107 protein-coding genes, 3 pseudogenes, 1 riboswitch and 1 other annotated feature (2 of these 112 only partly in view) are annotated in these 115,343 nt (G+C 47.0%); of the genes and pseudogenes, 87 read left to right on the top strand and 23 right to left on the bottom strand.

Going from position 1 to position 115,343, the window contains the following annotated elements; genetic code table 11:
* Nucleotides 1-614 carry the 3' portion of an acetate--CoA ligase gene (gene acsA, locus FGT79_RS05405; protein ID WP_138751719.1) on the top strand. The gene continues 1,111 nt to the left of window position 1, outside the view, so only the last 614 of its 1,725 coding nucleotides appear in the window; its start codon lies beyond the left edge, outside the window; it ends in the stop codon at nt 612-614.
* 87 nt (nt 615-701) lie between these two features.
* On the opposite strand, the gene FGT79_RS05400 is transcribed toward acsA, so the two are convergent.
* Nucleotides 702-1,085, bottom strand: a complete 384-nt coding sequence (locus FGT79_RS05400; protein ID WP_138751718.1) for a VOC family protein — start codon at nt 1,083-1,085, stop codon at nt 702-704.
* A gap of 222 nt (nt 1,086-1,307) precedes the next feature.
* On the opposite strand from FGT79_RS05400, the gene FGT79_RS05395 reads away from it, so the two are divergent.
* Nucleotides 1,308-2,267: an aldo/keto reductase gene (locus FGT79_RS05395; RefSeq protein ID WP_138751717.1), complete on the top strand. Its 960-nt coding sequence runs from the start codon at nt 1,308-1,310 to the stop codon at nt 2,265-2,267.
* A gap of 56 nt (nt 2,268-2,323) precedes the next feature.
* Here the strand turns inward: FGT79_RS05395 and FGT79_RS05390 are convergent, their stop codons facing one another.
* A complete protein-coding gene (locus FGT79_RS05390; protein WP_138751716.1) occupies nt 2,324-5,434 on the bottom strand; it encodes a transglycosylase domain-containing protein in 3,111 nt (1,036 codons plus the stop codon).
* Between the two features lie 220 nt (nt 5,435-5,654).
* Nucleotides 5,655-5,953, top strand: a binding site (T-box leader).
* A 57-nt stretch (nt 5,954-6,010) separates the two neighbouring features.
* Here FGT79_RS05390 and tyrS point away from each other — a divergent pair.
* The 3 genes from tyrS (at nt 6,011) to FGT79_RS05375 (ending at nt 9,483) form a co-directional block, all read left to right on the top strand.
* Nucleotides 6,011-7,264: a tyrosine--tRNA ligase gene (gene tyrS / locus FGT79_RS05385; RefSeq protein ID WP_171056194.1), complete on the top strand. Its 1,254-nt coding sequence runs from the start codon at nt 6,011-6,013 to the stop codon at nt 7,262-7,264.
* Between the two features lie 131 nt (nt 7,265-7,395).
* The gene (locus FGT79_RS05380; protein WP_171056085.1) at nt 7,396-7,926 is read left to right on the top strand and encodes an NfeD family membrane protein; all 531 of its coding nucleotides are present in this window, start codon (nt 7,396-7,398) and stop codon (nt 7,924-7,926) included.
* 24 nt (nt 7,927-7,950) lie between these two features.
* Complete coding sequence (locus FGT79_RS05375) at nt 7,951-9,483, top strand: flotillin lipid rafts scaffold protein FloT (RefSeq protein WP_138751714.1); 1,533 nt, start codon at nt 7,951-7,953, stop codon at nt 9,481-9,483.
* Nucleotides 9,484-9,531: 48 nt separating this feature from the next.
* On the opposite strand, the gene rpsD is transcribed toward FGT79_RS05375, so the two are convergent.
* Nucleotides 9,532-10,134, bottom strand: a complete 603-nt coding sequence (gene rpsD, locus FGT79_RS05370; protein ID WP_138751713.1) for a 30S ribosomal protein S4 — start codon at nt 10,132-10,134, stop codon at nt 9,532-9,534.
* A gap of 362 nt (nt 10,135-10,496) precedes the next feature.
* Here rpsD and FGT79_RS05365 point away from each other — a divergent pair, with 362 nt between their 5' ends.
* Both FGT79_RS05365 and FGT79_RS05360 read left to right on the top strand, forming a co-directional pair.
* A complete protein-coding gene (locus FGT79_RS05365) occupies nt 10,497-12,446 on the top strand; it encodes a sensor domain-containing diguanylate cyclase (RefSeq protein ID WP_138751712.1) in 1,950 nt (649 codons plus the stop codon).
* Nucleotides 12,447-12,577: 131 nt separating this feature from the next.
* Nucleotides 12,578-13,303: a hypothetical protein gene (locus FGT79_RS05360; RefSeq protein WP_138751711.1), complete on the top strand. Its 726-nt coding sequence runs from the start codon at nt 12,578-12,580 to the stop codon at nt 13,301-13,303.
* Between the two features lie 11 nt (nt 13,304-13,314).
* Here the strand turns inward: FGT79_RS05360 and FGT79_RS05355 are convergent, their stop codons facing one another.
* Nucleotides 13,315-14,430 (bottom strand): aminopeptidase, encoded by a 1,116-nt coding sequence (locus FGT79_RS05355; RefSeq protein WP_138751710.1) that lies wholly within the window; start codon nt 14,428-14,430, stop codon nt 13,315-13,317.
* Nucleotides 14,431-14,973: 543 nt separating this feature from the next.
* Between FGT79_RS05355 and FGT79_RS05350 the strand changes: the two genes are divergently transcribed.
* Both FGT79_RS05350 and FGT79_RS05345 read left to right on the top strand, forming a co-directional pair.
* Nucleotides 14,974-15,216, top strand: a complete 243-nt coding sequence (locus FGT79_RS05350; protein WP_138751709.1) for an HPr family phosphocarrier protein — start codon at nt 14,974-14,976, stop codon at nt 15,214-15,216.
* 138 nt (nt 15,217-15,354) lie between these two features.
* Nucleotides 15,355-15,642 carry an Fpa/YlaN family protein gene (locus FGT79_RS05345; RefSeq protein ID WP_138751708.1) on the top strand — a complete coding sequence of 96 codons (288 nt, stop codon included), beginning with the start codon at nt 15,355-15,357 and terminating at the stop codon, nt 15,640-15,642.
* A gap of 51 nt (nt 15,643-15,693) precedes the next feature.
* Here the strand turns inward: FGT79_RS05345 and cax are convergent, their stop codons facing one another.
* Nucleotides 15,694-16,752 (bottom strand): calcium/proton exchanger, encoded by a 1,059-nt coding sequence (gene cax / locus FGT79_RS05340; protein ID WP_138751707.1) that lies wholly within the window; start codon nt 16,750-16,752, stop codon nt 15,694-15,696.
* 204 nt (nt 16,753-16,956) lie between these two features.
* On the opposite strand from cax, the gene FGT79_RS05335 reads away from it, so the two are divergent.
* Nucleotides 16,957-17,340, top strand: a complete 384-nt coding sequence (locus FGT79_RS05335) for an Asp23/Gls24 family envelope stress response protein (protein WP_138751706.1) — start codon at nt 16,957-16,959, stop codon at nt 17,338-17,340.
* Nucleotides 17,341-17,376: 36 nt separating this feature from the next.
* Here FGT79_RS05335 and ftsW read toward each other — a convergent pair whose 3' ends face one another.
* Both ftsW and FGT79_RS05325 read right to left on the bottom strand, forming a co-directional pair.
* On the bottom strand, nt 17,377-18,576 hold the full coding sequence (gene ftsW, locus FGT79_RS05330) for a putative lipid II flippase FtsW (RefSeq protein WP_138751705.1): 1,200 nt from the start codon (nt 18,574-18,576) through the stop codon (nt 17,377-17,379).
* 10 nt (nt 18,577-18,586) lie between these two features.
* Complete coding sequence (locus tag FGT79_RS05325) at nt 18,587-18,931, bottom strand: YugN family protein (RefSeq protein ID WP_138751704.1); 345 nt, start codon at nt 18,929-18,931, stop codon at nt 18,587-18,589.
* Nucleotides 18,932-19,274: 343 nt separating this feature from the next.
* Between FGT79_RS05325 and FGT79_RS05320 the strand changes: the two genes are divergently transcribed.
* Entirely contained in the window at nt 19,275-20,459 is a 1,185-nt protein-coding gene (locus FGT79_RS05320) for a M20 family metallopeptidase (protein ID WP_342778457.1), read from the top strand.
* Nucleotides 20,460-20,534: 75 nt separating this feature from the next.
* On the opposite strand, the gene FGT79_RS05315 is transcribed toward FGT79_RS05320, so the two are convergent.
* Nucleotides 20,535-21,383, bottom strand: a complete 849-nt coding sequence (locus FGT79_RS05315; RefSeq protein ID WP_138751703.1) for a thermonuclease family protein — start codon at nt 21,381-21,383, stop codon at nt 20,535-20,537.
* Nucleotides 21,384-21,549: 166 nt separating this feature from the next.
* Between FGT79_RS05315 and FGT79_RS05310 the strand changes: the two genes are divergently transcribed.
* From FGT79_RS05310 to FGT79_RS05275, 8 genes are all read left to right on the top strand, one after another.
* The gene (locus tag FGT79_RS05310; RefSeq protein WP_138751702.1) at nt 21,550-23,253 is read left to right on the top strand and encodes a DNA repair helicase XPB; all 1,704 of its coding nucleotides are present in this window, start codon (nt 21,550-21,552) and stop codon (nt 23,251-23,253) included.
* Nucleotides 23,250-25,295: a helicase-associated domain-containing protein gene (locus tag FGT79_RS05305; protein ID WP_138751701.1), complete on the top strand. Its 2,046-nt coding sequence runs from the start codon at nt 23,250-23,252 to the stop codon at nt 25,293-25,295. The genes FGT79_RS05310 and FGT79_RS05305 overlap by 4 nt, the downstream gene beginning before the upstream one ends.
* A gap of 70 nt (nt 25,296-25,365) precedes the next feature.
* Nucleotides 25,366-25,860 (top strand): YlbF/YmcA family competence regulator, encoded by a 495-nt coding sequence (locus FGT79_RS05300; RefSeq protein ID WP_138751700.1) that lies wholly within the window; start codon nt 25,366-25,368, stop codon nt 25,858-25,860.
* 109 nt (nt 25,861-25,969) lie between these two features.
* Entirely contained in the window at nt 25,970-26,233 is a 264-nt protein-coding gene (locus FGT79_RS05295; protein ID WP_138751699.1) for a YlbG family protein, read from the top strand.
* A 256-nt stretch (nt 26,234-26,489) separates the two neighbouring features.
* Nucleotides 26,490-26,915: a hypothetical protein gene (locus FGT79_RS05290; RefSeq protein WP_425465006.1), complete on the top strand. Its 426-nt coding sequence runs from the start codon at nt 26,490-26,492 to the stop codon at nt 26,913-26,915.
* Between the two features lie 126 nt (nt 26,916-27,041).
* Nucleotides 27,042-27,953 (top strand): selenium metabolism-associated LysR family transcriptional regulator, encoded by a 912-nt coding sequence (locus FGT79_RS05285; RefSeq protein ID WP_138751697.1) that lies wholly within the window; start codon nt 27,042-27,044, stop codon nt 27,951-27,953.
* The gene (locus tag FGT79_RS05280; RefSeq protein WP_138751696.1) at nt 27,944-28,831 is read left to right on the top strand and encodes a PHP domain-containing protein; all 888 of its coding nucleotides are present in this window, start codon (nt 27,944-27,946) and stop codon (nt 28,829-28,831) included. The genes FGT79_RS05285 and FGT79_RS05280 overlap by 10 nt, the downstream gene beginning before the upstream one ends.
* Entirely contained in the window at nt 28,821-29,789 is a 969-nt protein-coding gene (locus FGT79_RS05275; protein ID WP_138751695.1) for a MerR family transcriptional regulator, read from the top strand. The genes FGT79_RS05280 and FGT79_RS05275 overlap by 11 nt, the downstream gene beginning before the upstream one ends.
* A gap of 42 nt (nt 29,790-29,831) precedes the next feature.
* Here the strand turns inward: FGT79_RS05275 and FGT79_RS05270 are convergent, their stop codons facing one another.
* Nucleotides 29,832-31,574 (bottom strand): Rqc2 family fibronectin-binding protein, encoded by a 1,743-nt coding sequence (locus FGT79_RS05270; RefSeq protein WP_138751694.1) that lies wholly within the window; start codon nt 31,572-31,574, stop codon nt 29,832-29,834.
* A 173-nt stretch (nt 31,575-31,747) separates the two neighbouring features.
* Between FGT79_RS05270 and FGT79_RS05265 the strand changes: the two genes are divergently transcribed.
* The 24 genes from FGT79_RS05265 to spoVM all read left to right on the top strand — a co-directional run bounded on the left by FGT79_RS05265 (nt 31,748) and on the right by spoVM (nt 56,579).
* Nucleotides 31,748-34,531 carry a calcium-translocating P-type ATPase, SERCA-type gene (locus FGT79_RS05265; protein ID WP_138751693.1) on the top strand — a complete coding sequence of 928 codons (2,784 nt, stop codon included), beginning with the start codon at nt 31,748-31,750 and terminating at the stop codon, nt 34,529-34,531.
* 121 nt (nt 34,532-34,652) lie between these two features.
* Complete coding sequence (gene dapF / locus FGT79_RS05260; protein ID WP_138751692.1) at nt 34,653-35,483, top strand: diaminopimelate epimerase; 831 nt, start codon at nt 34,653-34,655, stop codon at nt 35,481-35,483.
* 30 nt (nt 35,484-35,513) lie between these two features.
* Nucleotides 35,514-37,388 (top strand): bifunctional homocysteine S-methyltransferase/methylenetetrahydrofolate reductase, encoded by a 1,875-nt coding sequence (locus tag FGT79_RS05255; RefSeq protein WP_138751691.1) that lies wholly within the window; start codon nt 35,514-35,516, stop codon nt 37,386-37,388.
* Between the two features lie 340 nt (nt 37,389-37,728).
* Entirely contained in the window at nt 37,729-37,989 is a 261-nt protein-coding gene (gene remA, locus FGT79_RS05250; RefSeq protein ID WP_005548256.1) for an extracellular matrix/biofilm regulator RemA, read from the top strand.
* A gap of 13 nt (nt 37,990-38,002) precedes the next feature.
* Nucleotides 38,003-38,620, top strand: a complete 618-nt coding sequence (gmk, locus tag FGT79_RS05245; protein ID WP_138751690.1) for a guanylate kinase — start codon at nt 38,003-38,005, stop codon at nt 38,618-38,620.
* 16 nt (nt 38,621-38,636) lie between these two features.
* Nucleotides 38,637-38,846: a DNA-directed RNA polymerase subunit omega gene (gene rpoZ, locus FGT79_RS05240; protein WP_053375625.1), complete on the top strand. Its 210-nt coding sequence runs from the start codon at nt 38,637-38,639 to the stop codon at nt 38,844-38,846.
* 269 nt (nt 38,847-39,115) lie between these two features.
* A complete protein-coding gene (locus tag FGT79_RS05235) occupies nt 39,116-39,298 on the top strand; it encodes a hypothetical protein (protein ID WP_138751689.1) in 183 nt (60 codons plus the stop codon).
* 67 nt (nt 39,299-39,365) lie between these two features.
* The gene (locus tag FGT79_RS05230) at nt 39,366-39,554 is read left to right on the top strand and encodes an OadG family protein (RefSeq protein ID WP_138751688.1); all 189 of its coding nucleotides are present in this window, start codon (nt 39,366-39,368) and stop codon (nt 39,552-39,554) included.
* Nucleotides 39,555-39,721: 167 nt separating this feature from the next.
* On the top strand, nt 39,722-41,119 hold the full coding sequence (locus FGT79_RS05225) for an AraC family transcriptional regulator (RefSeq protein WP_171056084.1): 1,398 nt from the start codon (nt 39,722-39,724) through the stop codon (nt 41,117-41,119).
* A gap of 106 nt (nt 41,120-41,225) precedes the next feature.
* Entirely contained in the window at nt 41,226-42,233 is a 1,008-nt protein-coding gene (locus tag FGT79_RS05220; RefSeq protein ID WP_171056083.1) for an iron-hydroxamate ABC transporter substrate-binding protein, read from the top strand.
* A gap of 174 nt (nt 42,234-42,407) precedes the next feature.
* Nucleotides 42,408-42,941, top strand: a complete 534-nt coding sequence (locus FGT79_RS05215; protein ID WP_138751685.1) for an NUDIX hydrolase — start codon at nt 42,408-42,410, stop codon at nt 42,939-42,941.
* A 144-nt stretch (nt 42,942-43,085) separates the two neighbouring features.
* Entirely contained in the window at nt 43,086-43,610 is a 525-nt protein-coding gene (locus tag FGT79_RS05210; RefSeq protein ID WP_138751684.1) for a YfiT family bacillithiol transferase, read from the top strand.
* Between the two features lie 148 nt (nt 43,611-43,758).
* Nucleotides 43,759-44,973, top strand: a complete 1,215-nt coding sequence (gene coaBC, locus FGT79_RS05205; protein WP_138751683.1) for a bifunctional phosphopantothenoylcysteine decarboxylase/phosphopantothenate--cysteine ligase CoaBC — start codon at nt 43,759-43,761, stop codon at nt 44,971-44,973.
* The gene (priA, locus tag FGT79_RS05200) at nt 44,970-47,456 is read left to right on the top strand and encodes a primosomal protein N' (protein WP_138751682.1); all 2,487 of its coding nucleotides are present in this window, start codon (nt 44,970-44,972) and stop codon (nt 47,454-47,456) included. The genes coaBC and priA overlap by 4 nt, the downstream gene beginning before the upstream one ends.
* 42 nt (nt 47,457-47,498) lie before the next feature.
* On the top strand, nt 47,499-47,984 hold the full coding sequence (def, locus tag FGT79_RS05195) for a peptide deformylase (protein WP_212758505.1): 486 nt from the start codon (nt 47,499-47,501) through the stop codon (nt 47,982-47,984).
* Between the two features lie 4 nt (nt 47,985-47,988).
* On the top strand, nt 47,989-48,942 hold the full coding sequence (gene fmt / locus FGT79_RS05190; RefSeq protein ID WP_138751680.1) for a methionyl-tRNA formyltransferase: 954 nt from the start codon (nt 47,989-47,991) through the stop codon (nt 48,940-48,942).
* Complete coding sequence (gene rsmB / locus FGT79_RS05185; protein ID WP_138751679.1) at nt 48,939-50,462, top strand: 16S rRNA (cytosine(967)-C(5))-methyltransferase RsmB; 1,524 nt, start codon at nt 48,939-48,941, stop codon at nt 50,460-50,462. The genes fmt and rsmB overlap by 4 nt, the downstream gene beginning before the upstream one ends.
* 99 nt (nt 50,463-50,561) lie before the next feature.
* A complete protein-coding gene (rlmN, locus tag FGT79_RS05180; RefSeq protein ID WP_138751678.1) occupies nt 50,562-51,608 on the top strand; it encodes a dual-specificity RNA methyltransferase RlmN in 1,047 nt (348 codons plus the stop codon).
* A 7-nt stretch (nt 51,609-51,615) separates the two neighbouring features.
* Nucleotides 51,616-52,377, top strand: a complete 762-nt coding sequence (locus FGT79_RS05175) for a Stp1/IreP family PP2C-type Ser/Thr phosphatase (protein WP_138751677.1) — start codon at nt 51,616-51,618, stop codon at nt 52,375-52,377.
* Nucleotides 52,378-52,382: 5 nt separating this feature from the next.
* Nucleotides 52,383-54,503, top strand: coding sequence for a Stk1 family PASTA domain-containing Ser/Thr kinase (pknB, locus tag FGT79_RS05170; RefSeq protein WP_138751676.1), 2,121 nt, complete (start codon nt 52,383-52,385; stop codon nt 54,501-54,503).
* Complete coding sequence (rsgA, locus tag FGT79_RS05165) at nt 54,433-55,440, top strand: ribosome small subunit-dependent GTPase A (protein WP_138751675.1); 1,008 nt, start codon at nt 54,433-54,435, stop codon at nt 55,438-55,440. Before pknB ends, rsgA begins: the two co-directional genes overlap by 71 nt.
* Before the next feature lie 5 nt (nt 55,441-55,445).
* The gene (rpe, locus tag FGT79_RS05160) at nt 55,446-56,090 is read left to right on the top strand and encodes a ribulose-phosphate 3-epimerase (protein WP_138751674.1); all 645 of its coding nucleotides are present in this window, start codon (nt 55,446-55,448) and stop codon (nt 56,088-56,090) included.
* Between the two features lie 11 nt (nt 56,091-56,101).
* Nucleotides 56,102-56,377 carry a hypothetical protein gene (locus FGT79_RS05155; protein ID WP_138751673.1) on the top strand — a complete coding sequence of 92 codons (276 nt, stop codon included), beginning with the start codon at nt 56,102-56,104 and terminating at the stop codon, nt 56,375-56,377.
* A gap of 121 nt (nt 56,378-56,498) precedes the next feature.
* The gene (spoVM, locus tag FGT79_RS05150) at nt 56,499-56,579 is read left to right on the top strand and encodes a stage V sporulation protein SpoVM (protein ID WP_010345573.1); all 81 of its coding nucleotides are present in this window, start codon (nt 56,499-56,501) and stop codon (nt 56,577-56,579) included.
* A 97-nt stretch (nt 56,580-56,676) separates the two neighbouring features.
* On the opposite strand, the gene rpmB is transcribed toward spoVM, so the two are convergent.
* Nucleotides 56,677-56,865, bottom strand: a complete 189-nt coding sequence (gene rpmB, locus FGT79_RS05145) for a 50S ribosomal protein L28 (protein WP_102712305.1) — start codon at nt 56,863-56,865, stop codon at nt 56,677-56,679.
* 292 nt (nt 56,866-57,157) lie between these two features.
* Between rpmB and FGT79_RS05140 the strand changes: the two genes are divergently transcribed.
* From FGT79_RS05140 to FGT79_RS05120, 5 genes are all read left to right on the top strand, one after another.
* Nucleotides 57,158-57,517 (top strand): Asp23/Gls24 family envelope stress response protein, encoded by a 360-nt coding sequence (locus FGT79_RS05140; protein WP_138751672.1) that lies wholly within the window; start codon nt 57,158-57,160, stop codon nt 57,515-57,517.
* A gap of 56 nt (nt 57,518-57,573) precedes the next feature.
* The gene (locus tag FGT79_RS05135; protein WP_138752934.1) at nt 57,574-59,301 is read left to right on the top strand and encodes a DAK2 domain-containing protein; all 1,728 of its coding nucleotides are present in this window, start codon (nt 57,574-57,576) and stop codon (nt 59,299-59,301) included.
* Between the two features lie 35 nt (nt 59,302-59,336).
* Nucleotides 59,337-60,191: a DegV family protein gene (locus FGT79_RS05130; protein ID WP_138751671.1), complete on the top strand. Its 855-nt coding sequence runs from the start codon at nt 59,337-59,339 to the stop codon at nt 60,189-60,191.
* A 6-nt stretch (nt 60,192-60,197) separates the two neighbouring features.
* Complete coding sequence (gene recG, locus FGT79_RS05125; RefSeq protein WP_138752933.1) at nt 60,198-62,249, top strand: ATP-dependent DNA helicase RecG; 2,052 nt, start codon at nt 60,198-60,200, stop codon at nt 62,247-62,249.
* A gap of 71 nt (nt 62,250-62,320) precedes the next feature.
* Entirely contained in the window at nt 62,321-62,608 is a 288-nt protein-coding gene (locus FGT79_RS05120) for a stage VI sporulation protein F (protein WP_138751670.1), read from the top strand.
* 52 nt (nt 62,609-62,660) lie between these two features.
* On the opposite strand, the gene FGT79_RS05115 is transcribed toward FGT79_RS05120, so the two are convergent.
* Nucleotides 62,661-63,356: an SOS response-associated peptidase gene (locus FGT79_RS05115; RefSeq protein WP_138751669.1), complete on the bottom strand. Its 696-nt coding sequence runs from the start codon at nt 63,354-63,356 to the stop codon at nt 62,661-62,663.
* Between the two features lie 169 nt (nt 63,357-63,525).
* Here FGT79_RS05115 and FGT79_RS05110 point away from each other — a divergent pair, with 169 nt between their 5' ends.
* Together FGT79_RS05110 and FGT79_RS05105 are read left to right on the top strand one after the other, a co-directional pair.
* Entirely contained in the window at nt 63,526-64,863 is a 1,338-nt protein-coding gene (locus tag FGT79_RS05110; protein ID WP_246096157.1) for a DUF2515 domain-containing protein, read from the top strand.
* 63 nt (nt 64,864-64,926) lie between these two features.
* On the top strand, nt 64,927-65,595 hold the full coding sequence (locus tag FGT79_RS05105; RefSeq protein WP_138751668.1) for an HAD family hydrolase: 669 nt from the start codon (nt 64,927-64,929) through the stop codon (nt 65,593-65,595).
* A gap of 62 nt (nt 65,596-65,657) precedes the next feature.
* Here FGT79_RS05105 and FGT79_RS05100 read toward each other — a convergent pair whose 3' ends face one another.
* Genes FGT79_RS05100 through FGT79_RS05090 form a run of 3 tightly spaced genes read right to left on the bottom strand, consistent with a single transcriptional unit; the run spans nt 65,658 to nt 67,466 of the window.
* Entirely contained in the window at nt 65,658-66,005 is a 348-nt protein-coding gene (locus tag FGT79_RS05100) for a YolD-like family protein (RefSeq protein ID WP_138751667.1), read from the bottom strand.
* On the bottom strand, nt 66,002-67,267 hold the full coding sequence (locus tag FGT79_RS05095) for a DNA polymerase IV (RefSeq protein WP_138751666.1): 1,266 nt from the start codon (nt 67,265-67,267) through the stop codon (nt 66,002-66,004). Before FGT79_RS05095 ends, FGT79_RS05100 begins: the two co-directional genes overlap by 4 nt.
* Nucleotides 67,257-67,466 carry a hypothetical protein gene (locus FGT79_RS05090; RefSeq protein ID WP_138751665.1) on the bottom strand — a complete coding sequence of 70 codons (210 nt, stop codon included), beginning with the start codon at nt 67,464-67,466 and terminating at the stop codon, nt 67,257-67,259. Before FGT79_RS05090 ends, FGT79_RS05095 begins: the two co-directional genes overlap by 11 nt.
* 186 nt (nt 67,467-67,652) lie before the next feature.
* Here FGT79_RS05090 and FGT79_RS05085 point away from each other — a divergent pair, with 186 nt between their 5' ends.
* The 3 genes from FGT79_RS05085 to FGT79_RS05075 all read left to right on the top strand — a co-directional run bounded on the left by FGT79_RS05085 (nt 67,653) and on the right by FGT79_RS05075 (nt 70,160).
* Nucleotides 67,653-68,522, top strand: coding sequence for an aminoglycoside phosphotransferase family protein (locus FGT79_RS05085; RefSeq protein WP_138751664.1), 870 nt, complete (start codon nt 67,653-67,655; stop codon nt 68,520-68,522).
* A 46-nt stretch (nt 68,523-68,568) separates the two neighbouring features.
* Nucleotides 68,569-69,117, top strand: coding sequence for a GNAT family N-acetyltransferase (locus FGT79_RS05080; protein WP_138751663.1), 549 nt, complete (start codon nt 68,569-68,571; stop codon nt 69,115-69,117).
* A gap of 95 nt (nt 69,118-69,212) precedes the next feature.
* On the top strand, nt 69,213-70,160 hold the full coding sequence (locus FGT79_RS05075) for an aminoglycoside phosphotransferase family protein (RefSeq protein ID WP_138751662.1): 948 nt from the start codon (nt 69,213-69,215) through the stop codon (nt 70,158-70,160).
* Nucleotides 70,161-70,412: 252 nt separating this feature from the next.
* Here the strand turns inward: FGT79_RS05075 and FGT79_RS05070 are convergent, their stop codons facing one another.
* The gene (locus FGT79_RS05070; protein ID WP_138751661.1) at nt 70,413-71,165 is read right to left on the bottom strand and encodes an SDR family oxidoreductase; all 753 of its coding nucleotides are present in this window, start codon (nt 71,163-71,165) and stop codon (nt 70,413-70,415) included.
* Between the two features lie 152 nt (nt 71,166-71,317).
* Between FGT79_RS05070 and FGT79_RS05065 the strand changes: the two genes are divergently transcribed.
* The 16 genes from FGT79_RS05065 to FGT79_RS04995 all read left to right on the top strand — a co-directional run bounded on the left by FGT79_RS05065 (nt 71,318) and on the right by FGT79_RS04995 (nt 86,911).
* Entirely contained in the window at nt 71,318-71,839 is a 522-nt protein-coding gene (locus FGT79_RS05065; RefSeq protein ID WP_138751660.1) for a TetR/AcrR family transcriptional regulator, read from the top strand.
* Nucleotides 71,840-72,446: 607 nt separating this feature from the next.
* Nucleotides 72,447-72,788, top strand: coding sequence for a PadR family transcriptional regulator (locus FGT79_RS05060; RefSeq protein WP_138751659.1), 342 nt, complete (start codon nt 72,447-72,449; stop codon nt 72,786-72,788).
* On the top strand, nt 72,785-73,612 hold the full coding sequence (locus tag FGT79_RS31795) for a permease prefix domain 1-containing protein (RefSeq protein WP_246096155.1): 828 nt from the start codon (nt 72,785-72,787) through the stop codon (nt 73,610-73,612). The genes FGT79_RS05060 and FGT79_RS31795 overlap by 4 nt, the downstream gene beginning before the upstream one ends.
* 69 nt (nt 73,613-73,681) lie before the next feature.
* A complete protein-coding gene (locus FGT79_RS30955; protein WP_171056082.1) occupies nt 73,682-73,822 on the top strand; it encodes a hypothetical protein in 141 nt (46 codons plus the stop codon).
* 191 nt (nt 73,823-74,013) lie between these two features.
* Nucleotides 74,014-74,448: a hypothetical protein gene (locus FGT79_RS05050; protein ID WP_138751658.1), complete on the top strand. Its 435-nt coding sequence runs from the start codon at nt 74,014-74,016 to the stop codon at nt 74,446-74,448.
* 182 nt (nt 74,449-74,630) lie between these two features.
* Entirely contained in the window at nt 74,631-76,178 is a 1,548-nt protein-coding gene (locus tag FGT79_RS05045; protein WP_171056081.1) for a spore germination protein, read from the top strand.
* A 22-nt stretch (nt 76,179-76,200) separates the two neighbouring features.
* Complete coding sequence (locus tag FGT79_RS05040) at nt 76,201-77,409, top strand: Ger(x)C family spore germination protein (RefSeq protein ID WP_138751656.1); 1,209 nt, start codon at nt 76,201-76,203, stop codon at nt 77,407-77,409.
* A 16-nt stretch (nt 77,410-77,425) separates the two neighbouring features.
* Nucleotides 77,426-78,508, top strand: a complete 1,083-nt coding sequence (locus FGT79_RS05035) for a GerAB/ArcD/ProY family transporter (RefSeq protein WP_138751655.1) — start codon at nt 77,426-77,428, stop codon at nt 78,506-78,508.
* 94 nt (nt 78,509-78,602) lie between these two features.
* Nucleotides 78,603-80,936, top strand: a complete 2,334-nt coding sequence (locus FGT79_RS05030; RefSeq protein WP_171056080.1) for a methyltransferase domain-containing protein — start codon at nt 78,603-78,605, stop codon at nt 80,934-80,936.
* A gap of 152 nt (nt 80,937-81,088) precedes the next feature.
* Nucleotides 81,089-81,201, top strand: a riboswitch (TPP riboswitch).
* Between the two features lie 263 nt (nt 81,202-81,464).
* Nucleotides 81,465-82,475, top strand: coding sequence for an ABC transporter substrate-binding protein (locus FGT79_RS05025; RefSeq protein ID WP_138752931.1), 1,011 nt, complete (start codon nt 81,465-81,467; stop codon nt 82,473-82,475).
* A gap of 71 nt (nt 82,476-82,546) precedes the next feature.
* Complete coding sequence (locus tag FGT79_RS05020; protein ID WP_138751653.1) at nt 82,547-82,849, top strand: thiamine-binding protein; 303 nt, start codon at nt 82,547-82,549, stop codon at nt 82,847-82,849.
* Nucleotides 82,839-83,612, top strand: a complete 774-nt coding sequence (locus FGT79_RS05015; protein ID WP_138751652.1) for an ABC transporter permease — start codon at nt 82,839-82,841, stop codon at nt 83,610-83,612. Before FGT79_RS05020 ends, FGT79_RS05015 begins: the two co-directional genes overlap by 11 nt.
* Before the next feature lie 4 nt (nt 83,613-83,616).
* Nucleotides 83,617-84,405 carry an ABC transporter ATP-binding protein gene (locus FGT79_RS05010; protein WP_138751651.1) on the top strand — a complete coding sequence of 263 codons (789 nt, stop codon included), beginning with the start codon at nt 83,617-83,619 and terminating at the stop codon, nt 84,403-84,405.
* A 7-nt stretch (nt 84,406-84,412) separates the two neighbouring features.
* Complete coding sequence (locus FGT79_RS05005) at nt 84,413-85,267, top strand: TatD family hydrolase (protein ID WP_246096151.1); 855 nt, start codon at nt 84,413-84,415, stop codon at nt 85,265-85,267.
* Nucleotides 85,268-85,504: 237 nt separating this feature from the next.
* The gene (locus FGT79_RS05000; RefSeq protein WP_138751650.1) at nt 85,505-86,011 is read left to right on the top strand and encodes an ankyrin repeat domain-containing protein; all 507 of its coding nucleotides are present in this window, start codon (nt 85,505-85,507) and stop codon (nt 86,009-86,011) included.
* 126 nt (nt 86,012-86,137) lie between these two features.
* Nucleotides 86,138-86,911, top strand: coding sequence for a glucosaminidase domain-containing protein (locus FGT79_RS04995; protein ID WP_138751649.1), 774 nt, complete (start codon nt 86,138-86,140; stop codon nt 86,909-86,911).
* 96 nt (nt 86,912-87,007) lie between these two features.
* Here FGT79_RS04995 and FGT79_RS30950 read toward each other — a convergent pair whose 3' ends face one another.
* Nucleotides 87,008-87,166 (bottom strand): hypothetical protein, encoded by a 159-nt coding sequence (locus FGT79_RS30950; RefSeq protein WP_171056079.1) that lies wholly within the window; start codon nt 87,164-87,166, stop codon nt 87,008-87,010.
* Between the two features lie 371 nt (nt 87,167-87,537).
* On the opposite strand from FGT79_RS30950, the gene FGT79_RS31790 reads away from it, so the two are divergent.
* The 3 genes from FGT79_RS31790 to FGT79_RS04980 all read left to right on the top strand — a co-directional run bounded on the left by FGT79_RS31790 (nt 87,538) and on the right by FGT79_RS04980 (nt 90,921).
* Nucleotides 87,538-87,876: a WGxxGxxG family protein gene (locus tag FGT79_RS31790; RefSeq protein ID WP_138751648.1), complete on the top strand. Its 339-nt coding sequence runs from the start codon at nt 87,538-87,540 to the stop codon at nt 87,874-87,876.
* Between the two features lie 238 nt (nt 87,877-88,114).
* Nucleotides 88,115-89,644 (top strand): FAD-dependent oxidoreductase, encoded by a 1,530-nt coding sequence (locus tag FGT79_RS04985; protein ID WP_138751647.1) that lies wholly within the window; start codon nt 88,115-88,117, stop codon nt 89,642-89,644.
* A 68-nt stretch (nt 89,645-89,712) separates the two neighbouring features.
* Nucleotides 89,713-90,921: an MFS transporter gene (locus FGT79_RS04980; protein WP_246096149.1), complete on the top strand. Its 1,209-nt coding sequence runs from the start codon at nt 89,713-89,715 to the stop codon at nt 90,919-90,921.
* 87 nt (nt 90,922-91,008) lie between these two features.
* Here FGT79_RS04980 and FGT79_RS32210 read toward each other — a convergent pair whose 3' ends face one another.
* Entirely contained in the window at nt 91,009-91,176 is a 168-nt protein-coding gene (locus tag FGT79_RS32210; protein WP_281285927.1) for an excalibur calcium-binding domain-containing protein, read from the bottom strand.
* A pseudogene (locus FGT79_RS04975) lies at nt 91,174-91,593 on the bottom strand (NucA/NucB deoxyribonuclease domain-containing protein); the annotation flags it as partial. The gene FGT79_RS32210 and the pseudogene FGT79_RS04975, both read right to left, overlap by 3 nt.
* A 563-nt stretch (nt 91,594-92,156) precedes the next feature.
* Between FGT79_RS04975 and FGT79_RS04965 the strand changes: the two are divergent.
* From FGT79_RS04965 to FGT79_RS04935, 7 genes are all read left to right on the top strand, one after another.
* Complete coding sequence (locus tag FGT79_RS04965) at nt 92,157-96,356, top strand: polysaccharide lyase family 8 super-sandwich domain-containing protein (RefSeq protein WP_171056078.1); 4,200 nt, start codon at nt 92,157-92,159, stop codon at nt 96,354-96,356.
* 97 nt (nt 96,357-96,453) lie between these two features.
* Nucleotides 96,454-98,190 carry an extracellular solute-binding protein gene (locus FGT79_RS04960; RefSeq protein ID WP_171056077.1) on the top strand — a complete coding sequence of 579 codons (1,737 nt, stop codon included), beginning with the start codon at nt 96,454-96,456 and terminating at the stop codon, nt 98,188-98,190.
* A 98-nt stretch (nt 98,191-98,288) separates the two neighbouring features.
* Nucleotides 98,289-99,188, top strand: a complete 900-nt coding sequence (locus FGT79_RS04955) for an ABC transporter permease (RefSeq protein WP_138751642.1) — start codon at nt 98,289-98,291, stop codon at nt 99,186-99,188.
* Between the two features lie 14 nt (nt 99,189-99,202).
* Nucleotides 99,203-100,081, top strand: a complete 879-nt coding sequence (locus tag FGT79_RS04950; RefSeq protein WP_138751641.1) for a carbohydrate ABC transporter permease — start codon at nt 99,203-99,205, stop codon at nt 100,079-100,081.
* A gap of 46 nt (nt 100,082-100,127) precedes the next feature.
* Complete coding sequence (locus FGT79_RS04945) at nt 100,128-101,855, top strand: sensor histidine kinase (RefSeq protein WP_138751640.1); 1,728 nt, start codon at nt 100,128-100,130, stop codon at nt 101,853-101,855.
* Between the two features lie 5 nt (nt 101,856-101,860).
* Complete coding sequence (locus FGT79_RS04940; protein ID WP_138751639.1) at nt 101,861-103,489, top strand: response regulator transcription factor; 1,629 nt, start codon at nt 101,861-101,863, stop codon at nt 103,487-103,489.
* A 24-nt stretch (nt 103,490-103,513) separates the two neighbouring features.
* The gene (locus tag FGT79_RS04935) at nt 103,514-104,623 is read left to right on the top strand and encodes a glycoside hydrolase family 88 protein (RefSeq protein ID WP_138751638.1); all 1,110 of its coding nucleotides are present in this window, start codon (nt 103,514-103,516) and stop codon (nt 104,621-104,623) included.
* 98 nt (nt 104,624-104,721) lie between these two features.
* Here FGT79_RS04935 and FGT79_RS04930 read toward each other — a convergent pair whose 3' ends face one another.
* Nucleotides 104,722-105,081, bottom strand: coding sequence for a hypothetical protein (locus FGT79_RS04930; RefSeq protein WP_138751637.1), 360 nt, complete (start codon nt 105,079-105,081; stop codon nt 104,722-104,724).
* Nucleotides 105,082-105,392: 311 nt separating this feature from the next.
* On the opposite strand from FGT79_RS04930, the gene FGT79_RS04925 reads away from it, so the two are divergent.
* Nucleotides 105,393-106,067 carry an HAD family hydrolase gene (locus FGT79_RS04925; RefSeq protein ID WP_138751636.1) on the top strand — a complete coding sequence of 225 codons (675 nt, stop codon included), beginning with the start codon at nt 105,393-105,395 and terminating at the stop codon, nt 106,065-106,067.
* 567 nt (nt 106,068-106,634) lie between these two features.
* On the opposite strand, the gene FGT79_RS04920 is transcribed toward FGT79_RS04925, so the two are convergent.
* Nucleotides 106,635-106,874, bottom strand: coding sequence for a translation initiation factor 2 (locus FGT79_RS04920; RefSeq protein WP_138751635.1), 240 nt, complete (start codon nt 106,872-106,874; stop codon nt 106,635-106,637).
* 126 nt (nt 106,875-107,000) lie between these two features.
* Entirely contained in the window at nt 107,001-107,210 is a 210-nt protein-coding gene (locus FGT79_RS32495; RefSeq protein ID WP_138751634.1) for an IS3 family transposase, read from the bottom strand.
* Nucleotides 107,211-107,550: 340 nt separating this feature from the next.
* Between FGT79_RS32495 and FGT79_RS04910 the strand changes: the two are divergent.
* From FGT79_RS04910 to FGT79_RS04895, 5 genes and pseudogenes are all read left to right on the top strand, one after another.
* A pseudogene (locus FGT79_RS04910) lies at nt 107,551-108,407 on the top strand (IS256 family transposase); the annotation flags it as partial.
* Between the two features lie 143 nt (nt 108,408-108,550).
* Nucleotides 108,551-109,759, top strand: coding sequence for a Kelch repeat-containing protein (locus FGT79_RS04905; protein ID WP_138751633.1), 1,209 nt, complete (start codon nt 108,551-108,553; stop codon nt 109,757-109,759).
* A 75-nt stretch (nt 109,760-109,834) separates the two neighbouring features.
* The gene (locus tag FGT79_RS32490) at nt 109,835-110,101 is read left to right on the top strand and encodes a helix-turn-helix domain-containing protein (RefSeq protein ID WP_138751632.1); all 267 of its coding nucleotides are present in this window, start codon (nt 109,835-109,837) and stop codon (nt 110,099-110,101) included.
* 26 nt (nt 110,102-110,127) lie between these two features.
* On the top strand, nt 110,128-110,220 hold the full coding sequence (locus tag FGT79_RS32485; RefSeq protein WP_425464985.1) for a hypothetical protein: 93 nt from the start codon (nt 110,128-110,130) through the stop codon (nt 110,218-110,220).
* A gap of 126 nt (nt 110,221-110,346) precedes the next feature.
* Nucleotides 110,347-111,213: pseudogene (locus tag FGT79_RS04895) on the top strand (IS3 family transposase); the annotation flags it as partial.
* Nucleotides 111,214-111,363: 150 nt separating this feature from the next.
* Here the strand turns inward: FGT79_RS04895 and FGT79_RS31585 are convergent.
* Entirely contained in the window at nt 111,364-112,179 is an 816-nt protein-coding gene (locus tag FGT79_RS31585; protein WP_212758503.1) for a hypothetical protein, read from the bottom strand.
* A gap of 1,181 nt (nt 112,180-113,360) precedes the next feature.
* Between FGT79_RS31585 and rsmD the strand changes: the two genes are divergently transcribed.
* Together rsmD and coaD are read left to right on the top strand one after the other, a co-directional pair.
* Nucleotides 113,361-113,954: a 16S rRNA (guanine(966)-N(2))-methyltransferase RsmD gene (gene rsmD / locus FGT79_RS04885; RefSeq protein WP_138751630.1), complete on the top strand. Its 594-nt coding sequence runs from the start codon at nt 113,361-113,363 to the stop codon at nt 113,952-113,954.
* On the top strand, nt 113,941-114,444 hold the full coding sequence (coaD, locus tag FGT79_RS04880; protein WP_138751629.1) for a pantetheine-phosphate adenylyltransferase: 504 nt from the start codon (nt 113,941-113,943) through the stop codon (nt 114,442-114,444). Before rsmD ends, coaD begins: the two co-directional genes overlap by 14 nt.
* Nucleotides 114,445-114,470: 26 nt before the next feature.
* On the opposite strand, the gene FGT79_RS04875 is transcribed toward coaD, so the two are convergent.
* On the bottom strand, nt 114,471-115,343 hold the 3' portion of the coding sequence (locus FGT79_RS04875; RefSeq protein ID WP_138751628.1) for a nucleoside recognition domain-containing protein. 387 nt of this gene lie beyond the right edge of the window; only the last 873 of its 1,260 coding nucleotides appear in the window; its start codon lies off the right edge, out of view; it ends in the stop codon at nt 114,471-114,473.

Below are 115,343 nucleotides of genomic sequence, written 5' to 3'. Positions count from 1 at the left end.
ATCCAAGCATGGATATTAAACCAGGCTCAATGGGCAAACCGCTGCCAGGCGTCAAGGCTGCGATTATTGATGACAGCGGCAACGAAGTGCCGCCTTATCGCATGGGTAATTTAGCCATTCAAACCCCTTGGCCGTCGATGATGCGTAAGGTGTGGAACAATCCTTCTAAGTACGAAGAATATTTCTACCTGAAAGGCTGGTATATTTCAGGAGATTCGGCTTATCAGGATGAAGATGGTTACTTCTGGTTTCAAGGCCGAATAGACGATGTTATCAATACTGCAGGAGAGCGTGTAGGGCCTTTCGAGGTCGAGAGTAAGCTTGTAGAGCATCCAGCCGTTGCGGAGGCAGGCGTGATTGGCAAGCCAGACCCTATGCGTGGAGAAATCATTAAGGCGTTTATCGCTCTTCGTGAAGGTTTTGAGGCGTCAGATGAATTGAAACAGGAAATTTCTCAGTTCGTGAAGATTGGTTTATCTGCCCATGCAGCACCTAGGGAAATCGAATTTAAGGATAAGCTGCCCAAAACAAGGAGCGGCAAAATTATGCGTCGCGTGTTGAAGGCATGGGAGCTAAACCTTCCAACAGGCGATTTATCTACCATTGAAGATTAACGACTGTTTCTGCTTTTCGTTTGCGATTAGACACGGAAGAGGATGACTCCCACACATTGGAGTCATCCTCTTTCTGTTTGCTATCGTTTAACGCTGGAACAGCTCAACCCATTCTCCTTCAGGTCCGCTAATGAAAAAGTACTGATAGTTATTCGGCAGTGTTGTTATTTCGTTGTCGATAAATGTCACATCAAGCTGTTTCAATCGCTGAAATTCTGCGTGAATATCTTCTACGGACACAGCGAAATGATGAACCTTCCCTTCAGATGGCAGATGGTCGTTGTAGCCTTTAATCAACTCCAGCTCTGTCTCGTCAGAATGGCCAAAGCCTAGAAACGCAAGCTCGATTACTCCATTCGAATGCGGAACGCGCGCTTTGAGCTCAAACCCAATGATTTCGGTGTAGAAGGTTATAGCTGCTTCAATATCTTTGACCATCAAACCAATATGATCGAGCCGTTTCTTAGTCAATATAGGTGAGCCTCCTTAGAAAATATACAGAATAGCAGCTTATTCGATATTCAGAAATTATCATATTAAGCATAGCAGATGCTGTCAAGCAGCACTTATAGAAGATAGGGATGCCAATAGAAAGCGGTTTGTAAAAAATGGGTTGACTTTAATCCGTGCACATTTATACTTATGTTAGTTCCGAGTAATCGGGTAGGAATAATAGTTTAAAGGAGGCCCTTGATGCAAACAAGAAAATTAGGCATAAGCGAGCTATATCCGTCCGTCATCGGCTTCGGCAGCTGGGCTGCTGGTAAAACGGGATGGGGAGATGTTGATGATGATGAGACGGAAGCTGCAATCCACAAAGCTTATGATTTGGGTATAACCTTTTTTGATACAGCCCCTGTGTATGGTCGAGGACATTCGGAAAAATTGTTAGGCAGAGTCATTAAACCGGTGCGTCAGCATGTCATTATAGGAACAAAGGCAGGGCTCGTCTGGAATGATCAGGGGCATTGGAGCATTGATGTGACGAAAGCAGGTATTATTAAGGAGGCAGAAGAAAGCCTTAAACGGTTAAACACCGATTATATCGATCTTTATCAAGTAAATTGGCCTGATCCGAGCGGGAAAACACCGGTCGAAGAAACGTTCGAAGCGCTTAATCAGCTTGTTGCCGATGGCAAAGTAAGATATATTGGCGTATCGAATTTCAATATACAGCAGCTCGTATCTGCACAAACGGTCAGTCCCATTGTATCGCTGCAGCAGCCTTATAATTTGTTCCAACGAGATGTCGAGCACGCGGCGCTGCCTTATGCCAAGCAACAAAATATTGGCTTTATACCTTATGCTCCATTGGCACAAGGGCTGTTGACGGGCAAATTTAATTATTTGACGAGATTGCCGAAAACGGATGTGCGTATGCAGCTCAATCCCTTATTTTCAGAAAAGCAATTTATTAAAAATATCGTCATTATTGAGACGTTTACCGGCATAGCACGAACAATTGGCAAGCCACTAAATGAAGTTGCGATTAACTGGTTGCTTTACCGGAAGGAAGTAACGAGTGCAATTGTCGGAGCGAAAACGGTCCAACAAGTCAAACAAAATGCAGCTGCAACTAAGTGGAGCTTATCACGAGAAGACTATGAGCAGATCAGCAGAATATTCGAAACGGACTCCTCTTATATGATTTAGAAGATACAATATATCATGTATAAATAAAACAGCAGCCACATTGGGCTGCTGTTTTTTTATTTCACATTATGGTAGCTGGACGGGCTAGATTCGCCTTTGGCATTCTCTGAAGTAATGAAGAACGAACCTGTAATGAGCGGTGCTACATACTCGAAGCTAGTCTCTGCTGTAGAGCCGATTCTTGTATACTTACCATCACTACCCGGACTAAAGTAAACATGATACTGTGTCACTTGGTCTGAAACACTATTGGCTGCCCAAGTTAAGCTTACACTTAGTTCGGATTTCACGGCTTGAAGTCCAGTCGGAGCTGAAGGGACTGCAGTGGTATCTGTACCTGTGTCAGTGCTGCCATTCCCGCCAGTATTGTCAGTATTGCCTCCAGTATTACCACCGGTATTACCGTCAGTTGGCGGCGTTGTTGGGATGGTAGGTGCTGTACCATATTGCACTAGCGGGCTAGGTGCAGATTCCTTGCCTGCAACATCAACCGCTGCGACATAATAAGTGTAGCTTTGTGAACTTGATGCGTATAGCTTCATACGCTTCTCAGATCCTGCAATGATTGAGCTGCCTTCTTGCTGGTAAGCTCCTTGGTTAACGGATTTATACACACGATAGCCTACAACATCCTTTGCACTGCTGTCGCTGAATGTAAGAATCAGTGCTCCATCGGATGCTTGCAGCTTAACGCTTGCAGGCGGCGGAGGCGCCGCACCATCGTCTACACGCGGATCCGGCTTCGAAGGCGCATTGTTCTCTGCATCCGCTGGTAAGTAGACTTCCATGGGTCTACGACTCTTAGCGGGTAATTTGGCTTGCGCTGCTTTGATTTCATCCATAAGCGCATCAAGCGGTTTCTTCCGTTTTATTACGATTTTTTCTTTCACAAACTCACTTGGCGTAGCTGGATTAGGTACATAATTAACGCCTTCATACGTGATATACGCCATTTTCACTAATGCATCGTCGGTCTTCTTTGGAATATCTTTTTTGTTGAACCAGTCGGTTACGAGCATACCGGCTTCCTTCGTTAATTGGCTTGGCAGCAAGCCGCTGGCGCTTGATACGGTTGCTTTGACAATACCGGATGGACGCTCGAATTTGTCGGTTACGAATACCTCTGGTTTTTTCTCTGCCATTTCATCCATAATTAATGCCCATATGGACCGAGCCCTTGTTTTTCCATTCTCGGATAAGGAGTTGATTTGCTCCTCATACCCGGCCCACACGCCTAAAGTAACGTCTGGAGAGAAGCCCATGAACCAAACATCACCGTAGCTTTGTGTTGAGCCTGTTTTACCTGCAATTGGAATTTCGCCATAATGCTTAAATTGCGATGTCAACTTGTTAGCAGAACCACTTCTGCTTGAGATGACGGTTGAAAGCATATCGGTCATCAAAAACGCGCTTTGCTCTGAGAACACCCGTTTTGGTTCCTCTTTATGCTCGTATACGATTTTGCCGTTGGCATCTGTAATACGTGAGATCATATAAGAGTCATTAAAAACACCTTTGTTAGGTATGGAGCCGTAAGCATTCGTTAGCTCCTCTACCGATACACCGATGCTGAGACCTCCGATTACACCTGTTTGAGCGTAGGAATCTTCTGGCTGCAATGTTGTAATGCCAAGCTTCTTCACAAAAGCCCAAGCATTTTCGATTTTTACTTCTTCGTTAAATATTTTTAGTGCAGGCAAGTTTAATGAACGGTTCAGTGCATCACGCGCAGTTACAAGACCTGCGAATTTGCGGTTAACGTTCATTGGAATATGGAAGCCTTTCTGACCATCTTTAAGGACCAATGGTGCATCATCAATGATGCTGGCTGGCTGTATGATACCCATTTCGATGGCCGGCAGATATGCCGCCAGCGTCTTCATCGTCGATCCAGGCTGCCTCGTCATTTGAGTGGCATAGTTGAGCTGCTCCTCATAGAAGTCACGGCCTTCAAGCATGCCTAATATGGCGCCTGTCTTATGATCAAGCATGATAGCGGCGATTTGTTCAAGTCCTTTCTCCTCACTGTATGGCGTAAAGTTTTCGTCATTAGTGCCAATCTCACGCATAAGTTGATAAATGTCTTTATCAATCGTCGTGTAGACGTGGTAACCGCCCCGCAGGAGGTGATCGCGTGCTTCCTCGATAAGCGGTGCATTCTCTTTTTTGCGCAAATCTGCTTTCGTCAATGTAGGGTCCTGCTGCATGAGCATCGTTTCAGCGGCTTGCCGCTCAGCTTCGAGCATGAGATAAGGATAGGTTGTATAAGCCTTCTCTGACGGCTCAGCAAGCGTCTTACTAATGTCGAATTTTAGTGCTTCATCATATTCCTGCTGCGTGATTCGCCCTGTCTCGAACATACGCATGAGTACCGTTTTTTGACGTCCCAATGCGAGTTCGAAGCCCGCCTGATTGAATTGCCCTTTCCCTGTAAAAGCAGTGTAGGCAGAAGGTCTTTGAGGGAGACCTGCCAGGTATGCGGACTGTGCAATATTGAGCTGCTTCAAATCTGTAATGCCGAATATGCCTTTGGCCGCTGCCTTAATGCCGAATAGATTGTATCCGCTTGAACCGTTTCCAAACGGAACCTTGTTCAAGTAAGCAGCTAGTATTTCTTCCTTCGTTAAGTAGCGCTCCATGCGCAGTGCCAAAAAGATCTCTTTGATCTTACGGCTATCCGTTTTGTCTAGGCTTAGAAATACACGGCGGGCTAGCTGCTGAGTAAGCGTACTTCCGCCTGTTTGCGTGTCCTCGTTAAACAGCTTCTGCTTAACTGCACGCCCAAGCCCGTTAATGTCCACGCCTTTGTGTTTCTCGAAATTATTGTCTTCAATACCAAGTACGGCATTGATGACCTGCGGCGGCAAATCATCATATGTAATGATCATCCGGTCCTCGGAGGTTCTTAACTGTCCGACAAGTGATTCATCGTTGAAGTAAACAAATCCGGTAATGGCATTTTCGCTTACTTTTTCTTCGATAACGGTTCGAGGCCGTACTTCTTCATTTTTCACGAGTGCCGCCACATAGCCGGTCACTGCGCCTCCAGCGAGTAATCCGATGAAAATTCCGAAATATACGATCCATTTGACTGTTATAAACGTTACGATTCCGAATGTGCGCCATCCGCTTCGTTTGACTGGCGCTTGCCCACGTTCCTCTTGCATGATCTTGACTCCTCCTCCAAATAGCACACCTATTATAACATAAATCGCCAAAGTAACGCATTTTTTAAAATTAAGGAAAGTATATTTTTAGGTTATACATTCTCTAAATATCTCGGAATGAAACGCGCCACGCCGCCAAAGGAGGGCGAAGCCGTTTCACCTTGACAACATTGACTTCTTGAATTTGCTATGGTATAAATTCTAATAATGTTTGATCTAAGTCAATGCTTTGAAGGGCATGAGTAGACAGCGAACCGTATTAGCAGAGAGCCGGTGGGTGGTGTAAACCGGTATGCGCCGCTTGTTGAATTACCGCCTGGAGCTAAGTGAAGGAACCGGCTATGATGTTTGACTGCGCATATATCCTCTTAGATAGATGAGCGTCATTTGCAGCCGCAGTAGTTCACTTCGGAGACCGTCTCCGTTATCAACAACGAAGTGAGAGTAGTTTCTACCTGTAGTTTAGTAGAAATGCTCTAACGAGGGTGGTACCGCGAGCTAATCCTTCTCGTCCCTTGGGGCTGGAAGGATTTTTTATGTCTATATAGACGCATACGGAGGAGGAAAAGTTGTATGGTGAAGTGGGAAAATTTATCGGAAGTGCAGCAAGCAGAGGTTGAGAAGCAGCTTGCTGTCATTAGGCGCGGTGTTGTTGAGATCGTTCCGGAGGATGAGCTTAGAAACAAAATAGTGAATGCAGTCGCTACTGGAACGCCACTGAAAGTAAAGCTGGGTCTCGATCCGTCTGCACCAGATATTCATGTCGGACATACCGTTGTGCTTCACAAGCTGCGGCAGTTTCAAGAGTTTGGGCATGAGGTTCAGCTCTTAATTGGAGATTTCACAGGAAGAATTGGTGATCCTACAGGCAAGTCGGAGACACGGAAACAGCTGAGCGAGGAGGATGTGAAGCGTAATGCGGAAACATACCAGAAGCAAATTTACAAAATCTTAGATCCTCAGAAAACAAAGCTGTACTACAATTCAGAATGGCTCTCCCCGCTGAACTTTGCTGAGGTTTTAAATCTGGCTGCCAAAGTAACGGTTGCGCGCATGATGGAGCGTGATGATTTCACGAAACGTTTTTCGACAGGTCTGCCGATCAGTATTCATGAGTTTTTCTACCCGCTTATGCAGGGCTATGATTCTGTTGCGCTTAAATCGGATATCGAGCTTGGCGGCACGGATCAGACGTTTAATTTGCTAATGGGCAGAACGTTGCAGAAGGAATACAACCAATCGGCGCAGGTGGTCATTACAACACCGCTTATCGAAGGTTTGGATGGCGTGAACAAAATGAGCAAAAGCTTGGGCAATTACATTGGTATCGATGAGGAGCCTAATCAAATATACGGGAAGTCGATGTCAATTCCAGATAAATTGATGTATAAGTACTATGAGCTTGCTACTAACACGAGCAGTGAAGAGCTTGCCGTGTTGAAAAACAGCTTAGAAGACGGAACTTTGCATCCACGTGATGCGAAGATGAAGCTTGCTGCGGCATTTGTTCGTATGTATCATGGTGAAGAGGCTGCGCAAGCTGCGGAAAACCATTTCATAACTGTGTTTCAGCAGCGTGCTTTACCCAATGAGATTGAACAGGCAGAGCTGGCAATGGACGAGTTGTCAGGTGGTCTAATTGGCATAATAAAGCTGTTGAGCGTGCTAGGGCTGCAGCCTACGAACAGCGAGGCTAGGAGAAGCGTGCAGCAAGGTGCGGTACGTATTAATGAAGAGAAAATATCAGATGTTCATGCCGAAGTTGCCCCTAAAGATGGGGACGTGCTGCAAGTAGGGAAACGCAAATTTGTAAAAATAAAATTAGTATAACAGTATTAATAAAGCTTGTTGAATGCATATCATTCGACAAGCTTTATTTTTTTAGAAACATTTTACGCTTTCGTGCGTAATAAATAACGGAAGCATTAACAGGTTATGGATAATAAGGAAGGGGGATAAAGTTGGAGACGCTATTTATGTCCTGTCTAATCGGAGGAGTCCTTTATGCGCTTGTAAGCGTTGTTTTCGGAGACTGGATCGGTCAGGCACTGGACGGCGCGCTCGATTTCTTATCGCTGGACGGTCATTCATGGCTGTCGCCAACTGCACTGGTAGGTAGTATTACAGTATTCGGCGGTGCGGGGCTTATGCTTCAGCGTTATACGGGATTTGGGCCATTTGCAATTGTAATGGTAGCGTTGCTTATTGCGATTGTTGCGGGATTGGCAGTGTTTTTCCTTTACATTAAGCCAATGGAGCAAAGTGAGAACTCCATCGCTTTTTCCCGGAATGGCATGTCGGGTATGCTTGGCGAGGTACTCGTTCCGATTCCGGCCAAAGGCTACGGTGAAGTAATCGTTAAGGTCGGGGCAGGTTTTACGAACCAAACCGCTGCCAGTTTCGATGGCGTAGACATTGCGGGAGGTTCCAGAATTGTCGTTGTGGAAGTGAAAGACAGTACACTCTACGTTTCAGAAATTCATTTACCCTAACTGGGCAGCAGAAAGGAAGATTCTATGCCGGATATTTTCATAATACCTTCAATTGTAGTTGGAGTGCTCGTTGTTCTTGGCCTTGCGTTCTGGGCTCGCTACAAGACAGTCAGTCCAGATGAGGCGATGCTCGTTACAGGCTCATTCCTAGGAACGCGCAATGCCAGTACAGATGAATCAGGGCGTAAAGTAAAAATAATAAGAGGTGGCGGCGCGTTTATCCTGCCAATCTTCCAGAAGGCTGAGTTCTTATCTTTATTATCACATAAGCTTGACGTGTCGACACCAGAAGTATATACGGAGCAAGGCGTACCCGTTATGGCTGACGGTGTGGCGATTATAAAAATCGGTGGAGCAGTCGAAGATGTTGCAACAGCAGCGGAACAGTTTCTTGGAAAACCGACGGAGGCGCTCAAAGGAGAGGCTCAAGAGGTTCTAGAAGGACATTTGCGCGCGATATTAGGATCGATGACCGTCGAAGAAGTTTATCGCAACCGTGATAAATTCGCCCAAGAGGTACAGGGTGTAGCAGCCAAGGATTTGAAGAAAATGGGATTGCAAATTGTATCCTTCACAATTAAGGATTTGCGTGATAAGCACGGTTACTTAGATGCGTTAGGAAAACCTAGGATTGCGGCTGTAAAGCGTGATGCTGAAATTGCTGAAGCCGAGGCGGTTAGAGATGCAAGAATTCAGAAAGCACTCGCTGCCGAGGCTGGGCAGAAGGCTGAGCTCGTTCGTGATACGAACATTGCAGAAGCGGAGAAAGAAAAAGAGATGAAGGTTGCCTCATTCAAACGTGATCAGGATACGGCAAAAGCGGAAGCAGATCAGGCATATTCGATTCAAGAAGCTCGCGCCAAGCAAAGCGTTGTCGAGGAGCAGATGAAGGTAGAGCTCGTTCGGAAAGAGCGGGAAATTGACTTGGAAGGCAAAGAAATTTTACGCCGGGAGAAGCAGTATGATGCTGAGGTTAAGAAAAAAGCAGATGCTGACCGGTATGCAGTGGAGCAAGCAGCGGAGGCCAATAAGGCAAAACTGCTGCGTGAAGCCGATGCGGTTCAATATCGGATCGAAGCCGAGGCGAAGGCCCATGCTGCTCAGAAGCGTCTGGATGGTCTAGCAGTTGCAGAAGCGGAGAGAGCGAAAGGAACGGCAGAAGCCGATGTTATACGTCTGCGTGGTTTAGCGGAGGCGGAAGCGAAAGAGAAGCTTGCTGAGGCGTTCGAGAAATTCGGCGAAGCTGCTGTACTTGATATTATTGTAAAAATGCTGCCTGAGCTTGCTGGAAAAGTCGCTGAGCCAATCAGCAACATTGATAAACTGACTGTCGTTGACACTGGCAATGGTGAAGGTGCAGCTAGGCTTAGCAATTATGTAACTTCATTAATGTCGACTGCGCCAGAAATGCTGAAGAGCGTATCCGGCATCGATGTGAATGCATTGATTAAAGGGTTGACTTCGAAAGCCGTTGCCGTACAATCGAGCGCTGCTCATGGCCTTGCAGCAGACATTACGACAGCTCCGTTGCCAGTTAAGCTGCCTGATCAAGTATAATAGAAATAAAAAAACCTTGAACCAAATGGTTCAAGGTTTCTCTGTTTATTAACGGCTGTAGAATTCGACGATTTGTTTCTCGTCGATATCTTGGGAAAGCTCACCGCGGTCTGGAAGACGAACGAATTTACCTTCCAATGCTTGATCGTTGAACTCCAAGTAGTTAGGAAGGTGATGACGACCTTCCATAGCTTCTTTGATCGTTCTAAGGCCACGGCTGCGCTCGCGCAATCCGATTACATCGCCTAGTGAAACGCTGTAAGAAGCGATATCCACTTTCTTGCCGTTTACAGTTACGTGACCGTGTGATACCAACTGACGTGCTCCTGCACGGGAGTTGGAAAGGCCAAGACGGTAAACGAGGTTGTCAAGACGGCTTTCAAGGAGGCCCATGAAGTTTTCACCGGCTTTACCTTTCATTTTTGCCGCTTTGTCAAACAAGTTGCGGAATTGTTTTTCGTTCAAACCGTACATGTGACGAAGCTTTTGTTTCTCTTGCAATTGAACGCCATAACCGCTCATTTTTTTGCGTTGGTTAGGGCCGTGTTGACCTGGTGGAAATGCGCGTTTTGCAAGTTCTTTACCTGTGCCGCTCAAAGAGATTCCAAGGCGACGGCTTAGTTTAAATTTAGGTCCTGTATAACGTGACATACGTAATATTAACTCCTTCATCAAATAAATTTGTGAATGGGGTTGTGTTTCGCCGAATACGTTCAACGTCCGAGCATGCTCGTCCCTGTGAGGCTAGTCAGCCGCTGGCCTACAGCGAACGTATTTCATGAGGGTGACACAAAACCGTACGCCCATCTATTCATCAATAAATAATATATGAAATATATAGCCGTTGTCAAGGTTCATGCATGAATATTAATGTTGCGAAAAGAGCATCAAAAGTCCTATATTTAAAAGAGTTAGTAGTGCAAATTTCTTAAAAATGAAGTATGATGGTGATATTATCACGCGAACATAGGAAGCTCATCACCTTGATTGACTGATGGAAGGGTTGGGGCTGCATGGTTGATCAAATGAATAGCAAGTTTGCATATCGTAATACTTCAACACTTGTAGATACATCTGCAGAATCACAACCGGTCTGGTTTATACATGAAGATATAAGCGATGCGGACGAGCCTCTGCTGTCTCCCTTGTTTCAGGAAAGCTTTACGCAATGGATAAATGAGGGCGCCGGGTTAGCCTTATTTGGTGCTGGCGAGTTTCTTCTCTTCAATAAGGAAGCTGCGTTTGTTGCAGGTGCAGGTGCAGGCAAGCAGACTACGGTATTGTCCGCGTCAGATGAAGAGGCTCTCGATTCAATTATACGCAGCGCATTAAGCAGCGGAAGCATGAAAATTAATGAATCAGAAGATTGTTTTGCAGCAGCAGTGCCCGTGTCAAGGAGGAAGGATGGCGCTGTTTTTTGCGTTCTTGCTTATTTAGCTCCAATTGATGCAAAACCGAATCTGGAGCAGTTACTCCAGTGCTCGCTGCACTTCCGCAGCTGCTTTTATCATAAGTTCGAGCATATTTATGTTAAGGATTTACTTCTTCAACAGCGGCGTTCAGATCAGGATGCCAAAAGAAAAGATGCGTTATTCCGAGCGGCAAAGCGGCTTTACGATCAAATAGACGTTGCATCCGTGTTATCGGAACTGCTCTACAGCCTAGAGCAGCTGTTCCCGAACTCCGAGGTGCAGTTATATTTGTCGCAGGATCATTTGAATGGAGACCCACGGGTTAAGCCGCTTGTATTCAAGAATGCTGAACATGATCTCGTTGCCAAAGCATTTCTGAATGGAAAATCAGTGACCGAGCATGATCGTGACGGGACGTTGAGGCTAGCTGTGCCTATGACTGGCAAACAAGCAGCGTATGGTGTGCTTTGTATGAGCATCGGCCCAGGGCTATGGGATGAGGGCGACCTGCCTGCCTTTCTACTGTTGGCTGACACATCAGGATCTGCCTTTGAGAATGCTAAGCTATACGAGCAATCCAATTTATTAATAAATGAGCTTCGCCTGATTAACGAGCTTACGAAGCGCTTGAATCAGTCATTAAGGCTGAAAGAAATATTTCAGTTTGCAACTAGCGAGCTGCTGACCATATTCGACGCGGATTATTGCTGCGTACTGCAGCTCAACAAAGAAAAGAACCAGTTTATCGTCATGTCGAGCAATTTCCCGGCACTTACCAGCGAGCAGTTTTCGCCCGATTATGGTTTTTGCGGTATGGTTTATCGTACGAGGGAGCCATTGATCATATCAGATTATTGGCATACAAGAGTCGTAACCTCCAAGCTGATGGACAATACAGGCTCTAGATCACTTATCGCTGCACCGATTATGGTGGATGGTGAAGTTGTTGGCGTTATACTTGTGACGCATAAGGCTCCTAATTTCTTTTCTTATGACAACTATAAATTGCTTCAAGTAATGAGTACGCACATTGGACTCGCCGTGACAAACGCATCGCTGCATGCCGAGGTTCGGAGAATGGTTATAACCGATAATTTGACGGGGCTTCATGCGAGGCATTATCTTAATGAACAAATTCAGAATAAACAGCGCAAGGATCCATTTGGTTCGCTTATTCTCGTTGACATTGATTTGTTCAAGCGTGTTAATGATACTTATGGTCATCAAGTGGGCGATCGTATTCTCATACAGGTTAGCGATATTATTAGAGGCTCAATTAGGCAAGGCGATATTGCAGCTAGATGGGGCGGCGAAGAGCTTGCGGTTTATTTGCCAGGCATAAGGGCAGAGCAGGCTTACCGAATTGCAGAAAGAATAAGGCAGCATGTCGAGCTTGAAACTGATCCTGTTGTCACCGTTTCCTGCGGCGTGTCAGAGTGGACCTTCGAGGACGAGAAGATTAGCGTAGAATCGTTATTCTATCGTGCGGACATGGCTCTTTATGATGCTAAGCACAATGGTCGAAATTGTATTTTCGTAGGACAAAGCTAGTTACGAATCAATCACATATACAATAGCGAAGAGGATGCCAGCCGGCATCCTCTTTCTTTTTGACAAACCGGGAATAAGGAGCAAGGAGACAAGGGAGTATATTATGGAATAGGATGAACGGGAGGTGCAAGATGAAGCATCAGGTTTGGAGAGTGGGAGCACTATTCCTATTAGGTTTAGTTTTCTTGGGTGGATGCGGCAGCACAGGCAAGCAGAGGACGCCTCAGGAGTGGTTGTCTTTATCTTACTCGGGGCTTGCAGCTACGGATCAGTACGCTTTTACCGGCTCGATGAGTATGAAGACGGAAGGCGGGTTGTCATTTGAACCGGAGATATTCGAAGGACGGGTTGTCGACCATCAACAATTAACATTGCAGACGAGCAGTACGGATCCGCTGCATTGGAATCCGGTGCAAGTGCTTGAAGCGCTTAATGAATCGAGTGAGGAGGTGTATATTGTGGAGGATAATAAGGACGCTGACACAATAAAGCTCATGTTGAAGGAGGCAGCTAGCTTATCCAACGAGAGGTGGAAGCAGCGTCTTCTTCAACAGCTGGATCAGCTTGGAGCTAATATGCCGGCAGCGGAGAGCCCATACTTTCACGAGTGGACAAAGGAATTGAACAGCTCGCGCAAGCAACTAGAAGCGATTCTGACGACGCTGGAGGCGGAAACGGAATATGAGCTAGTCATTGACCGAGACCGTCTACTGCCTCTGGAAATGAAAGAGGAAACCGTTTTCCGTTATCGGAAAGCGGATAAGCCGTTCTCCGAGACGCGTAAAACGACTGTCCGCTTTCAATCCTTTGACGGTAACTCGAGCGACGCCGTTCAACATAAATTAAATCGAAAATAAAATGGAGTCGGTTACTTCAAGTTATCCGGATTTAAGCCCTTGAGCTCATCAATGACAAACAGTCCGTCTTTGCGAATTAACCGATCGTCAAAGTAAATTTCACCGCCACCATATTCAGGTCTTTGTATCAATACAAGATCCCAGTGAATACCCGATGAGTTGCCGTTGTATGCAGTGTCATAGCATTGTCCCGGTGTAAAGTGAATGCTACCGGAAATTTTCTCGTCAAAGAGAATGTCCTTCATGGGATGCAGGATATAAGGGTTAACGCCAATAGCGAATTCTCCGATATAACGAGCCCCTTCATCGGTATCGAGAATTTTATTTATGCGATTCGTATCATTTGCTGTTGCTTCAACAATTTTACCGTTTTCGAAGCGGAGTTTCACATTCTCGAATACAAACCCGTTATAGGGACTTGGTGAATTATATGCAATGACGCCGTTTACGCTATCGCGAACGGGTGCGGTATATACTTCTCCATCAGGTATATTTCTCAAACCCGAGCATTTAATCGCCGGAATATCTTTTATGGAGAAACTGAGATCAGTTCCCGGTGCTACCAAGCGGATTTTGTCGGTTTTGTTCATTAACTCGACGAGAGCTTCCATTTCCTTACCCATTTTTGAGTAATCCATTGTACATACATCGAAATAGAACTTCTCAAACGCATCAGTGCTCATTGAAGCGAGCTGCGCCATCGATGGGTTGGGGTAACGCAAAACAACCCACTTTGTATTTTTCACACGGATTGAAGAATGTACTTTATGGCTATAAGCCGTGCTGTAAAGTTTCATCTTGTCATCAGGTACATCGGACATTTCGTAAATGTTATTCGCACCGCGAACGCCAATATAGGCATTCATTTTGGACATCTGATACGCATCAAAATCTGCCCACGTTTGCATTTGCTCTTCAGTGGCATTTAACAGCAATTCTCTTGTGATTTGTTGATCCCGCACGTTCACAAACGGATTGCCTCCGGCTTCGTGAACCTGTTTAACCAATTCTTTGACTAAGACATTATCGAGGTTGAACGCCTCAATCAACACATTTTCCCCTGGCTGAACCTTCGTAGAATAATTCACGAGCACATCAGCCAATTTACTGAGGCGTGCATCAAACATAAATAAATCCCTCCGTTGAACATTTTGTCATGTGACTTTATTATAATGAATTTCAATCGGAATTCCTAACGTGTACGACCGAACACTCAGAATAAATGATATTCACTTTGTAAATATTAACGACACAAAAGTGCTAATGAACATTTAGTCGGAACACATTTACTATATACATCAAGGGCATGTTGTAATCATATAGCAACCGAAATACGGAGGCGGGGGAGTTACCTGGATAATGCCCTTATTTTGGAAGGGATGTGTATATGTTATTTTTAAACGTATAGGAAAGTATATGATTTTACTCATATTTTCTCAATACGTTTCGACGAAACGAGGGCGTCTATTAAAAGGACACCGTCAGCCGTTTCACCTTAGCTTGAAGGTTTATAGGCTGAATACTTGAAATAAACAGTGGTTTTGACAACGGATTCCTATGTAATAAATGGGAAATAAAGCGTTTTTCATTTTCCCTCTTGCTGGATAGTCCTTTTCAGGTTATCATGGTGACAAAGGTAAGCTTTACTAATTTAACTGGAGGGATCTCCCATGTCCAACAACGCAGCTATCGTAGAAATTTCCCAAACGGCTAGCCAATTCACTTCATCCATCGTTCTGCAAGCCGAGAGCAAATATATCGATGTAAAGAGCATCCTCGGATTATTCACAACATTAGTAGGCGGACATGCGTATGAATTGCACGTACACGGCCCTGATGCTGAAGAAGCTAAGACGGCAATGGCTGATGTATTTGCCAAGCACAACCTAAACGTTAATGTTATTACCGATTAGTAGGATTATTAAGTTATTGAATAAGCGCTCCTTCAATTATGAAGGGGCGCTTTTCTGTTTTGACCTTGTATAATCCCTCTTTTTCGTCTAATATAAAGGGTATAGAAGACGGCGGATACGCGCATAGGGGGGAAAACGATGTCTTCACCGGAAATTACGGTACAATTGCATGAGAAAGCACTTCGTCTCCTTCAGGAAGATGCGAGTAAAATAGAAAAGCTAATCGAAGTTCAGATGGAAAATTTGACCACCCGTCAATGTCCGCTGTACGAAGAGGTGCTAGATACGCAGATGTATGGGTTCTCGCGAGAGGTTGACTTTGCTGTTCGTGCAGGGCTTATCGCAGAGCTGGCAGGCAAAGAGATAGTAAGCAGGCTAGAGCGGAATTTAGCAATGCTATATGAAGCTTTGGAAAGAAGAGAGTAGCATCCTAATGGAGGCTACTCTTTTTTTCGTACATCTTTCTAAAATGATTGACTATACAAGGTAGAAGGCGATGCCTAGAATAATGTATACCATAATGAGCAGAACCCCTTCATACCAGTTCGTGCGTCCATCTCGAGAGACGGACTTGGCAATGAAGACGGACACGCCGATAGCCGTTAACTCAATGGGTGTAAATACGATATCCATCGTATTGCCGAATAATGCGCTGACCAGAATAAGCACCGGAGCAACAAATAATGCGATCTGTAAGCTGCTTCCGATCGCAATTTCTACTGCAGCTCCGATTTTATTTTTCATCGCTAAGATGACCGCTGCGCTATGCTCTGCCGCGTTTCCGACAATAGCGATGACAAATGCCCCTATAAACAGCTCAGATAGCCCAAATTGCTCGCTGAACGCATCAAGTGTATGTACAAGCCATTCGCTCACGAAAGCGACCATAACGGTTGCTAGGAGCAGGAAGAAGATCGACTTCCCTTTCGACCAAGCTGGCTCTTCGCCGTGATCCGCATTCATAACCACATCAGTGAGCATATCCTTGTGGGTAACCATAGAGAACAGGAGCCACAGAATGTAGGAAACAATTAAAATGCCTGCAACCGCAAGGCTCAGGAATTGATCCTTCTCGAAAGTGAATTTCTCGGAAACGACAAATACGGCTGGGACAAAAAGACCGATGACCGCCATAATCATAAGTGTAGAATTATGATCCGCAAGCCGGCCATTGAAGTGTTGCTCCTTGTATTTGAGCCCCCCCAGCAAAATACTGAGTCCAAGCACAAGCAGAAGGTTTCCGATAATGGCACCTGTCAAGCTTGCTTTCACCATGTCGAATTGCTGCGCTTTTATGAGAAATATCGCAATGATTAGCTCAGCAGCGTTGCCGAAGGTCGCATTTAAGAAACCGCCTAATCTCTGCCCCGCATAATGCGCGACGCTCTCTGTCGCTTTCCCAAGGAAGCCTGCCACAAATATAATGGCAATTGCAGAAATGATGAACTGTGCCGTGTTGTTGAAATGGGCGAAGTGCCCGATTCCGCTTAGCAGGAACATGACAATCAATCCTGAAAAAAACAATTTCTGATTCAAGCCTAACACCTCTTCATAGTAGGGTGGAAACATGATCATACTATAGCTGAAATGATCATACTTGTAAACTTTACCAGATCACTCATTTTGTGCACTGAATTTGGCTTGAGCTACGTTTAACAAAAGCTTTTTATGACTCCGCTTTGCCGTGATTATGTCCGTCTGCTATAATAAACTTATATGGCAAATTGAGGAGTGAGTCACATGACCGAAGAACTTCAAACAGGTCTTATCCGAATCTCTGATGATGTAGTAGCAACGATAGCTGGACTCGCAGCACTTGAAACACCAGGCATAGCAGCCATGTCAGGCGGTATATCTGAAGGGCTCGCTAAAAGGTTAAGCGGCAAGAACGTGCAAAAAGGCGTATCTGTTGAAGTGGGAACGACGGAAGCGGCCATCGATCTTCGTATTATTGTCCATTATGGCATTCCCATTCAAGAGGTTTGCCGTCAGCTTCAACTGAATGTACGTGAATCAGTTGAGAACATGACAGGCTTGCATGTGGTAGAAGTGAATGTGAAGGTGGAAGGCGTAGCCTTCAAAGAGGAAGAAATTGACGAAGTACAGCAGCAGCGTCTGAAATAAAAGCGAATTATGAATAGAAATAACTGAAAGGACCTCTCACATGGAAGAGGTCCTTTTCGTTACGGTTGTTGTTCGACGGTTATTGTCGGTACTTGTCGTTTTGTTCTCTGCTCTGTTCGATTCCCTGGATATGCTTAGCAGCACGCCCATACACATTAGACAGACAAGCAGTGATGAGCCGCCGTAGCTAATGAAGGGGAGAGTAACGCCAGTCATCGGAATGGCCTTGGTGACGCCGCCAATATTGACAAATGCTTGGATGGCGAACAGACCAACGACGCCGACGCCGACGATCGTTCCGTATTGATCGGGACAGCGCAGGGCGACAATAAGGCCGCGCCACAAAAACAGCAAGTAAAAGAGCAGGAAAAGCGTACTTCCAATAAAGCCTAGTTCCTCGCCGATAATCGAAAAGATGAAGTCGTTATAAGGATATTTCAAGTAATGCAGCTTCTGCACGCTTTCTCCGAAGCCAGCCCCAGTGAGCCCGCCATGTCCAAGCGCTTGAAGAGACGCTACCAGTTGCCAGCCTGAGCCTAACGGATCAGCTAGCGGGTCGCTATACGCCGTGAAGCGTTCAATTCGGTACTTCCAGCCATTCGGGTTGATAGCCATCCAAATACTGACGACAACGGTACCTAGCAAAGCAAGCACGGTGCCTGAAAGAAAAATATGCTTTAAATTGGCACCGCCAGCGAGAATCATGATGCTTGCACAGGCAGCGATAACTAGACATGAGCCTAAGTCTGGCTGCAGCATAACGAGCATGCATATGAAACCAACGATGACGATGACTGGCAGCAGTCCTTTTTTGAAATCACGGAACTTCTCGTCTTTCTTGGAGATCAGTGCGCCAACATACAGAATGAGCGCGAGCTTGGCGGGCTCTGTCGGTTGAATTCCGAATTTGCCGATATTGAACCAGCTACTCGCGCCGTTAACGGCCTCGTTGAAAGGGACGATCATCAGCATAATGATGACCGGAATAAACAAAAGCATAAAAGATTTCTTATAGACCTGATATCGCAGGTTCATCATAAATAGCATTATGAATGTACCCGCAATAGCAAATACAGCCTGTTTTTTAATGAAATACAGTGAATCATCGAAAGAAACCTTTGCTACGCCGGAGCTTGCGCTGAATACCATCACAAGCCCAAAGCCAACGAGCAGAAGAGTCAGAATGAGAAGCAGAAAGTCCGGTCTTCCACGGCTGCCGTTCTGCGTGGCTTTCATGTGTTCACCTTTACGCTAGCAGTTGTTTCAATTGCTGAAGTCGTTGAGTTGCCGTATTCAAGATAGGCTGAGGCACCGGAGACTCATATTCAAGACCATGCGGGAAAGTAGAGCGGCCAATGTAGACGGATTCAATAATCAACACGGCATGAGGTGATTCAAGCTTGCCCTCAACGGCACGGGTTGTAATTCTCAAATAATAATCGGAGCCGCTGGCGCGATCCTCTAGTTTCAAGTCGTATGTAGCGCGATAGTATTCCCATTGCCAACGTACAAAGCCCACCTGCTCAGCGGATTCGTCTAAATGGTTAAGTTCGCTTTTAACACCGTTTAAGCCGGTATTTTCAATAATCATGGTAGTTCCTCCCAAAGGTTTTGTGAAGCAAAACTGACTTTGTAAGCATATGCTTCCTATTCAAAAGACAGAGTTGTACATTCTTTTCTCATGATAGTATGTTTCCCCAGCAAGCGCAACCCTTACTCCTTACCGTTACCTTGATCAAACGCGACATTTTGAAAAAAAACAGGCTTCCCATGCATTCGGATGTTCTCATGCTTCCTTATTAAGGCTTTCTTCTGGTAAACTAGACGAAAGTATATCCTTCGCTCGGGAGCGCAAGCTTTTCGAGGATAGCGACAAAACAGGAATGCGGCAATGACGGCGTGTTCGTTTCAAAAATGGTTAGGGGGTTTGCGATTTGCAGACAGAGGATATCGTAGATCTAGAGTTAGAAAAGTTGTTTCCAAGCATGATCAAATGGCGCAGGCATCTTCATCAATATCCGGAGCTGTCCTTTCATGAGCGAGTGACATCAAGCTGGATTGCCAGCCAATTGAACGAGCTTCATATTGAAGTGCTGACTGGCGTTGGGGGGCATGGCCTTGTTGCTGTTATTAAAGGTGATAAGCCAGGTCCGGTAATCGCGCTGCGCGCAGACATTGATGCGCTGCCAATTCAAGATGAGAAAAAATGCGAGTATTCTTCCAAGGTGCCGAATGTGATGCATGCATGCGGGCATGATGCGCATACGGCAACTATGCTAGCTATCGCTTCTTATTATGCGGCAAACCGTTCGGAAATAAGCGGTGAGCGAAGGCTGTTGTTCCAGCCTGCCGAGGAGGTTACGCCTGGCGGGGCGAAGCCAATGATTGAGGATGGAGCGCTTGATGGCGTTGATGTCATCTATGGTGTTCACCTATGGACACCGCTCGCGCACGGCTTAATCTCGTCCAAGCCTGGTCCGTTTATGGCTGCTGCGGACGAGTTTGTGATCGATATAATCGGGCAAGGCGGCCATGGAGGATTACCTCATCAGGCTGTTGATGCCATTCTAATTGGTTCCAGCCTTGTCCAAGCTGTGCAGTCCATTGTCAGCCGCAACGTGAACCCGCTGCATCCTGCGGTTGTAACGATCGGCTCCTTCCAAGCCGGTACGACCAATAATGTTATTGCAGAGCGCTGCAAGCTTAAGGGGACTGTTCGATCCTTCGATGAAAAAACGAGAATGATGATTCATGAGCGTCTGGAATCACTTGTTGCGCATATATGCCAAATGCATGGTGCGGAATATGAGTATCATATGCGGATTGGATATCCGCCAGTAGTCAACGATGACGTGGAGGCAGATCGTTTCTTTACAGTCGGCGAGCAGTTGTTCGGAGAAGCGGCTGTCCTCCGTTCGGAGGCGATTACAGTCGCCGAAGATTTCTCTTATTATTTGGAGAAGGTGCCTGGTTGCTTTATGTTTGTAGGAGCCGGCAATGAAAGCAATGGAGCCGTATATGCCCATCATCATCCGAAGTTTGATATCGATGAGCGAGCAATGAAGCGTGCAGCGAGGCTCTTAATCGGGATGGCCGAGAATTATGCGATAACGGAATAAATAAATAGTGAAAAGGCTGCCTGATGCGTAATGAAGCGCAATCAGGCAGCCTTTTTGATAGGAAAGGGATAAACACTAATTATCCTCCCAGACAGATACTAGCTCGTTGTATTGATTGTAAAGCTCTGCAGGATCAGATTCTTTATTGTTCCAGATGTTCGTCGCTCCCCATTGAAGGAGATCATAGTCGGAAGGGCGAGTGATATCAGCAGAGGTGATGACGACTGTCCCAAGCCCCTCCAGCACGTAGGCTCCGAATGGATAGGTTTGGTTGCCGCGTACGCTCACCAGCTTCCAGCCATTCATTGGAATGGGATCATTGGTCGTGTTCGTTATCGTTACAAGCTCCGCCTGCTTATCAACCACGATAATTATACCGCTTCTGGCTGCCTTCTTGACAGGGAATTCAGTATGAGTAATTTCGGCAGGGCTGCTCCACAAGCCTGTTTTGTTTTGTTTGGCTTGCTGTTCCAGCTGTTTGTATGCGTTTTCCATCTTGACGTTAGGCTCAACGATGAGTACTTTGGCAAGTCCATTCTCCAGAAGCAGTTCGTTAAGAATACGGCCATCCTTCAGCTCAACAATGGCTAGCGTACGGCCGAACTTATCCTCCAGCTCTTTGTCAAAACTAATCTTGACCTCCTGCGATTCGGTAAGCAGTTCCTTCGTGAAGGCAGATGCCTCAAGGCCAAATGCTTCAGGCTCGTTATTTGGCGTTTGCGTTTCTGGTGTGTTCACATAAAGTAATCGAATCGTCGTTTCGCTGGAGCCGTTCGAAATCTTGAAGGTATCGCCATCTATATACTTCGTTACTTGATACCAATGGTTGGTTTGAATGGTGTTCGAGGAAAGCTCGGAAAGGTTCGAACATCCGACTAACAGCATGCAAACGAGCATGAGGAGAATGATTATAATTCTTTTCACAGATGCGTACCTCCAGCCCGATTTGCGGTTAATATAAGAACTTCTTATTTATTATAACATATTTCACTCTATAAAATCGCGCTTGCAAAACGGGAAACGAGCATAAAAAAGTGTTAATTTCTGCATACTGTGCCTATAAGGGTATGACTAGGGGAGGGAGACAGCGATGCAGAAACGCTGCGATAAACCATTAATTGTGCAATCCGATCTTGTTGTGCTGCTCGATGAGGGAAAGGCGGATGCAGGTCAAGCCAGGGAAAAGCTTGTCCTCTTCGCTGATGCTGTTCGCAGAGCCGGCGCTATTCACACGTACCGAATTACGCCTTTAACGCTATGGAATGCAGCGTCATCCGGGATGGATGCCGAGGAGCTTATCGCATGGCTGGCATCGAACAGCCGATATGAGCTGCCTTTGCAAGCAGAATCGATGATTCGAAGGCTGATTGGCAGATACGGCAAGCTCTGGCTGTCAACCGAAGGAGGGAAGCTTCTGCTCCACGGATCTACTTCGGTTATGGACGAACTAACCGCACATGAGTCGGTCATACAGCATGTGAAGGAACATTTGGACGACGGGAGCTGGCATTTGGATGAACGATGCCGCGGGGTCCTGAAGCAGGAGCTTACGCGTCTTGGATATCCTGTTATTGACCGGGCTGGCTATCATGCAGGCGAAGAACTGGAGCTATCACTCCGACTGCGGACGATTAGTGATCGGCGATTCGAATTGAGGGACTATCAGCAGTCAGCTGTTGAACAATTTTATAAGGAAGGGACGGTGCAAGGGGGCAGTGGCGTTCTCGTATTGCCCTGCGGGGCAGGGAAAACGATTGTTGGCATAGCGGCTATGGCTAGGTTAGGGAGAGCAACGCTCATTCTAACCTCCAACGCTACCTCTGTGAAACAGTGGAAGGATGAGCTGCTCGATAAAACCAGCTTGCAGGATTCGGAGGTTGGCCAATATGGCGGTACATTGAAGCAGGTACGTCCGGTCACAATTGCAACTTATCATATACTGACTCACCGAAAATCAAAGTCGCTGCCATTTACCCATATGAAGCTGTTTACGGAACGTGATTGGGGTCTTATTATCTATGACGAGGTTCATTTGCTGCCTGCTCCTGTGTTTCGTATGACGGCCGAAATCCAAGCGACGAGACGATTAGGACTTACTGCAACGCTCGTTCGGGAGGATGGATGCGCGGAGGATGTATATTCGCTTATCGGGCCCAAGCAATATGATTTGCAATGGAAGACAGCTGAGGCAGCAGCTCATATCGCAGCTGTTGCTTGTGCTGAAATTAGGGTGCCGATGCACAGCAGTACCGCTGCTATGTATGTGCAAGCAAGCACAAGGTCGAAGCTGCGCCTTGCAGCCGAGAATCCAGCCAAAACGCAAATTGTGGAGCAGCTGTTGCAGCAACATGTAGGTAAGCCTACTTTAATTATTGGACAATATTTGAACCAATTGCACCTACTAGCAGCTAAGTTAGGTGTTCCTTTGCTAACGGGAGAAGTTCCACAAGAGGAGCGCCAGACACTTTATGGACGCTTCAAAGCAGGTGAGCTGTCTGTGCTAATCGTGTCAAAGATCGCGAACTTCGCTGTGGATTTGCCTGATGCTGCGGTTGCTATTCAGCTCTCGGGAAGCTTTGGCTCCAGGCAGGAGGAGGCGCAGCGGATTGGTAGGCTGCTGCGCCCGAAGGCAGGAAACAATCAAGCATGGTTTTACACGATCGTGACTGATGAGACCAAGGAAACGGAATTCGGCATGAAGCGGCAATTGTTCATGCTTGAGCAAGGCTATCATTATGAGAGACTGATTAGCCCGATCGTCAAGGACGCTCAGGAGGAGGCAACCGCGCAATGAGAATGAAGCAGTTATTAGCTAAGCTTTCTGCTGATCGGCAGGAAAGGTATATGCACATGCCCGTGTGGCACCAAGCAAGCCAAATGGGAATGACCTGGAAGAATGCGGCAGTGAGCGAATTGGCCATCGGAGCTGCTGCTGACAGGCTCACCGAATGCGGCTTAGAGGTGATAAAGCAATTCGTTCTCCATTATGCGGTCGTGCCGGTTGAATATGAGCGTCTTATTCGAGAGCTTCGCGCATTTACATTTTTATCAGGCGCGGAATGCCAGCTTGGCATAGCTGAGCTGGAGGAAGCAGGCATCCTCTTCTCTGTGAAGAAAGCGTGGGGTGAGAGCCTTTACTTTATGCCGGCACATTGTTTCATAGGCTGGAGTAAAGTGTTGTTTCCATACAAGCCTGAGCAGCTGAGTTCGACCGACAAAGAGAAGCTGGCTAATGGCACGCTGCGGCCCTATTGCCGCCCGTTCAGCAGCCAACTGCTCAGTATGTTGGCAGAGCTTGGCAGGAATGGTCTTGGACTGACGCTTAATGGCGTGCTACCCAAGAAGATAATCGCAAAGCTGATGCGAGCAATCTCTATAGATGATTTTACAATTGAAGCCTTTAAAGTAAAGGGGGCGCATGGAGATGCATATCCCCCGAGCGTTGCGTTTATGCTGCAGGCGGCTGTTGGATTGGGATTATTATCGACTGAGGATAGCTCTTTGATATGGAATGAGTCAGCACTTCGGAGCTGGCTTGAGCTGGGACAGTTATCACGCGATGCACAGCTCATGGACTGGTGTCTGGAGCTGTTGCTTCCAGCAGAGGCAGGCAGCGCTCACGCTGCGGCTGTGATGCTTAGCGTGGAAGCAGGCGAGTGGTTTTCCATTAAAGCTCTGAATAAGTGGCTTAGCGAGCGTGAGCTCACTGAGACAGGAAACTGGTGCGGACTTTTGTATAGCATGGGCTGGATCGAAGTTGTTCAGAGCGGGCATGGGAATGAAGTGGAGCTTTATTGCAAATGGAAGCGTAATGTCCCTTATTCTTCTGATCTAATCGATTCACAATCAGAATCGAGTCCAAACGTCTCCATTCAGCCTAATGGAGAAGTAATCGTCGATCCGGACTGTCCGTTCACAGTCAGATGGGAGCTTGAGCTAATCGCAGCAAGGAAGTCAGAGGAGCAAGTTACTGTATACCAGCTTGAAGCGGCTGCGATTGCGCGGGCTGTAGAACTAGGCAGAACGAAACAGTCCATTCAGCGCTTCTTACAGGATGTTTCAGGCGGGGAAGAGCTTCCTTCGACAGTCGGTGCCTTATTGGATGTGTGGACCAGTCACGCTGGGCGAACAGTATTAGCCGAGATAACGCTGCTTCGCTGTGATCATCAAGACGTGGCTGCTTTCATCGAAAGGGATATGGAGTTGGCGCCGTTCTTGCTGCAAAAGCTGGGATTAACGGATTTCATTGTGGAACAAACACATGTACAGGAAATAAGACGGTTACTGGCGCGAGCTGGCTATCCGGCGCGGAAAGTGGTTCTAAGGGGTACGGAGAAAGGCAACGCATCAATAGATTATCCGATGTTTGGCCATGAGATGAGGACGCAGTTATGCGATGAGCAGTTCGGAACAAATGCCAAGGCAGAGAATATGGAAAAGAATAGGGCAGAAAGTATGAATGAACGTGCACCATTATTTCTGTATGAGACCTATCCGCTGCATCATTTCACGCTTAATGATCAGCCTCTGAGGGAAAAGCTAATAGCCGGGTCGCAGCTCGAGAGAGTTCCCTCTATGTGGATCAAACAAATGCGTTCCTACCATCATTCGACCAGAAGAGAGCTTATTGAGCAGGCACTGCAGTGGCAAACACCTATTCAAATGCGAATAGGGCAAGGCTTGCGCTCCTTCGTACCTGAGAAGCTCGAGTATCAAGGCGACAGTTGGGCTGTAGTCGGTATGCTCCGGGATGATCCGCATCAGACAGCACGTCTTACTCCAGACATGTGGGAGGAGATGCAGCTGCTTATTCCGGGCCAAGAAAGTCCAATATAATCTCTATCTATTGGATATAGGGTTATGATATGATAGTGTAGAATTTAGCGAATTGAAATGAGGTGGATGAATGCCTACTGCTGAAGGTTTAACGGCTATTCAGTTGGAGCAACCGCAAGGCGGCGTTTCTTCTCTCGATATGGCATCGCTGCTGCTTTGTGCTTATGAGCTTGGTGATTGGATTAATCAATCGGCAGAAGTTGCCGAGTATCTATATTGGAAAACCGCAGTAAATGAAGACGAGGAAGTGAAGCGGATTACGAAACGCTTCGCGAAGGCAAAAGAGTTGTTTGTCGAATGTGAGCGTTTTGGCCGCTTTCATCCCGACTATAACGAAGCGAAGGATAAAGTGAAGCAGATTGAACGCGAGCTTAGTGAAATAGAGAGCGTTCGCCGCTTCAAAACCGCGGAGCAGGTCGTGGATGATATGCTTTTTGAAGTTTCTCGCACGATTGCGGAATCCGTGTCGGATAACATAAAGGTTCCAAGTAACGAGAAGGCGGCAGGCGGCGGCAGCTGCGGCAGCGGGGGCTCTTGCGGATGTGGGAGCGGCGGCTGCGGTTAATCTCTGTTCACACGACCGAGTTATTTGGAATTGAAGCAAGTTTGCGCAGCAAACTTTAGCATGGGCTTACGAAGCAGGTTTGTCTCGCAAACCTTTTAGGAGGGAAAGGATGCTACCGGAACGAACAGGATATATTGTATGGGTAAGTGATTTGAAAGCAGCTAGGTCATTAGAACGATTCGGAACCGTTCATTACATGTCCCGCAAGATGCATTACGTGGTCATGTATATGAATGCTGAGCGTTCGGAAGAAGCAGTTCGGCAAATGGGCAAGCTTTCGTACGTTCGTAAGATTGAGCGTTCGTATCGCAATGAGATCAAAACCGAGTACAGCAAGGATAGTGAAGATAAAACGAGGTTTTACAGCCTTTAACGATTGCCAGATCCATATGCCATATGGTGAAATGATGTCCTGCTAGCAACGATTATAGAAACTATAAAAAGACGCTTTCCAGTGCCCATGAACACTGGAAAGCGTCTTTTTATTGGTTATTATCCAAATTGTTACATAAATGGTCGTACTTTAATTTATTGTTGAAATATCGGACAATCATGTTAAAATGGAATTAAATTCATGGTAAAAAAGACCTGGGTCCTAGGAAGGGGTGCGATGTGACGTGAAAGATAGAATGACGAGAAGATGGAGTACGTATGAGTCGTTTTATATTGATCTCGGTGATAAGAAAGTAGCAGATATCGTCATCACAAACCATGCCAAGAGCCGATGGCTGGACCGGATTGAAAGCGAGAAAACCGGATTTGAAGATATTGCCGAGTTTTTATGGGAATGTTTGAAGCAGGGTCGGATTGCGTCATATTACCGAAACGAGCAGGATGTATATCTGATTGACGATGATCTTGTGTTTGTTGCTGAATTTGCAGACTCCATGACAGAAACGGACATTACGGGCAGGCCTTTGCATAAGATGATCATCGTAACCTTCCTTGGCCGAATGTCGGAAACCATAGAGCTTAGAGATTTGAAGTCGTATTACTCGTGGCTCCGCCACTCTAGGCGCATGACATTAGTGAAAAGCAGCCGAAAACGCAAATAAAAAATCATAATATTCTGATATTTGAAGCATGCAATCTTAACGATTGCATGCTTTTTTTGCTGATGTTGGAAGATTGTGTACAAGGTTTGTAGTATAATAAGCACCATAAGAAAGGATGATCGACACATGGCTCTCAATTTTCATCAGCTGCATATATTTTGTACGGTTGCAGAACGCGGCAGTTTCTCAGCTGCGGCGCAATCTTTACATATGACTCAGCCGGCAGTAACGATGCAGGTGCAATCACTGGAAGATTACTTTGGTACGAAGCTGCTTCAACGCTCTACGAAACGAATTGAGCTCACTGAAGCGGGACGGGCGCTTATGCCTTATGCCCAGCGAAGTATTGATTTGATAAGGGATACAGATCAAGCCATGTCTGCATTCACGAATCAGTTGAAGGGCAGGCTTCAGCTTGGCTCGAGCTTGACGATCGGAGAATACATTCTGCCGCGGCTATTGGGCCCGTTCGGACAGGAATACCCGCATATTTCAATTAGTATGAAGGTTATGAATACGTCACAAATTATGGAGGACATACTGAGTCATCAGCTTAATTTTGGCCTGATAGAAGCGCCGATAAATCATCCTGACATGCATATGGAAGCTGTAATGAGTGATGAATTGCGGCTGATTGTATCCAAATCGCATCCGCTTGCGGAACGGGAATCGGTAACATTAGAGGAAGCGATGGGTTATCCATTCGTGCTGAGGGAGCAAGGCTCAGGGACAAGACTCGTCATGGAGGAGCAGCTGAGAAAGAAACAGATTGATCCAGCTTCTATGAAAATTGTGATGGAGCTCGGCAGTACTGGCGCTGTGAAGTCAGCCGTTGAAGCGGGACTAGGCATCTCCTTTATCTCTTCTTCATCGGTTAAGCACGAGGTGGCGCTTGATTTAATTCGTATGATCAAAGTGTCGGATTCGAAGTTTCAACGTCAGTTTTATTCCATTTATTTGAAATCAGCCATATTGCCTATTTCGGCTGTCACCTTTTTATCCTTTTTGAGAGAGAGGGATCTGCAACAATGGCTTTAACACATGGACTAGCCGATTTGCATACACACACGACAGCATCGGACGGGATGCAGAGCCCAGCAGATAATGTGCGTCTGGCCAAGGAAGCTGGGCTTGCGGCGATTGCGATAACCGATCACGATACGGTTGCTGGTGTTGCAGAAGCGGTAGAGGAAGGCAGTAGACTTGGCATTACGGTGGTGCCAGGTGTGGAGCTAAGTACAGTTGCTGACAGCTCCGATATTCATGTTCTGGGCTATTATACGAATAACAAGGATGAAATGTGGCTCTCTAGACTTGCTGGCTTGCGCGGTGTAAGAGATCGGCGGAACGACATGATCGTGGACAAGCTGAGAGAACTCGGAATTGCGATCACAATGGACGAGGTCATTGCTGCGGCACATGGTAATCGTACCAAAGACGAGCTGCAATCTACAGAAGTGAGCATAGGAAGACCGCACATTGCAGCAGTGCTTATTAGCAAAGGTGCTGCTCAGACCATGAAAGAAGCGTTCGATCGATATTTGGCTTCAGGAGCTGCGGCATACGTCAATCCGCCAAGGCTGAACCCCTTTGAAGCCATTGATTGGATAAGAGAAGCTGGGGGAACGAGTGTTATCGCACACCCGGGATTATATGGAAATGATACATTGGTCGAGGAAATCATACGTTACGGGGCTCAAGGAATCGAGGTTTATCACTCTGATCATAGTCCGGAAGATGAGCAGCGTTATGAAGAGCTGGCAAATCGCTATCCACTCATTGTAACCGGAGGCTCAGACTTTCATGGATCGCGTCAGGGTGTTATTTTTCATGGTGCAGTAGGCAGCCGAACGGTAAGCACAGAAGTGCTTAGGCAGCTACAGCCTTCATGGAGGAGAGAGCGGAATGGCGATTAGGCTGTATACGATCAAAGAAGCGTCTATGCGGACAGGAGTTTCTACGCAGCTCATTCGCAAATGGGAAGAGCGATATGAAGCTGTCAAGCCAGAGCGGATGAGCAATGGTTACCGCGGTTATTCCAAGCAGGATATCGATACGCTGCAGTGGTTAAAATCCCAAGTAGACGACGGTGTGCCGATCGGAATGGCTGTTGTGGAATGGAAGTATGAGCATGAAACCGTGCTGCCGAGTGAAGATAGCGGGAGCACGGCAGCTTCCGAGCCAAGACGAGGACAGTCATACGAGTTTTACGTACCGACCTCCGCGGAATGGGGAAACCCCGTAGAGCATCTTCTTCAATGCTTTATCCAACTTGACATCAATAATGCACAGCGATTCTATGAGCAACTTCTCGCGGTTCATCATTTAGAGCATTTGCTGCTTCATATTTTGGAGCCGGCGCTAGTGGAGCTTGGTGAACGATGGGAACGAGGGGAAATATCCGAATATCAAGAGCATTTCGGCAGCCATTTCATTCGTGATAAAATGCTTGCGATTCGCAGCCTGTTCCGTCCGAGCGACGACAGCCCGCTATTAGTAACAGCTTGCGGCCCGGGCGAGCGACATGAGCTCGGCATTTTGTTTTTTGGTTATTTTGCGCAGCAGGAAGGCTTTCGTGTCGTATATTTAGGTAGCTCTCCCTCGGAGAAAGGCATATATGATTGCTTGGCTGATGTAAAGCCAGCAGCATTTACGTTTAGTTTCTCGCTTGAGGAGCAGTTTAAAGCGGCAAGAACATTCCTGCTGCAACTGGACCATATGATTCGGGAAGGGCAACTTTCAACGAAAGTTTTTATTGGTGGAAGGGCTGTTCGAGAGGATGGGCAGCTGGAAGGTGCCGAGCATGTCTATTTGGTAGCCGGAGACGGAAAAAGCTGCATCGAAAAAATAAAAACACGGCTTCTTAGTCCCTAAGGATAAGAAGCTGTGTTTTTGGCGTTATAGTGGCATACAATGTTATTTCAATACGCAAGCAAGAGACTTAATACGCTGCTCGTCTGGTGTCACGAACAAGGTTTTCTGATTATCATAAATGACGAATCCAGGCTTTGCTCCGTTTGGTTTGCGAACATGGCGGATCGTCGTATAGTCGACCGGTATAGAGCTCGAAGCGCGAGCTTGGCTGTAATGAGCAGAAAGCATGGCAGCCTCCTCAAGTGTGGCATTGCCGAAGTCGCTGCCTCGAATCACAACGTGGGAGCCAGGAATATCCTTCGTATGCAGCCAAGTATCGGAAGAGGATGCAAGCCGATTGGTTAAGTATTCGTTTTGAGTATTGTTTTTGCCGACAAAAATAGCTGCACCCTCGGAGGATGTGTAGCATAGCAAAGTAGGTTTGAGCACTTTTTTCTTCTTAGACCCGCGACGTCCTCGTTCTTTCATGTATCCTTGCTCAACAAGCTCGTCACGGATTTCACCAATATCGCCAAGCGAGGCGTTATCGACCTGCTGCAGCAAAGATTCGAAATATTGGATCTCAGTGCGCGCAATGTCCATCTGCTCGGCTACGATCGATAAGCTGTTTTTGTGCTTCGTGTAGCGCCGGAAGTAGCGCTGAGCGTTATCCGATGGCGTAAGCTGAGGGTCAAGCTCAATTCTCACTGTTGCTTGTTCTTCATCATAGAAATTGATGAGCGTAGCAAAGGTGTCTCCGCGTTGGATTTGATGCATATAAGCAGTAAGAAGCTCGCCCAGCACCCTATATTTCTCCGCATCTTTCGCTTCCACCAGCGTGTCCTCAAGCTTTTTGATTTTCGTCACGTTTTTTGCCTTCTCATTCTGAACGAAGCGAATCAGATCCGCAGCGCGCTGCTTAACGGTGTCACGCTCGGCTTTGTTTCCATAGAAGCCCTCAAGGCAAGCGCTTATATCAGGGAACAGCACGGCTTCACCCTCAATATGGGTGAGCTCGGTAATGGAGAAGAATGATTTACCGGTATCAGGATTTGTTTTGATCGTCGGCGTGAATTGATTGTCCTTCACTTGTTGAATAAAGGTGCTGTAGCTGCTCCAAACAGCTGAAAGCGCCTGAGGGCTGCTGTCTTCAACTGCAGCACGGTGCACGATCTCTTTTGCGAGCAAAGGACTGAAGCCGCTCAGCTTGTCGACCATACGTTTGTATAACGGAGCTCCCACATCCGTATCGCTTAGTACATCCAGAAAGGCTTGTTTTGTATCGATAACAAGTGGGTCTATCTTTCCTTGCTCTGGAGGCGGCGTGTAGGTGCTGCCAGGCAATACGATGCGGTGGCTGCTGATCGCAGGGGTGACGTGATGTATGCCATCATGAATCATGCCGCTCGCCGGGTCCATCAGAATAATATTGCTATGGCGTCCCATAATCTCGACAACAATCGTTTTGTTCGACAAATCGCCGAGCTCGTCGCGGTGCTTAACTTCAATGAGAATGATACGTTCACGGCCAACCTGCTTGATTGATTCAATCATGCCTCCCTCACAATGCTTCCGGAGCAGCATGCAGAACATAGGCGCTTCCATAGGGTTAACGTACGTACCTGTCGTCCAGTGTACGCGGGGATAAGTAGGATTGGCAGAGAGCAGCAGCTTGCCTTGGCCTGCCCCGCGGATGGTAAGGACAAGCTCGTGATTGGTAGGCTGGTGGATTTTATGTATACGCGCGCCAACGCAGCGCTGCAAGTCTTGCGTTATTGCATGGGTGACGATACCGTCTAATGCCATGGTGTGTATTCCTCGCTTCCTTGGTGGGTCTTTCTCTATCATGCCATAGTTGAGACGAAAACTTAAGTCTTTTCAGGGATATTTTAAAGGCTGTCCGAATACATTTACCCTAGAAGGCTGTCCGATGGGCTCTTGTCTGCTTGGCTCGGCATATTACGGGAGGGAGTTATACCATGGAACAAATGAAATGGCATCAAATGGGGACAAGCGAGCTGGAAGAAGCATTAGCGAGCTCCCCGAATCAAGGGCTGACGACGTCGGATGCGGCGCAGCGGCTGGAGAAGAATGGGCACAATGAATTGACGGAGGGCAAGCGGGTTTCGCCTATTTTGCTGTTTCTTAATCAATTTAAAGATTTTATGGTGCTTATCCTTATGGGAGCTACCTTGATTTCAGGCTTGCTTGGGGAGTATTTGGACGCGATTACGATCGTTGCCATAATCGGACTGAATGCGATACTTGGCTTCGTACAAGAGTTTCGGGCAGAACGCTCACTTAGGGCGCTGAAGGAGCTCTCGGCTCCGTCGGCAAAGGTGTATAGAGGCGGCGAATTGCTTACGGTTCCTGCGAAGGAGCTAGTTGCTGGCGATCTGGTTTATCTAGAGAGCGGAGATCGTATTCCAGCGGATGTACGGTTTCTTGAAGCGAACAGCTGTTATGTCGAGGAGTCGGCCTTGACAGGCGAGTCAGTTCCGGTCGGCAAGCATGCCGCAGTGATAGCGGATAACGACCTGCCGCTTGGTGATCAACGGAATATGGGATTCATGGGCACGATGCTGACGAGGGGTACGGCAAAGGCCGTTGTCATTCGGACAGGCATGGAGACGGAAATGGGCAAAATCGCGGAATTGATTCAGGAGACAGAATCGATGGAAACGCCGCTGCAGCATCGTTTGGAGCAGCTTGGAAAAATATTGATTGTCGTTGCGATAGGATTGACCATTATGGTTGTCGTCGCGGGAATCATGCATGGCCAGCCTGCATACGGCATGTTCCTCGCAGGCGTCAGTCTCGCGGTAGCAGCTATTCCCGAGGGTCTGCCAGCAATTGTGACTATCGCGCTTGCTCTGGGCGTTCAGCGAATGATCAAACGTAAGGCAATCGTCCGCAAGCTGCCCTCTGTTGAAACGCTAGGCTGCGCTTCGGTGATATGCTCGGACAAAACAGGTACATTGACTCAAAACAAAATGACAGTTACCCATGTATGGCTGGGCGGCAGACAGCTTGAAGTAAGCGGTGAGGGGTATGATCCGTCAGGTGCGATCTACGAAGCGGGCAATGCACTCGATATTAAGCATGATCAATCGATTAAACGGCTGCTTCAAGTAAGCGCGCTCTGCAACAATGCTCAGATTGTAAAGGTCGAGGCTGCCGAAACAGGCAAGCGCAAAAGCAAGGAAATACAAGAGGAATGGGTGCTTAAAGGCGATCCAACTGAAGGCGCGCTGGCGGTGCTTTCTGCTAAGCTCGGATCATCAGCTAAGTCACTAGAGCAGCTGTACAAAAGAGAAAAGGAGTTTCCCTTCGATTCTGAGCGGAAACGGATGTCGGTTGTCGTAGCCCACCAAGGAGGACGGCTAATCTGCACCAAGGGTGCGCCTGATCTGTTAATGGATCATTGTGCATATGTGCTGTGGGAAGGAAAGGTCGTTCCTTTCACCTCGACACTGAAACGGAAATGTGCAGAAGCCGGCGAGCTTATGGCGCAGTCAGCGCTTCGCGTTCTTGGGCTTGCCTATCGGGATTTGAAGGCGGGAGATGCTTGCGAGACTGAAGCGGATGCCGAGTGCCAGCTCGTATTTGTAGGGTTGACGGGTATGATCGATCCGCCGCGACGCGAGGTGAAGGAAGCTATTGCGACCTGCCGGCGCGCAGGAATCAAGACGGTGATGATTACAGGTGACCACCAATTAACAGCAGAGGCGATTGCAGGTCAGCTTGGCATTATGCCGCGCGGAGGAATCGCAATGAGCGGCCGGCAGCTTGAAGCGATGGATGATGAGCAGCTCGACCGCTTGGTAGATAATATATATGTATATGCAAGAGTTTCTCCCGAGCATAAGCTGCGGATTGTCAAAGCGCTTCAGCGCCGCGGCCATGTCGTTGCGATGACGGGTGATGGTGTCAACGATGCGCCAGCGATCAAAGCTGCAGATATCGGAATTGCGATGGGAATCACCGGTACAGATGTTACGAAGGAAGCTTCTTCCCTTGTGCTAAGCGATGACAACTTCTCCACGATCGTTTCGGCGATTGAGGAGGGGCGGGGAATCTATGAGAATATTCGAAAATTCATTCGCTATTTGCTCGCATCCAATGTTGGGGAAATACTCGTTATGTTCCTTGCGATGATGGCGGGGCTGCCGCTGCCGCTCGTACCGATTCAGATCCTGTGGGTCAACCTCGTCACGGATGGTTTGCCAGCAATGGCGCTCGGCGTGGATCAGGCAGAGAAGGATCTTATGCAGCAAAAGCCCCGCTCGGCCAAAGAAAGTATCTTCTCCCGCAGGCTGGGCTGGAAAATTATTAGCCGCGGTATTCTCATTGGCGTTTGCACGCTTGGCGCATTCTGGATTACGCTGAATGACGCTCCGGGAAGTGCGGCACATCTGATGAAGGCACAGACTGTCGCATTTGCTACTTTAGTCATGGCACAGCTCATTCATGTATTCGATTGCCGGAGCTCGCGTTCGATATTTCACCGCAATCCATTTCAGAATAAATACTTGGTATTTGCAGTCCTCTCTTCACTAGCGTTAATGATAGGAGTGCTTTATATTGAGGCGCTGCAGCCTATATTCAAAACAGTGCCGCTGAACTTCCGCGAATGGTGTCTTGTATTTGTGGCGGCAGGAATCCCGACATTCTTAATGGGAATTGGCAGCGTATTAGGCACTTCCAAGAAAAATAAGAACAAAACAAAATGGCCAATCGGGCCGCAAACCGCGGCTAGATAACGAATAAGTACAAATGATTGAACAAATTATGAATAGCCTTTCTCCTTGCTTTGCGGTATGCTGTTAACAATAAATCATAGCAATATCATACCAAGAGACGCGGCAAGGAGAGGGCAATCAGATGAATTTTACAAAAATGAACGGTTTAGGAAACGACTTCGTAGTTATTGCAGGAGAGCAGCAGTTGCCAGCTGATGTGGCCGATTTGGCTATCCGGCTTTGCAACCGATTTTTTGGAATCGGGGCTGACGGCCTTGTCTATATTCTTCCTTCGGAAATTGCAGATTTCCGGATGCGCATAATTAACTCTGACGGCTCAGAAGCAGAGCAATGCGGCAATGCGATTCGCTGCGTAGCCAAATACGTATACGATAATGGGTTAACCGATAAACAAGAAATTACGATTGAAACGTTAGGCGCAGGTGCTCAGAAGGTTCAGCTTACCATTGAGAACGGCGAGGTAGCTTCCGTCCGTGTTGATATGGGTGAGCCGATACTGAATGGTCTTCAGGTGCCAACGACGATCGACGCTGAGCGTGTAATTGAGCAGCCAATTGAGGTTGATGGACGCGAATTCCGATTTACGGCTGTATCGATGGGCAATCCCCATTGTGTCATTTACGTAGATGATGCTGCGAGCTTTGACCTGAATACATGGGGCCCTAAGCTAGAGACCCATCCTTTGTTCCCGCGTAAAATCAACGTTGAGTTTGTGACGGTCAACTCCCGCAGCCACACGGATATGCGCGTATGGGAACGCGGTGCAGGACCGACGCTCGCTTGCGGTACAGGAGCTTGCGCAACGGTTGTAGCTTCCGTTCTAACGGGCGCTACCGATCGTACGGCTACGGTATCACTAAAAGGCGGAGATCTTCTGATCGAATGGAATGAAGCTGATAATCACGTATATATGTCTGGCCCCGCGGCTGTATCGTTCCGCGGTAATTTCTAAGAGCAACGTAAGATGGGTGGTATGAATATAATGAAACCGGATTTAAGGGAGGCGCTCCAGCAGCGTATCTTGACCGGGGACGGCGCAATGGGAACCTATCTGTATCAGATGGGGTTCCCTGTCGGTGTTTCTTACGAGGAATTCAACACGATTCGTCCCGATGTGATAGAGAATATACACCGTCGTTACTATGAGGCGGGCGCACGAGTGATTGAGACGAATACGTTCTCAGCCAATATGGAGAAGCTCTCGAAATACGGCCTAGAGAATGAAATGGATGCAATCAACCGCGCAGGTGTGCGCGCGGCGCGCGCGGCTATCAGCAACGATGCATACGTCGTCGGTGCTGTCGGATCTATCCGTGACGGGAAGCTTAAAAACCTAAGAACAGCTAAAGTCATTGAAGCTTACCAGCGTCAGATGCATGCCTTGCTCGATGAAGGTGTTGACGGTCTGCTTCTTGAAACATTCTACGATCTGGACGAAATGCTGCTAGCGCTTCGTATTGCGCGTTCAGCCTCGAATGTACCTGTCATTTGCCAATTTGCGGTAGAGGACGTTGGTCGTACACAGGAAGGGAACGGCATGAAGCATGCTTTCGACCTGCTTCAGGAGGAAGGTGCTGATGTCGTTGGCTTCAACTGCCGGAGCGGTCCCAACGGCATTATGCGCGCCATCGATTCGATCACAGGTCCTGTAACGCTACCATTGTCCGTATATCCGAATGCGGGTATTCCAGACTATATTGATGGCAAATATACGTATTCAGCGGGTCCGGAATATTTTGCGGAATCAGCGCTTCGCTTCGCTGACCGCGGAGCAAGGCTGATCGGCGGGTGCTGCGGAACGACGCCTGAGCATATTAAGGCGATTGCAGACGCGCTTGAGGGTTATGTTCCTCAAATCGGCCAGACGGCTGCGCTTCCGACCATGCCTGAGAAGATTATCGTTAAACCAGCAGAGAAACTTGCTGACAAGGATTCCAATTCGAGCAAACAAGCTCTGCAGGAGCCATCAATTGTTGATCTCGTGCTAAAGCGTCATACGGTTATTGTCGAGCTTGATCCACCGCGTGATTTGGATATCCGTAAGTTTATGGATGGAGCAGCGGCGCTTAAGGAAGCGAAGGCAGACGCGGTCACTATGGCCGATAACTCGCTCGCTGTTACTCGAATGAGCAACATTGCACTTGCTGCTCTTGTGCAGGAGAAAGTCGGCCTTAGGCCGCTTGTGCATATTGCTTGTCGCGATCGCAACTTGATCGGTACACAGTCTCATATGATGGGCCTCGATGCACTTGATATTGACCATGTTCTAGCGGTTACTGGTGATCCTGCCCGCTTTGGTGATTTGCCGGATTCCAGCTCGGTGTATGACTTGACCTCCTTCGAGATGATTCGGATGATCAAGCAATTGAATGACGGTACGGCATTCTCAGGCAAGCCGCTCAAGCAGAAGGCTAAGTTCGTCGTTGGTGCCGCTTTTAATCCGAATGTGAAGCATTTGGACAAGGCTGTGCAGCGGCTTGAACGCAAAATCAAATCTGGCGCTGATTATATTATGACACAGCCTGTTTACGATCCTGCGCTCATTGAACGTATAGCAGAATCAACGAAACATCTCTCCGTGCCTGTCTTTATCGGTATTATGCCGCTTGCAAGTGGGCGCAATGCCGAATACCTTCATAATGAGGTGCCGGGCATTCAGCTCTCAGACGAGGTTCGCGCTAGAATGGCCGGACTTGAAGGTGAAGCAGGCCGTGCAGAAGGTGTACAAATTGCCAAGGAGCTGCTCGATGCGGCTTTACCGCATTTCAAAGGAATCTATTTGATTACCCCGTTTATGTTCTATGATATGGGCGTTCAGCTCACGCAGTATGTGTGGGAGAAAACAGAGCGTTTGTAGCTAAATGGTGAAGAAAAGATGCGGAAACGAGCCTTTTTTGCTTGTTTTCGCATTTTCGCTTGTTCATAGACGAAAAATCAATTAAAATAGAGCATGGATACTGTTGCCACACTTACACAGCATGGCAAGGACAGGCCGTTACCAAACGGCAGCGGTAATCGCAAGCGTCTAGGCAGGAAAGTATGCAAGGCACTTTTTTCGTCAACAATAGTGCAGTAGTTCTGTCGGTATTTGGCAAGAACGCAAACTTGTCGTATTCACTTTTTCTCAATATAAACTCGTTATTAAACATTTGCAGACAGATGCACAGGGAAGACCGTAGGCGGGGGAGGAACCAGGCTTGGCTATTAAACTCATTAATATCGGATTCGGCAATATTGTATCTGCAAACCGCATTATTTCAATCGTAAGCCCGGAATCGGCTCCGATTAAGCGGATTATTCAAGAAGCTCGCGACCGCCATATGCTTATTGATGCAACTTATGGACGCCGTACGCGCGCTGTAATTATTACGGATAGCGATCATGTGATATTGTCGGCTGTTCAACCTGAGACGGTTGCACACCGATTATCCACTAAGGACGACGATAACGACGAATAGTACGGGGAGTCATATGGATAAGGGATTGTTAATTGTATTGTCCGGCCCTTCAGGGGTTGGCAAGGGTACGGTATGTTCTGTGCTTCGTAATAAGGTTCCTGAGCTGGTTTATTCTGTGTCGGCGACGACCAGATTGCCGCGACAGGGTGAAGTCGATGGAGTCAATTATTTTTTCAAGAGCCATGAGCAGTTTCAGGATATGATTGCACGCGACGCCCTTCTGGAACATGCGGAATATGTTGGTAATTACTACGGCACTCCGCGTGATTTCGTAGAACGGACGTTAGCTAGCGGCAAGGATGTTATTCTGGAAATTGAAGTACAAGGTGCACTGAAGGTGAAACAAAAGTTTCCGGAAGGCATTTTCGTATTTTTATTGCCTCCTTCCTTGGATGAGCTCAAGCAGCGCATTACAGGTCGCGGTACTGAATCTTTGGATACGATCAATAATCGTATGTCCGTAGCGGTTGATGAAATGAATTTGCTTGGCCACTACGACTATGCGGTATTGAATGATGAGATAGATGCTGCATGCGATCGTATTCGCAGCATCATGATAGCAGAGCATTGCCGCAGAGAAAGATATTTACCTTATGTTTCGGGTATGGTTGCTGCAATTGAGAAAGCATGAGTGAGGAGAATGAACGATGTTATATCCGTCCATTGACGAAATGGTGAAAAAAGTTGACAGTAAATACACGCTGGTAGTAGCTGCTTCGAGACGTGCACGCATGCTTCGTAATGGAGATAAGTCGGAGCTTAAAAACCCGCGCTCCCGCAAATATGTTGGCGTAGCGCTGGAAGAAATTTACGGCGACATTCTCCAAGTGGAAAACCTCGCTACAAAAGAGGATTAAGCGTTAGAATTGACGCAATAAAGAACATGACGGTGTGCTTACTGGTGACAGTGAGCATGCCGTTTTTTTTATTTGTTTAGAAATTGAGGCAAAGCTCGAACGGTGGTTGTAAGCACAAATGTGCGCTTATGGGATCGGATTGTTGTAAGCATGGCTGCATGCTTTTCATGATTTATGCTTTGATTCAGTCGATCTTTCTGGTAAAATTATGGAAATGCATGTGGAGCCATTCCGTAAAGTCTGCTGAGAACAGAGGGGGAACGCTCAAGATGGAGCCTTTACTCATTGCCGTCATTTTTTTAGTTGTGTTCATGCTATTGTTGTCTGTAGTGATTCGTGGAGCCATTGATTCATCTAAATTAACAAAACAAATGGAGATGCTTAACGACGAAATGAGATTACTGCGTAAAGAAATACATCAGAGTAAGCACATCGTAGATAAACGCGTTTAAAGGTGGCTTGGTCACTCGTCGGCGTTTAAACGGATAAGGTTCTGGAATTAGAAAGGAGTGCTTTACCTTGTCAAACGAGAAGGAAATGCAAGAAATGAAACAATCTTTGCGGAAGCTGGAGGAGCAGGTTGAGCAGTTAAAGTCGCAATCGAAGGGCAGCCGTTCTGGGCTTGCGAGATTTGGTATCGGTTTTCTTATTGTGTTTGTTGGTCTTATTTTGTTTATAGGCGTATTTCAGTTCATTAGCAGTGATTAAGGCTGTCATAAAAACTTTGCTTTCCCATATCAGGTTCCTCCTATATAATTGATAATGGTTATCACTGTGAAATGGATGCTACATCATTCTCAGGACATTTATTCAATAAAGGGACGACAGCAAGACTTCACTTGCAAGTCTGTAGTCCTATAAGAGGGGGACCATGCTTGTTTCTGAAAAAAGTTCCGCTTAAGCGGAAAAATAGCGTATACCAGCACTATTACTATAAAATTGTAGAATCCTACCGAGATGAGAATGGGAAGCCGAAACATCGGTTAATTGCCAATGTTGGCGAGCTGTCTCATGAAGCGGCAGAAGAGCTAAGGCAGCAGCTTCGAGCAGGAATTATTCCGGATACGGTACATAGCAGCAACGGATATGAGAAAGGAAATAAATGCTGCACTGCAAGCGAGCCCCAGACGGAAAAATCAGTCTCTAGCCCAGTTTGGATGGATGAGACGCTCACCTATATAAATGCTCACTACTCGGGTGAGATGACGAGGTCCGCAGTGGCGAAACGAGCTTGCGTAAGCCAGGAACATTTCTCGCGAGTATTCAAGCGTCATACAGGAAAAACGTTCAAAGCATATGTAACGGAGCTGCGAATTCGCGCTGCGCAGGAACAGCTATTCACATCCAAACAGGATTTGTATGAAACGGCGCTGAGTGTTGGTTATAAGGATGGGTTCTATTTGAGCCGTCGTTTCAAACAGGTCATCGGAGCTGCTCCGACTATTTATCTGAAGCGACCGAAACGAATAGCGACTTTGTCCTATAATTACTCGGCATGCCTGCTTACCTTGGGGATTATGCCTTCCATGGCGGTTATATCCAAGTGGGCTCTTAACTGCTTTGGACAAACGGCATCAAGAGATGACGTTCATCTATTTGCAAACGTACCAAAAGATCTGTATGCGGCGATTAAACCGACTTTGCCTGACTTGATTCTTGATTACGCACCGAATGACGAACGCTCCGAGGAACTCCGGCGTATCTCCCCGCTCGTTTCGTTGCCGTTCGAGCAAATGAATTGGGACGAACAGTTTTTGCGTGTAGCAGAGATTGCAGATCGCATGACTGCAGCGAAGGACTGCCTTCTGCGCTTGGAAGAACGGGCAGGGATTGCTGGTCGCGAGCTGGATCAATGCCTTGGCAAACGCGGCACTGCAGTCGTCATTGAACTCGGAGCGGAAACCAGCTATGTGTTCGGTGACAAGTGGGGAAGGGCGTCCCATCTATTATACGATGCGTTACAATTCGCGCCGCCACTTAGCATGATAAAGAACGGTAAGCACAGAATTGGATATGTGGAGGTTGCTACCACAGCGGTTCATGCACATGCTGCCGACCATATGTTTGTTGTGCTCCCCAAGGGTCAGACGGAGCGGAGAAAAGTACAAAACATCATGAGTAAAGATTGCTGGCAGCAGCTTGCTGCTGTTCAGAATGATCGTCTCTATCTCATCAATGGCGATGCCTTCTATGGGTTCGATCCAGCTTCGACAGGAAAGCAGCTTCATGATATTGTCCATTTCATATCTTCTAGCGCTTCGAAAAGCAGCTGACAAACATCACATTTAGCTATGGACGCAAAGATGGATGGGCTGTTACTGTTATCTTATGAGAATGGTAATCATTCGCAAAATAACAGACGGAAAGAGGAACAGAAAGATGCAAAGCTTGAGAAAGAGATTAGGACTAGGGATGGTCATGCTCATACTGGCAACTCTGCTTGCGGCATGCGGTGCGAATAATACGGCGACCAATGAAGCAGCAAGTCAAACGAACAACGCTGAGCTTACGCCATCGCCATCAGCTAGTCCAACTGCTGCAACGGAAGAGAAGGCTACACGGATATACAAATCAGTTAAGGGGGATGTCGAAATCCCGACGAACCCTAAGCGAATCGTTGCTGACCAATATTTGCAGACGTTGCTGGCACTTGGCGTGAAGCCTGTAGGGGCTGACCAATATTATATAGATAATCCGTATACGAAAGATCTGGCAGTGGGAATTGAGGGAATCGGCGATCGCAGCGGGATTAACTTGGAGAAAGTTGTATCGCTTGAGCCTGACCTAATTATTACTGCGAATGAGGATGCTAATGTCTATGATCAGCTGTCCAAAATAGCGCCAACGATTTCCATTCCTTTCGGTACGAACGCAACGTTCAAGGGCGTGCATGCCGAGATGAGAGGGATTGCGGAGCTGCTTGGTAAGCAAGCCGAAGCGGAAAGCTGGTTAACGGCTTACGATGCAAAGATTGAAGAGCTTAGAGGCAAACTCTCTGGCAAAGTGGGCAAGGATGAAACCTTTACTATTTTTGAATCGGGTGGAAAAACGACGTATACGTTCGGCGACAACTTCGGCAGAGGCGGTCAGGCGATCTACGGAGCCCTTCAGCTTCAACCAACTGAACGCATTCGCAATGAGCTGTTTGGCGATACACAGTGGAAGGAGCTTTCGCTGGAAGTGCTTCCTGAGTATGCTGGAGACTATATTCTGCTGTTCTCAGAGGTCGGCAACGATGAGTTTAAGCAAACGGAAATATGGAACTCCATGGATGCTGTAAAAAACAATCATGTTCTCGAGCTGGCTGCTGATCGTTTCTGGTACTTTGATCCTGTATCGATTCTAGCTCAAGCAGAAGAGATTACAGCTATGCTGATAGGAGAATAACCATAAGTACAGCCTAGGAGCTGCCCGGCAATTATTGCCGAGCAGCTCTTTTTTTATTGAATAAGTATGAATATAGGCTTTATATTTGATAAACTAAGGGAATGGAATAATTAGAAGGAACACAATTGCAAACAGAAATTGGAAGCATATTTTGAAAGAAGGAAGTTGATATAGATGAACCAAAACGCAGCTTTGCAGGATTACCCCGCATTGTCCAAGCATATCGTATGGGGGGCGGTCGAGAACTGTTTTTCGCCAAACTATGAGGTGGATATTGCGTTGGTCAGCAATATTAGTATAATTCCAACAGTTGGAGACGGATACGTGGTCATGCAGTTAGAGGATGGAAGATGGGAGCTTATTGGGGGGACGCTCGAGCCGGATGAGCATCATATGGATGCGTTGGTTAGAGAGGCGAAGGAGGAGATTGGCGCAGAGATGGTCAACTACACGCTGTTTGGATGCTTCAACTGCCATTCCTCTGCAAGTGAGCCTTATCGGCCTCATATCCCGCACCCGAATTTTGTCAGGCTTGTTGGGTACGGAGAGGTCAAGCTGACAGGAAAGCCGCTTAATCCGCCGGATGGCGAGCAGGTTGCATTAGTTGAAGTAGTGCCTATTGATGAAGCAGTGAGAAGGTTTGAGGAAATCGGACGTCATGATATTGCTGAGCTTTATGCGATGGCACATCGAATGAAGCATAGCTAGGAGGAGACTCAGTCGATTAGAACGCAGGAGTCTGCTGATTTTTTTGTGCGAAAGGGACCGCGTCTGGTTAGAATTTAAAGCGGCATATGGTATGATAGATGGTGGGACTTATGTTTCATGGACGAATGAACAGGAGGGAACGGAATGGACAAATTACGTTATCCGATTGGCAGGTACTCGTTCGAGGGAATGACCATTAAACACCGTGAGCAATGGATTGCGGACATCGAGAGACTGCCAGGTCAGCTCAAGGCTGCTTTAGCGGAATTGGACGATGAACAACTGGATACACAGTATCGGAGCGGCGGTTGGAGTGTGAGGCAAGTCGCACATCATCTCGCCGATGCATCTATGAATTACTTCTCACGCTTTAAGCTCGCTATTACGGAGAATAATCCGACGATTAAGCCTTTTAATGAAGAACGCTGGGCGGAAGCGGCTGACAGTCTCCAAGCATCGCCAGCGATCAGCCTGTCAATTATCGAAGGTATTCACGCACGCTTTGTGCTGCTGCTTCGTTCTCTGGAGACATCTGAATTCGATAAAATGTTCTACCACCCGGAGAAAGGGAGCCAGATTAAATTAGCGTACTACTTAGGCTACGTTGCTTGGCACGGCAGGCATCATGTTACCCAAATCACAAGCTTGAGAGAGCGCAAGGATTGGTAACGGATCGCATGTGCGTTATAGCATTCATGCTATTATAAATATACATTTGACTAGCTCGCTTCATCCTGCTGCTAATCATTTGATTGCGAAACGAGCTTTATGGATTTGTAGTAGTTTCTAGCCGTTTACGCTTGATAGGAGATACACCATGCTAACAGGGAAAACGATTATTTTGGGCATTACTGGCGGAATTGCAGCGTACAAGGGCGCAGCTTTGTGCAGCAAGCTGGTGCAAGCTGGCGCCCGCGTTCACGTCATTATGACAGATTCGGCAACCAAATTTATAACGCCGCTCACACTGCAAACGTTATCTCGGAATCCGGTGCATATCGATACGTTCGATGAACGAGATCCCTCGGTCGTCTCGCATATTCATTTGGCTGATCATGCGGATTTGATTGTAATCGCTCCGGCTACCGCCAATGCAATAGCTAAGCTGGCAGGCGGGCATGCCGATGATATGTTGAGCACGACGCTGCTCGCAGCAACATGCCCTGTGCTTGTTGCTCCGGCTATGAATGTACATATGTATGAGCACCCCGCGGTTGTCAGCAATTTAGAGCTGCTGGCATCGCGCGGAGTGATGTTTGTTGAGCCAGGCACAGGGCAGCTAGCTTGCGGCTATGTGGCGAAAGGCCGCCTTGCGGAGCCGGAGGATATTGTGACGGCAATCGATTCATGGTTCAGCAGAGGCAATAAGCTGAAAGGCAAGCGAGTCCTTGTTACAGCTGGCGGGACGATGGAGCGCCTAGACCCTGTTCGGTTCTTGACCAATGATTCATCGGGCAAGATGGGCTTTGCGATTGCGGAAGCGGCTGTGTTGATGGGAGCCGACGTAACGCTTGTTGCAGGGAGGACGACAGCGGCTCTTCCGGCAGGAGTGAAGGTAATCCGTGTCGAGTCGGCGCAGGAGATGCTTGAAGCGGTGACCGGAAGGTATGACGATATGGATATTGTCATCAAGGCTGCCGCAGTTGCGGATTACAGAGCTGTTCACGTGAGCGGACAGAAACTGAAAAAGAACGGTGAGAAGCTCACCTTGGAGCTTGCGCGTACGGTGGATATTCTGGAGACGCTGGGTCAAAGGAAGCATCATCAATTTCTAGTCGGCTTTGCAGCCGAAACGGAGCAGGTCGAGCATTATGCGATGGACAAGCTGCGCCGGAAAAATTGCGATCTTATCGTGGCCAATGATGTCAGCATGGAAGGTGCAGGCTTTAATGGGGATACCAATATTGTACAAGTATTCGGTCCGGATGGCCTCGTTGAATCTATGCCTATGTTGACCAAGCGAGAGACTGCAAACCGCTTGCTGGAGCTGATCGCACAGCGGATTGCAGCCTCTGGGGGAATAGGAGAATGATTGCCAAAGTCATCGTAGATGTACCGAGCCGTCAGACGGATCGGCCATTTGACTATGAGGTTCCGGATGCTTTGTCTAACTGGATCGAGGTAGGCAGTCGTGTCGGCGTGCCTTTCGGAGGACGGGTGCTTCAAGGCTTTGTGACCGAGCTCGCGGAAACATCTGACTTCGATTCAAAGCGGCTCAAGCCAATCTCCGAGCTGCTCGATCATGTGCCGCCGCTGCTGCCTGATCTCATCGAGCTGGCGAAATGGATGAGCGAGAAATATTGCTGCTCCTGGACGACTGCGCTGCAAGCGATGATACCGGCTGCGCTTAAAGGCAAGGCTGAACGGCTTGTCGGCATACAGGATGAAGAAGCGGCTCAAGACGATCTTCCGGCTGCAATGATCGAAATGATAGGCAGTCAACTGGTTAAGCTCGATGTGCTTCTGGAGCGTTTCCCTGAGCACGCCAAGGCGGTGAAATCCGCACTTCGAGAAGGCGTGCTAATGGAACAAACCAAAGTGCGCGATCGGCTTGCTGTTCGCAAGGTGCTAACGGTTTATGTGCCAAATGATATTGCGGCAGTCCGCGAGCAGTTAGAGGCCTTGCCGGCGCGTGTGGTCAAGCAGCGAGAGGTGCTCGCATTCATGCTGGAGCATGGAGGGCCGTTGCCGCTTCAGCAGCTTCTAGCTGAGGCAGGAGGGTCAGCTGCAAGCGTTCGTGCTTTGGCTGAGAAAGGGCTGCTTGAACTTAGAGAGGTGGAGCAGCAGCGCGATCCTTATGCAGGCAGGGAATTTGAGCGAACAACGCCGCTTGAGCTTACCGAGGGACAACGAGAGGTGTATGCTCGCATTGTAAGGGCAGTTGATGCCGGAGAGCCGCAGACGATGCTGCTGCATGGTGTGACAGGGAGCGGAAAAACGGAGGTTTACTTGCAATCCATTCAGTTCTGCTTGGAGCAAGACAAGCAAGCCATTGTACTGGTTCCGGAAATTTCATTAACTCCCCAGATGGTCGAGCGATTCAAAGGGCGATTCGGCGATGCTGTCGCCGTGCTGCACAGCAGGCTGTCTAACGGGGAACGATACGACGAGTGGCGCAAAATTCGCAGCCGTCAGGTACAGGTTGCTATTGGAGCGCGTTCGGCTATCTTTGCACCCTTTGAGCATATTGGGCTTATTATAATTGACGAAGAGCATGAATCTTCCTATAAGCAAGAGGAAAGTCCGAAATACCATGCGCGCGACGTAGCCGTTCGCAGGGCAAAGCAGCATGGTGCCGCTGTCGTACTTGGTTCAGCAACGCCTTCGTTAGAGTCCTTTGCAGCGGCAAGCAGGCCGTTAACTGCGAAGGATGAGGGGCGCGAGCCAGCACTGCTTCCAATGCCGGGACGGGTAGGCGGGCGGCCGCTTCCGCCAGTTGCGGTTATCGACATGCGCGAGGAGCTGAAGGAAGGCAATCGATCGATGTTCAGCCGTCTGCTGCACAGTTCCTTGGCTGAGCGGCTTGAACGAGGAGAGCAATCGGTGCTGCTGCTTAATCGAAGAGGTTATTCAACCTTTGTGATGTGTAGGTCCTGCGGCTACACGGCTGCTTGCCCGCATTGCGACATTTCGCTGACTTATCATCAGAAGTCACGAGCGCTGCGCTGCCACTATTGTGGTCATGCAGAGCAGGCACCTACGACATGTCCATCCTGCCAAAGCGAGCATATTCGTTATTTCGGAACGGGAACGCAGCGCGTGGAGGAGGAGCTCTCCAAGCTGTTCCCAGGTATCAGAGTCATCCGTATGGATGTGGATACGACGACCGAGAAGAATGCGCATGAGAAGCTGCTGAAACAGTTCGGCGAGCGGAAAGCAGATGTGCTGCTTGGCACGCAAATGGTGGCAAAGGGACTTGATTTCCCCTATGTGACGCTTGTTGGTGTAATCGCAGCAGATACGTCGCTTAACCTGCCTGATTTCCGCGCGGCGGAGCGCACATTCCAACTGCTTACGCAGGTGGCGGGACGCGCAGGGCGGCATCATCTACCGGGCGAAGTTGTTATCCAAACCTATGCACCTGAGCATTATGCGGTCGTGACGGCCCAGCAGCATGATTATGCGGCATTCGTAAGCGAAGAGTTAAGGCATCGCAGTGCGATGGGATATCCGCCCTATTGCAGATTGATTCTCGTCACGATGTCTCATGAGCAGCTGCCGCTGCTCTCCTCGGTTAGTGAGCGATTCGCTGCTGAGCTGCGGGAGCTGGCAGAGAACGAAGGCGTTCTTATTTCACTTAGCAGTGGATTCGGGAGGGCACTTGAGGTGCTTGGACCTGTGTCGTCGCCGATTTCTAGAATCAAAGATCGCTACCGTTTTCAATGTGTGATAAAATATCGGGGGAGTATTGATGCTTCTGCGCTTGTCCGCAAGGCGCTTCTGCCGTTCACGGACGGACCGCCGCAGCGTCTTGTGCAATTCAGTATTGACGTAGATCCACAAGTTATATTATAAATAGCTATTACTATTTTAATGATCGTAAAGGAAGGGAATACAATGAGTATCCGTATAATTGTGAAAGATCCGGACCCGGTATTGCGGGAAGTGGCGAAGGAAGTAACGAAATTTAACGCAAATTTGCAAAAATTGCTCAAGGATATGGCCGAAACGATGTATGATGCAGAAGGTGTAGGCCTTGCAGCGCCGCAAATTGGCATTTCGAAACGGGTTATTGTGGTAGATGTAGGCGATGAGAATGGATTGGTGGAAATGGTCAATCCTGTAATTGTAGAGCAAGACGGCGAGCAGTTGGGGCCGGAAGGCTGCCTTAGCATACCTAACCTTAATGGTGACGTATTGCGAGCGGATCGAATCGTAGTGACAGGTCAAGACAGCAGTGGACAAACGTTTACGGTTGAAGCAACCGGTTATTTCGCACGCGCGTTCCAGCATGAGGTTGACCATTTGAACGGCATTTTGTTTACCGATTTGGCGGAGAGCATCTACGACATTTCGGAAAGAGCTAGAAAAGGCGGCGAATAGCTTCATGCGTATCGTATTTATGGGAACGCCGGGATTTGCCGTTCCCTCTTTGAAGCTGCTGCTTGAGCAGCAGTACAATGTTGTTGCCGTTGTTACACAGCCTGATCGGCCGAAGGGCCGCAAAAAAACGCTGACGCCGCCGCCTGTAAAGGAAGCGGCGTTGTCGTTCAACCTGCTTGTGCTGCAACCGGAGCGGATGCGTCATGCGGATGCCGTTGCGGCAATTGCTGAGCTACAGCCGGATTTAATCGTAACAGCGGCGTACGGCCAGATTTTGCCCAAGGCATTGCTTGATATCCCACGTCTAGGCTGCATTAACGTGCATGGCTCCTTATTGCCGCGTTACCGGGGAGGGGCTCCGATTCAGCGCTCTATTATGAATGGAGAGAGTTCTACCGGCGTAACCATTATGTATATGGCAGAAGGCCTTGATACTGGTGATATGATCAGTGCGGTGGAGCTGCCGATTACGGATGAGGACAACTCGGGCACGATGTTCGACAAGCTTAGTCTTGCGGGAGCAGAACTGCTTGGTCAGACGCTTCCTTCAATTGTTTCTGGACAAGCAGTTGCTGTTCCGCAGCAGGACGATCTAGCGACTTATGCGCCTAATTTGACGCGTGAGGACGAGCGGATCGACTGGTATAAATCTGCTCGTGCTATATTCAATCAGGTAAGGGGCTTGTCACCAATGGCTGGTGCTTTCACTTATTTGAACGGTGAAGTATTCAAAGTGTGGGCGTGCGCTGAATCGAAGGGGCATGCTTCGAATAAATCATTAATACCAGGCACTGTACTGGCCACTGACAATGAGGGTATTTATGTCCAGACGGGCGAGGGAGTTCTCCTGTTGAAAGAGATTCAGCCTGCAGGCAAGCGGGCGATGAGTGCCGCAGAATGGCTCAAAGGCGCAAGGCTTGAAGCGGGAGCATTGCTTGGCGACGGAGGTGCGGCATGACGGAGAGCAGTACACGCAAGCCTAACGGAAGTCACAGCGCTAATCCCAGCTCGAAGGGTAAGCCAAAAACGAGGAACGGTCATAAACGTCCTGCATCCGGCGGCAAGCCGGTTCATGCCGGTCAGCCTGCGCAGCAGACGGGAAGCCGCAAGTCCAAATCGCCGCGCGAGCTAGCGATGGATACGCTGGTTAAGGTAACCCAGACAGGAGCTTACAGCAATCTGCAATTGAATCGAACACTTCTGGATGCAGGGTTGCAGCGTGCGGATGCCGGGTTAGTGACGGAGCTTGTCTATGGAACGATTCAGCGTCAAGCTACGCTTGATTATTGGCTCAGCCGCTTTGTGTCCAAAGGGCTCCACAAGCTTGAGCCATGGGTCCATCAATTACTTAGAATGAGCGCATACCAGCTTCTCTATTTGGACCGGATACCTGCCCATGCTGCCGTGAACGAAGCGGTGACGATTGCGAAGAAACGCGGTCATGCTGGTATTTCGGGCATGGTGAACGGTGTGCTTCGCAGCATTGACCGAGGAAGAAGCGAGCTCCAAGCTGCTGAGATTAAGCATGCTGATCCTATTGTTCAAATTGCGCTGCGCCACTCCTATCCGGAATGGCTGGTAAGCCGCTGGGTAGCTGCATATGGCGTACAGCAGGCCGAAGAGATCTGCGCAGCAGGCAATGAGCATCCGCATTCAAGCTTGCGAGTCAATACGTTGAAGGGCAGCCGAGCGGATGCGATTACGCTTCTGACGGAAGCTGGCTTTGATGCGAAGCCATCAGCAGTCGCTCCCGAAGGCATTGCGATTGAGCGCGGCGGTAATCTTGCGGATACAGCAGGATTCCGCGATGGACTATGGTCCGTTCAAGATGAGAGCTCTATGCTCGTAGCGGAGGTTGTAGCACCACAAGCCGGTATGCAGGTGCTGGACTGTTGTGCAGCTCCTGGGGGCAAGAGTACGCATTTGGCCGAGCTGATGGGTGGCAAAGGCAAGGTGTGGGCCAATGATTTGCATGCACATAAACGCGATCTGATCGTGTCGCAGTCGGAGCGTCTTAAGCTTCGTAATGTAGAAGCGATAACAGAAGACGCGCTTAAGCTAACCGATCGCTTCAAACCGCAATCCATGGACGCTGTACTGCTTGATGCGCCTTGCTCCGGCTTCGGTGTTATTAAGCGCAAACCGGAGATCAAATGGACCAAAACAGCAGGCGATGTTTCCGATATTGCAGCTGTCCAGCAGCGTCTGCTGCATGCTGTATGTGAACTTGTCCGCCCAGGAGGCGTGCTCGTATATAGTACCTGCACGATAGAGAAGGACGAGAACGAGCAGCAGATCGCCCGTTTTCTTCAGGAGCATCCTGAATTTGAATTGGATAGGAACTGGCCGGAGGCCATCTTGGAACAGTTGAAGAATGCTGGCGTAATCGACGAGCATTTCGCAGGTCAAGCACAGCTGCTTCCGCAGCACTTCGGCAGTGACGGCTTCTACATTGCAAGGATGGTTAGACGCCCATAAGCGGCGCTTATGGCTGAACATGGGCGTTTGTGGTAAAATAAATCGATGGCGGCATTCAGAAGATTAAGCCGCTCTACTATAAGGTACAGGTGTGATGAAATGAAACCATGCATATATGATTACACGCTCGAGCAGCTTCAACAATGGATGAAAGACAATGAGGAGCCGGCATTTCGTGGCGGTCAGTTGTTTGATTGGCTCTATGTGAAGCGCGTAAAGAGCTTTGAAGATATGTCCAACCTATCCAAAGCGCTTCGCGACAAGCTGGAGGAGAGCTTCCAATTTGTAACGCTCAGCGAAATTACGAAGTTTGAATCAAAGGATGGAACCGTTAAGTTTTTGTTCGGTCTTCATGACGCCCATGCGATTGAAACGGTTATTATGCGCCATAACTACGGCAACAGCATTTGTGTAACAACGCAGGTAGGCTGCCGAATTGGCTGTACGTTCTGTGCATCGACGCTTGGCGGCTTGAAACGTAATCTCACTGCAGGCGAAATCGTCGCGCAGGTGGTTACGGCTCAGCAGATGCTTGATGCTACCGGTGAGCGTGTTTCCAGTATCGTAATTATGGGATCGGGCGAGCCGTTTGAGAATTATGAAGCAACGATGGCCTTCCTGCGCATCATGATTCACGAGAAAGGCCTTAATATCGGTCAGCGTCATATTACTGTATCTACGAGTGGTATTGTGCCAAGCATGTATAAGTTCGCTGAGGAAAATACACAAATCAATCTGGCGTTGTCGATTCACGCGCCGAATGATGCGCTGCGCTCGAAGCTTATGCCTGTTAACCGTCGTTATCCATTCGATGATGTTATGGCGGCATGCCATAATTACATCGCGAAGACAGGTCGCAGAATTACGTTTGAGTACGCTTTGATCGGCGGTGTTAATGACCGCGCAGAGCATGCTCAGGAGCTAGCAGACGTCTTGCAAGGGATGTTATGCCATGTTAACTTGATTCCAGTTAACCATGTGCCTGAACGAAATTATGTTCGTACACCGCGCGAGGACATCTTTGAATTCCAACGTGTATTGGAGCGGAACAAAGTAAGTGTGACGATTCGTAGGGAGCAAGGCCATGATATAGCGGCTGCTTGCGGCCAATTAAGAGCGAAACATATGGAGTCTCAGGCGAGGTGATGACTGATTGTTAACGGCAAACCGCAGTGATATCGGACGGGTTCGTCATGTGAATGAAGATCAATCATGGGTTAGTCAATTGAATAATGGGGTTACCCTTGCCATCGTTGCCGATGGCATGGGCGGCCATCAGGCTGGGGACGTGGCTAGTCAAAAGGCTGTTGACGCGTTCCGCAGCATGCTGGAGCAGAGCGCTGCGAAAGCTCATTTGTCTGTACAAGAAGGCAAAATGCTTATTCGCCAAGCGATCTCACAAGCCAATGAAGCAGTTTTCGAGCTCGCTTCCCGCAATGAGTCGTATCATAATATGGGTACGACTATTGTTGCGGCGCTTGTCAACCAAGATAATGCGATAATTGGACATGTTGGCGACAGCCGTGCATATAAAATTAAAGAAGGCGTTATTACACAAATTACGAATGATCATACGCTAGTTAATGAATTGGTCAAATCTGGGCAGTTAAGTGCGGAAGAGGCTGCTCATCACCCGCGCCGCAATGTGTTGACACGCGCGGTTGGAACAGATTCGAATGTGGAGATCGAAATACAGTCCGTAGAATGGTCTTCGCATGATGTCCTGCTGCTATGCAGCGATGGATTATCAAATTTGGTTAGCGAGCAGCAAATGCTGCAAACGGTCACGACTGAGCATCTAGAGCTGGATGCCAAAGCTGATCAACTCATTCAGCTTGCGCTGCATGCTGGCGGGGACGACAATATTACGGTCGTTCTTCTTCAAGAAGCAGCCGGCACGAATCGAGGGGAGTGACTAGGATGATCGGACAGGATTTAGGCGGTCGATACGAAATATTGACGCGAATCGGCGGAGGCGGGATGGCGCTTGTCTATAAGGCGCATGATGTGCTGCTGAATCGCAAGGTTGCGGTAAAGGTTTTGCGCCAGCAATTTGTTCATGACGAGGAGTTTATTCGAAGATTTCGTCGTGAGGCGCAGTCGGCAGCTGCGTTGTCTCATCCGAATGTCGTAAGTATTTATGACGTAGGACAAGAAGATGACACACATTATATTGTCATGGAGTATATTGAAGGCCATAATTTAAACGAAATCATACAAGAACGTGCGCCCTTGCAGCCAGATGAAGCGGTGCGTATTGCCATGCAAATTGCTGATGCTCTGGATCATGCGCATCAGAATCATATTATACACCGTGATATCAAGCCTCATAATATATTAATCGGTAAAAACGGACGGGTGAAAGTAACTGATTTCGGGATTGCCCGCGCGGTTACATCATCGACGATTACACAGACCGGATCGGTACTCGGGTCTGTTCACTACTTCTCACCAGAGCACGCCAAGGGTGTTAATACGGGAGAGAAGTCTGATCTATACTCGCTTGGAATTGTGCTCTACCAAATGCTGACAGCGAAGCTTCCGTTTCTGGGCGAAAGCCCGATTAGTGTAGCCTTGAAGCATTTGCAGGAAACCTTCGAGGAGCCGCGCGTCGTTAATCCTCATATCCCGCAAAGCGTGGAGAATGTAATCCTGAAGGCGATGCGGAAAAATCCGAGCGAGCGTTATGCGTCCGCACATGAAATGCTGCTTGATCTAGACACCTGCCTTCGTCCTGAGCGGCTGAAGGAGCCTAAAGTGACGTTCATTCATGTCAATGACATGGAGGAGACACGCGTCATGCCTGCTATTAGAGGGGATGTGAGAACGCCTGACTCTACAGAACGAGATCGCAAGGCTGCTGCAGACCCTGAAGTGAAAGCTGTCAAAGAAATTGCCGAGAAGCCTAAAGGCTGGAAAAAGCCTTTGACTGTCGTAGGCATTACACTTCTGATCCTCGGGCTCTTTATCGGCGGATTTATTTGGCTGCTTGGTGTTCTAGATGTAGCAGAGGTTGATGTACCGTATGTTGTTGGCAAGACGGAGGCCGAGGCAAGGCAAATGATAGAGACCGCGGGCCTCAAAATAGAGGATCCTGTTGTCCATGAGCACAACAAGGAAATTCCAAAAGATCAGGTGTTAAGTCAATCGAAGATGAATATGAGAGTCAAGGAAGGTTCGTTTATTCAAATTACGGTTAGTGATGGGCCTGAACTAGAGGAACTCGGGAATTATGTAGGGAAAGCACTACAGACCGCGATTGACGAGCTTGGAGCGTTAGGCATCACTGAGGATCAGATTACGATTGAATCGGTGTTCAGTGAGGAAGCTCCGGATACGGTTATCCAGCAGTCGCCGAAGCCGGGTGAGGAGTACAATCCAGAATCGGTGGAATTCTCCTTCATGGTCAGCAAAGGCCGCGAGACCGTTCCGATGCCGAATCTGATTGGCACAAGCCTGGATGAAGCGAAGGATCTTATCAAGGCGTACGAGCTGACATTGGATGATGGGGATATCCTGTATGAGCCAAGTTATGTACACCAGAAAAATTATGTCATCAGCCAAGATCCTTTTAAACCAAAGGATCAGGTGTCTAAAGGCTCCAAGGTGTCCATTCGAGTAAGTTCTGGGCCGCCTGCGGACGCGAAGGAGCATAAGTTTAATATTTCTATTTCACCTGCAGAAGCAGGCAAAACGAGTGAGATTCGAATTGTTTATTCAGATGCTCAAGGCGAGAATATGGAGTGGGGCAAACGCCAAATCACGACGATGCAAACGTTCCCTGTCACTGTAATCGTTGCACCTGATACCGAAGCAAGAGTGACCGTTTACCGCGATAACCAGTTTATCGATACGAAAACGATAACCTATGATGAGCTATTAAAAGGTTCGAATTCATCCACCCTGATCATTCCGGGTGAAGAAGTGCAGCCGACTGAAGTACCGGCACAAGCGGAGGTTACCGAAAGCGATGAGCCAATTGAAGAAGAGCAGCAAGAACAGCAAGAACAACAACAAGAGCAGTCAGAGCAGCAACCCTAATACCAGCCACAATAGTAAAGAAAATCATCTTAAAGGCACGATTGTCAAAGCCTTGAGCGGCTACTATTATGTGCGAGCAGAGAATACGGCATCGGATTCTGCAACGATTCAATGCAGGGGACGCGGCGTGTTCAAAAATAAAGGATTAACGCCGCTTGTCGGGGACCTGGTGATGTACAGCCTAACGGAGAACGGAGAGGGCACTGTCGAGGAGCTTCTTCCCCGTTCTTCGGAGCTCATTCGTCCACCCGTGGCGAATATTGATCTAGCCATTCTTGTCTTCTCCGTCACGGAGCCTGCGCTTAATCTACAGCTGCTGGATAAGTTTCTTGTCCATATCGAGCATGCCGGCATTCCTGCTGTGCTCTGTTTGAGTAAGCAGGACCTAGCGAGTGAAGGCTTGGAAACGGAAGAAGCAAAAGCTGCTGCAGTCGCAGTAAATCGTATATACCGCCCTCTGGGCTATGAAGTTTATGGGACGAGCTCTGTTCTAGGCGAGGGTATTTCGCCATTCCAAGAGCGACTGCAGGGACATCTTGCCGTATTTGCTGGTCAGTCTGGCGTTGGGAAATCATCGCTGCTTAACGCGATTGTTCCGGGCTTGCAGTTGGAAACGAATGCGATTAGCAATCGACTGGGACGCGGCAAGCATACGACTAGGCATGTAGAGCTGATTGAAATTGGCGGCGGACTGGTTGCAGATACGCCAGGTTTCAGCCAGCTGGATTTCCAAGAGCTAGGTATCGAGGATTTGGGCTATTGCTTTATCGAGATGCGCGAGCTTTCACCAAACTGTAAGTTTCGCGGCTGTACCCATGTGCATGAGCCGGGCTGCGCCGTACTTGCTGCGGTAGCTAGCGGTGAAATTGAGAAAAGCAGACATGAGCATTATTTGCTCTTTCTAGCGGAAATGAAAGACAAAAAACGGAGGTACTAACGACTATGACCATTATTGCACCTTCTATACTATCGGCAAATTTTGCAAGGCTTGGCGAGGAAGTCCAAGCCGTTGAAGCGGCAGGGGCAGATTGGATTCACATTGATGTAATGGACGGTCACTTTGTCCCAAACCTGACCTTTGGACCGCCTGTTATTTCTGCTATTCGTTCAGCAACGAAGCTGCCGTTCGATGTGCATTTGATGATCGAGCGTCCAGAACTTTCAATAGCTGATTATATCGCGGCAGGCGCGGATCGTATTACGATTCATGCGGAAGCCTGCGTGCATTTGCATAGAACGATTCACTATATCAAGGAAAAGGGTTTGCCGGCGGGTGTTGCGATCAACCCAGCTACACCTGTATCTATTCTTGAGCCGATCCTTCATGATCTTGATCTTGTGCTTATTATGACTGTTAATCCAGGCTTCGGCGGGCAGCAGTTCATTCCTTATTCATTAGTGAAATTGCGCCAAGTACGTGCGATGCTTGAAGAGCAGGGACTGGATAAGGTCTTTGTTCAGGTAGACGGCGGGGTTAATAAATCGACTGCAGCGGCTATTCGCGAGGCTGGTGCGGACGTGCTGGTGGCTGGTAATGCCGTGTTCGCAGAGCAAGATCGGGCAGCAGCTATAGCTGTATTGCGCTAGAGGATGGAAGCATGAATGAGCGGTTAAAAACGGCGTTCTGGCTGCTTTTCTATTCTTCAGCAGCGGGGCTTATGCTTACAGTATTTTCTCTGATTGAGGATTTATTTCGTTATCTCTTTGCATTACTGGCTTTGTACATAGGCATTCTGTTTTTCCGGAAATTTGAAAAGCTTAGTTTGCGGATTACGTTTTTTGTGCTAGCCATAATCATTTATTTATTGTTCGCTGTTATTGCTTCTGCTTTTATCTTTTTAAGAGACAATCCAGATGTATTAACAGGCGCTTAATAGGCTCTTACCTCAGGCTCTCGATGGAATAGGACAAACTGACGACGCATAGGATGTTTACATGAGCGTAGCAATGTTGTCACGGATAAATTCGATGAGCGTGTCTGAGGAGGGATGAGGCATGAAATTTTATACAATCAAACTGCCTAAATTTTTGGGCGGATTCGTAAAGGCGATTTTGAATACCTTCCAAAAAAATTAGGTCAGATGCTGCAGGACACCCTTCGGCCGTGATCGTGTAAAAGCAAAAGAAAAGCACCTGAGAGCTCAGGTGCTTTTGTCTATGGCCGAAGCCATGATTATACGCGGGTAACTTTACCGGATTTAAGTGCGCGAGTGCTGACATAAACACGTTTCGGTTTACCGTCAACCAAAATGCGAACCTTTTGCACGTTTACGCCCCAAGAACGACGAGTTTTGTTGTTTGCGTGGGAAACGTTGTTACCTGAACCAGGTGCTTTACCTGTAAGAAAACATTTGCGGGACATGACTACACCTCCTTTAAATACTGCATGAGCAAAACTGATTCCATAAATATGGCTCGGTATGCGTGAGGAAAATTTCATTCGTGAGACAAATAACATTTAAACACACTTGAATATCGTATCATAAACATTGTTGCTATTCAACCTAAATCTACGGACATGTCACTGCATAAGGTCCAATTAGAAGCTGTATGCCGCGGAAACACTGGTTTTTTGGTTCGGACTTCTATAAAGGTGCCGTTTATAGTACAATGGTACTTAGTCCATAATAGATACAGTAAGGGAGTGAATTTCCATGCCAATGCAGCTAAGCACCGAACTTGGTACCATCCATGTCTCAGACCACTGCATAGCCATTATTGCCGGCTCTGCGGCCATGGATTGTTATGGACTTGTCGGGATGGCTTCACGCAAACAGCTGAAGGACGGAATTGCCGAGCTGCTCGGACGTGACAATTTAACTCGAGGCGTTGAAGTTCGACGGGTAAATGAAAAACTGCATATTGATCTCTACATCATCGTAAGCTATGGAACAAAAATTTCCGAGGTAGCGCATAATATTCAATCCAAAGTAAAGTATGTGCTGAATGACGTGATTGGCCTACAAGTGGAAGAAGTCCATATAATTGTGCAGGATGTCAGGGTACTTAAGTAACAGGGAGGGAAATATCGTTGAGTAAGCGCTTTATAAACGGATCTGATTTTGCCGCAATGGCACTGCTCGGCGCGGACTATTTGCAGCGTAACGCGGAGCATGTTAACGCATTGAATGTGTTTCCAGTGCCGGACGGGGACACGGGAACAAACATGAATTTGACGATGTCCTCAGGCGTACGTGAGCTCCGCAGCAAGCCTTCTAACAGCATTGGGAAAGCGACAGAAGCTTTATCCAAAGGGCTGCTCATGGGTGCACGTGGAAACTCCGGCGTTATTCTGTCACAGCTGTTCCGCGGCTTCTCCAGATCGCTGAGCGGTCTTGAAGAGGCAGGAACGGTACAGCTTGCCGCCGCTTTGCAGTACGGTGTTGACCTCGCTTATAAAGCTGTCGTGAAACCGGTAGAAGGAACGATCCTTACTGTTGCGAAGGAAGCTGCTCGGCATGCCGTGCAGTACGCTCGCAGAACGAATGACGTGGTAGAGCTTATGCATGAAGTTCATCAGAAGGCATACGACGCGCTGCAGCGCACACCGGATTTATTGCCGGTGCTGAAGCAGGTTGGTGTTGTCGATTCTGGCGGACAAGGCCTTGTGTTCATTTATGAAGGATTCTTGCGAAGCCTATTGGAGGTTGACGGACAGCTTGATACGTATGATATTGGCTCAGAAGCAGCACCTCCAGAACAGGTAGCAGTGCCAACGTCTCCACCTTCTGTTCGCAAACCGGAACAGCTCTCTGCACAATCGCGTCTCTCAACAGAAGAGATTGAGTTTCTATATGACATGGAGTTTTTCATTAATCGCAAGCTCAAAGGGCAAGCCGGAGCGTTTTTTGATGAATCCGCTTACAAACGTGCCCTTAGCAAAGACGGAGATTCCATTCTGGTTATAGCAGAAGACGATATCATTAAGGTTCATGTGCACTCACGCAAGCCCGGGGATGTACTGAATCTATCGTTGCCGTATGGTGAATTGACGGATATTCATATTCTGAACATGCGCGAGCAGCATCGTGATTTGCTTGAGCATGAGCAAGCAGGCAGCGGCACTGCGGATTATTCAGCAGCCGAGCTGCTCGCAGGCGAAGGCGTACAAGGGGTCCCTCCGGGACAAGTATTCGAAACAGCACCTTTCGGTATCATTGCAGTCGCATTAGGCGAAGGCATTGCCGATATCTTCTTAGAGAATGAAGTGGATACGGTATTATCCGGCGGACAAACGATGAATCCGAGTACAGAGGATTTCGTGAAAGCGATCGAAGCGCTGTCAGCAGAGCATATTTATATTCTTCCGAATAACGGAAATATTATATTAGCCGCGGAGCAGGCTGCCGAACTGAGTGAGCGCAGTGTCACCATCATACCGACGCGTACCATTCCGCAAGGCTTAGCAGCGGTACTCGCATTCAAAGAAGAGGAAACAGCCGAGCGCAACAGCGTCTGGATGAAGAATGCTGCGGAGCAGGTCGTTTCGGGGCAAGTGACGAAGGCTGTCCGTGATACGACGATTGAAGGCGTTGACATTCGTGAAGGCGATTATATCGGCATCAAAGAAAAGACGATCGTCGTATCGAAAGCCGCGCTGCAGGAGGCTTGTCAAGGTCTAGTGGCCAGCATGCTAGACGCAGGCGGAGATTTGCTCACGATCTTATCCGGCGAGGAAGCTGATGCAGCTGAAACGGCTTCGCTTTGCGAGTGGATTGGTGAACAATACCCAGAGCTGGAGCTTGAAGTACATAAGGGCGGGCAACCGCTGTATCCTTATGTTTTTGCATTGGAATAAGCTTGTAGTGGGTATAAGATTAGGAGGAATTGATTATGGGGAAAGTCCGAATCGTAACGGACAGTACGGCTGATATTCCTGCAGATGTGAGGGAGCGGCTCGGGATCTCTATGGTCCCGCTGAAAGTACTGTTTGGCGAAGAGACGTTTCTGGACGCGGTTACGATCAAGTCGGATAATTTCTACGAGAAGCTTGCGCAATCTGCCGTGCTTCCTACTACGTCTCAGCCTTCACCAAACGAATTCTCTGATGTATATACGAGATTGATAGCGGAAGACGCGGATTCGCCTATTATTTCGATTCATTTATCGGCGGCGCTCAGTGGGACATACCAATCAGCGACGATTGCCCATTCCATGCTGGAAGAGCAATCGGATATTACGATTATAGACTCGCGCTCTGCTTCTTACGGGTTCGGGATGCGTGTGGTCAAGGCAGCCGAAATGGCGCAAGCGGGAGAGTCCAAAGAACGTATTATCGAGGCCATCCAGCAGCGTGAGCGCGATACGCAGTTATACTTTTTAGTAGATACATTGGAATATTTGCAGAAGGGTGGGCGAATTGGCAAGGCTTCTGCGCTGATTGGTTCCATTCTTAACATTAAGCCGATATTATCCTTAGACTCCGATGGCGTCGTGCTTGCGGTGGATAAGATTCGCGGTTCGAAGAAAGCAATGTCACGGATTGTTGAACTTCTGAAACAAACCTATGGAGACGAGCCTGTGGGAATGACGATAGCCTATAGCTTCAAAAAAGATACAGCCGATGATCTTTGTGCGCTGATTAAATCCGAGTTCAATGTTCAAGAAACGGGCTGGACGACCATTGGCGCAGTTATTGGCACACATACCGGACCAGGTGCTTCAGCTGTGTTTATGTACAGGATGTGATAGATGATGACGCTGGACCAAATGATTGTTCGGCAAATCAAAGGCGTGAGTGCTCCCAAGGAAGTGGAGCTTCACGCCTTTGGCGTGAAAACCGTTGCAGACCTACTCGACTACTTCCCCTTCCGTTATGAGGATTACCGTATTCGCGAGCTCACCGACGTGAAGGAAGGCGAGAAGGTTACGGTGCTCGGACATGTTCGAGGCATCCCTATGCTGCAGCGCTATGGAAAAAGCAAGTCAAGATTGACCTGTAAAGTGGAGGTTGGTCAGTGGCTCGTAACAGCTGTATGGTTTAATCGCCATTTCCTGCAGGATCAGTTGACGATTGGCCGCGAGATTATGCTTACAGGCAAATGGGAACAGCAGCGCCTGCAAATGACGATTTCGGATTCTGAGTTTCCAGGCAGCGGCGGAGCTGCGAAGACAGGCACGCTGCAGCCTGTTTACTCGGTCGGCGGGGCTATTACGCAGCCGTGGATGCGCAAGACGATACGGCAAGCGTTAACCCAATATGGGACTATGATCGAAGAAATGTTGCCTCAGGAGCTTGTTCGCAAGCATGGGCTGATGGCTCGGCGCGAAGCGGTTGAGCGCATTCATCTACCTGACGATACGAAGGCTGGCCAGGAGGCCCGCAGAAGACTCGTCTACGAGGAGCTTTTCTTGTTCCAATTAAAGCTGCAGGCTTACAGAGCGATTAATCGCAAACGTAATGACGGTATTGCACATCGCATCGAAAGTGAGACGATACGGCAATTCGCTGCGACGCTGCCTTTCGAGCTGACGGATGCCCAGAAGAAGGTCGTCAATGAAATTTGCGTAGATATGCGAAGACCCTCCTGTATGAACCGGTTGCTGCAGGGCGATGTCGGATCGGGTAAAACGGTCGTCTCGGCGATCGCGCTATATGTTGCGGTCAAGTCGGGTCACCAAGGTGCCTTAATGGTGCCAACTGAAATTTTAGCTGACCAGCATTTGCGCTCGCTAACCAAAATGTTCTCAGCGCTCGGAATTCAGGTTGCGTTATTAACGGGAAGTCTGACTGAGCGCAAACGAAGAGATTTACTTGCCGGGCTTCAAATGGGATTGATTGATATTGTTATCGGGACGCATGCGCTTATTCAGGACGATGTTTTTTTCCGAAGCTTGGGGCTTGTCGTTGTGGACGAGCAGCACCGTTTCGGTGTCAACCAGCGCAGTGTTCTGCGCCGCAAAGGGATGAACCCCGATGTGCTTACGATGACGGCTACACCAATCCCAAGAACGATGGCGATTACAGCTTTCGGCGATATGGATGTGTCAACGATACGGGAGCGCCCGAAAGGACGAAAGCCGATTAAAACCTATTGGGTGAAGCACAGTATGATGGAGCGTGTACTCGGCTTTATTCGGAAGGAAGTCAGCAAAGGACGGCAAGCGTATTTGATCTGTCCGCTGATTGAAGAATCAGAGAAGATTGATGTGCAGAATGCCATTGACCTGTATGTTCAAACCCAGCAATCTTTTCCTGATTTGCGTATAGGCCTGCTTCACGGGCGGCTCTCTGCAGCGGAGAAGGAAACGGTCATGGGAGCCTTCGGCGCTAATGAATCGCAAGTGCTCGTAGCGACGACAGTCGTCGAGGTTGGCGTTGATGTTCCGAATGCAACGCTCATGATTATTATGGATGCTGAGCGTTTTGGCTTGTCGCAGCTGCATCAACTGCGCGGACGGGTTGGCCGAGGCGAGCATCAATCGCATTGTATTCTGGTAGCTGATCCTAAATCGGAAACTGGGAAAGAGCGGATGGAGGTCATGACGGATACGGATGACGGCTTTGAGGTGTCGCGGCGCGACCTTGAGATACGCGGTCCCGGGGACTTCTTTGGCACGAAGCAGAGCGGCTTGCCAGAATTCCGCTTAGCAGATATGGTAGCAGATTATGAGGTGCTTGAGCTTGCAAGGGAAGACGCGGGAGAGTTAACTGAACGTGACGACTTCTGGTCGAATGAAGCGTTCGCAAGAGTACGCAGCGTGCTTCAGCAGGATCAATTTTTTCAAGGGGAACAGCTGGACTAGGCAATAATGACCTCCATTCGGCATATAGATTAACAAACGCGTTTGGACTGCCGGATGGAGGTGTCGGGTCATTGAGTTACCAAAATTATGGAATTAAACCGCAGTTGGTCGAGCGCATCAAATACAAAATGAAAAACCCGGTTGTGAAGGACAAAATTAGGCAGCTGCTTGGCAATGTGACCAAGTATGATTTGCAGGATCGGCCTAAGGTGAGAAGGCTAGTGAAAGCAGCGGGGGTTATTCTGCAAGAGCAGCTTACCGATACGCAGGAGGATCAGATCGTCGCATTCGTAATGGGGCAAAAAATCGATCCCAACAACACGTTTCACTTATTAAAGCTTTGGGGAATGTTTCGCTGACCGTTTATGGTCAGCGATTTTTTTTGTAGGAAGTCTATCGTTTCCTTCGCAGTTACCACAGCTCCAACTGCTCGTCCACTTTGCGCGGTTCAATTAATGTAGGCTCGTCATTGCTGACGCTTCCGACAGCGGCGGAGACGGGATAAGCTTCGAGCTCATCGCTTGAATACGGAACAAGGAGCGGCATAAGCAAAGCCGTGTCGGTCACGGAGCGATCCAGCCACAGCTGCTCGTCTTCAGGCCTTAGAATGACCGGCATACGGTCATGTATAGGTGATACGAGCATGTTCGGTACAGTTGTGAGTATCGTACAGGTGTTAAGACGCGTGCCCTCCGGCGAGATCCATGTCTCATATAGCCCAGCCATACTAAACAGGGCTTTGCTCCTTAGTGTAATTCGCATCGGCTGCTTCCCGGATGGTGTCGCCTTCCATTCATAAAACCCATCGGCAGGAATGAGGCAACGCTTGCGCTGCAAAGGTTTTTGGAAGGCAGGCTTGCTCGCGGCTGTCTCAGAACGGGCATTGAGCATCTGGAAGCCGACCTTCGGATTATCGGACCATGGCGGTACGAGCCCCCATTTCAATTCGCCTAACCGATTGCGTTCTCCGTCGTTTATTACGGTTAAGACGAGCTGGCTCGGCGCTATGTTGTACTTAGGCCTATGAAACGGCACCATCGTCTCTCCGATCATATATCGAACCATCAGCTCTTCGAGCGTGACGGTGAGCGTATATCTTCCGCACATGACGATCGTTCCTTTCCTTATGCTTGTTTATATTATACATGGCAAGCGGCTTCAGCGCATATGTTGCTTACACAGTATGACGATCTATACGTTGGCAGATACTGGATCTATAGAGAGTGAGGCGATTGTAAGCCCTCATTCGTCAACGATGCGAAACGGGGCGCTGCCATTGGGAAAACAAAAGGGAGTACATTCAACATATCGCAGGTCTATCACGTATTGGTTTCGGCAGTTACTCGCGCTGCCTGCGGCTGCGCTTGCTTATGCGGCCGGCAAATGGACGGCTATGAGCGCATCTCATGCCATGCTTAATGACGCAGTCCCGCTTCAGCTGTCGTCATCGACGACAGCGAAGCTGAAAGGTGCGTGGTCCAAGCAGCTTTCTTTCCCTGAACTGCCGGCTTCCCCGCCAAACTTTACTGTACAGGAGCTGGCTATAATAGCGCGTATACGGGCTGAAACAGATGCCTGCAACCGTAATAATGTCACACGAACGGAAGCGTATAGGAGCATCTATTTCCGCATGCCGGAGCTTCATTGGGCCTTGCTTGCTCATATGGTATCCCGCAACGGAGGCTGGAATATGACCGATTTGCAAGGGGAGTGGCTTCCATCGCTGCTGAATATGGAGCAAAGGGAGGCGGTCTTTCGCTTCTTGGAGCGGGCGAATGTTCTGATCTTTCAGGACGCATATCCACAGCTGCTGCTGTATGAATGGAGCCGTCGCGAGGGGAGAAGCTTATTTCACTTGCTGCCGGAATTCGGTGTATCTGTGTTCATGGGACCTGTCTGGAAGCAGTTTTGGCGAGATGGTGATGCGGTGCCGCTAACGGTTGCCTTAATTGTCAATGAGCAGCATTATATCGAGGGGCGGGTCGTGAAGCATCCTTATTTTCAGGAAAAGGTGCTGCATACATTGTTTTTTGGCCTGCAGTCGCTATTGCAGTTGAACGGCGTTCTATTTCCATACGGGAATGGCAGCGGACGTGTAAATGGAAGTGAGGGAGAGAACGACAAGGTCGGTGATGTTGCTAAGCTGCGGCTATCTGGACTCATACTGGAGCGATTCGAGAAATTGCCTGAACGCATTGAATTCGGCAAGCGCCTCTATGCGATGCTGTTCGGCATTCCGCGCGTATACGATGGCGTTAGATGCTTTGCTGGCGCTGTGAAGCATACCGGCTCGCGAGCCGACTATGCCCCGCAAATGTTCGCTCGCGTCCGCCAGCAGCCGCCCGAGAGTGTCTATAAGGAACGGTTGCTTGGAGGGCGCTTGAAGTCGGGAGCAGAGCCGCTGTACAGTCCAGAGCTCGGAGCGGCGTGGAAAGACCGACCGTTAGAGAAGCCGGAGCACAGTGATTGGTTCGGCTCGCTCGAGGCGGTGTGGTCTTATTTCGAAAAGCTCCCGCTTCCTCATTCCTTCGAAATTACGAACGAATATGGACTTATGCTGAACAAGATCGAGCTGGCGGTGCTGGCTATGCAGCGGGGAGAGACGGGTAAATAAGCAGGAAATGACTCCCAAATGATCGAATACCTACTTTAGCATGAAGGAAGGGATTTGATTATTTTGGCTATAAAAGCTGTGCTTTTTGATTTGGATGGGACTTTACTCGATCGGGATACTTCACTCTTATCCTTTGTAAGCGCACAGTATGAGCGGTTTCCGGAATTGCTTGCCGCTCGGAAAGAGGATTATGTGAAACGATTTATTGAGCTCGACAATCATGGCTATGTGTGGAAGGATCGCGTGTATCAGCAGCTTATTGAGGAATTTTCGATTGTGGGTTTGGCTTGGACGGAGCTCTTACAGGATTATTTGCACGTTTTTCAGGAATATTGTCTCGCATTTCCTCATGCTTCAAGCATGCTTGCCGAGCTCAAGAGCCGTGGGCTCAAGCTGGCACTGGTTTCGAACGGCTACGGACAATTTCAATATGATAATTTTAAAGCGTTGGGCATTGCGCCCCTGTTCGACGAGGTACTGATCTCGGAGTGGGAAGGGCTTCGCAAGCCAGATCCTGCTATCTTTGTCCGAGCATTATCTAAGCTTGAAGTGCATGCAAAGGAGGCTATATTTGTCGGAGATCATCTCCAGAATGATGTGCAAGCCAGCCAAATGGTCGGGATGAAAGCGATCTGGAAAAGAAATATTTCTTCCTCATCCGCTTCGGATGCAGATGCCGTGATTGAGGGACTGGATGAACTGACGGATATTATTCTCTCGTTTGAAATGTAGTTGCTGCATGGGCTGGGAATCGGCAGCCTAGATCCTGGTGTAAGGGCTAAGGCTGCCGGTTGTCAAAAGAGCCCGTTATCCTCAATATCCTGAATAGCTGCGCCCTCGATATCGCCAATTAAGAACCATTCCCCATCGACCATAAACCTGCCTTTCAGTTGATCGATCCGATCGACAATGCCGATGACCGTCAGCTCCTCAAGCGGGTGAAACAAGCGGAGTGTAATCGGCTGCCGCTGCTGCAGTGAATCGGTGACGGAGCGGGCCACATGCTCCCATTCCTGCTCATCAAGCTCTACGCGCGTGCGCTGCCGCAATGCCTTCTCCAGCTCATTAATGGCGACCTTATGCTCAGGCAGCATCATGCGGCTGGATTCCCAGAGGCCGTTGCCTTCCAATTTTTTTCTCATTTATAATGTCCTCCTATCTTTTCTGAGCGATGAAGCGCTTGACCGGCGGGTGTATTAGACACGGCTCTCAAAATAACAGCATCTCCGTACTTTTTCTTCAAGGCATCCGTTGCTTTCTCCAGCGCCATCGTCTTCTCTCGTTTCGTGTCAAACAATGAAAGCTGATATTCGTCATCCTGGGAAAATTGCGTCAGACTGACGCCGACCTTGCGGACTGGATAGCCATCCCAGTGGGTCAGCACAAGCCGGACGGCAGCGCAGTATACCTGATTGGTAATGTTGGTTGGATCGTCCATCTTCATCTGGCGGCTGAAGCCCGAGGGACGATCGTAATTGGCTCCCATCAGGCCAACTGAAACGACATGTCCCATGTAGCCTTTGCCCCTGCAGCGCTGGCAGACCAGCTCGGTCAGCTCGAGCAGCACGACCTTGATTTCGGCTAGCGTCTCATAGTCGCGGGGCAGCGTCATCATATGCCCGACTGCTTTCGGCGCGATCTCATGCGTGCCCGGTGCGACGGGACTATTGTCGATGCCGTTCGCAATATTCCAGTAAAGCTCGGCATTAATGTCCGAGTTCTTGCCAAGCTTGCGGCGCAGCATCAGCTTGAGCTTCTCCAGCGGCGTTGCGGCGAGCTTGCCGATCGTCTCCAGGCCCATGAATTGAAAATGCCTCGTCATGCGGCTTCCGACCATGAACATTTTGGCTATGGGTAAAGTCCAAAGTGTGTCAGGGAGCATTTCTTTCGTTAATTCGAAAATACCCGACTCGTTTTTTTTGGCGTAGTTGTCGCAGGCTGTTTTGGCGAGCATTTTGTTCTCGGCAATGCCGAATCGCGTATAGATGCCAAGATCAGATGAAATGCGGGCTTGGATATGGTGCGCAAGCTTCTCCGGCGAGCCGTACAGATGAATCGATCCCGTCACGTCTAGGAACTGCTCATCGATGGAATACGGCTCGACGAGGTCGGTATAGGCTTGATAGATCTGCGTAATCTGCATTGAGATATCGATATAAAGCTGCATTCGCGGTTTTATAATGACGAGGTCCGGGCACTTGGCAAGCGAGTCACCAAGTCGCTCTGCGGTCGTTACCCCGAACTTCTTGGCGATGGGGCAAGCGGCGAGAATAATGCCAGAACGGCGCTCGGGATCACCCGCAACGACTAGGGGGGAATCATGGTATTCGGGATGCTCAGCCTTCTCAACGGATGCATAGAAGGATTGGCAGTCCGCGAGCATGATTACTCGGTTAAGAGACATCGCGGCTCACCAGCTCTGCTGCCAGCACATTCGCTGCGAGAAAGACGCGCTGAGCCCCTGAATCGATGCAGAAGGCTCGGATATAGTCCCCTTTGACCGAGAGCACTCGAATGCTGCGCTTCGTAATGATTCCTTTTTGACTCATATAAATCATATCAACGACACAACCGACTTTATTGATCCATTGCACCAATGCCATGATGCGCCTCCTCAGGATAAGAACGTTTGTTCTTATTATATACGGAACATGCGTTCTTATACCACAGGGTATTTGTGGTTTTTTCTGACAAGGACTGGATAATCGTGACGTTCCAGTATATGGTAAGGTAAGTCGAGTGGGTACAGGGTATCCGTTAACACCGAGGAAGTGAGAGGACATACGTTCATGATCGAAGAAATAACAGGAAGATTAAAAGCAAGATTTGGGAAGGTGAATTTGATTCCACTTGCTGGCGGATACACGAATCTTGCATTTCTAGTCGAGGGTAGTCATCCCTTATTAGTGGCTAAAGTTGTCCATTTATCTAATGAGGATACGATGAATGAGATCAATGGCTTGAAGCTTTTACAGGGGTCGGGAGTTACGCCTATCATTCATGATGTATTGGATATTTCTAATATGAGAATTGTATTAATGGACTATATGAATGGTAGGAACGGACAGTCTATCCTTGATTCAGAAGATTGGGAGAGAGGAACGATATTATATAAGAGTATGGGTAAATTATTGGCGCTTCAAATACATACCCATCAATTTGATGGAAATGACAAGGGAATAAGACAAAGTAATCTAGCTAGGTTAAAGGAAGACGATTTGGTTTTGGAATACGTACCAGATGAACTAGCTAAGCTGTCAAAGGAGATATTAAGCGAGGCTGAGTTGAACGAAGAACAATGGGTATTAACGCATGGTGATTATGGGTCACATAATGTTTTGTTTGAAGCTGAACGTCATGTGAATGTATTAGACTGGGAGTGGGCTGAATGGGGAAATCCGCTGGGTGATGTGGCTTGGGTATGTTGGTTTACCAAACTGCATTACTCTGGACAAGCACATTTACTGAATACCGTCTTTATAAAAGAGTACCTAGCTCATTATCCCAGTACGATTTCGTCAGAGCAATTGAAAGCATGTTGTGTACACAAAGTTTGGAATATTCTTATGAGGGTCAGTCATGCTCCTGTAGAAGTTCAAACCGAATGGGTTAGGCGTTTAGAATGGACCATTCATATGGATTTTTCTGATGTATGTTAATCGATTGGTTGATAGACAACCTGAAAGAGGAAGTGCGGAGGATATCATGAATCATATATCGGTTCAATTGTGTGGACGTAAATGCAAGTTTATCATCAATAATCTGTACCCGTTGTATTTGCATGATTTGGCAGGGATTCGCAATGTGCTTCCGAATAAATACGGTGTTTTCGAGGAAGAAGAGCAATATCAGACACTAGAACAACAAATACCTGTATTTGATATTTGGTGGGAAAAAGAGGGTGTGCTATTCCCCTACCTCATAACAGTCGATGCTGTACCAGCAGGCTTTGTATTTGTGGCAACACCTCCATATGTGTTAGATCATTGTGACTTTATGATAAACGAAGTATTCATACTAAGACCATTCAGAGGCAAGGGAATAGGCGAATATGCTGTATCCGAAATTTTTAATTGGCATCGAGGGAGCTGGATGCTCTATACGACTCCGACCGATAATAATTCGAAAACAATAAGTTTCTGGAGAAAAGCATTATCCCGGTACACGAATCATCAATTTACGGAAGAAGATAAAGAGCTGCATGATGTTGGCTTAAACAAGGTTTTCAAATTTAACAGTATGAAGAGCGTTTAGAGGGCGGGAAGTCACTTGGCATTCGGTCACGAATCGGATAGATATCTGATTTTGAACTTGATTTGGTTGTTAAAATAGAGAAAGAAGGGTTAAGCATGAGTCAATCGATGAATCGGTATGAACGATTTCGGAACTCTATCCCTCTACTAGTACACAGCAAGAAGCTTGAACAAATTCACAAGGGATACTCAAGTGACGACAAATACATCGTATATAATAGAAATGGTCACCCTTCATATATACTAAGAACCTACAGCATTGATCAGGATAAAAACAAGAGATTGGAATTTAGCAGACTCCAGCTGATGGAAAAGCATGATGTGAAATGTTCTAGACCTATTGAAATTGGGACTCTTCCTGAACAAGAACTTGGTTACATGATTGTCTCATTTATCGAGGGGAACGAAGCATCAGAAGAGCTGCTGCTTTTAACGGAGGAAGAGCAATTCAACATTGGCGTTCAAGCGGGCTTGGAATTAAAGAAGATCCATCAGGTTAGCTGTCCTGATCATATGAAGTCTTGGGGTGAAAGAATGGCCGCCAAGCATCATCAATACCGAGTGGAGTATGCCAAATGCGGAGTTGCGATAAATAACGAAGAGAAGTTGTTATCCTTTATAGATGACAAGCTGCACTTAATGAAGGACAGGCCGAACCTTTTCCAACATGATGATTACCATATTGGCAATCTCATCGTTAAGGACGGGAAGCTTTCAGGAATCATTGATTTCAACAGATACGACTGGGGAGATCCCATTCATGAATTTGTGAAGGTCGGTATTTTTAGTGCAGAGGTTAGTGTGCCTTTTTCAGTCGGTCAAATCCAGGAATACAATCATTATAATGAGCCCGACGATGAGTTCTGGCAACTTTATTCACTCTATCTAGCCATGATGCTAGTCTCATCCATCGTATGGATTCTGAAGGTGAAACCGGATGAGTCCGATATCATGTTGAAGAAGATCCACAAGGTAATGGATGATCATAACAACTTTGAACGTATGATTCCCAAATGGTACAGTCAGTTTCAAGCTAAGGTTTGACTGGGCATTCTAGTATCAAATCGTTTACAAAGAGAAGGCCATCTTCCAGAGGATGGCCTTTAGATTTGCCGTTATAGATTGGACGGAGAACCATATCTTAAGAAACGGTAAGTTTATGCCAGAGATTCAACTAAATAACTCGAATTGAGAGATCTATCGATGCAGGAAGACAGCTGGTGAGAGTGTTGGTAGCAGAGAACTTTCGTCGGGTGATGGTAAATATAGCATGAAAGTGAACTATAAATGAACCCATCAGCCCCGCGCCATCGCATTCGAAAGGGTGTCCGGAAAGTATTTACCCGCAAAGCGCAATAGTTTGGAGAAGCCCGGAACGACCCTCTTTTTGTTTTTCTCCATCCCTTGGATCCCGTGCTTTACGAGTGTATCCAGACTCATACTGGGAATGCTGTCGTTTTGCCCGTCAGGGAGCAGATTGGTTTCCGCAACGAGGGGTGGGATAAGTTCCATCACATGTATGTTCTTTTTCGATTTCTTGAGTTGGATTCGAAGCGCATCGGTAAACATATGCACGCCCGCCTTTGTAGCCGAATAAACGGGATGAAGGGGTGAAGTGACATAGGAAAGACCTGAGCTTACGGTTACGATCATAGCTTCATTTTGTCTGGCCAATTGCGGGAGCAGCGCTTGCGTCATCCAGATGGTTCCGTTTAAGTTCGTTTCGATCTCTGCGGTAGCCCGCTCCAAATCAAGGCTATCGTCCATCAATTCGAATGCGCGCATAATACCTGCCGAGTTGAACAGAATCGAGACTTCAGGATAGTGGTCACGAAGGGTTGCGGCCATTTCGCGAACGGAGTTCGCATTGGAGACGTCGCCACGCAGCCCAATGAGCCCATTATGTTTGTACGACACTTGATCGAGGGTCGCTTGATTTCGTCCAATGACGATGACTTTATTGCCGCGATTCAGTAATTCCAAAGCGAATGAAAGACCGATGCCTGAGGTGCCGCCTGTAACGACGATTGTACGATTTGAAAGATTCATGAAGGACTCTCCTTTTTCTAGTTACGTTTTCTTCATTTTGTAACCTGTGAACGACCTAAGCATATAATGCTAAGTTACAAAAGTCAACAGTTGTAACCTATGGTGTCAATCGGTATAATAAAATCATGAAAAACTTAAGCAGAGAACTCATAATGGAAACCGCACATCGAATGGTTATCGAACAAGGGATGGAGAAAGTCAATCTGTCAAAGGTAGGCTCTGAGCTCGGGACGACTCATGCTGCGATCTACAAGTATTTTTCAGGCAAGGAAGAGTTATGGACTGAGCTTGCGTTGTCGTGGCTGGATCATGAACTTGCGCAGCTGTTTCCATTTGATACGGACAAGTACTCGTCTAAGAAGGATGTCGTACACGATTGGTTATGGGCATTAAGTGGATCGAAATATGAAGCTTATGTACGTGAGCCTGAAATGTTTAAGTTGTATACAGCCTATATCGATCAAAATCCGAAGGTCGTTGCTCGGCACATCAGCGATTTGGTGGACAGCTTGAAGGCAGCAAGTGGCATTGAGGAAGTTGGGCGACTGTATGCTATTTTAATGGCTTTTTCTTATTTTTCCGCGCCAGCTTATGCAGACAATTGGCTGCGTATGGATTTCAAAGCAGAGTTTGAAGCGGTCTGGAAGCTGATCGAGGCGGGGATTGCGAATTAGATGCCTGTGATGTGCATGTCTCTGAAGAATTTGCGGGCTGAACTACAACATGAATAGGAAAAGGGAGAGCAAACTAATCGGGAATTCGAACAGAAATTCGTCAATCGTCAAAATTGAAAACAAATCGTAAACAAATTACGATTTGTTTACTCACTTGTAAGCTGCCAGCTTGATTGGTGGCCTTTTTCCGCTGACGTTATGAACAAGGTGAGATGAAGGAAGAGGTCACCCCAAAAAGGATGGCTTTTAAACTTGCTGTTACAGACAGCGGGGAGAATCGTATCACAAATAAGGGCAAGTTTTTTTGCGTAATTCCTTGAGGAGCTTGGGTTTGAATATCTGTATGCGAGCCAAGGAAACGCTAGAAAGGTTCAACAGGTTATCGTGTCCGCTCTTTGTTGCTTCTCGTCGATTCCCTCTCAAAAGGGGGTCTCGGCTCTAGGTCGAAAATATAATATATGTGCCAAAAATGGATTTAACCAATAGTAAGCTAAACGAACAGGAATCTTCGAGGATGAATAGATTTATATACCTTGCATTATAGAGTAATTTATACTATAAATAAATTGTATAAGTTTACATTTCTGTATGTTGTGGAGGTGAGGATATGGAAGTTAATAAAGAGGTATTAAAAGGCCATATAGACACAATAATACTCTCCCTGTTGTACAACAAAGAAATGTACGGTTACGAAATTGCCAAATTAGTACGAGAAAATAGCAGAGAACAATTTGAATTGAAAGAAGGCACGCTTTACTTGTCATTGAAACGGATGGAGACAAATGAGTGGATTTCTTCTTACTGGAGTGACGATCAAGGACCAGGAGGAAGAAGGAAATATTATAGAATGACGCCCTTGGGTGAAGAAACATTCAAACAAAAACGCTTGGAATGGCAGTTCATCAAAGGAATAATAGATTCATTTTTGGAGGGAGGAGATAGGAAATGAAGGAAATCGAAGCATTTGTCGATTCTGTCTATCAAAATACGGGTGGAAATAAAAAAGAAATAAAAGAATTACAAGCTGAAATGAGAAGCCACCTTCTGGAAGCCGTACACGAATTGAAAAATGAAGGGAAATCGGAGCAAGAAGCCGTTCAGCTTGCAATCGAACGTTTTGGTGGAGAACAGGAAATGCGTGCCGAAATTTCTCAGCTTTATCACAAACAGAAGTTATTTGCAAAAGGGTTGTTGTTTGCAGCTATAACGGTACTTATCGTCGTTATATTTTCTTTTCAATTCCTGTATCAACGCGATTATTTGAGTAGTAATGATTTTCCTCATCGCTTTAACGAAAAGATAATTGATAGTCTACAAGACCACGAATCAATGACAGAAGAAGTAAAAAAAGAAGTTGAATCCATTGTACAAAGCAATAAAAGAGTAAACAAAATAGAAATTTACAATACCAAGGGTATAGAGGGGAATGAGTTGCTTAATTACTTGGACAATTCTAAACCTCTCTATTCGTACTCTGAAGATGTTAATACGCCAAGATGGCTATGGGCAGGATACTATCAAGGTGGTAACGGCATGGGGAATTGGTTTGTATACACGTCTGCATTTGGTTATTATGTAGTATCCATCTTAATTCTTGTAGTGGGAATCGCACTATATTGGGCTTTATTTACAATTTGGGCCATTGTCTATGCTTTCCATACGACAAAGAAAGCAAGTGTCGTATGGATGCTAATTTTCTTGTTTTTTAACATTATAGGTTTCGTGGGATTCCTTTTGATTAATAAAAATTTATTTAAACGTATTCAAGCTTAATCCATAATGATTTGATTAGGCTGATGGGAAACGATTGTAAAATAATTCGAGATCAAAGAAGGGGATAAAATGAATCAGAAATGGCGATGTGCTGTAGACCAAGTCATCCAACTATCCGAGCAAGAGCACAAAAAGCTAACATTAACGTTTGATGTCCAATACATAGATTTCTTGAAGATGGATAAGGAACCGCTTGGAAGCTACCAATGATTCATTTGTATGGGGGGTGTTATTTTGGAAATCGGAATTGTTGGTGATTATAGCCCTGAGTATTCATCACAAAAGCTACTATTTTTTGGATAACCAAGAGGAAAAGACCATTGGATGACGAATACAATATTTACAAAATATGAATGACGCAGCGAGCAGCCGAAGATGGAAGAATGGAAGGAGCTTCGTTGGTGGAGAGTAACAAAAAGGTTAGCAAACGTTTGAAGTGGTTATTGTTTTTCTCAATCCTCGCACTTGCTGTCAACCCCTTTACCGTATCTGCAAGTGTAAATGATTATTCGCTGAAAAGGTTCAGCAGCCAGCTAGCTAATGTACCCTTACCCCAAAAAACGAATAGGGTTGAGAGCTATGATCGAGTAGGAGGAATAACGGGGAACGGGGATAATTGTGACTTTAAAGCAGGCATTACTTATGAAACCGAGCTAAGCGAAGAGGAAATACGAGCCTACTACAGCGGTTTAGAGCTGAGGAGTGCGAAGGGGCAAGGGCAGGTCGAGATCGGCTTGCTGTTTAAAGAGGTGAAATGGAAGACGGACAATCTCGTCTACGAGATTTATATTTTGGATGAGGGCCATAAGGCTGGATTCGATATACGCTGCACCTAGCTTGCAAGCGGATTTCCATAAAGGCCGGTATCCGAACAGGTAGCTCATGCAAGTGAAACCATACAAGAAACAGGGCAGTCCACCTAGGGCTGCCCTGTTTCTTATGCGCTAGGAAGCATGCGTACATATTTCGTTCCATAATGCGCCAAAATAGAAGCAACATGGAAACGAAAGGTGCCGTTATGAACAAACAAAACGCCGGAGAGTTTACGCCGTTTAGTCCATCGCTGCAAGCAAACGTCGAAACGATTCGCCATCGCTTCGGGGGCAGTACAGATATCGTCATTCGCATGTTCCGCAGCGACGCGGCACCAGATCGCGAGGTTGCGATTATTTATGTGGACGGGATTGTTGATTCAGAGACGATTAACGAGAGTGTCATGGAGCCGTTAATGTCGATGAAGCTGCCTCCGCATGCATACGTGAAGGGCGGTAAGCTTCTAGAGGCGCTGCGCAGCTGTGTAGTATCTATAGGATCGGTGCAGGAAATCCAAAATCTGGAGCAGGCGCTTCAATACATGACGGATGGTCTATGCGTCATTATGGCGGATGGCAGCGCAGCGGCATTGACGGCGGATGTGAATGGCGGCGAGTATCGGGGAGTGACGATTCCCCAAACCCAAACGGTTATACGGGGACCGCAGCACGGCTTCGTCGAGAATGTGCGGACGAATATCAGCTTAGTCAGGCGCATTATCCGCTCGTCTGATCTCCATATTCAGATGCATAAGATCGGACGGCAAACCCATACGAATGTCGCTGTTCTGTATTTGAATGGAATAGCGGATGATGGCATCGTGAAAGAGGTTTACCGTCGATTAGCAGCTATTGATATTGATGGTGTGCTGGAGAGCGGCTATATTGAAGAATTCATTCAAGATGAAACGTTCACCCTATTCCCAACACTAATGAATACGGAGCGGCCCGATACGATTGCGGCTGCCCTGTTAGAAGGAAGAGTAGCGGTAATGGTGGACGGATCGCCGATTGCCTTGATGGCACCGACGACTTTTTTTACCTTCTTCCAATCGCCGGAGGATTATTATCAACGTTTTGACATTGCTTCATTTGTCCGAATCATTCGTTACGGCGCGTACGTCGTGTCTATTCTCCTTCCTGCCCTGTATATCGCAGTGACGACCTATCACCAAGAGATGCTGCCTACGACGCTGCTCATCAGTCTGGCAGCACAGCGGGAAGGGATACCATTCCCTTGTCTGGTCGAGGCTCTGCTGATGGAGCTAACCTTTGAGGTACTGCGCGAGGCGGGGCTGCGAATGCCGCGGGCAATCGGACCGGCGATATCGATTGTCGGTGCACTCGTACTCGGGCAGTCGGCAGTGCAGGCTGGCATCGTATCGGCTGGCATGGTTATTATCGTATCCTTCACAGCTATTTCGAATTTTGTCATGCCGGAATTCAATATGGCAGCTACTTCACGAATTATCCGCTTCCTCTTCATGATTATGGCGGGTATATTCGGTTTTTTCGGTATTTTCATATCGGTGCTGCTCATGCTGATTCATCTGGTTTCGCTGCGTTCCTTCGGCGTGCCGTACATGTCCCCAATGGCGCCTGGACCTACAAGGCAGGGACCGTGGCGGGATGTGTTTGTAAGGCTGCCATGGTGGGCGATCGTACTTCGACCGATGGATTTGAACCTGCGGAATCCGAAACGCCGGCCAAACGGAAAAAAACCGCCGGCCCAGCGTCATTCTGACAAAGCATAATGGGAGGGAGAGAAGAACGACAATGAACAAATGGAGACTGCTGCTGCCGCTGCTTGCATGTCTGCTTGTTACGGGCTGCTGGAACCGCGTGGAGCTGAACGATATTGCGGTTATTTCGGCAACCGGCGTAGATTGGAAGGAAGGGAACTGGGTACTCACGTATCAGGTCGTCATCCCGCAGGCTATTTCCAGTCAGGGCGGTGCGAGCAACTCGGCGGCAGTCAATGTATTCTCCACCAAAGGCCCAAGCTTCCGCAGCGCAGTAAGCAAGGCGAGTCAAGAGACCTCGCGTAAGCTTTATTTCTCACACACCCAGATCATTATCGTCGGTCAGGAAGCAGCGCGGAAAGGGATGGCACCGCTCCTCGACACGTATTTGCGCAATCACGATTCCCGTGAAACCGTAAGCGTCTACCTGTCCAAAGGCAGCGCGAGGCGCATGCTGGAGCAGCTCATTCCGCTGGAGAAAATTCCTGGAGCAGCCATACAACGGATGATTACGAATGAAGAGATGAATAGCTCGAACTTCCGCCAAATGACAATCCACCAAGTGCTGCTGGATTTGCTTGGAACGACGCATGCGACCGCTTTGCCAGGGCTTGTTGTCTCCGGTACGAACGAGAATATTGTTCGTGCCGAGCAGTTGTCCCATACGAGCACGCCGAGCAAGATAAGATTGTCGGAGCTTGCGTTAATAGCTGACGATAAACTCGTGGGCTGGATTGATAATGAAGAGAGCTTGGGTGTTATGTGGTTGTCTAATCATGTGAAAAAAACGACCGTTCCGTTCGCATGCGAAGAGGAAGGCGAGGCTCATAAAAATTCGTCTATTCGGATTACGAATGCGAAGACGGGGCTTCGCCCTCAGCTGTCAGGCGGCAAATGGACGATGCATGTCGATGTAACAGCATCAGGCACGCTAATGGAATACAATGGCGAAGGCGACTTGTCTAAACCTGAGCAGGTAAATAAAGTCGCGACCTGCATTGAAAGTGAAATTGCCGCCATTATGGAGCAAGGCTGGACGGCTGTTCAGAAGCATAAAGTCGATGTAATTGGGTTCGGCGACGCTATTCGGAAGAAATACACTAAGCAATGGTCAAAGATGTCGGGCAATTGGCCGCAATTGCTGCCAGATACAGAAGTAAAGCTGTCGATAAACGTGAAAATTAAATCGACGGGTATGAGTGCGAGCGGATTTAAGAAGGAACAGAAGAAGGACGGCGGGTAAGCAGGAAGGAGATCATATGCAGCAGATCGGGAAAAATCAGCTTTCTATATTGATTATCGTCTTTATGATCGGAAGCACCCCTTTGTTCGAGCTCGGTATTAAAGCCAAGCAGGATGCTTGGCTAGCGATGACGGTAGCCGCGGTGGCCGGTCTGCTGCTCACGTTCATGTATGTTCACATCCAGAAGCGAGCGCCTGGGGCGGAGCTTGCCGAGCTGCTCACTATGCATTTTGGCCGCTGGATCGGCGGCTTTATCGCTGTACTATACGTTATATGGTTTTCATACGAGTCGATGCGCAACGTACGGGATGTTGGCGAGCTTACGACAATGGCGCTGCTCACTTCTACGCCAAAGTGGATCGTTATGCTGCTGATCCTTACTGCAGGGGCATACACGGTTAGCAAGGGACTTGAGGTGTTTGTACGTGTTGTGCAACTGCTGTTTCCCATAGCGCTGCTTAGCTACGCCTTTATTGTACTGCTGCTGCTTATAACAAGGCTGCCAAAGCTAACGCAATTGCTCCCTATTCTAGAGAATGGCATTACACCAGTATTAACGGCTGCGTTTCCTGATGTGCTTGGTTTTCCGTTTGGACAAATGGTTATTTTTCTCGTCTTCTGGAAGCATGTGAGTGAGAAAAAAATAATTGGCCGCGCATCCTATTGGTCGTATATTGGGGTGTCAATCTTTCTGATCTTTATGAATGTGGTTGTGCTATGTGTGCTGGGACCGGAGCTGGCCGCAATAACGGCTCTTCCGCTGCTCGAAGTGGTGCAGATGATTCGGCTGGCGAATATACTTGAGCGCTTGGATGTCATTGTTACACTGCTGCTGTACATCGGACTTTACGTAAAGATGACGGCTCTGTATATGGCTGCAGTATTTACGCTGAAGGCTGTGCTGGGCATCGCCTATCGATTATGCGTGCTGCCTATCGGTCTTGTCATATATGGCACGGCGTTTTTGGAGCCCAATAACACTTATCATCTGTGGATCGGACTCGATATTACGCTCAAGATCGTACCCGTATTTCAAATTCTGCTGCCGTTGCTTCTGCTCATAGTCGGCATGAGGAAGAAATACAAGCAGGCGAAATGAGCTGCCTTCTATCACGAGTTTCTCACCCAAACGGCTGTTCCAACATAATTTATGGAATGGATGAACGGTCGACGACGGCTTGAGGGGGATACGCGTGAGCGATGCCAGTAGAAGGATAACAAGTATTATACTTGTTACTTATAATAAGCTTACCTATACGAAGCAATGCGTGGAGAGCATTCGGCGCCATACGCAGCATGGCAGCTATGAGCTGATTGTGGTGGATAACGCGTCGACGGATGGTACGGTGGAATGGGCCGAGAATGAAAGCGATATTACGCTAATACAAAATCATACCAATGCGGGCTTCCCGAAAGGCTGCAACCAAGGTATGGCGGCCGCTTCGGGCGAGTTTCTTATGCTGCTCAATAACGATACGATTGTGACGCCAGGCTGGCTTGACGGCTTGCTGCGCTGCTTGCTTAGCGATGAAACCATAGGAGCGGTCAGCCCCGTTACGAACTCCGCTTCCTATTGGACAACGATTCCAGTTACCTATCAGACGATTGAAGAGATGGAGCTGTTCGCATCCGCACTGCATGCGATTCCGGATCGTACGAAATGGGAAGAGCGGGTTAAGCTGGTCGGTTACTGCATGCTCATGCGGCGCGAGGCAACCGAGCGGGTGGGGCCGCTTGATGAGTGCTTCGGTATCGGCAATTTCGAGGATGACGATTACGGCTTGCGGCTGCGGCTAGCAGGCTACAAGCTCATCTTGTGCGGGGACACCTTTATTCATCATTACGGTAGTGTATCTTTCAGCTCGGAGCCGGAGGCTTACCGGAAAACGTTTGAGAACAACACGAATATTTTCAAGGTGAAGTGGGGCTTTCATCCCGGGGAAGCGACGCATATCCGAATGGATTTCAGTACGGTAATCAGGCGGGAATCTCATGGCTACAAGCGCGAGGGCTGCGCAATTCTGGAAATCGGCTGCGGCTGTGGAGCGACCATCCTTCATATGAAGCAGCAATTTCCTGGCGCGGCTTGGTTCGGGGTCGAGCGCAACGAGCTGGCTGCACGGGTTGCCGAAGGGTCAGGGATTACCGTATTCCGCTCGAGTGAGCCAGATGATTGGGTGCTCCCGGATGAAGGCTTGAGCGGCATTATTATCGGAGATGCTCATGCGTACGGAACGCCGCAAACGATGAAGCGGCTTGTCAGCTTGCTGGCACCAGGGGGCTGGATTGCCGGATGCTTCGCCAACCGATTCTATTATGCGAACATTAAGCAATATCTAGATCCGGCGAATGTGAACGCACAACGCCAAGCGGTCATGCAGTACACGATGCAGCAGGTTAATCAATTATTTGTGCAATCGGGCTTCTCGTATGTGAAGGTCACGCTTGCTGAGAATAAGCCTGAGGATGAGCAAGCTTATATCCGTATGCTTGAGCAGTTGACGGACGAAGCGATCTCGAATGAGCTGACAGCTGCCTATTTGCTCGTATATGGACGTTTAGGACATGATGATGGCCAGCAGGAAACAGCTGAGCAGGAGCAAGCGCAATCTACTGCGACAGAGAGCAGCGAATCGGAAGCGGGGAAACAGTTGGAGGAGCCCGCACTAGTAGTGTCAACGGCTGAGGACGTTGACGAGTTAGAGACGAAGACCGCCGTGCCGGAGCAAAAGCAGGAGCAGTCTGACGAAGTAGCGGAACAAAACGATGTGGCATTTACAGGTGAGCGCCTTGTCGTCAATCGAACTGTGAAGCAAGACTACAGCAGCGTGTACAATGAGCATATGAGTCGTTATGTATTTGCAAGCCGGTTGGTAAGTGGTCTTCGAGTACTGGATGCGGCTTGCGGAGCAGGTTACGGCAGCGAGATGCTGAAGCGATCCGGTGCAGCTGAGGTCATTGGTGTCGATGTGGATCTTGCTTCGCTTGAGCTGGCGAAACGCGATTACGGGGGCACCGATATATCGTTCGTAGAAGGAGATGTACTGGCGCTGCCCTTCGGGGATGCATCCTTCGATGTCGTCGTTTCGTTCGAGACGATTGAACATGTTGCATCAGGCGCAGATTGGATCAAGGAATCGGCCCGGGTACTGAAGGAGGGCGGTTTGTTTATCGTCTCGACACCGAACCGGACTGTTACGAATACGCCCATTTATTTCGAAGAGCTGCCCTTCAATCAGCATCATCGCTTCGAGTATCGTACAGCAGAGCTTATTGGGGAGCTGGTACAGCATTATGCTGTCGAGGCTGTTTATGGTCAAAATGTGTACGATGATTCATTGTTTCCTACGATGCGCTGGCTGCGCGAGCTTCACGGTATTGCACCGGATCGGGCAGAGGCGCATAAGCGGACATGGAATCCGCATGAGCTGATTCCGCTGCACGAGATAAAGAGCGCGGAGCCTATGTACATCGTTGCCGTGTGCAGAAAGAGCAAGCGTTGGCCGTACGATGCTCGTCATTCTTAAGGTGAACCGGCTGGCTGTCTCCTTCCTTTGGCGATGCGTTCATTCCGAGAAATATAAAGCATGTATAGCCTACGGATACACTTTACTATATTTCAAAAAAAACTAGCGCTACTGTCGGTTTATGCTATACAATGAATGGTATTGACGAAACCGAATATGTTCCGGGGAGCTGGTTAGGCCGGCTGAGAGGGGATTATAAGTACAATTCCGACCCGTTAAACCTGATCTGGATAATGCCAGCGTAGGGACAGAAGCTCTGTTTGTCAGGCAAGCTGGATCATAGAGATCAAGCATATGCCGGCATAATAGCTGCACAGCCGATTATAAGGCGTCCTCCAGATTGGGAGGACGCTTTTTTTGACGTATTGGAGTGGATATGATTTTGGCATCCTTTCTCTATACATAATAGGGAATACTGCAGCTAGGCACCGGATGCGTTGAGGGTTCGTCATGAGAGACAAATAGGAGCGGTGAGAGGGGAACGAACAAATCATGTTGTTGAAAAAACCAGGGAAACTGTCGTGGAGAATGGCAAGCACGATGCTTATTATCGGATTAACGCTGGCGGGCTGCGGCTCCAATGGCAATGCGCCGACAGCGAGCAATGAGCCTAAGGAACAAACGGGGACGGCGGACAAGCCGCTTGAAAAGGTGCAGGTTGTACTCGATTGGACGCCAAATACGAATCATACGGGGCTGTACGTAGCCAGAGATAAAGGTTATTTTAAGGAGCAGGGACTTGACGTAGAAATTATTCAGCCTGGTCAGACCGGAGCCGATCAGATGGTTGCATCCGGCAGTGTGCAGTTCGGCGTAAGCTACCAAGAGTCGATTACGATGGCCCGAATTGCAGGGGTGCCGCTCGTATCGCTTGCGGCAGTTATTCAGCACAACACGTCCGGATTTGCATCGCCGCTGGCGAAAGGCATTGATTCTCCTGAGAAATTCGAAGGCAAAACCTATGGAGGCTGGGGTGCTCCCGTTGAGGAGGCTGTCATTCAGTCGCTCATGCAGGAGAAAGGCGCGGATGTGGCTAAGGTCAATATGATCAGCATCGGCGACAGTGATTTTTTCACGGCCGTGAAGCGGGATATTGATTTTGCGTGGATCTATTATGCATGGACAGGCGTAGAAGCTGAATTGCGCGGCGAGAAAATCAATATGCTCTATTTGACCGATTACAGTGACAAGCTGGATTACTATACACCCGTGCTGACGACAAGTGAAGCGATGATCAAGGATAAGCCAGAAATCGTTAAGGCGTTTACAGCTGGAGCGGCAGAGGGCTACCAATATGCGATTGACAATCCAGATGATGCAGCGGAAATTCTGATCAAAGCGGAGCCGGATCTGAACGCAGAGCTCGTGCGCGCGAGTCAGAAGTGGCTGAGTCCGAAGTATCAAGACGATGCACCGCGCTGGGGAGAGCAGAAGCTCAGTGTATGGGAAAACTATGCAAACTGGATGTTCGAGCACAAGCTGCTGGAGAAAGAGCTTGAGGCAAACAACGCGTTTACGAACGAGTTTTTGCCCGAATAACGGCTGAATGATAAGGAATAGGCGGCATAAGCAGGCTGCTGCTGACAACCAAGAAGAAAGAAGGAATGAAGATGGCAAACGCTCTTGTAAGCATTCAAATACTACCGACAACACCAGGCGGAGAAAGTGTTATCCCTTATGTTGATCGCGCAATTGAGATCATCAAAGCGGCAGGCGTGCCATACCGTGTAGCGCCGCTTGAGACGACAATGGAAGGCGAGCTTAGCCATTTGCTGAGTGTGGTGCAGTCCATGAGCGAAGCGATGACAGAGCTCGGCTGCCCTTCGGTTATTTCGCAAATTAAAATTTATTATAATCCGGCAAACGGCGCTTCTATGGGAAGACTGCTGGAGAAATACCCTGATGGGCAATAAGAAGAACGTATGGTCCAAAATATGGCCGCCGGCGACACTGATGATCGTGCTGCTGGCCGGCTGGCAGATTGCCGCCTATCTGGAGTTGTTCGAGCAGTGGCTGCTTCCGTCTCCATTCTCGATTGTGGAAGAGGCAATTCAGGTTTGGCCTAGGCTCTTGGATCATACAAAAGCAACGGTGCAGCTAACACTCATCGGCTTCGTGGGAGGATCAGCGGTGGGCTTCGTGCTCGCCGCTTTGCTGCATCTTATTCCGGGTGCGCGAACCGCTGTCTACCCGCTGCTTGTGCTGACACAGAACGTTCCTGTCATTGCAATTGCTCCCATTCTGACGATGCTGCTTGGGTGGGGACTGCTGCCAAAGGCGCTGCTTGTCATTATGGTATGTTTTTTCCCGATTACGGTAGCGATGCTGAACGGCTTGACGAATACGGATGCACAGCTCCGAAATTATTTGCAAATGATTGGAATCCGCAGATTCCGGTTGTTCTGGCATTTGGAGCTGCCGCATGCCATTGTTCATTTGTTTTCCGGATTGAAAATTGCAGCCTCTTACAGCGTATTAAGTGCAGTAGTCGCAGAATGGCTCGGGACGAACAAGGGGCTCGGAGCGTTCATGCTAATCTCCTCCAAAGGCTTTTTGCCTGATCGGGTATTTGCTGCTGTGTTTATCATCGTTGCGCTTAGCTTGTCGTTGTTCGGACTTGTTACGCTGGCAGAGCGTCTCGTCATTCGTTGGCGTCCTGAGAAAGAGGTGAAATAGCCAAATGAGCAGTGGCATTGAGAATGAAAGGCCAACGTTGCAGGTGCAGCGGATTCGGCAGAAGTTCGGCAAAGGGAAAGCTGCCAAAGAGGTGCTTGCAGGCTTGACGTTTTCGGTTGCGGATGGTGAGTTCGTCTCGATTATTGGACCTTCAGGGAGTGGGAAAACGACCCTGTTCCAAGTGATTGGCGGGTTGGAGCGCCCCTCAGAGGGCGAGGTATGGATAGGAGGCAAGGAGACGACTGGGCAGCGCGGACATATCTCGTATATGCCGCAGCAGTCGTCATTGCTGCCTTGGGAAACAGTAGCAGGCAATATCGAGCTGTCGCTATCCATATCGGGCATCGATCGCAAAGAAGCGAAGTCGTCAACACAGGAATGGCTGGAGCGGATTGGGCTACAGGAATATGCAGATGCTTATCCTCATGTATTGTCAGGAGGGATGCAGCAGCGGGTGTCTTTTCTCAGGGCGCTGCTAGCGCCGCAGCAATTAATGCTGCTGGATGAGCCGTTTGGCGCATTGGATGCATTAACCCGGCTGCATATGCAGCAATGGCTCATGTCCATATGGGAGCAGAACCGTAGGTCGGTATTGCTTGTCACGCATAGTATTGAAGAAGCCTTGATTCTGTCAGACCGAATTATTGTAATGTCAGCTTCTCCTGCTGTGGTGCTGGATGAATTTATCATTCCATTCGAGCGTCCTCGTCGTGAAGAGATATGGAACGATCCGAGATTTAACGAGCTGAAGCAGCATATCTATAGGCTGCTTCAGAACAGTGCTGAGGAGTGAAGCTGGAATGACAAGTGATTGGAGCAGCAGGCAGCAAGCATCGGAGGAGTCTGATATGCAGAACTTCCACGCATGCATAGACGCTCACATCCATATGGATTTGTATGCCGAGGAAGAGCGAAACGAGTTGCTGAAGCATGCTTTTTCAGAAGGCGTGGAGGCAGTCGTAGCGGTCTCCATGCATCTGGATTCTGCGAAAGTAAATCATGCGCTTGCGAGGCAATATGCGGGACGTGTATTCCTAGCATATGGATTTCATCCGGAACAGCCGATACCCGAAAGCTCGCAGATCGATGAGCTGTTCTTATGGATTCGCTCGCGCTATGAAGCTGGCGAGACCTTCGCAATCGGCGAAGTAGGGCTTCCTTATTATATGCGTTTGGAAGCAACTGAAGCGGGAAATGATACGTTTGATGAGAAGCCGTATTTGGAGCTGCTGGAACGCTTTGCAGAGCTCGCGGCTGAGCTGGACCTTCCTATTGTTCTGCATGCCGTCTATGAGGATGCGGATAAGGCATGTGATATTCTAGAGAAATATGGTGTCCGCAAAGCACATTTTCACTGGTTCAAGGGCAGCGATGCCGTTATAAAACGAATGGCTGACAGCGGCTATATGGTGTCGATAACGCCCGATGTTGCTTATGAAGAGGAGATTAGGCAGCTTGTAGCACAATATCCGATCGAACAGCTGATGGTGGAGACTGACGGACCGTGGCCGTTCGAAGGCCCTTATGAAGGCCGCCAGACCAAGCCGGCAATGGCGGCTGATGCGGCTGGGCATATTGCAAGCATAAAGCAGAAGTCTGCTGAGCAGACTGCACAGCTTCTGCTTGCGAATACGCGTCGCTTCTATGGATTATAAGTCATTATGCTCATCGTAATACAAGATCGCCGCTTCGTTCAGAGTGAAAGCTCGGATGAGGCGGTTTTTTGGTTTATTTAAAAATAAAGGACGGCGACAGCCGTTTCACCTTGGGAGATAATTCCTTGTTTAACAGGAAATGAAGACAGGCTGTCGAACAGGAATAGATGACGATATCCGATCTTAGATATTAGGGGAGATCGTACTTCAGTATAAGATAACGGAGGTTTGTATCAAATGATAAATGATATGTTTGCAGCGTCCAGCAAGGGAGATACCGTACGTTTAGCCGGAATTTTGAAAGAAAATCCATTTTGGGTAAACGCTGAAAATGAAGAAGGGCTGACTCTGCTCGGCTATGCATCTCATTATGGACAAGCGTCGGCTGTTAAGCTGCTGCTGGAGCACGGGGCGGAGGTCAATGCTCTATCCCATTCCAAGGTTAGTTATATTCCGTCTAATACGGCTTTGCATGCTGCTATCGCAGGAGAAAAAGAGCTTACCGTTATCAAGCTGCTGCTAGAGTACGGAGCGAAGACGAATATACTAGACAGCAACGGCCATACCAGCCTGCATGCGGCTGCCCTTCACGACGATGGTCCTGCAATCATCCGTTTGTTGATCAAACATGGGGCAGACATGGATGCCCAGACAGAGGATGGAGCAACAGCGTTGGTATTGGCTAAGGAAAAAGGGAATCTGAGAGCAGCTGCAAGTTTAATTGAAAATAACGCTTCTGTTTAGTGTCTTTGAGGGAACAGCATCTCTTTCATACCCGTTTGTCCATTGCGCCTTGCCGCCTTGCTGCATACACAGATAAGGACAGGTAAGTACCAAAGCCGCAGCAAGCGGCGGAAGGGAGCCTTAGCAATGGCACAGATGACAAGGAAACAATTTTTTGAGCTGCTGGCACCGACAGTCATTCGCATTTGGCAGGAAGGATCACCAATGCTGCCATCGGTTCGATTAGCACAAAACTTGCTTGAAACCGGTGGAGTCATTCATGACTGGTACAATCTAGGTGGCATTAAGGTTGGCAGCGGGCAACGAAATGCCTATTGGCATGGCGAAGCTGTTGTGAAGGGCACTTGGGAGGTTGTCGACGGAAGAAACGAAACGACCAGAGCCGCGTTCCGAGCATACAAAAGCGTATATCATTTCTACAAGGATTTGGATATACTGCTCGGGACTCCTAGGTATGAGCGTGTGCGGCAGGCGCTGACACCTGAGAAGCAGGCAGATATGCTCTATGCTTGCGGCTATGCGACCGATCCATCGTATCCATCCAAGCTGAAAGCAATTATCAATCAATACGGCTTGAAAAAGGTTGATGCGGAGGGAACCAAGCTATTTCCGATGCCGGAGAAGCTAAAGGATGCCGAACGAATAACGGTGCTGAATAAAGGGTTATTTCTATCAAGCGGATATTTGACTGGTGGGTCGACGTGGATACCAGCTAGATTAGTCGGGGAAGCGCATGGAGGGGAAATTGATTGGAATGGCACGCAAGTGACGATCAACAGCATTGCTGTGGAGTCTTTACTATCAGAAGCGACGGGTTATGTTCCTATTCGTGCACTAGCTGCTGTTCTCGGGCTCAAGGTAACGTGGGATCAGGTTGCGAGAGTTATTCTGCTGGTCTAATAGAAACGAAGAAATATGTGTCACCCCGCGGACAAAACAATAAACCGTCAGCCGAATATTCGGCTGACGGTTTATTGTTTTGCCTATAGAAAGGGTTCATTTCCCTTTTCGCGAAGCAGCCCAAAAGGCCAGTATGATCAGGGGAATTAGAATGTACCAGGGAATTGTGATGGTATCTCCGACAATAAAGGCCAGTGACATAACAAGGATGACTCCGAAAATAATGTACAAGCAGCCTCTTCCGAATGTTTCCATTTCAATCGCCTCCTAAAGCTTAGGCTGCGCGCAGCAAGCTTTCTTCGTTCCTGAAAGTATATTCAACTATAACGTTTTTATGGGTGACAAGGTTCCAAAAATGAACAAAAAAATGGCCCGCATCGCTGCGAGCCGGTGTCCTAGATCTATATATCAACAGTGGGGTTGATGTCTTTAAGTATAAGAAACGAACCTTAATTCAACATTAAAAATGTTTGTCCGAATCTTGAATGATCGCTAGGTGTAGTTTATTGAGGTTTGGAGCTGAATCTAGAATATTCGCACATCGCTTGTTCCCGCTCCCGAATAGAATGAAAGCTGCCGTGAAATAATAAACCGGAACAAAAATATATAAGTTAGGGGTTGGGAAAATGAAAAAGTTTTGGTCGCTATTCTGTCTGGCAGCATGTCTGACGTTAGTGCTTGCAGTACCTGCATTTGGTGATAATTCGAAGTCAGCTACGACGGATACCTACACGAATAGAGGGGTTAACAATTCGATGAATGGTACTGATCTACGCACCGATATTGAAAGAGGCGTGAACAATACAACTCGTGCTCTAGACGTGGATACTCGCAGGAACTTGAATGCGAATAACTACCGCACAAATGCAGTCGATAACGATAATGACTTCAATTGGAGCTGGCTCGGACTGCTCGGCTTGATTGGATTAGCAGGTCTTCGTAACCGTGGTCGCGAGCGTACGTAATCCCTTAATCGCTGCAACAACAAAACCCTGCCGAAATCGGCAGGGTTTTGTTGCATTAGTGGAGCTGATTATCAACGTATCTTCCGTGCTCTGGCACTGTGATTTCTTTGAATTATTGAGTAAAGAGCAGTAGGTATTCTAGCTTGTCATCGGCACAGCTTGGTTTGGCTTCGTTAAGAATGATACTAGTGGCAATTGTACATATTAAGGCATCATGAACGAAGGAGACTAAATAAGTATGACTGTCATTCAAATGCCCAAATTTCCAAAATCACTTTGGATCTACTCAAAAGACAATTCTGATGAATATGCATCCCTTGAACAAAATATCGAAACGGATATTACCGTTGTCGGTGGAGGCATCTCTGGCATTACAACGGCGTATGTACTTGCAAAGGAAGGGTTTAAAGTGGTGCTCGTTGAAGCAGGACGACTTCTGGGAGGGACGACGGGACATACAACAGCCAAAATTACAGCGCAGCATGATCTGATCTATGACGAGCTAATCGGAAGTGAAGGTAAGGAGAAAGCACTTCTCTATTATAAGGCTAACGAGGAAGCTCTGCAGTTCGTGAAGCAAACGATTGAAGCAGAGAAGATCGAATGTGGTTTCTCAACCCAAGATTCTTATGTGTACAGCGAAACAGAAGAATACATAACAAAGCTTGAACAAGAAATGTCTGCATATACCTCACTAGGCATCAATGGAGCCCTTGTGGACCGCATTCCATTGCAGTTACCCGTCAAAGCCGCAGTGGTCATGTATGATCAAGCACAATTTCACCCCTTGCAGTATTTGTCTGCCCTTGTAGCCAGATTCGTAGAGGCGGGAGGCATAGTGTATGAGAATACGACGGCTGTTGATGTGGAGACAGGACCGCTGCCGGAAGTCATTATGAGCCGAGGTCATCGCATCAAATGTAAGCATGTCGTATCGTGTACTCACTTTCCATTCTATGATGGACATGGGTTTTATTTTGCAAGGATGCATGCGGATCGCTCTTATGTGCTTGGTATTCGTGCGGTTGAAAATTTAATTGAAGGAATGTATCTGAGCGCCGGAGATCCGAAGCGCTCCATTCGGTACGCTGATTCGGCTGAGCATGGCAAGCTGCTTATTATCGGTGGACAAAGCCACAAAACCGGACAAGGCATATGTACAATTAATCATTATGAGCAATTGCAGAGGTTTGCCGAGCAGCATTTCCGAATCGAAGAAATCGTATATCGATGGTCGGCACAGGATTTAACGACGGGTGATAAGCTGCCGTATATAGGCAGAATTACAGCATCTTCACCCAATGTGTATATTGCAACTGGATATCGGAAATGGGGAATGACGAACGGCACGGCTGCTGCTTTGCTCATTAAGGACTTGATCATGGAGCGCGACAATGATTTCCAACACGTATTCACTCCTTCACGTCCAATGTCTGGGGGAACGATCAAAAGCCTTATCGTGGATAATCTAGACGTTGCGATGCATCTTATTGAGGGTAAGCTTGAGCTGGTGAACAAGCATCCTGAAGACTTAGCGAATGATGAAGGCTGTATTGTTAGGCTTCATGGCAAGCGAGCGGGCGCTTACAAGGATGACGAAGGGAAGCTGTACCTTGTTGATACGACATGCACGCACATGGGCTGCGAGGTGGAGTGGAACAATGGAGAGAGAACATGGGACTGCCCTTGTCATGGCTCCAGATTCGCGATAAACGGCGATGTCATTGAAGGTCCCGCAGAAGAGCCGTTAAAGTTGCTGCAGAGCTAGAGCGGTTACTGATTGTTGGGAAAGTTACTTGGAGTAGAACCGTGGGGAATAAGGAGAGGAGCGCAATTGTGAAAAAAAGGTGGGATTTAGCAGCTCTAGCATCGATTCCGTTCATCATGACGCTCGCTAACTCCATGTTAATACCTGTGCTTCCGTTATTGCAGAAGAAGCTGAACATATCTGCTGTCCAATCAAGCCTGATTATAACGGTGTATGCGGCAATATCGATTGTCTGTATTCCAATTGCGGGGTATTTGTCAGATCGATTTGGCAGGAAAATGATTATCTTAACAGGCTTGTCGATTGCAGCCATAGGTGGTCTAATAGCTGGTTTAGCCACTTGGTTTATGGATTCTCAGGTGTATCCAGTTATATTGGCGGGACGGTTCATCCAAGGAATCGGCGCTGCGGGTGCATTCCCGATCGTCATTCCGTTAGTCGGAGATATGTTTGACAGCGAAGAGGATGTAAGCAGTGGGCTTGGGATGATCGAAACAGCTAATACGCTCGGAAAAGTAATCAGCCCCGTGCTGGGAGCAGCGTTGGCGCTTGTCGTATGGTTTCTGCCGCTCGTGATAATCCCAGTCATCTCGCTCATCTCCATTGCGGGCGTTCTCTTTCTGGTGAAAGCGCCTAAACAGAAACAAGCCAAAGAAAATGGTTTGAAGCAATTTTTCAAGTTAATTCAAACCATTCTTGCTGAAAAAGGACGCTGGCTGTATGCCGTATTCGCCATCGGCTGCTTGGCAATGTTTATCATGTTCGGCTTTCTTTATTTTTTGTCATCGATTCTTGAAGAACGCTATCATATTGACGGCATAAAGAAGGGTTTGCTCCTCGCCATACCTTTAAGTGCGATTTGTTTGGCTTCGTTTCTTGCGGGGAAGCTTCTTGGGAAAAGTAAAACGAGAATGAAATGGTTTATTGTAATTGGAACTGCAGTGTTAGCGTTAATGATGTTCCTGTGCGGTATCATTAATACGCAGAAGTTGTTTTTATTCGTTTTATTTATGTTTGCAAGCGGTGCGGGCATCGGATTGGCATTGCCAAGCTTGGATGCGCTTATAACAGAAGGAATTGAGAAGCAGGAGCGGGGAACCATTACTTCGCTTTACAGCAGCGCAAGGTTTATTGGCGTAGCTGTCGGTCCATTAATTGCATCGATGCTTCTTCAAAAGGAAGATCTGTTATTTTATTTGTTTGCGGGATTCGGGCTTATATGCACGGTGCTTGCGCTGCTTGCCATCAAACCCGGTACAGAACATTCGACCACTTGAATGGTAATGTAATAGCCCCCGACCTCTAGGAAAGAGGTCGGGGGCTATTGTCGTTTGTTGCCGTGTTAGGGGTATATAGCCGATTTATTAGCTTGCGCAGGCTACACCATCTTTGTCCCGATCGAGCTTAAAGCTGTAGCCAGGATCTCCTTTGTACAGAGGAGCCGCTCCTGCTTCTCTGACAGCCGCACAATTCGCATAATAGACCGTTTGCTCTTCCTCAGGCGCAGTTGCTTGCGCAGTGAGTCCGTCAATAAGGAAGAGGACGCGTGTACCGTCTTTCAGATCAGTTAATTGGTTTCCGATCCATGAGCCTGCTCCGCGGTTATCCTTAGGGGTTACATAAGCAATGTCCGCACCAGCTCCGCCTTCTTTGCACATGGCCATTGGCCACTCATCTCGGTCAAAGCCTTTTTTGGTCGGAATGCCCCGAAGCGAAGCTTCTCGGTTAGCTTCAGCACCATCTCTGTCGATGGTACAAACCGCCGATGCGCCTGCCTTAATTGCTGCTGCAATATGTGCAATGGTTTCGGGATAGCGATCAGTTGGCAGTTGGATGGTTTTATCATAGTTTGGTGTCGAAGCAGAATCTTCATTCGTTGTGGCCGTTAATAGATTTCCGCAGCCTGAGAGGAGGAACGCAATAAGTAGTGCTGCTAAGTTGGCTTTCATTATGTATCTCCATTTCTAGTTGTTTGTTTCCATCATACACTAGAGGTTCGCTAGCGGATAGAAGATTATGGAGATTGCAGCAGCAAACACAGAAAAGATCCTTGTTACAGGATCTTCTCCGTATTTAAGCATAAGGAAATGCAGCTAGCAGGTTTGCGAAGCTTAGATGTTTAGGGGAAGATTAGTAGCCCTTTCCGTAACCTCCGAAAACGCCACAACTACAAGCGATAATGACAAGCAGAATGAAAAGGACCAAAATTGTACCTGTATTATTGAAAGCACCGCCAACATAACCGGACATGTTCATTGCACCTCCTTCGTGCCTGAGTACTCTGTAGGTTATGCTTACGGTAACGCTCGTGCTTGGGTGTTTGTTACCTGAAATGAGCAATTCATCCATGTATGCACAGATCGAGCGAGGGAAATCACACGATTCTGATACTTGCAGTGTTAAAATACGCTGCATATTTACATAAGTTCATGATCTTGAAATCTGATCATTTCATTCCTGATTTAGGAATGAAATAATGATCCCGAATTCAAATTTGAGTAAGGTGGTGGTTATGTTGATGAAGATGAAAGTGAAAATGTTCGGGTTAACCTTCAAGGTGCTGCTAATCGTGGCAGTATGGTTCACGGGAATTGGACAGCTTGGTCATTCGAGTGTTAGCGCAGCAGGTGATGATTACGAGGAACTGAGGAAAAAATGGGAATCCTATCTGACAGGGGGGGAAGGCTATAATGCTGCAGACCCCGATATTGCGTACAAATTGAATGAGATTAATCAAAAGGCCAAGAACGCCAAGGACTCCTTGAACAAAACAGCAGGACGGACTTATCTCTGGTACGATTTTCAAAGTACAACGGCCTCGAAGCAAATTCCTGGCGCATTTCTGCGTATAAAGGAAATGGCGATAGCTTATCGTACAGTGGGCTCCAGCTACTATGGGGATTCAGAGATGAAGACTGATATTATTGAAGCACTCGATTGGATGTATGCGATTCGGTACAATGAGACCAAAACACCGTACGACAATTGGTGGGATTGGGAAATTGGCGCACCGTTGGAGTTGAATGACATTGTCATCCTTATGTATGATGATCTGATCAGCACGCCAGCCAAAATAACCAACTACATGAATACCATTGAGAAGTTCTCACCTAATCCATCGAAAGTGAATGGAAATCTTGTTCCTACTGCCGCCAATCTCGTATGGAAATGTATCGTGGTGGGGCTGCGCGGCGCGATTGTTCAATCTTCAAGCAAGCTGACCGCGGTAAGAGATGCGTTAAGTCCGGCATTTGATTACGTGACGTCCGGCGATGGCTTCTACAAAGACGGTTCCTTTATACAGCATGATGTATACGCTTACAATGGCGGATACGGTGCAAGCTTGCTGCAAAATATTGCGAGTGTTATGTATTTGCTGAATGATTCGTCTTGGGAGCCGATTGTATCGAAAAAAAATAATCTATTTCAGTGGGTGTATGATTCGTATGAGCCGCTTATTTATAATGGCGCGATGATGGACATGACACGAGGTCGTGAGATCTCGAGGAGTGACGATCAGGATCATGTTACAGGTCACAGGATCATGGCATCTATTATCCGCTTGTCTCAGTGGGCTCCGGCTGGAGACGCGGCGCGCATGCAGGCAATGGTTAAGTACTGGATTCAACAGGATACAGCGTTCAACTTCTACAAGGACACGAATATAAGTGTCATACAACTGGCAAGAGAGATCATGAACGATACGAGCATTGTACCACGAGGAGAGCTGACCGGAGCAAAGGTGTTTGCCGGCATGGATCAGGCTATTCAGCTTCGTCCTGGCTTCGGTTTTGGTGTAAGTATGTCATCCCATAGAGTAGGCAGCTACGAGATGACTAACGGCGAGAATCTGAAAGGCTGGTACTCGGCAGCTGGAATGACCTATTTGTACAATCAAGATTCGAAGCAATATACCGATTTCTGGCCAACTGTGAACAAGTATCGTTTGCCGGGCACGACGGTTGATACGATGCCGAGAACAGCTGGTGAAGGTGCGGGTTTCCTTAGTCCCAAAACATGGTCAGGCGGCACGGCGCTTCTCGGACAATATGCAACCGCCGGAATGGATTTGAAAGGTTATGGCAGTACACTTACAGCGAAAAAATCATGGTTTATGTTTGACGATGAAATAGTCGCCCTTGGTGCTGGAATTAATAGCTTTGACAATCGCATGATAGAAACGACTATCGAGAACAGGATGCTCAATTTGGCGAGAGTGACGCACGGTATGGATAGCGCTTCTCCTCGATCGCTGCCAATAGGGAGTGAGCCGCTGCGGCACAAGGTTTATGCAGTCACTGCGAGTGAACATGACGGAAACTTGCCAGAGAACACATTCGATAACAATATAGGCTCAAGATGGTCAGCCCTTGGCGATGGGCAGTGGATTGAATATGATCTTGGAAAGGTGCAGGATATTGGATATATCGGGATCAATTTCTTCTATCAAATGAACAGATACAGCAAGTTCAATATACTAGTATCGGAGGATAAAGAGGAATGGACTCAAGTGTTTAGCGGGAATTCAAGTGTTGTCAGTGAAGCGCAGTTCCAACTCTTTGATTTTCCAGACACCCAGGCAAGATATGTGAAAATTGTCGGTAACGGTAATTCATCTAATAAGTGGAACAGTATTAATGAAACACATATCTATGCACCTAGTTCGGCGGGGAACGTTATAATTCCACCTACTGTCGTACCGCTAAGCTATGCAGCTGTAACGGATAGCCTTGGGAGCGCTTCTTTGCATTCGACAAAGGATGGAGATATTCGTACCTCTTGGACGTCGACAGGCAGTGGGCAATGGCTGAAATTTGATCTAGGCAGCACCGTCCAAGTAGGGCACGCAGGCATTAGCTTTCCGCTTGGCAACGAGAGGAATTATACGTTCACCATTGAAACATCAGTGGATAATACCGTATGGACGAGTGTATACGGTGGCAACAATCAGGGACTTACCTCAGAAGTAACAGCCTATGATTTCCCGGATACAGACGCCAGATATGTCAAGCTCGTATTTGGTGGCAATGATCTTGATTTGAACAACCGAATTTCAGAGGTCCAGCTCTATGCACCTAGCGTCTTAGGTCCCGTATTAGATCCGATTCATGTCACCCAAAAACAGAAAGCGGATGAGCATTTGATTGTGGATGGGGTTGCTAAACCGACGGGACTAGGATGGTCGGAGACGATGAATGATGTATCCTATGTCTATTTGGAAGGGACAGGAGGCTACTATTTCCCAGAGTCAGCAGATATTAAGGGCTTGCGGGCGGCTTCGAGTGGCAGCTGGCTCGACATTAACACGAGTGGGCCGGCAGGAACGCTTTCCAAAAACTATGTGACCCTCTGGAAGGAGCATGGTGCGAGTCCAGTGAATGAAGCTTATTCCTATGTACTGCTGCCTAATCAATCAGCAGAGGAAACGGCCGATTACAGCAGTAATCCAGATATTGAAATTTTAAGTAATAATGCGAATGTTCAGGCTGTACGAGAAGTCAACCTGGACGTGCTCGGTGCAAATTTCTGGGCTCCGAGTGTCTTTGGCTATTTGAAGGCTTCCAATCCTTCGTCCATCATGCTGAAGGACGAATCGGAAGAGCTGAATGTTACAGTATCTGATCCAACACGTCTTCAAGATAAAGTCACTTATGAAATCTTTAAGAGTGGTGTATCCGTTATAGAGAAGGATGATTCCATCACGGTGCTGCAGCTCACTCCTACCATTAAGTTTGAGGTGGATACGCAGGCGAAGAATGGCAGCTCTCATCACATTACTTTCGAATATGATTCGTCTACAGCTGTACCGTTGCCAACTCCAACTTCTCCACCAGCGCCGCCTGCACCACAGGATCCTGCTATGCTAGTCGATGAGTTGGATGATTTCTCTCATGTGTTTTCCCGCAGCAGTAATCTGACCTTTGACCGCGGTGATTGGAAAAGGTTCAAGGGGGACACCTCACGCGTCCTGCGAAAAACAAATACAAATGAACATTTGATCTATAAATCAGCACCAGGCCTTGAGATGAAGCAGTTTGCCATGAAGGCTTGGTTTTGGGACGGCGAGCCTGCGTATGCCGATTTCGACATTTATACGTCACCGAATAATGCTGACTATACGTTGTTTACATCAACCAAGACCGCAAATAAAGTGGAATGGATTGAGGTTGATTATACCGGTGAGCTTCCGGCAGGTACGCATTACTTGAAAATCGTATTCAAACATAGCTCAAGCTACGTTTGGAATCCGCAAATCAGCAGAATTGAGATTGCAAGCGGAAAGCCGACTATGATTGATGATCTCAACAACTTTACAAAGCTGCATGCACGTAGCTCCAATCTGTATTTCGACTCGTCCAATGCGGTTAAATTTAATGGCGATTCGTCACGGCTAGCAAGACTTAGCAATACAGAAGAATATGTAGTCTATAAAGCAGCCCCTGATAGAGACCTATCGGCATATGCGGTGAAAGCTTGGTTCTGGCCATATGAGCCATCAACCGATTTTGAGCTGTATGCTTCACCAGATGCTGCTGCCTACACGTTAATGACTCCGGATAAATCGACAGTAAGTGGTTCATGGGACGAGGTGAATTATAGCGGAGAGCTTCCGGTAGGCACGCAGTATCTCAAAATTGTTTATAAACAGAATTCAAGCAACTCATGGAATGCACAGATCGGTCAAGTGTCCATTACAAGCGATGAAACATAACAAACAAAAGTTCATGATCTTGATAAACGATCATTTCTTTCACTCGGAGAGAATGGAATAATGAAAAGTGTAAGGATCATAAATGAGGGGGATTACAATGAACAGGCAACGAAGATTTTTTGCAACACTTATGTGCATAATTCTAATCGTAAGTATGATTGCCGCGTGTTCGAACAGCAACAATAAGCTGTCTCAAGCAACCGATGAAAGCAGCTCAGAAGCGACAGCAAATACGGATGAGACGAATGTGAGTGAGGAGAGCCCAGCGCCTGAGCCGCAGCCAAACGATCGTACGAAATATGATCCACCGGTTACCATTACCGCGGCACTTGGATTAAAGCCTTCGGATAAGCTTCGTAATGGCGATACACCAGAAGATAATCCGATCTCGCGGTGGTTTAAGGATAACCTGGGAATTGTCACGAAATATAAATGGGTCGTAACTGATTCATTGGAAACGAAAGTACGCTTGGCTATGACAAGCGGAGAAGAGCTGCCGGACGTTCTCTATGCATCTGGAACGCTGTTCGAGGATTTGGTTGCTTCTGGAAAAATCCAATCTATTGATGAGGCTTTCGAGAAATATGCGACTGCAAGGGTCAAAGACTCTTATATCAAAAATCCGGAAATTTGGAATTCAGTGAAGAGAGAGGGTAAAATTTACGGCTTGCCAGGTATCTCAAATGGTATTGTAGGAGCTACCGTCATGTGGGTTCGACAGGATTGGCTGGATAATCTAGGTCTGAAAGTCCCGACCAATGTAGAAGAATTTACTGCTGTACTGGATGCATTCACGAATCAAGATCCGGATCGGAATAATAAGAAGGATACTTACGGACTCGCAATTGGCGGCAACACAGGCTACTATCATCCTACCAGTAACTACATGGCTGATACTTCATTCATATTCGGCCAGGAGCAGCCTTACCTATGGATTAAGGATGCCAGCGGAAACTTGCAATACGGATCGACGCTGCCAGGTGTGAAGGATGGACTCGTGAAGCTGCGAGGATGGTTTGAGAATGGTTATTTGAGCGCTGATTTCGGCACTCAGGACGCAGCTAAAGCGATGGCTGACTTTACTTCAGGAAAAGCTGGAATCGCTTTCGCTCCAGGCTGGTCTGGAGGCTGGCCAATTGGAACCGCGGTCGCAGAAGCTGAGACAAAGAACCAGTCGGTTGTTATTAAGCCATACCCACTTCCTTCAGGTGTGAAGGGCGAGGTTGGGCGTCAAGCCTCACTGCCATCCTACGGGACATATGTATTCCGTGAAGGCTTTGAGCATATGGAAGCTATTCTGAAATATTGGGATACGCTGTATGGCTGCGCGATTGAGGATCCAATGTGTCCGTTCGACAAAGGGTATGGCGAGGGCTATGACTATGTGCTTAAGGACGGGAAGCCAGATTGGAAAAACGTACCGGATGGCGTAGTGAGCCTGAATGCCTACTTGATGCTATCTCCTTCATCCGGAACAGCACCAACTAACGTCATGGAAGGTCCGAACATTTATCAACGCGTCGCATCGGGTCAGCTGGATAGTGTCTTCGAGCAGAAACTCGCTGCAAGCAATGGGAAATTAACGATCGATGGTTTCTCAGTCGCTTACGAGCAAATAGCACAAGATGTTCCGAGCGGTTTCTACGGTGCTAATACCGCAACCATGAAAGAGAAATGGGATCAATTGTCTACGCTGGAAGAGCAGACCTTCCTTCAAATCATTTATGGCAAACAGCCGCCTGAGTATTTCGATACGTTTGTGAAACAATGGAATGATCAGGGCGGCGCGCAAATTACAAAAGAGGTCAATGAAGCGGTTGCGAGCATGAAGTAAGCAATAATCGTCATTAAGAGGCACATGCGGAGATGGACATATGCTAGGCCGATCCGCATGTGCTTTCTCAATAACATGTATCGATAGGAGAAACTGGTATGAAAACGAATCTGTATTTCCGCAAAACATGGCCGCTCCATCTCTTTCTGCTGCCGTCCGTTTTATTATTGCTCGTTTTCAACTACATTCCTATGGTGGGGTTTCTGATTGGTTTTCAGGACTTTAAGCCTTGGCTCGGCATCTTTGAGTCTCCATTTGTTGGATTGAAGCATTTCATCTTCATGTTTAACGATCCTACAGCGCTTCAGGTCATATGGAATACCTTTATTATTGCCATCTCCAAAATCATCGCAGGCGCGATTGTCCCCTTTGCGTTCTCTCTATTTCTTAATGAAGTAAGGGGAATGTTATTCAAAAGAACGATTCAATCGCTTATCTACTTGCCGCATTTCTTGAACTGGGTTATTCTCGGAGGCATTCTGACCGATTTATTAGCGACCAATGGCTTAATTAATCAATTAATGGAGGCACTCGGCCTCAATCGCGTCTTCTTTCTAGGGAGCGGAGATTGGTTCCGTTTCACACTCGTTACGAGTGATGTGTGGAAGGAATTTGGTTTTGGAACGATTATCTATTTGGCAGCTATGACAGGAATCAATCAGAGTTTATATGAAGCAGCGGACATTGACGGCGCCAACAATCTAAACAAAGCCATTCACATCACGATTCCGGCCGTTATCCCTATTGCGATTGTTATTGCAACGCTGTCCCTCGGCAATGTACTGAATGCAGGATTCGACCAAGTATACAATATGTACAATCCACTTGTGTACCAGAAAGGCGATATTATTGATACTTACGTCTACCGCGTGGGGCTGCTTCAAGGCTCATTCAGCCTAGCTACTGCTGTAGGATTCTTTAAATCTGTCATTGGGTTTATCTTGATTGCTACAACTTATAAATTAGCTTCTAAATATGCGAATTACAGGATATTTTGAGAGGATAGAATGCGATGCTAAAACTAACATTCTCAAACAGGCTGTTTCATTATATAAACAATACTTTTTTAATCATCGTGGCTTTGCTATGCATACTTCCAATGGTTCATGTGCTGGCTGTATCGCTTAGCTCGAATTACGCGACGACAACTTTCATAGTCAAGCTGTGGCCGATTGGCTTCACGCTTGATGCCTATGAGAAAGCATTGAACAGCAACAATTTTCTAGTCGCCTTTCGAGTGAGTTTTTTTAGAACGGTAATCGGAACTGTATTCTCAATGTTTCTTACGATGCTGGCTGCTTATTCGATGTCGAAGGATAACCGTACTTTCCGTGGAAGAACGATGTATGCATGGTTTTTCGTCTTTACCATGCTCTTTCACGGAGGACTGATTCCTACGTATCTGGTCGTGCAAAAGACGGGGCTGATGAATTCATTGTGGGCATTAATTCTCCCAGTCGCGGTCAACGTGTTTAACGTTGTGCTTATGATGAATTTCTTCCGAGGTATCCCTAAGGAGCTGGAGGAAGCAGCAGCCATTGATGGTGCGGGACATTTCCGTATATTATTCACGATCTTTTTCCCCATTTCCCTGCCTTCTATAGCGACGTTGTCCTTATTCTCGATGGTGTTCCATTGGAACTCATGGTTTGACGGAATGATCTATATGAATCAGGCGGATAAGATTCCGCTTGCTACCTTCCTGCAGGCGTTGATCGCGGGGTTTGATTATACGCAAATTGGGCTCAATCCTTCTGACTTGGAGCAGCTATCAGAACGATCATTGAAATCTGCCCTTATATTCGTAGGCACGATTCCAATCTTGCTCGTCTATCCGTTTCTTCAAAAATATTTCGTGAAAGGTATGACGCTGGGATCAGTCAAAGAGTAGGGCCTTATGCTAGAATAGAAGGAAATAGAGCAAGGAGGAGAAATCTTTGAACATCATCACGAAGGTGATCCTTCTCATCGTATTAATCTTGACACCGATTATCGGGCTTTACGCTTATACGAATCAGCAGAGCGTACAAGTCATCGAGGATCAAATCAATTCAAGAAACGAAGATAAATTGTTCTATTTCCTGAATCAGATTGAGAGTCTGCTGGATCAAAATATGATGTACGCGACCATAGCGACCAAAGATCCAGAAATTCGAAGTGTAGCTTTTGGCAATTTGCCGCAATCGGGCTATGACAGGTTGAAAATCATTCAATCGATTCAAAGCAAGCTCAATCTGTTCAGCATAACGAATCAAGTGATGAATGTGATATCGATTTATTTTCCAAAAAACGATTTATCGCTGTCTACGATGTCTTCCGCTATTTTTGATCAAGCTGAAATTTCGAATCATTATACCCCTAACTGGAAGCTGAATAAAGTGGATGTCAATGGTGTTCAGATGGATGCCTTTTCTCGTTATTTTGCCTCACCGTATCAAGCTAACCTCACGAATCCTTTACAGTCAGAGCTTATTATCCGAGTTGACTTCTTCACCAAAAACATTACGAATCTGCTGGATGGATTTACGCTGTCTGGGCATAGCGACGCTTTCTTCTATCATAGCTCAGATCAGGTTGTATATAGCAGCAAAGCGAATGTTAAGCTTATTCAACAAGTTATGAAAGCGTACCCACTGGATCAGTACGCAAGCTCTTCTAAATATCGCAGCATTGTTAAAATTGATGGAAAAAAATATCTTCTCTATACATTGGCATCGAGTAAGATGGACTGGAGCCTCGTTGACATAGAACCATTGGACGAGATACTGCAGCCCGTTGTGAAAAGCCGCAATTTGTTCTATGTCATTCTGCTGATGTTGTTTCTGTTTGGGATCAGTTCTGCCTTGCTGCTGTACTCTCATATTCAGGTACCGATAAGGATATTAATTCGCGGTGTTGGTCAGATCAAAAATAAAAACTTTGCTTATCAAATTAAAGTTCGCAGTAAAAGCGAGTTCCAACAGCTGTTTGATTCCTTCAACGGAATGGCGACGGAAATCGATCAATTGCTTAAACGGGTATACACAGAGGAAGTACGCTCCAGAGAAGCAGTTATGAAGCAGCTGCAATCGCAGATCAATCCGCATTTTCTGTATAACTGTCTAGCTTATATTGTGAATATGGCCAAAATGAACAAAAACCAATCGGTCATCGCAATGGCTCACAATTTGGGTGATTACTATAAATACACGACCCGTAACGAGTCTCTCGTCGCTACCCTTCAAATGGAAGTCGATTTGGCAGTGAACTATTTGGATATTATGAATTCACAATTGGAAAAGCTGGAGTACACGATATCAATCCCTGATGAGATGCTCGAGATGAAAATTCCAAGACTGCTTCTTCAACCAATAATTGAAAATGCTATTGTACACGGGTTGGAGGAGAGGACGGAGGATGGTGTCATTACGATTACGGGGTTCATGGAAATGAATACTTGTAGACTTATTATCGAGGACAATGGTACAGGGCTGAGCTCGGATGCGTTGCACAGGCTAAGGAAAACGACTGGGCAAGAGGTTAACATAACCCAGAGGACAGGCTTATGGAATGTGAACCACCGTTTGAAATATTATTTCGGGGAGCATTCCGGCATTTTTATTGATCACTCGGCATTAGGCGGATTGCGGATGGAGCTTTACTGGGAAGCTGCGGAGAAGGAGTGAGCGGGATGCTGTCTTTGTTAATCGTTGATGACCAAAAACATCAAGTAGAATCATTGGCTACGACTATGCCATGGGATCAGTTCGATATTTCGACGATTCATACGGCTTATAGCGGACAGGGAGCGCAAGCGATTATTAGCGAGCATCCTATTGACATTCTGATTACGGATATCCGTATGCCGGGCATGTCGGGGCTAGAACTTATTCAATACATCAATGAACAAAATAAAAAGATCGATTGTATTCTGCTTACTGGCTATGCGGAGTTCGAATATGCCAAAAAAGCGATCGAATTGCATGCGATTGATTATTTTATAAAACCTGTTCGCGATGAGCTGCTGCTGGATGCGGTAAGCAAGATTGCTGGCAAACGTCAGAACGAGCGCGAGCAGCATCAGATTTTTGAATATGCGACGTCCATCGTGCACCAAAACCTGCCTATGTTGAAAGAAAATTTGCTGCTCGAATTGTTACAGGAGGAGATGATCTCTAGAAATCCATTCATGGAGAAGGTTTCCATGTACCGCATTCCGTTTCATTATGGGAATCAAATCAAATTGGCGGCGATTAAATTCGATCCCTATTTCTATGAATCCTATAATGCGGCAGATATGAAGCTATTCGAATTTGCTGTTCTGAACATGGCGGAGGAGATGTTCTCTTCACAATTCCACATATGGACATGTAAGGCTCCGCAAGGCCATTTGGTCTTAATGCTCCTGCCAAGGTCCAAGGAATCCACTTCGGTTGAAGAGTGGGATTCCTCGGAAGAGAGTGTATTAGCTTCATTGGCCCATAAGCTCACTGAAAATGTTCGTCAATATTTGAAAGGGAGTATTGCAGCATACATCTCGCATGCGACGCCATTCCCAATGGGTATTCATGCAGCGTACGCCTCTCTGGTTTCAACGGTAATAAGATCGAACCAACAGCAGGGGATGGCAGCGTCGACGATGGAAATGAAGCCCCTCCGTTCACTCTATCAATCTCCCTTGCTCATCCGGCTTATCGATACAGGCAACAGGGAGAAATTGAATCTTAAATTATCCGAAATTTTCAGCGAGCTGGAGCATTCGCACACGGATTCACAGGCTCATTTGCGTGAGGCCTATTTGCACTTATTAAGCTCCTTCACCTACCTTGCCCATAAGAAAGGCAAAGTGCTGGAGGATATGGTTGGAAGTGCAGCCAGTCGTGCCGAGCATCATGTGTTTCACTCCGTTAAGCTGCTAAAAACATGGAGCCTCATTATTTTGGATGCGTTACTCGGTAACGAACCCTTGCAGGCCGATGAGAGTCACAAGCAGCTCATCAATAAGGTGCATGCTTATATTGAACAAAATATCGGGAATGACGTGACCCTTCAATCCATCGGGGATTCTGTTTATTTAAATGCTATATATTTGTCGCAAATCTATAAGGAAATAACGGGTGAGAACTTAAGCGAATACATTCTATGTGCGCGAATGGAGAAGGCGAAGCTGCTGCTCGAGCAATCTTCTTCACGAGTTTATGAGATTACTGAACAGGTCGGTTATCAGAGCCCGCAGCATTTCATAAGAACATTCAAGAAGTACTATGGTGTGACTCCTGAGATTTACCGAAGAGATTATTCACTTAGGCAAGACCTGTAGCTGGAGGAGAAACGGAGGAATCGAATGAAAGTGAAGGCTGATTGGATAGAGCAGGCTTGGCAGCAAGTGGTTCATAAAATGGAGGAAACGAGTGCGGTGATCGGGGCAACATTTCCGAATGGCTCCAAAGCGGGGCGCTACGAGCGGAGTGCTCCACATGATTGGATAGCGGGATTCTGGCCAGGTCTGCTGTGGTTAGTATATCAAGAAACAGGAAACGAACGATTGAAGGCTCTCGCTGTCGAATGTGAACGCCAAATCAGCCATACGCTTTGGGAATTTGATCAGCTGCATCATGATGTCGGATTTATGTTCGAACTAAGCAGCATAAATCAATATAAACACTTGCGAGATGAGGAGGCAAAGCGACATGCGTTAATGGCTGCAAGCTTGCTGGCAGGCAGATTTAATGCTGCTGGCGGGTTCATCCGTGCATGGCCGAATTGGGGCGGTGAGGATCACAGCGGATGGGCGATTATTGATTGTATGCTGAACCTTCCGCTGCTTTACTGGGCATCCGAAGAGATAGATGATCCCAGGTATCGGCATATTGCCGTTATCCATGCAGACACCGTGCTGCGGGAGTTCGTGCTGGCTGACGGCTCCGTTCATCATATCGTCTGCTTTGACCCTGAGACAGGGAAGCGGATCGAAGCGATTGCCGGCCAAGGCTATGCAGCGGATTCGGCTTGGGCAAGGGGAGCAGCATGGGCGTTGTATGGATTCGCACGCAGTTATGGTTATACGGCGAAAAAGGAATATGTGCAGGCTGCTGAACGGATTGCAAGCTTCTTCCTCAATCATCTGCCTGTGGATAAGGTACCATATTGGGATTTTCGCCTGCCCGAAGATGAGGTGCATGCACCTCGAGATTCTTCTGCTGCAGCGATCGCTGCTTCTGGTTTATTAGCATTAGCTGCATTATTGCCAGGAGAATCAGGAGAAGTATACAAGGAACAGGCCGAAGCGATACTTCTTTCTCTCTACGAGAATTACAGCAATTGGGGAGTGGAAGAGGAAGGGATTCTGATGCATGCTACAGGTTATTTCGCAAAAGATATTTATGTGGATACGCCGCTTATTTTCGGAGATTATTATTTCGCAGAAGCTTTGTTGAAGCTTAGACATGCATAGGGATATAAGTTGACAAAGAAGAAGCGCCTGCTGGCCGTAACGGGCTGTGCAGGCGCTTCTTCTTGTCGGAATGGGCATTAACACACTGCCCAAGAAGATTACTGGAGTTTTGCAAAATCTTCAGGTTTCATTGCTTTCCATTCATCGGAACGATAAGCTTTGCCGTTATATCGTACATAATACAGCATGTTGAGATCCTTCATTTCTTGTTTGAGCGCTTTTTTATCAAATGGACCAAAGCCGAAAATATCAATTAAATCTTCTTTCAAAAGATCTAAAATCTCATCGGGAATGGCGGCATTACTGTTATCGATAAGCTCTGAACCTGTAAAGTCCAAGCTCATAATAATTTTAAATCCTGAGCTAACTGTACCTTTAATCAATAACGATGAACTGCTTTTTGGATTCGGTTTAATATTTTCAAAAAATATCGAACATTCAACGCCTTCTGGAATCACTGGAACACCTCATCATCTATTTTTGCAACGTAACCGTAGGTCATCTCCCTATTGTACACTTTATTTGATTATTTCTCTCTGAATTTAAAAAATGAGGTAGAATGTTTGTTAGGGCTAATTCTAAAACTTATGACAGATAAGTAACACACAAACAAAAACGCCTTCGGCGTCCTTGGATGCTGAAGTAGCTTTGACGGTGAAATATAAGACCTTTATAATCTAACAAACTTATAAGTTTTTACATTTCGATAAAAGACATCATTTGTCTTATGTAATAGCAGCGCAGTAGTGAACTATGGGAGGGTATTGACTTGGGGGGAATTGATACAGTTATTTTCGATCTGGACCAGACTTTACTGAATAAAGATCAGTCATTGATTAACTTTGCAAAATATCAGTATGCAAGGTTTTCATTACATCAATTCATCACTGAAGAGAACGAATTTATCGAAAAATTTACTGAATACAATAACATTGTAATGCCTAAAGAGGATGTCTATAGAAAGTTGATAAATATTTTTAATTTAGAGAGCACATTATATTCTGTACTGCTGGAAGATCTAAATAATAACTTTCATTTGTATAGTATTGGATTCCCTGGCTTAAATGAGATGCTATGTACATTAAAGCAAAGGGGATACAAGCTAGGTATGATAACAAACGGCAGGGAGTTTTTTCAAAGAAATAAAATGATTTCCCTTGGAATTATGGAACTATTCGATGATATTGTCATATCGGAAGCTGTAAATTTGCGAAAGCCTGACCATGCTATATTTCGTTTGTCACTTTCAAATTTAAACTCCCTAGCTGAACGATCCGTTTTTATTGGGGATAACTTAAAGGCTGATATCGTACCTTCGAAAGAAATGGGGATGCGAACCATCTTCAAAAGTAAAGACATTTCAAGTAGCTATCCAGATGCGACTTGTGATGATTTAACGGAAATTCCTAAAATAATAAATGCATTTCAAAAGTTGTCTGAATAAAAACTTGTTAATGTGCTTTCTTAACGTATCAGAATGATCAAGCTAGGGATAATGAGCAGTATTAGGAATTAATGCAATTTCGCTGTTTTGCAAACGGGATGCAAGCTCGTTCACGTAATCGTTCTTGTGTATGTTTTCTTTCTTCACCGTTCATTGGGAGCCATTCTGTTAAGTTTGTTTGTACGGTAGTCATTATGCTAAGGCCAATGTTGCTCCCCAAAAATGTCCACATACAACCGAGCTTTTCACATTTACATGAATCCTTAACTGCTCTAAGTTTTCAATAAAGGTCTCAATATCATAGAAACTCGTTTTTTCTGAACACAAGCTTCCTCGTTGCTCATAGCGAACAATTTGAGAACAACGATCTTCCAATACCTCAGCCACAGCATCTAAATAATCATACGCGCCTGGACCCCCCATGTAAAAGTACAATTGGAATACCCTGACCTTGAACAAGATGCCAGAGTGACATGCCGTTTACTTTCGAAATGATCCCTTGCATGTGATCCTCCTTACGTCACGCTGTTGTAAAAATCTAACGCAAACAAATATATATCCAACTAATTATCTAACGAAATTTCGAATTTGGACTAGCTCGTTTATAAAATAATCGAGTTGAATTTTAGTTGAATCTACGCCGGGAGTTTGACGGCTGTTACTTTGAATTTGATAATTCTTTTCTAAAGATTCTAACTCAAGCCCGGCTGCCAGCGCTGCTATGCCGTCACCTAACGTAGCAATTGAAGCGCCGATAAATGCCAATTTAGCAATTTCGATCTCCCGTAAATCCTTATTGTTCTCCATAGCCGTAACCTCCCGAATCGTATGCTTCAATATATGTGTGTTTACCCATGTCGGTGAGCGTGATGTTGACCTTGACTTAATAAAGTAGACAGCAAGAAAGCCTCAGTACAACCGTTAGTCTAATCATTAAACCGTCAAGAAAAGTTGTAGTGACGTGAAGTAACCGTTGGAGGAATGCGTTCTCCGTGGGTTGTAAAACAGCTCAATATATTCAAAAACAGCCTTTTTAGCCTCAGCTCTCGTCTTATATTTACGCTTATTAAGCCATTCTATTTTGAGTTTCCCCCAAAAAGATTCAATGGGTGCATTATCGTAGCAATCACTTTTGAGACTCATGCTGCAGACGAAATCGTGTTTCTTTTAGGAGACACTGGTATTTCTTGCTGGCATATTGAACAACACAATCCGAAGGGACGTTCAAGCCTTTTACTGCACCTACTCGGATAATGTAGAAGATACGATCTAAGTCTTCTTACGGCTATTCATAGCCTAACCTACGATGAATCGGCCATGCAGATCTATAACTTCCGCGAGGTAGATCCAACCTTCATCAGTTGCAATGTATCTAATATTAATCAGCCATTTCTCGCATGGTTTCTTGGTTTTAAAATTTTGATTGAGAAGATTATCGGCAACAGGTAGATTGTGTTTAGCATTCGTTGTCGCCTTGTATTTCTTAACCACTGTGACTAACAAGATCGTTCACCTCATGAAAGAGTGGCAGAGTCGGCCGTTGCAGAGTGTGTACGCCGTCGTATTTTTGAATGCCATTCACTTTAAAGTGAAGTAAGACTGGCAATTGTAAACAAGGCTGCATACATGGTGAGGGGCATCGATTTGGATGGAAACAAAGATGTCTTAGGCTTGTGGATCAGCGAGAATGAGTCCACTAAATTTTGGCTTAGCGTGCTGAATGAGCTGAAAAACCGTGGAGTTCAAGATATCCTCATCACTTGTATCGACAACCTGACAGGCTTCTCTCAGGCCATTTCCGCCTGCTATCCACAGATTGAAATTCAGAAGTGTATCATCCATTAGATGCGTAATTCTACTCGGTATGTATCCTACTAAGATCTCAAGAAGGTGACAGCCAATCTTAAGCTCATCTAAAAAGAAACAACAGATGGAGCAGTCTTAGCAGTGCTTGATCGCTTCGAGGAATTGTAGGGAACGAAGTACCCACTCATCATCCGTTCCTGGCTTAATCACTGGGATGAGCTGGAAACTTTCTTTGAGTATCCGCCTGAGATTCGCATGCTGATCTACATCACAAACATTACCGAGAGCTACCATCGTCAGCTTCGCAAAGTAACAAATGGAAAAAGTATCTTCCCTTTCGATGAACCCCTGCTTAAAATGTTTTATCTCGCCACCATAAAAGTCAGTCGCAAGTGGACAGGTCGGGTCCAAAACTGGGGTCAGATGCTTCTCCAACTCTCTGTTTTCTTCCCAGATCGGGTCGGACACCATCTACGCAAGAGGAATAGCCCTCTCGGGGGCTTACTTTTAAAAGAGTTTAAACAAAATTATTGACAGACCTCACTGACCGTCAAGGTTGGTGAGGTTTTATTTTTAATAACCTTTCAGTCTATTGTAATATTTTGTAGATAAACAGACTGTTTCTTTTTTAATATTTAATATAGGATTGTTTTATTAATCAGAGGAGTGATAAAACCATGAATTTATTTAAAAATTATTCTTTTAAAGTTTTATTAGTTATAAGTTTGGCTTTTTGTTTTCTTTTATCTACTACAAGTGCATATGCAGCAGAATTAATTTATAGTTGGTCAGATAAAGCTAGTATGCCTGATAAACGTGCTGGAGCTGCCACAGTAGAATATCAAGGAAAGCTTTATGTTTTTGGAGGGACAAATGGAAATGGAACAGGTTCAGCCTCAGGTCCAACTAGTAATACTTCTTATGTTTATGATCCAGCAACTGATCAATGGGATACTAAACAAGCTATGCCTACTGCTAGATCTGCTGCTTCTGCGGTAGTACTAAACAATAAGATATATGTTTTGGGGGGATATAACTTCGTTTCTGGCGTACTTACAAGAGTAGCAAAAATGGAAATTTACGATCCTGAAACGAATATATGGACAACAGGTACTAATCTTACTTCTGCAAAGGCATGGGTAGGTACTGATGTTTATGATGGAAAGATATATGTGTTTGGTGGAACAAATCAATCTAATGCAAATCTGACAACAGTGGAGTCGTACAATCCATTAACTAATGGTTGGACCACGCTTAGCCCCATTCCAAGTGTTGGTGGTGCGATAGGAGTTGCTCAATTAGAAGGTAAATTTTATGTTAGTGGATTTAATAATTACGCATTTTCGGAGTATAATCCGCAAGATAATAGTTGGACGAATTTAGCAGAATCTCCTAATAAGTTAAATGCTCCAGCCGTAGTAATTAAGGATAGTGATATATATTTTTTTGGGTCAAGTGAGACTAGCTTGGTTAATGTTTATAATACATTAACTAATACTTGGGGAACTCCGTTTACATTATCCTCACTTAAGTTTCAAGTTGGAGCAGTTTTACTAAATAAAGATATTTATGTAGTAGGTGGTACAACTGGAAAAACTGGAGGTATATCGTCATCGTTAGAGAAGTTAAGTATTACTGAAAAATTAGGTAGAGCTATCTTGGTAATTACAATGACCAATGGTATTGAAAAAGAATATGATTTATCTATGTCAGAATTGAATAACTTTATTGAATGGTACGACAATAAGGATGCCGGTATTGGTAAAGAACGATATGGATTTAATAAGACTTGGAATATGGGACCATTTAAAGCTCGCACAGAATATATTGTTTTTGATAAGATACTTACTTTTGAAGTAAATGAGTATGATGTTGTAAACCCGTAATAAAAGCCCATCGGCCAAAAATGATATGCTACCATCATAGTAGACAGTAGAAAAAACAAAACTTCTTCTGCTACCATGATGGGAGTTTTTTTGTTGTCGAAAAGGAGTCCAATTACATTAGATGTAAAACTAGACGTTGTAAAAAGATGCCTGCAGGATGATTCAAATCCTCATTATGAAGCGAAACAACTTGGGGTCGACAAAGCAACAGTCAAGGATTGGATAAGGAAATATGAAGCAGAGGGTTTTGAAGGATTAGAGGACGTAAAACCACTTTTGAAGAGCGCATTGAAATTGCACAGTATACCCTTGCAAATCAGTTGGATTATCAGAAAGCCATGAAGAAATACGATGTGTCCTACTAACAGGTGTACGCATGGGTTCGTAAATATCAATCGGGTAGTGAAGCGGCTCTTAGGGATCATCGTGGTCGCAATAAGCCTGTTGGAGGAACTCGATGATACGGAGCGTCTTAAACTTCGAAACAAGGAGCTAGAAGCGCGCAACGCGTACTTAGAAATGGAGAATGCCTTCGAAAAAAAGTTGGCAGAGATCCGGCGAAAAAATACACGCTAACCTTCGTTCGACATGTAGACTTGTATCAAGCCATTCAAGAACTGCACACCGAGAAGGGCTATGCCATCCTAGCGCTATGTCAGCTTGCTAAAGTCGCCAGATCTGCCTATTATAAATGGCTAAAGTGGAAGCCGTCTAAACGAGAACTTGAACATCTTGCACGAGCAAAAGAAGTGAAGCTTCACTATGACAAGCGAAAAGGGATACTGGGTTATCGTCAAATGTGCATCCAATTGAACCGTAAACGTAAAAAGAGTGACAACAAAAAACGATACTACCGGATCATGAGAGCTCTCGGATTGAAAGCAGTGATTCGCAGGAAGCGTCCAAGCTACGTGAGAGCTACGGAAAAACATGTCACCGAAAACGTAATGAACCGTGAATTTCAAGCGGCTGCTCCGAATAGGAAGTGGTGTACAGATGTCACAGAATTGAAGTATGGGAACGGTCGTAAATCCTATTTGAGCGCGATTATTGATGTGTACGACAACTCCCTCGTATCATGGGTGCTTAGTCCCTCCAACAATAACAAACTGGTCATGGATACGGTGAAGAAGGCGTATAGGAAGAACCGTGGGGTAACGCCACTTCTCCATAGTGATCGAGGTTTCCAGTACACCTCGCATGAATACAATCGTTTGAAGATGATATACGGTTTTACTACGAGCATGTCTCGTGTGAGTCGATGTCTGGATAACCAGCCTATAGAACGGTTTTGGGGCACATTCAAGGCAGAAAGCTTTTATTTGAAGAAATACGATACCTACGACGAAGTTCTTGAAGCTGTGCGGAATTATATTCGATACTACAACAATTACCGATATACGGAACGACTTAACGGCTTGTCTCCCCATGAGTATCGCCGAGTTGCTTCATGAAAATAATCCCCCAGTTCTCTGTACTTGAACTGAGGGATAGACCAAACCGTTTTTTTGTTTTTTTCACTGTCTACTTGACAGGAAGCACTTCAAAATTGGTCGGGGACTATTATTTTTTCACTATAAAATATTCAGAGCTCGTAAAATTTGTTATTCTTCGTTGGCATCCGAAGTTATAAACCAAAATCCCATTTCTTGTGAACTTGTGATGTGATACTTAATCCCATTCCTAATTGTGGAGTTATCGAGGTTCTGTATATCCACGTTTTCATCCATTAGACCTAAATCCGCAAGTATGTCACCTCTTGCAGATTGAGCCAGTGTAGGATTAGTCGCAGCAATCATGACACCCATTGCCAGAATAAAGTCAGTCCCTGATTCCATTGTGCCATCTCCAGTCCCCAATATTATAATTTCACGAATAAGACCATCATTTTTATTAACTGTTCCGGTTAAACCAAGATTATCAGTAAACACTACTGTGAAAATATTTTGTACTTCTCCCTTTTCAACAGAGATATTGTTGATCTTAAAAGAAGCGTCGAATTCAGCCGATGCCGTATTGAAAGCTTGCTTGAAATCTTCAACATCCATGCCAATGTTTCCGAAATTTAATTTCTCTTCCTCAGCTTTTGCTTTAGCTTTTTCTTCAGCGGCTTTAGCAGCAGCTTCTTTAACTGCTTGTGCTTCAGCCTCTTTTTTCTTCTTTGCTTCTTCCTCTGCTTTCTTATTAGCAATTTCTTTTTCATTCAAGCTATCATCTGTAACAGCTTCTGTTTTGGTGGTTGTGGGAGCTGCTACTGGTTGATCAGAACCTCCATTAGCCATATTCGATAACACAGCTATAGCAGCAATTGTCGCCCATATGATTCCGAACGCTTTTCCTGAGCCTTGTAGTTTTTTCCACGATACAAAAATCATAATATACGGTACAAATATCCAACCCAAAACTTTTAGAAACCCCACATATATTCCTCTTTTCATCAAATTTAAGACTATTTTACTGTATACTTCCTATTTTGCCTATCGTTTCCGACAAACTTTTACAAGATTTTATTGAATAAATAGTATGCGCCACTGCTATTTCAAAATTCCAAGTGCTTGGGATTTAAAGATATTATCACATCGAAATCAAAAATAACACTTGAACTAGAACGAATGTTCGGGCTTAAATAAGAACGAGCATTCGCATTAGAGTGAGGGGCATGATTGGGGAATATATAGGCCGAACCGTACAGATTATCTACAACGACCGAAATCGCAACATAACTATACGTACTGTACAAGTCCAATCAGTACGTGACGGCTGAGTAAAAGCATATTGTCATACAGCTAATGCCCCTCGCATATTTAACGTTGCTAATGTTATTGATGTGGAGTTGGTAAAGCAGCATGCTTGATAATACAGCGAGAAAGATATTGAGGGTGCTGTTCAGCCTCAAACGTAATGAATGGTTTAAACTGAACAACTTTGAGGTTGCGCGTTTTGCGCAGCGTGACTAGGATCGTGTCAAAGCAGCTATTAATGAGTTGGTCAGGCAGTCTTATGTAGAGTGGGACAGGAAAGCTGTAGCTTTTAGAGTTTTAAAGAGTACAGACCATGAACCGCCAGTTGTAAAGCAGTGGCATAACGTATGGGATTAACTGTTGCATCAATGAAGTATATAGGCCTAATGAATGAGAGCCGCATGGGAAAACATCCCTGCGGCTCTTTTACTTTATTTTATATAATTTAGAAGTTATGTTGCTGGACAAAGAGAAAGGCTTTGTTTTATCAAAATAATTTCGAACGACAATAGAACGACAAATCAAGACGTGGTAAATTAGAATAACGGGAAACTCCTTTATATATAAGGATTTAAACAAAAAATCGGAGTCCTTTTGCAAGGACTCCTTTCATGGGAGAGGAGAAACCGGATGAAGAGCTTATGGGGAAACGTAAGTCTTCTCCGCGGTTGTCTACGACATCTTGCGACGCCGATAAGATTATTTTGTCCCTTTATTTAGGTGATTATACTCATCACTCATAAAATTTTTTCAAGTGCGCAGCAGAAGTGGATGATACATTTTTACAGATGCATACGCTTTATTATGAAAGGGATTCTATGGTACGATAGGCGGGAATGAGATAGAAGGGGGCAATTGCAGTGAGAGTCATCGCGGGCGAGGCCAAAGGCCGCACGCTTAAAGCTGTGCCTGGCACAAATACAAGACCGACAACGGATAAGGTGAAAGAAGCTATATTCAGCATGATCGGGCCTTATTTCGATGGAGGCATGGCGCTGGATCTATTCGCGGGTACCGGCGGTTTAGGTATTGAGGCGTGGAGCAGGGGCGTAGAACATACGGTTTTTGTCGACCGTGAGCGAATAAGCATCGACATCATCCGTCAAAATGTAGAAACGGCGAAGATGGGAAGCGCTGCTGAAATTTATAAGAATGATGCAGAGCGCGCATTGAAAGCGCTAGCGAAGCGGGGGCTAAGGTTCCGGCTTGTTTTTCTTGACCCGCCTTATAAGATGGTAACGATGGACAACTTAATGTCAGAGCTTGCAGCAAGCGGGTTGCTGGAGCCGGAAGCGATTATTGTCATAGAACATGACGCTTCTCATCTTTATCCGGAACAGATGGAGCAATTCGAGCAATTCAAGCATGCGAAATATGGGGATACCGCGGTATCCATCTATCAATATAACAGCCTAGAGAGCCCTGTTGGAAATGAGGCAGATGATTATGAGTAAGAGAGAACGAGTAGCCGTGTACCCAGGAACTTTTGACCCCGTAACGTATGGGCATTTGGACATTATACGCAGATCTGCGAAGCAATTTGATCGATTGATCGTAGCTGTTCTAAACAATTCAAGTAAAAATCCGTTGTTCAGTGTGGAAGAGCGCAAGGTGCTGTTGGCGGAGGTTACCAAAGATATTCCGAATGTGGAAATTGACAGTTTCCGTGATTTGCTTGTCCGGTTTATGAAGTCACGTCAGGCAAATGTTATTATCCGCGGTATCCGTTCGGTAACCGATTTCGAATATGAGCTGCAGCTTGCTTCAACTAATCATCTGCTGGATGCAGAGATCGATACGATGTTTATGATGACGAATCCGAAATACTCTTATTTAAGCTCGAGTATTGTGAAGGAGATTGCACAATTTCACGGAGCTGTGCATGAGCTCGTACCGCCGCTTGTGGAGCAGCAGCTGCGACTAAAATATAAGCCTCAAAGCTAGCTTATTCACCATTACTTTCATTCGAGCTATGCAGATCTGTTAGTCTTGCTATACGGAAGTAGAATAGTAGAGAGTATTAGCACAGTCAGAGCGACAAGCAGGCAGGACAGCATCGAAAACGGCCATAATCGCGGTAGATCGCTTGCTTTTAAGGCGACAGCAATGGCTTGATCTGGTGTGAAAATGTTGGCAGGAGCAAAACTAGGCACGGCGCTTGGATCAAGAAGCATGCCAAGCACTGAAATCATCGGCTTCCATAGAAGCAGCATGAAGAGGGCTGCAAGCAGCGCATGAGCTGCACGCCATGCCACGAAAGGCAGAAGCTTGAGATCGGTGCCTGATATGGAATAGCCCGCCTGCAGAATACCGCTGAGGCCGCTCCAAGCAAGGACGGCAGCAATGGCTGCGGCGTTCACGATCGTACCAGCTCCTTGGTGTTGCCAGACGGCCGCAGAATAAGCGCCTAGATGACCTTCAAAGAAAGCTTGGCTAATGAAGGTCAGCCCCGTCTTGGCTAGCAGGGGAGTGAGCAACGGCTCCGTCAACTTGGCAAGGACGGCAGCGAAGATCATAAAGCCGCCAATCATCATAAGCTTCTGTACGCTTGCCGCTACGGAATCGCCAAGCGCTTTGCCGAAGCTGCGCCCGTCTTGTTCCCTGCCAAGCCGAAAGGCTTCTGCCGCGCGCAGAAGCAGGCTCCCGCCTTGCGTATCAGCATCGTTCTTCTGCTTCTGAATTACGGACTTGTCTTGCTTGTCAGCTAGCTCTATGCCTTCTTGCTCTCTCCGCTGAAGCAGCGTCATGGCAAACATGATGCAGAGCGCGGAGAGCCATACCGTGCAGGCGATCATAACGCCAACGATCGGCTTGTGAAGAAAACCGGCTCCAATGACAACAAG

The sequence above is a fragment of the Paenibacillus sinopodophylli genome, from assembly GCF_005930355.1.
GTDB classification, from domain to species: Bacteria; Bacillota; Bacilli; order Paenibacillales; family Paenibacillaceae; genus Pristimantibacillus; species Pristimantibacillus sinopodophylli.
The sequence above is the reverse complement of the archived record's forward strand: the minus strand, read 5'-3'. Positions and strand labels throughout refer to the sequence as shown.

Excerpts from the sequence above, each read along its gene's own strand:
- FGT79_RS32490 (WP_138751632.1), top strand. The coding sequence starts at position 109,835 with ATGATGGGAGTTTTTTTGTTGTCGAAAAGGAGTCCAATTACATTAGAT.
- priA (WP_138751682.1), top strand. The coding sequence starts at position 44,970 with ATGATTGCCAAAGTCATCGTAGATGTACCGAGCCGTCAGACGGATCGG.
- FGT79_RS05035 (WP_138751655.1), top strand. The coding sequence starts at position 77,426 with ATGCAGCAGATCGGGAAAAATCAGCTTTCTATATTGATTATCGTCTTT.
- FGT79_RS05075 (WP_138751662.1), top strand. The coding sequence starts at position 69,213 with ATGAGTCAATCGATGAATCGGTATGAACGATTTCGGAACTCTATCCCT.
- FGT79_RS05090 (WP_138751665.1), bottom strand. The coding sequence starts at position 67,466 with ATGGCATTGGTGCAATGGATCAATAAAGTCGGTTGTGTCGTTGATATG.
- FGT79_RS04955 (WP_138751642.1), top strand. The coding sequence starts at position 98,289 with ATGAAAACGAATCTGTATTTCCGCAAAACATGGCCGCTCCATCTCTTT.
- FGT79_RS05045 (WP_171056081.1), top strand. The coding sequence starts at position 74,631 with ATGAACAAACAAAACGCCGGAGAGTTTACGCCGTTTAGTCCATCGCTG.
- pknB (WP_138751676.1), top strand. The coding sequence starts at position 52,383 with ATGATCGGACAGGATTTAGGCGGTCGATACGAAATATTGACGCGAATC.
- FGT79_RS05365 (WP_138751712.1), top strand. The coding sequence starts at position 10,497 with ATGGTTGATCAAATGAATAGCAAGTTTGCATATCGTAATACTTCAACA.
- FGT79_RS05210 (WP_138751684.1), top strand. The coding sequence starts at position 43,086 with ATGGACAAATTACGTTATCCGATTGGCAGGTACTCGTTCGAGGGAATG.
- FGT79_RS05130 (WP_138751671.1), top strand. The coding sequence starts at position 59,337 with ATGGGGAAAGTCCGAATCGTAACGGACAGTACGGCTGATATTCCTGCA.
- FGT79_RS05155 (WP_138751673.1), top strand. The coding sequence starts at position 56,102 with ATGAATGAGCGGTTAAAAACGGCGTTCTGGCTGCTTTTCTATTCTTCA.
- FGT79_RS04940 (WP_138751639.1), top strand. The coding sequence starts at position 101,861 with ATGCTGTCTTTGTTAATCGTTGATGACCAAAAACATCAAGTAGAATCA.
- FGT79_RS04965 (WP_171056078.1), top strand. The coding sequence starts at position 92,157 with ATGTTGATGAAGATGAAAGTGAAAATGTTCGGGTTAACCTTCAAGGTG.
- FGT79_RS05025 (WP_138752931.1), top strand. The coding sequence starts at position 81,465 with ATGGCAAGCACGATGCTTATTATCGGATTAACGCTGGCGGGCTGCGGC.
- FGT79_RS05335 (WP_138751706.1), top strand. The coding sequence starts at position 16,957 with ATGACCGAAGAACTTCAAACAGGTCTTATCCGAATCTCTGATGATGTA.
- FGT79_RS05135 (WP_138752934.1), top strand. The coding sequence starts at position 57,574 with ATGGCACTGCTCGGCGCGGACTATTTGCAGCGTAACGCGGAGCATGTT.
- coaBC (WP_138751683.1), top strand. The coding sequence starts at position 43,759 with ATGCTAACAGGGAAAACGATTATTTTGGGCATTACTGGCGGAATTGCA.
- FGT79_RS04920 (WP_138751635.1), bottom strand. The coding sequence starts at position 106,874 with ATGGAGAACAATAAGGATTTACGGGAGATCGAAATTGCTAAATTGGCA.
- FGT79_RS05020 (WP_138751653.1), top strand. The coding sequence starts at position 82,547 with ATGGCAAACGCTCTTGTAAGCATTCAAATACTACCGACAACACCAGGC.
- FGT79_RS05220 (WP_171056083.1), top strand. The coding sequence starts at position 41,226 with ATGCAAAGCTTGAGAAAGAGATTAGGACTAGGGATGGTCATGCTCATA.
- FGT79_RS04995 (WP_138751649.1), top strand. The coding sequence starts at position 86,138 with ATGGCACAGATGACAAGGAAACAATTTTTTGAGCTGCTGGCACCGACA.
- spoVM (WP_010345573.1), top strand. The coding sequence starts at position 56,499 with ATGAAATTTTATACAATCAAACTGCCTAAATTTTTGGGCGGATTCGTA.
- FGT79_RS05060 (WP_138751659.1), top strand. The coding sequence starts at position 72,447 with ATGGAAGTTAATAAAGAGGTATTAAAAGGCCATATAGACACAATAATA.
- FGT79_RS05040 (WP_138751656.1), top strand. The coding sequence starts at position 76,201 with ATGAACAAATGGAGACTGCTGCTGCCGCTGCTTGCATGTCTGCTTGTT.
- FGT79_RS05270 (WP_138751694.1), bottom strand. The coding sequence starts at position 31,574 with ATGGCATTAGACGGTATCGTCACCCATGCAATAACGCAAGACTTGCAG.
- rpsD (WP_138751713.1), bottom strand. The coding sequence starts at position 10,134 with ATGTCACGTTATACAGGACCTAAATTTAAACTAAGCCGTCGCCTTGGA.
- FGT79_RS05345 (WP_138751708.1), top strand. The coding sequence starts at position 15,355 with ATGTCTTCACCGGAAATTACGGTACAATTGCATGAGAAAGCACTTCGT.
- FGT79_RS05065 (WP_138751660.1), top strand. The coding sequence starts at position 71,318 with ATGGAAACCGCACATCGAATGGTTATCGAACAAGGGATGGAGAAAGTC.
- FGT79_RS05015 (WP_138751652.1), top strand. The coding sequence starts at position 82,839 with ATGGGCAATAAGAAGAACGTATGGTCCAAAATATGGCCGCCGGCGACA.
- FGT79_RS05265 (WP_138751693.1), top strand. The coding sequence starts at position 31,748 with ATGGAACAAATGAAATGGCATCAAATGGGGACAAGCGAGCTGGAAGAA.
- FGT79_RS05325 (WP_138751704.1), bottom strand. The coding sequence starts at position 18,931 with ATGATTATTGAAAATACCGGCTTAAACGGTGTTAAAAGCGAACTTAAC.
- ftsW (WP_138751705.1), bottom strand. The coding sequence starts at position 18,576 with ATGAAAGCCACGCAGAACGGCAGCCGTGGAAGACCGGACTTTCTGCTT.
- FGT79_RS30950 (WP_171056079.1), bottom strand. The coding sequence starts at position 87,166 with ATGGAAACATTCGGAAGAGGCTGCTTGTACATTATTTTCGGAGTCATC.
- FGT79_RS05000 (WP_138751650.1), top strand. The coding sequence starts at position 85,505 with ATGATAAATGATATGTTTGCAGCGTCCAGCAAGGGAGATACCGTACGT.
- FGT79_RS05355 (WP_138751710.1), bottom strand. The coding sequence starts at position 14,430 with ATGTTTGATGCACGCCTCAGTAAATTGGCTGATGTGCTCGTGAATTAT.
- FGT79_RS32495 (WP_138751634.1), bottom strand. The coding sequence starts at position 107,210 with ATGAGTCTCAAAAGTGATTGCTACGATAATGCACCCATTGAATCTTTT.
- FGT79_RS31790 (WP_138751648.1), top strand. The coding sequence starts at position 87,538 with ATGAAAAAGTTTTGGTCGCTATTCTGTCTGGCAGCATGTCTGACGTTA.
- FGT79_RS04985 (WP_138751647.1), top strand. The coding sequence starts at position 88,115 with ATGACTGTCATTCAAATGCCCAAATTTCCAAAATCACTTTGGATCTAC.
- FGT79_RS04905 (WP_138751633.1), top strand. The coding sequence starts at position 108,551 with ATGAATTTATTTAAAAATTATTCTTTTAAAGTTTTATTAGTTATAAGT.
- gmk (WP_138751690.1), top strand. The coding sequence starts at position 38,003 with ATGGATAAGGGATTGTTAATTGTATTGTCCGGCCCTTCAGGGGTTGGC.
- FGT79_RS31795 (WP_246096155.1), top strand. The coding sequence starts at position 72,785 with ATGAAGGAAATCGAAGCATTTGTCGATTCTGTCTATCAAAATACGGGT.
- FGT79_RS05310 (WP_138751702.1), top strand. The coding sequence starts at position 21,550 with ATGCAGAAACGCTGCGATAAACCATTAATTGTGCAATCCGATCTTGTT.
- FGT79_RS30955 (WP_171056082.1), top strand. The coding sequence starts at position 73,682 with ATGAATCAGAAATGGCGATGTGCTGTAGACCAAGTCATCCAACTATCC.
- FGT79_RS05295 (WP_138751699.1), top strand. The coding sequence starts at position 25,970 with ATGCTACCGGAACGAACAGGATATATTGTATGGGTAAGTGATTTGAAA.
- FGT79_RS05300 (WP_138751700.1), top strand. The coding sequence starts at position 25,366 with ATGCCTACTGCTGAAGGTTTAACGGCTATTCAGTTGGAGCAACCGCAA.
- FGT79_RS05100 (WP_138751667.1), bottom strand. The coding sequence starts at position 66,005 with ATGAGAAAAAAATTGGAAGGCAACGGCCTCTGGGAATCCAGCCGCATG.
- rlmN (WP_138751678.1), top strand. The coding sequence starts at position 50,562 with ATGAAACCATGCATATATGATTACACGCTCGAGCAGCTTCAACAATGG.
- recG (WP_138752933.1), top strand. The coding sequence starts at position 60,198 with ATGACGCTGGACCAAATGATTGTTCGGCAAATCAAAGGCGTGAGTGCT.
- rpe (WP_138751674.1), top strand. The coding sequence starts at position 55,446 with ATGACCATTATTGCACCTTCTATACTATCGGCAAATTTTGCAAGGCTT.
- FGT79_RS04960 (WP_171056077.1), top strand. The coding sequence starts at position 96,454 with ATGAACAGGCAACGAAGATTTTTTGCAACACTTATGTGCATAATTCTA.
- FGT79_RS05010 (WP_138751651.1), top strand. The coding sequence starts at position 83,617 with ATGAGCAGTGGCATTGAGAATGAAAGGCCAACGTTGCAGGTGCAGCGG.
- FGT79_RS05095 (WP_138751666.1), bottom strand. The coding sequence starts at position 67,267 with ATGTCTCTTAACCGAGTAATCATGCTCGCGGACTGCCAATCCTTCTAT.
- FGT79_RS05235 (WP_138751689.1), top strand. The coding sequence starts at position 39,116 with ATGGAGCCTTTACTCATTGCCGTCATTTTTTTAGTTGTGTTCATGCTA.
- FGT79_RS05255 (WP_138751691.1), top strand. The coding sequence starts at position 35,514 with ATGAAACCGGATTTAAGGGAGGCGCTCCAGCAGCGTATCTTGACCGGG.
- FGT79_RS04935 (WP_138751638.1), top strand. The coding sequence starts at position 103,514 with ATGAAAGTGAAGGCTGATTGGATAGAGCAGGCTTGGCAGCAAGTGGTT.
- FGT79_RS05275 (WP_138751695.1), top strand. The coding sequence starts at position 28,821 with ATGGCGATTAGGCTGTATACGATCAAAGAAGCGTCTATGCGGACAGGA.
- FGT79_RS05115 (WP_138751669.1), bottom strand. The coding sequence starts at position 63,356 with ATGTGCGGAAGATATACGCTCACCGTCACGCTCGAAGAGCTGATGGTT.
- FGT79_RS05290 (WP_425465006.1), top strand. The coding sequence starts at position 26,490 with ATGACGAGAAGATGGAGTACGTATGAGTCGTTTTATATTGATCTCGGT.
- rpoZ (WP_053375625.1), top strand. The coding sequence starts at position 38,637 with ATGTTATATCCGTCCATTGACGAAATGGTGAAAAAAGTTGACAGTAAA.
- FGT79_RS05140 (WP_138751672.1), top strand. The coding sequence starts at position 57,158 with ATGCCAATGCAGCTAAGCACCGAACTTGGTACCATCCATGTCTCAGAC.
- FGT79_RS05215 (WP_138751685.1), top strand. The coding sequence starts at position 42,408 with ATGAACCAAAACGCAGCTTTGCAGGATTACCCCGCATTGTCCAAGCAT.
- dapF (WP_138751692.1), top strand. The coding sequence starts at position 34,653 with ATGAATTTTACAAAAATGAACGGTTTAGGAAACGACTTCGTAGTTATT.
- FGT79_RS05080 (WP_138751663.1), top strand. The coding sequence starts at position 68,569 with ATGAATCATATATCGGTTCAATTGTGTGGACGTAAATGCAAGTTTATC.
- FGT79_RS05070 (WP_138751661.1), bottom strand. The coding sequence starts at position 71,165 with ATGAATCTTTCAAATCGTACAATCGTCGTTACAGGCGGCACCTCAGGC.
- FGT79_RS05285 (WP_138751697.1), top strand. The coding sequence starts at position 27,042 with ATGGCTCTCAATTTTCATCAGCTGCATATATTTTGTACGGTTGCAGAA.
- FGT79_RS05360 (WP_138751711.1), top strand. The coding sequence starts at position 12,578 with ATGAAGCATCAGGTTTGGAGAGTGGGAGCACTATTCCTATTAGGTTTA.
- FGT79_RS05395 (WP_138751717.1), top strand. The coding sequence starts at position 1,308 with ATGCAAACAAGAAAATTAGGCATAAGCGAGCTATATCCGTCCGTCATC.
- FGT79_RS05280 (WP_138751696.1), top strand. The coding sequence starts at position 27,944 with ATGGCTTTAACACATGGACTAGCCGATTTGCATACACACACGACAGCA.
- FGT79_RS05350 (WP_138751709.1), top strand. The coding sequence starts at position 14,974 with ATGTCCAACAACGCAGCTATCGTAGAAATTTCCCAAACGGCTAGCCAA.
- FGT79_RS05005 (WP_246096151.1), top strand. The coding sequence starts at position 84,413 with ATGACAAGTGATTGGAGCAGCAGGCAGCAAGCATCGGAGGAGTCTGAT.
- FGT79_RS05390 (WP_138751716.1), bottom strand. The coding sequence starts at position 5,434 with ATGCAAGAGGAACGTGGGCAAGCGCCAGTCAAACGAAGCGGATGGCGC.
- coaD (WP_138751629.1), top strand. The coding sequence starts at position 113,941 with ATGATTATGAGTAAGAGAGAACGAGTAGCCGTGTACCCAGGAACTTTT.
- rsgA (WP_138751675.1), top strand. The coding sequence starts at position 54,433 with ATGAGCCAATTGAAGAAGAGCAGCAAGAACAGCAAGAACAACAACAAG.
- FGT79_RS05085 (WP_138751664.1), top strand. The coding sequence starts at position 67,653 with ATGATCGAAGAAATAACAGGAAGATTAAAAGCAAGATTTGGGAAGGTG.
- FGT79_RS05375 (WP_138751714.1), top strand. The coding sequence starts at position 7,951 with ATGCCGGATATTTTCATAATACCTTCAATTGTAGTTGGAGTGCTCGTT.
- FGT79_RS04950 (WP_138751641.1), top strand. The coding sequence starts at position 99,203 with ATGCTAAAACTAACATTCTCAAACAGGCTGTTTCATTATATAAACAAT.
- rpmB (WP_102712305.1), bottom strand. The coding sequence starts at position 56,865 with ATGTCCCGCAAATGTTTTCTTACAGGTAAAGCACCTGGTTCAGGTAAC.
- fmt (WP_138751680.1), top strand. The coding sequence starts at position 47,989 with ATGCGTATCGTATTTATGGGAACGCCGGGATTTGCCGTTCCCTCTTTG.
- FGT79_RS05305 (WP_138751701.1), top strand. The coding sequence starts at position 23,250 with ATGAGAATGAAGCAGTTATTAGCTAAGCTTTCTGCTGATCGGCAGGAA.
- rsmB (WP_138751679.1), top strand. The coding sequence starts at position 48,939 with ATGACGGAGAGCAGTACACGCAAGCCTAACGGAAGTCACAGCGCTAAT.
- def (WP_212758505.1), top strand. The coding sequence starts at position 47,499 with ATGAGTATCCGTATAATTGTGAAAGATCCGGACCCGGTATTGCGGGAA.